The sequence below is a fragment of the Collimonas fungivorans Ter331 genome (genome assembly GCF_000221045.1).
Classification (GTDB): domain Bacteria; phylum Pseudomonadota; class Gammaproteobacteria; order Burkholderiales; family Burkholderiaceae_D; genus Collimonas; species Collimonas fungivorans_A.
Map to the genome: position 1 here is coordinate 1,430,612 of NC_015856.1, position 115,343 is coordinate 1,545,954.

At 60.2% G+C, this 115,343-nt stretch carries 94 protein-coding genes, 1 other RNA gene and 1 pseudogene (2 of these 96 running past the window's edge); 61 read left to right on the forward strand and 35 right to left on the reverse strand.

Annotated elements, in window-relative coordinates; all coding sequences use genetic code 11:
- The 12 genes from lpxK to CFU_RS06360 all read left to right on the forward strand — a co-directional run.
- Positions 1-1,027: the 3' portion of a tetraacyldisaccharide 4'-kinase gene (lpxK, locus tag CFU_RS06305; RefSeq protein ID WP_041741402.1), read on the forward strand. It extends 17 nt beyond the left edge of the window; the window shows 1,027 of its 1,044 coding nt (coding positions 18-1,044); its start codon lies beyond the left edge, outside the window; it ends in the stop codon at positions 1,025-1,027.
- Entirely contained in the window at positions 1,008-1,205 is a 198-nt protein-coding gene (locus CFU_RS06310; RefSeq protein WP_041741403.1) for a Trm112 family protein, read from the forward strand. Before lpxK ends, CFU_RS06310 begins: the two co-directional genes overlap by 20 nt.
- Before the next feature lie 21 nt (positions 1,206-1,226).
- Positions 1,227-1,994, forward strand: a complete 768-nt coding sequence (gene kdsB / locus CFU_RS06315; RefSeq protein WP_014005208.1) for a 3-deoxy-manno-octulosonate cytidylyltransferase — start codon at positions 1,227-1,229, stop codon at positions 1,992-1,994.
- A gap of 212 nt (positions 1,995-2,206) precedes the next feature.
- Entirely contained in the window at positions 2,207-2,863 is a 657-nt protein-coding gene (gene adk / locus CFU_RS06320) for an adenylate kinase (RefSeq protein ID WP_014005209.1), read from the forward strand.
- Positions 2,864-3,102: 239 nt separating this feature from the next.
- On the forward strand, positions 3,103-5,574 hold the full coding sequence (locus CFU_RS06325) for a sodium-translocating pyrophosphatase (protein WP_014005210.1): 2,472 nt from the start codon (positions 3,103-3,105) through the stop codon (positions 5,572-5,574).
- A gap of 101 nt (positions 5,575-5,675) precedes the next feature.
- The gene (locus CFU_RS06330; RefSeq protein ID WP_014005211.1) at positions 5,676-6,878 is read left to right on the forward strand and encodes a patatin-like phospholipase family protein; all 1,203 of its coding nucleotides are present in this window, start codon (positions 5,676-5,678) and stop codon (positions 6,876-6,878) included.
- Positions 6,879-6,990: 112 nt separating this feature from the next.
- Complete coding sequence (locus tag CFU_RS06335) at positions 6,991-7,425, forward strand: ribonuclease (protein ID WP_014005212.1); 435 nt, start codon at positions 6,991-6,993, stop codon at positions 7,423-7,425.
- A 63-nt stretch (positions 7,426-7,488) separates the two neighbouring features.
- The gene (locus CFU_RS06340) at positions 7,489-7,887 is read left to right on the forward strand and encodes a barstar family protein (RefSeq protein WP_014005213.1); all 399 of its coding nucleotides are present in this window, start codon (positions 7,489-7,491) and stop codon (positions 7,885-7,887) included.
- A gap of 59 nt (positions 7,888-7,946) precedes the next feature.
- Positions 7,947-8,576 carry a phosphoribosylglycinamide formyltransferase gene (gene purN, locus CFU_RS06345; protein ID WP_014005214.1) on the forward strand — a complete coding sequence of 210 codons (630 nt, stop codon included), beginning with the start codon at positions 7,947-7,949 and terminating at the stop codon, positions 8,574-8,576.
- A gap of 62 nt (positions 8,577-8,638) precedes the next feature.
- Positions 8,639-9,940, forward strand: a complete 1,302-nt coding sequence (locus tag CFU_RS06350) for an RsmB/NOP family class I SAM-dependent RNA methyltransferase (RefSeq protein WP_041741404.1) — start codon at positions 8,639-8,641, stop codon at positions 9,938-9,940.
- 32 nt (positions 9,941-9,972) lie between these two features.
- On the forward strand, positions 9,973-11,346 hold the full coding sequence (locus CFU_RS06355; protein ID WP_014005216.1) for a mechanosensitive ion channel family protein: 1,374 nt from the start codon (positions 9,973-9,975) through the stop codon (positions 11,344-11,346).
- Positions 11,347-11,478: 132 nt separating this feature from the next.
- Positions 11,479-12,672: a DesA family fatty acid desaturase gene (locus tag CFU_RS06360; RefSeq protein WP_014005217.1), complete on the forward strand. Its 1,194-nt coding sequence runs from the start codon at positions 11,479-11,481 to the stop codon at positions 12,670-12,672.
- Positions 12,673-12,840: 168 nt separating this feature from the next.
- On the opposite strand, the gene rpmG is transcribed toward CFU_RS06360, so the two are convergent.
- The 3 genes from rpmG to radC all read right to left on the reverse strand — a co-directional run bounded on the left by rpmG (position 12,841) and on the right by radC (position 14,078).
- Complete coding sequence (rpmG, locus tag CFU_RS06365; RefSeq protein ID WP_014005218.1) at positions 12,841-13,008, reverse strand: 50S ribosomal protein L33; 168 nt, start codon at positions 13,006-13,008, stop codon at positions 12,841-12,843.
- A gap of 22 nt (positions 13,009-13,030) precedes the next feature.
- A complete protein-coding gene (gene rpmB, locus CFU_RS06370; RefSeq protein ID WP_014005219.1) occupies positions 13,031-13,267 on the reverse strand; it encodes a 50S ribosomal protein L28 in 237 nt (78 codons plus the stop codon).
- Between the two features lie 136 nt (positions 13,268-13,403).
- The gene (radC, locus tag CFU_RS06375; protein WP_014005220.1) at positions 13,404-14,078 is read right to left on the reverse strand and encodes a RadC family protein; all 675 of its coding nucleotides are present in this window, start codon (positions 14,076-14,078) and stop codon (positions 13,404-13,406) included.
- 112 nt (positions 14,079-14,190) lie between these two features.
- Here radC and CFU_RS06380 point away from each other — a divergent pair, with 112 nt between their 5' ends.
- The 6 genes from CFU_RS06380 (at position 14,191) to CFU_RS06405 (ending at position 19,905) form a co-directional block, all read left to right on the forward strand.
- The gene (locus tag CFU_RS06380; protein ID WP_014005221.1) at positions 14,191-14,646 is read left to right on the forward strand and encodes an FKBP-type peptidyl-prolyl cis-trans isomerase; all 456 of its coding nucleotides are present in this window, start codon (positions 14,191-14,193) and stop codon (positions 14,644-14,646) included.
- 34 nt (positions 14,647-14,680) lie between these two features.
- Positions 14,681-15,613 (forward strand): 4-hydroxy-3-methylbut-2-enyl diphosphate reductase, encoded by a 933-nt coding sequence (gene ispH / locus CFU_RS06385; RefSeq protein ID WP_041743069.1) that lies wholly within the window; start codon positions 14,681-14,683, stop codon positions 15,611-15,613.
- Positions 15,614-16,244: 631 nt separating this feature from the next.
- Entirely contained in the window at positions 16,245-17,174 is a 930-nt protein-coding gene (locus CFU_RS06390) for a branched-chain amino acid ABC transporter permease (RefSeq protein ID WP_014005223.1), read from the forward strand.
- A gap of 14 nt (positions 17,175-17,188) precedes the next feature.
- Positions 17,189-18,403 carry an ABC transporter permease subunit gene (locus CFU_RS06395; RefSeq protein ID WP_014005224.1) on the forward strand — a complete coding sequence of 405 codons (1,215 nt, stop codon included), beginning with the start codon at positions 17,189-17,191 and terminating at the stop codon, positions 18,401-18,403.
- A gap of 9 nt (positions 18,404-18,412) precedes the next feature.
- Complete coding sequence (locus CFU_RS06400) at positions 18,413-19,183, forward strand: ABC transporter ATP-binding protein (protein ID WP_014005225.1); 771 nt, start codon at positions 18,413-18,415, stop codon at positions 19,181-19,183.
- Entirely contained in the window at positions 19,183-19,905 is a 723-nt protein-coding gene (locus tag CFU_RS06405; RefSeq protein WP_014005226.1) for an ABC transporter ATP-binding protein, read from the forward strand. The genes CFU_RS06400 and CFU_RS06405 overlap by 1 nt, the downstream gene beginning before the upstream one ends.
- A 97-nt stretch (positions 19,906-20,002) precedes the next feature.
- On the opposite strand, the gene CFU_RS23710 is transcribed toward CFU_RS06405, so the two are convergent.
- Positions 20,003-20,965, reverse strand: a complete 963-nt coding sequence (locus CFU_RS23710; RefSeq protein WP_148264773.1) for a transglycosylase SLT domain-containing protein — start codon at positions 20,963-20,965, stop codon at positions 20,003-20,005.
- 579 nt (positions 20,966-21,544) lie between these two features.
- Between CFU_RS23710 and ubiD the strand changes: the two genes are divergently transcribed.
- Both ubiD and ffs read left to right on the forward strand, forming a co-directional pair.
- Complete coding sequence (gene ubiD, locus CFU_RS06415) at positions 21,545-23,029, forward strand: 4-hydroxy-3-polyprenylbenzoate decarboxylase (RefSeq protein ID WP_014005228.1); 1,485 nt, start codon at positions 21,545-21,547, stop codon at positions 23,027-23,029.
- Positions 23,030-23,134: 105 nt separating this feature from the next.
- Positions 23,135-23,233, forward strand: an RNA gene (gene ffs, locus CFU_RS23715) — signal recognition particle sRNA small type.
- A gap of 112 nt (positions 23,234-23,345) precedes the next feature.
- Here the strand turns inward: ffs and CFU_RS06420 are convergent.
- From CFU_RS06420 to CFU_RS06445, 6 genes are all read right to left on the reverse strand, one after another.
- The gene (locus CFU_RS06420) at positions 23,346-24,743 is read right to left on the reverse strand and encodes a heavy metal sensor histidine kinase (RefSeq protein WP_014005229.1); all 1,398 of its coding nucleotides are present in this window, start codon (positions 24,741-24,743) and stop codon (positions 23,346-23,348) included.
- A complete protein-coding gene (locus CFU_RS06425; protein WP_014005230.1) occupies positions 24,740-25,429 on the reverse strand; it encodes a heavy metal response regulator transcription factor in 690 nt (229 codons plus the stop codon). The genes CFU_RS06420 and CFU_RS06425 overlap by 4 nt, the downstream gene beginning before the upstream one ends.
- A 157-nt stretch (positions 25,430-25,586) precedes the next feature.
- Entirely contained in the window at positions 25,587-28,736 is a 3,150-nt protein-coding gene (locus CFU_RS06430; RefSeq protein ID WP_014005231.1) for an efflux RND transporter permease subunit, read from the reverse strand.
- On the reverse strand, positions 28,733-29,914 hold the full coding sequence (locus CFU_RS06435; protein ID WP_014005232.1) for an efflux RND transporter periplasmic adaptor subunit: 1,182 nt from the start codon (positions 29,912-29,914) through the stop codon (positions 28,733-28,735). The genes CFU_RS06430 and CFU_RS06435 overlap by 4 nt, the downstream gene beginning before the upstream one ends.
- Positions 29,915-29,932: 18 nt before the next feature.
- Positions 29,933-31,426: an efflux transporter outer membrane subunit gene (locus CFU_RS06440; RefSeq protein ID WP_050808494.1), complete on the reverse strand. Its 1,494-nt coding sequence runs from the start codon at positions 31,424-31,426 to the stop codon at positions 29,933-29,935.
- 137 nt (positions 31,427-31,563) lie between these two features.
- On the reverse strand, positions 31,564-32,976 hold the full coding sequence (locus CFU_RS06445; protein ID WP_014005234.1) for an MFS transporter: 1,413 nt from the start codon (positions 32,974-32,976) through the stop codon (positions 31,564-31,566).
- 299 nt (positions 32,977-33,275) lie between these two features.
- Between CFU_RS06445 and CFU_RS06455 the strand changes: the two genes are divergently transcribed.
- The 4 genes from CFU_RS06455 to ftsB all read left to right on the forward strand — a co-directional run bounded on the left by CFU_RS06455 (position 33,276) and on the right by ftsB (position 37,637).
- The gene (locus CFU_RS06455; RefSeq protein WP_041741405.1) at positions 33,276-34,931 is read left to right on the forward strand and encodes a CTP synthase; all 1,656 of its coding nucleotides are present in this window, start codon (positions 33,276-33,278) and stop codon (positions 34,929-34,931) included.
- 9 nt (positions 34,932-34,940) lie between these two features.
- Positions 34,941-35,795, forward strand: coding sequence for a 3-deoxy-8-phosphooctulonate synthase (gene kdsA, locus CFU_RS06460; RefSeq protein ID WP_014005237.1), 855 nt, complete (start codon positions 34,941-34,943; stop codon positions 35,793-35,795).
- A 114-nt stretch (positions 35,796-35,909) separates the two neighbouring features.
- Positions 35,910-37,193 carry a phosphopyruvate hydratase gene (gene eno / locus CFU_RS06465; protein WP_041741406.1) on the forward strand — a complete coding sequence of 428 codons (1,284 nt, stop codon included), beginning with the start codon at positions 35,910-35,912 and terminating at the stop codon, positions 37,191-37,193.
- Between the two features lie 69 nt (positions 37,194-37,262).
- A complete protein-coding gene (gene ftsB / locus CFU_RS06470; RefSeq protein ID WP_014005239.1) occupies positions 37,263-37,637 on the forward strand; it encodes a cell division protein FtsB in 375 nt (124 codons plus the stop codon).
- Positions 37,638-37,690: 53 nt separating this feature from the next.
- On the opposite strand, the gene hslO is transcribed toward ftsB, so the two are convergent.
- Complete coding sequence (gene hslO, locus CFU_RS06475) at positions 37,691-38,653, reverse strand: Hsp33 family molecular chaperone HslO (protein ID WP_014005240.1); 963 nt, start codon at positions 38,651-38,653, stop codon at positions 37,691-37,693.
- Positions 38,654-38,722: 69 nt separating this feature from the next.
- Entirely contained in the window at positions 38,723-39,247 is a 525-nt protein-coding gene (locus CFU_RS06480) for a gamma carbonic anhydrase family protein (protein WP_041743071.1), read from the reverse strand.
- A gap of 119 nt (positions 39,248-39,366) precedes the next feature.
- Between CFU_RS06480 and CFU_RS06485 the strand changes: the two genes are divergently transcribed.
- A complete protein-coding gene (locus tag CFU_RS06485; protein WP_014005242.1) occupies positions 39,367-40,200 on the forward strand; it encodes a ferritin-like domain-containing protein in 834 nt (277 codons plus the stop codon).
- Positions 40,201-40,207: 7 nt separating this feature from the next.
- Here CFU_RS06485 and CFU_RS06490 read toward each other — a convergent pair whose 3' ends face one another.
- The 4 genes from CFU_RS06490 to CFU_RS06505 all read right to left on the reverse strand — a co-directional run bounded on the left by CFU_RS06490 (position 40,208) and on the right by CFU_RS06505 (position 42,442).
- Positions 40,208-40,681 (reverse strand): RDD family protein, encoded by a 474-nt coding sequence (locus CFU_RS06490; RefSeq protein WP_050808726.1) that lies wholly within the window; start codon positions 40,679-40,681, stop codon positions 40,208-40,210.
- An 80-nt stretch (positions 40,682-40,761) separates the two neighbouring features.
- Positions 40,762-41,466 (reverse strand): DUF3106 domain-containing protein, encoded by a 705-nt coding sequence (locus CFU_RS06495; RefSeq protein WP_014005244.1) that lies wholly within the window; start codon positions 41,464-41,466, stop codon positions 40,762-40,764.
- A complete protein-coding gene (locus tag CFU_RS06500; protein WP_014005245.1) occupies positions 41,463-41,876 on the reverse strand; it encodes a DUF3619 family protein in 414 nt (137 codons plus the stop codon). Before CFU_RS06500 ends, CFU_RS06495 begins: the two co-directional genes overlap by 4 nt.
- Complete coding sequence (locus CFU_RS06505; protein WP_014005246.1) at positions 41,873-42,442, reverse strand: RNA polymerase sigma factor; 570 nt, start codon at positions 42,440-42,442, stop codon at positions 41,873-41,875. Before CFU_RS06505 ends, CFU_RS06500 begins: the two co-directional genes overlap by 4 nt.
- Before the next feature lie 624 nt (positions 42,443-43,066).
- Here CFU_RS06505 and CFU_RS06510 point away from each other — a divergent pair.
- The 10 genes from CFU_RS06510 to CFU_RS06555 all read left to right on the forward strand — a co-directional run bounded on the left by CFU_RS06510 (position 43,067) and on the right by CFU_RS06555 (position 52,914).
- Positions 43,067-44,794, forward strand: a complete 1,728-nt coding sequence (locus tag CFU_RS06510; RefSeq protein ID WP_014005247.1) for an acetolactate synthase 3 catalytic subunit — start codon at positions 43,067-43,069, stop codon at positions 44,792-44,794.
- Positions 44,795-44,796: 2 nt separating this feature from the next.
- Positions 44,797-45,288, forward strand: a complete 492-nt coding sequence (gene ilvN, locus CFU_RS06515; protein WP_014005248.1) for an acetolactate synthase small subunit — start codon at positions 44,797-44,799, stop codon at positions 45,286-45,288.
- A 76-nt stretch (positions 45,289-45,364) separates the two neighbouring features.
- The gene (ilvC, locus tag CFU_RS06520; RefSeq protein WP_014005249.1) at positions 45,365-46,381 is read left to right on the forward strand and encodes a ketol-acid reductoisomerase; all 1,017 of its coding nucleotides are present in this window, start codon (positions 45,365-45,367) and stop codon (positions 46,379-46,381) included.
- Positions 46,382-46,651: 270 nt separating this feature from the next.
- A complete protein-coding gene (locus tag CFU_RS06525; RefSeq protein ID WP_081466421.1) occupies positions 46,652-47,602 on the forward strand; it encodes an ion transporter in 951 nt (316 codons plus the stop codon).
- Between the two features lie 157 nt (positions 47,603-47,759).
- Positions 47,760-48,512: an SIMPL domain-containing protein gene (locus tag CFU_RS06530; protein ID WP_041741407.1), complete on the forward strand. Its 753-nt coding sequence runs from the start codon at positions 47,760-47,762 to the stop codon at positions 48,510-48,512.
- Positions 48,509-48,700, forward strand: coding sequence for a hypothetical protein (locus CFU_RS06535; RefSeq protein ID WP_014005252.1), 192 nt, complete (start codon positions 48,509-48,511; stop codon positions 48,698-48,700). The genes CFU_RS06530 and CFU_RS06535 overlap by 4 nt, the downstream gene beginning before the upstream one ends.
- 377 nt (positions 48,701-49,077) lie before the next feature.
- Positions 49,078-49,722: a phosphatidylserine decarboxylase gene (locus CFU_RS06540; protein ID WP_014005253.1), complete on the forward strand. Its 645-nt coding sequence runs from the start codon at positions 49,078-49,080 to the stop codon at positions 49,720-49,722.
- A 42-nt stretch (positions 49,723-49,764) separates the two neighbouring features.
- Positions 49,765-50,640, forward strand: coding sequence for a CDP-diacylglycerol--serine O-phosphatidyltransferase (gene pssA / locus CFU_RS06545; RefSeq protein ID WP_014005254.1), 876 nt, complete (start codon positions 49,765-49,767; stop codon positions 50,638-50,640).
- A 113-nt stretch (positions 50,641-50,753) separates the two neighbouring features.
- Entirely contained in the window at positions 50,754-51,230 is a 477-nt protein-coding gene (lysM, locus tag CFU_RS06550; protein ID WP_041741409.1) for a peptidoglycan-binding protein LysM, read from the forward strand.
- 133 nt (positions 51,231-51,363) lie between these two features.
- Positions 51,364-52,914, forward strand: a complete 1,551-nt coding sequence (locus tag CFU_RS06555) for a 2-isopropylmalate synthase (RefSeq protein ID WP_041743073.1) — start codon at positions 51,364-51,366, stop codon at positions 52,912-52,914.
- A gap of 113 nt (positions 52,915-53,027) precedes the next feature.
- Here CFU_RS06555 and CFU_RS06560 read toward each other — a convergent pair whose 3' ends face one another.
- The 3 genes from CFU_RS06560 to CFU_RS06570 all read right to left on the reverse strand — a co-directional run bounded on the left by CFU_RS06560 (position 53,028) and on the right by CFU_RS06570 (position 56,052).
- Positions 53,028-53,693 carry a gamma-glutamylcyclotransferase gene (locus tag CFU_RS06560; RefSeq protein WP_081466423.1) on the reverse strand — a complete coding sequence of 222 codons (666 nt, stop codon included), beginning with the start codon at positions 53,691-53,693 and terminating at the stop codon, positions 53,028-53,030.
- Positions 53,694-53,808: 115 nt separating this feature from the next.
- The gene (locus CFU_RS06565; RefSeq protein WP_014005258.1) at positions 53,809-54,729 is read right to left on the reverse strand and encodes a sugar kinase; all 921 of its coding nucleotides are present in this window, start codon (positions 54,727-54,729) and stop codon (positions 53,809-53,811) included.
- A gap of 18 nt (positions 54,730-54,747) precedes the next feature.
- Positions 54,748-56,052, reverse strand: a complete 1,305-nt coding sequence (locus CFU_RS06570) for an amino acid deaminase (RefSeq protein WP_041741410.1) — start codon at positions 56,050-56,052, stop codon at positions 54,748-54,750.
- Between the two features lie 183 nt (positions 56,053-56,235).
- Between CFU_RS06570 and CFU_RS06575 the strand changes: the two genes are divergently transcribed.
- From CFU_RS06575 to CFU_RS06590, 4 genes are all read left to right on the forward strand, one after another.
- Positions 56,236-57,117: a MurR/RpiR family transcriptional regulator gene (locus tag CFU_RS06575; RefSeq protein ID WP_014005260.1), complete on the forward strand. Its 882-nt coding sequence runs from the start codon at positions 56,236-56,238 to the stop codon at positions 57,115-57,117.
- Between the two features lies 1 nt (position 57,118).
- Positions 57,119-58,654 (forward strand): N-acyl-D-amino-acid deacylase family protein, encoded by a 1,536-nt coding sequence (locus CFU_RS06580; RefSeq protein WP_014005261.1) that lies wholly within the window; start codon positions 57,119-57,121, stop codon positions 58,652-58,654.
- 38 nt (positions 58,655-58,692) lie between these two features.
- Positions 58,693-59,076: a RidA family protein gene (locus CFU_RS06585; RefSeq protein WP_014005262.1), complete on the forward strand. Its 384-nt coding sequence runs from the start codon at positions 58,693-58,695 to the stop codon at positions 59,074-59,076.
- Between the two features lie 137 nt (positions 59,077-59,213).
- The gene (locus CFU_RS06590; protein ID WP_041741411.1) at positions 59,214-60,566 is read left to right on the forward strand and encodes a GntP family permease; all 1,353 of its coding nucleotides are present in this window, start codon (positions 59,214-59,216) and stop codon (positions 60,564-60,566) included.
- Positions 60,567-61,245: 679 nt separating this feature from the next.
- On the opposite strand, the gene CFU_RS24810 is transcribed toward CFU_RS06590, so the two are convergent.
- Positions 61,246-61,410 carry a hypothetical protein gene (locus CFU_RS24810; RefSeq protein WP_190275228.1) on the reverse strand — a complete coding sequence of 55 codons (165 nt, stop codon included), beginning with the start codon at positions 61,408-61,410 and terminating at the stop codon, positions 61,246-61,248.
- Between the two features lie 126 nt (positions 61,411-61,536).
- Between CFU_RS24810 and CFU_RS06595 the strand changes: the two genes are divergently transcribed.
- Complete coding sequence (locus CFU_RS06595; protein ID WP_081466558.1) at positions 61,537-68,235, forward strand: autotransporter-associated beta strand repeat-containing protein; 6,699 nt, start codon at positions 61,537-61,539, stop codon at positions 68,233-68,235.
- 235 nt (positions 68,236-68,470) lie between these two features.
- Entirely contained in the window at positions 68,471-70,525 is a 2,055-nt protein-coding gene (gene ppk1 / locus CFU_RS06600; protein WP_014005265.1) for a polyphosphate kinase 1, read from the forward strand.
- A gap of 9 nt (positions 70,526-70,534) precedes the next feature.
- Here ppk1 and CFU_RS06605 read toward each other — a convergent pair whose 3' ends face one another.
- The 11 genes from CFU_RS06605 to dapC form a co-directional block, all read right to left on the reverse strand.
- Positions 70,535-71,197, reverse strand: coding sequence for an amino acid ABC transporter permease (locus CFU_RS06605; RefSeq protein ID WP_014005266.1), 663 nt, complete (start codon positions 71,195-71,197; stop codon positions 70,535-70,537).
- Positions 71,198-71,313: 116 nt separating this feature from the next.
- Positions 71,314-72,117, reverse strand: coding sequence for a transporter substrate-binding domain-containing protein (locus CFU_RS06610; protein WP_014005267.1), 804 nt, complete (start codon positions 72,115-72,117; stop codon positions 71,314-71,316).
- A gap of 307 nt (positions 72,118-72,424) precedes the next feature.
- Positions 72,425-73,309 (reverse strand): Rossmann-like and DUF2520 domain-containing protein, encoded by an 885-nt coding sequence (locus tag CFU_RS06615; RefSeq protein WP_014005268.1) that lies wholly within the window; start codon positions 73,307-73,309, stop codon positions 72,425-72,427.
- Positions 73,267-75,285: an ATP-binding cassette domain-containing protein gene (locus CFU_RS06620; RefSeq protein WP_238531409.1), complete on the reverse strand. Its 2,019-nt coding sequence runs from the start codon at positions 75,283-75,285 to the stop codon at positions 73,267-73,269. The genes CFU_RS06615 and CFU_RS06620 overlap by 43 nt, the downstream gene beginning before the upstream one ends.
- Positions 75,286-75,425: 140 nt before the next feature.
- Positions 75,426-76,310 (reverse strand): 50S ribosomal protein L3 N(5)-glutamine methyltransferase, encoded by an 885-nt coding sequence (gene prmB / locus CFU_RS06625; protein ID WP_014005270.1) that lies wholly within the window; start codon positions 76,308-76,310, stop codon positions 75,426-75,428.
- Between the two features lie 167 nt (positions 76,311-76,477).
- Positions 76,478-78,079: a methyltransferase regulatory domain-containing protein gene (locus CFU_RS06630; protein ID WP_041741412.1), complete on the reverse strand. Its 1,602-nt coding sequence runs from the start codon at positions 78,077-78,079 to the stop codon at positions 76,478-76,480.
- A gap of 44 nt (positions 78,080-78,123) precedes the next feature.
- Positions 78,124-79,272 (reverse strand): succinyl-diaminopimelate desuccinylase, encoded by a 1,149-nt coding sequence (gene dapE / locus CFU_RS06635; protein WP_041741413.1) that lies wholly within the window; start codon positions 79,270-79,272, stop codon positions 78,124-78,126.
- Between the two features lie 57 nt (positions 79,273-79,329).
- Complete coding sequence (locus CFU_RS06640) at positions 79,330-79,683, reverse strand: ArsC family reductase (protein WP_014005273.1); 354 nt, start codon at positions 79,681-79,683, stop codon at positions 79,330-79,332.
- Positions 79,684-79,710: 27 nt separating this feature from the next.
- On the reverse strand, positions 79,711-80,856 hold the full coding sequence (locus CFU_RS06645; protein ID WP_041741414.1) for a PilT/PilU family type 4a pilus ATPase: 1,146 nt from the start codon (positions 80,854-80,856) through the stop codon (positions 79,711-79,713).
- A gap of 96 nt (positions 80,857-80,952) precedes the next feature.
- Entirely contained in the window at positions 80,953-81,780 is an 828-nt protein-coding gene (gene dapD / locus CFU_RS06650) for a 2,3,4,5-tetrahydropyridine-2,6-dicarboxylate N-succinyltransferase (RefSeq protein ID WP_014005275.1), read from the reverse strand.
- Between the two features lie 113 nt (positions 81,781-81,893).
- Positions 81,894-83,096, reverse strand: coding sequence for a succinyldiaminopimelate transaminase (dapC, locus tag CFU_RS06655; protein WP_041741415.1), 1,203 nt, complete (start codon positions 83,094-83,096; stop codon positions 81,894-81,896).
- Between the two features lie 322 nt (positions 83,097-83,418).
- Here dapC and CFU_RS23720 point away from each other — a divergent pair.
- From CFU_RS23720 to CFU_RS06700, 9 genes and pseudogenes are all read left to right on the forward strand, one after another.
- Positions 83,419-84,004, forward strand: a pseudogene (locus CFU_RS23720) (DUF1016 N-terminal domain-containing protein).
- Between the two features lie 261 nt (positions 84,005-84,265).
- Positions 84,266-87,796 carry a chromosome segregation protein SMC gene (smc, locus tag CFU_RS06665; RefSeq protein WP_041743079.1) on the forward strand — a complete coding sequence of 1,177 codons (3,531 nt, stop codon included), beginning with the start codon at positions 84,266-84,268 and terminating at the stop codon, positions 87,794-87,796.
- Between the two features lie 359 nt (positions 87,797-88,155).
- Positions 88,156-89,268 (forward strand): cell division protein ZipA C-terminal FtsZ-binding domain-containing protein, encoded by a 1,113-nt coding sequence (locus CFU_RS06670; protein WP_014005280.1) that lies wholly within the window; start codon positions 88,156-88,158, stop codon positions 89,266-89,268.
- 2 nt (positions 89,269-89,270) lie between these two features.
- Positions 89,271-91,355: an NAD-dependent DNA ligase LigA gene (gene ligA, locus CFU_RS06675; RefSeq protein WP_014005281.1), complete on the forward strand. Its 2,085-nt coding sequence runs from the start codon at positions 89,271-89,273 to the stop codon at positions 91,353-91,355.
- Complete coding sequence (galU, locus tag CFU_RS06680; RefSeq protein ID WP_014005282.1) at positions 91,342-92,217, forward strand: UTP--glucose-1-phosphate uridylyltransferase GalU; 876 nt, start codon at positions 91,342-91,344, stop codon at positions 92,215-92,217. The genes ligA and galU overlap by 14 nt, the downstream gene beginning before the upstream one ends.
- A 19-nt stretch (positions 92,218-92,236) precedes the next feature.
- Positions 92,237-92,773: a peptide deformylase gene (gene def / locus CFU_RS06685; RefSeq protein ID WP_014005283.1), complete on the forward strand. Its 537-nt coding sequence runs from the start codon at positions 92,237-92,239 to the stop codon at positions 92,771-92,773.
- 172 nt (positions 92,774-92,945) lie between these two features.
- Positions 92,946-94,712 carry a cation:proton antiporter gene (locus CFU_RS06690; protein WP_041743080.1) on the forward strand — a complete coding sequence of 589 codons (1,767 nt, stop codon included), beginning with the start codon at positions 92,946-92,948 and terminating at the stop codon, positions 94,710-94,712.
- Positions 94,713-94,806: 94 nt separating this feature from the next.
- Positions 94,807-95,478: a ribose-5-phosphate isomerase RpiA gene (gene rpiA, locus CFU_RS06695; protein WP_041743081.1), complete on the forward strand. Its 672-nt coding sequence runs from the start codon at positions 94,807-94,809 to the stop codon at positions 95,476-95,478.
- Between the two features lie 428 nt (positions 95,479-95,906).
- The gene (locus CFU_RS06700; protein WP_014005286.1) at positions 95,907-97,019 is read left to right on the forward strand and encodes a porin; all 1,113 of its coding nucleotides are present in this window, start codon (positions 95,907-95,909) and stop codon (positions 97,017-97,019) included.
- A 71-nt stretch (positions 97,020-97,090) separates the two neighbouring features.
- Here the strand turns inward: CFU_RS06700 and CFU_RS06705 are convergent, their stop codons facing one another.
- A complete protein-coding gene (locus CFU_RS06705; protein ID WP_014005287.1) occupies positions 97,091-98,173 on the reverse strand; it encodes a YeiH family protein in 1,083 nt (360 codons plus the stop codon).
- Between the two features lie 144 nt (positions 98,174-98,317).
- Here CFU_RS06705 and CFU_RS06710 point away from each other — a divergent pair, with 144 nt between their 5' ends.
- The 8 genes from CFU_RS06710 to CFU_RS06745 all read left to right on the forward strand — a co-directional run bounded on the left by CFU_RS06710 (position 98,318) and on the right by CFU_RS06745 (position 109,006).
- Complete coding sequence (locus tag CFU_RS06710) at positions 98,318-99,208, forward strand: LysR family transcriptional regulator (protein WP_041743082.1); 891 nt, start codon at positions 98,318-98,320, stop codon at positions 99,206-99,208.
- A 376-nt stretch (positions 99,209-99,584) separates the two neighbouring features.
- Positions 99,585-100,643 carry a multiple monosaccharide ABC transporter substrate-binding protein gene (chvE, locus tag CFU_RS06715; RefSeq protein ID WP_041741416.1) on the forward strand — a complete coding sequence of 353 codons (1,059 nt, stop codon included), beginning with the start codon at positions 99,585-99,587 and terminating at the stop codon, positions 100,641-100,643.
- Between the two features lie 133 nt (positions 100,644-100,776).
- Entirely contained in the window at positions 100,777-102,315 is a 1,539-nt protein-coding gene (mmsA, locus tag CFU_RS06720; RefSeq protein WP_014005290.1) for a multiple monosaccharide ABC transporter ATP-binding protein, read from the forward strand.
- A 1-nt stretch (position 102,316) separates the two neighbouring features.
- Complete coding sequence (gene mmsB / locus CFU_RS06725) at positions 102,317-103,534, forward strand: multiple monosaccharide ABC transporter permease (protein WP_014005291.1); 1,218 nt, start codon at positions 102,317-102,319, stop codon at positions 103,532-103,534.
- Positions 103,535-103,660: 126 nt separating this feature from the next.
- Positions 103,661-105,424: an IlvD/Edd family dehydratase gene (locus CFU_RS06730; RefSeq protein WP_014005292.1), complete on the forward strand. Its 1,764-nt coding sequence runs from the start codon at positions 103,661-103,663 to the stop codon at positions 105,422-105,424.
- 115 nt (positions 105,425-105,539) lie between these two features.
- The gene (araD1, locus tag CFU_RS06735) at positions 105,540-106,535 is read left to right on the forward strand and encodes an AraD1 family protein (protein ID WP_014005293.1); all 996 of its coding nucleotides are present in this window, start codon (positions 105,540-105,542) and stop codon (positions 106,533-106,535) included.
- A 67-nt stretch (positions 106,536-106,602) separates the two neighbouring features.
- Complete coding sequence (locus tag CFU_RS06740) at positions 106,603-108,180, forward strand: aldehyde dehydrogenase (NADP(+)) (protein ID WP_041741417.1); 1,578 nt, start codon at positions 106,603-106,605, stop codon at positions 108,178-108,180.
- 43 nt (positions 108,181-108,223) lie between these two features.
- Positions 108,224-109,006 carry an SDR family NAD(P)-dependent oxidoreductase gene (locus tag CFU_RS06745; RefSeq protein WP_014005295.1) on the forward strand — a complete coding sequence of 261 codons (783 nt, stop codon included), beginning with the start codon at positions 108,224-108,226 and terminating at the stop codon, positions 109,004-109,006.
- A gap of 15 nt (positions 109,007-109,021) precedes the next feature.
- On the opposite strand, the gene CFU_RS06750 is transcribed toward CFU_RS06745, so the two are convergent.
- Positions 109,022-109,963 carry a LysR family transcriptional regulator gene (locus tag CFU_RS06750; RefSeq protein WP_014005296.1) on the reverse strand — a complete coding sequence of 314 codons (942 nt, stop codon included), beginning with the start codon at positions 109,961-109,963 and terminating at the stop codon, positions 109,022-109,024.
- A gap of 237 nt (positions 109,964-110,200) precedes the next feature.
- On the opposite strand from CFU_RS06750, the gene CFU_RS06755 reads away from it, so the two are divergent.
- Positions 110,201-111,274 carry a porin gene (locus CFU_RS06755; RefSeq protein ID WP_014005297.1) on the forward strand — a complete coding sequence of 358 codons (1,074 nt, stop codon included), beginning with the start codon at positions 110,201-110,203 and terminating at the stop codon, positions 111,272-111,274.
- A 96-nt stretch (positions 111,275-111,370) separates the two neighbouring features.
- Entirely contained in the window at positions 111,371-112,279 is a 909-nt protein-coding gene (locus CFU_RS06760) for an SMP-30/gluconolactonase/LRE family protein (RefSeq protein ID WP_014005298.1), read from the forward strand.
- Here CFU_RS06760 and CFU_RS06765 read toward each other — a convergent pair.
- A complete protein-coding gene (locus tag CFU_RS06765; RefSeq protein ID WP_014005299.1) occupies positions 112,266-112,655 on the reverse strand; it encodes a hypothetical protein in 390 nt (129 codons plus the stop codon). The two genes, CFU_RS06760 and CFU_RS06765, sit on opposite strands and share 14 nt — an antisense overlap.
- 163 nt (positions 112,656-112,818) lie before the next feature.
- Positions 112,819-114,990: an FUSC family membrane protein gene (locus CFU_RS06770; RefSeq protein WP_041741418.1), complete on the reverse strand. Its 2,172-nt coding sequence runs from the start codon at positions 114,988-114,990 to the stop codon at positions 112,819-112,821.
- Positions 114,991-115,331: 341 nt separating this feature from the next.
- On the opposite strand from CFU_RS06770, the gene kdpF reads away from it, so the two are divergent.
- Positions 115,332-115,343 carry the beginning of a K(+)-transporting ATPase subunit F gene (gene kdpF, locus CFU_RS06775; protein WP_041741419.1) on the forward strand. 78 nt of this gene lie beyond the right edge of the window, so 12 of the gene's 90 nt are visible here — the first part of the coding sequence; it begins with the start codon at positions 115,332-115,334; its stop codon lies off the right edge, out of view.

The following is a 115,343-nucleotide window of genomic DNA, read 5'->3' on the forward strand; positions in this document are numbered from 1 at the left end:
TTCGCTGGAATCGGTCCTGAGCGCTGCCTGGCAGCGGCGCGGTTTTTTAGCATGCCTGTTATGGCCGCTGTCACTGTTGTTCGGGCTGCTGGCGACGCTGCGCCGCCGTTTGTACGCTGCCGGCTGGCGGGCCAGCACGCGCCTGCCGGTGCCGGTGATCGTGGTCGGCAACATCTTTGTCGGCGGCACCGGCAAGACGCCGCTGACGATCTGGCTGGTGCAGGCGCTGCGCCAGGCCGGTTACGTGCCGGGCGTGATCTCGCGCGGTTATGCCGCGCAGTCCGGCGACGGCCAGCCTGCCGTGCAACAGGTAACTGCGACATCGCTGGCGGCCGAAGCAGGCGACGAGCCTTTGCTGATCGCCGCCCGCGCGCAGTGCCCGGTAGTGGTGGGCCGCAACCGGGTGGCTGCCGCCGAAGCGCTGCTGCAGGCCCATCCCGAGGTCAACCTGATCCTGTCGGACGACGGTCTGCAGCACTACCGCTTGCAGCGCGACATCGAAATCGTGCTGTTCGACGCCCGCGGCGCCGGCAACGGCTGGCTGCTGCCGGCCGGGCCGCTGCGTGAACCGGCAAGCCGCCGCCGCGACTTTACCGTGGTGAATGCGGCAACCATGCCGGCATCCATGCCGGCCTCGGCGATCCGCATGCAGCTGGTGGGCGAGCAGGCCGAGCAGCTGTGCGATCCGCGCCGGACCAGGACGCTGGCCAGCCTGCAGGACCCGGCCCTGCGGCTTGCCGCGGCCGCCGGCATCGGCAATCCGCAGCGGTTTTTTTCGATGCTGACGGCGGCCGGATTGCGCTTCGAGGCGCTGGCCTTGCCTGACCATCATGACTTTTCCGACAACCCGTTTGCCGCGCTCCAGGCCGAGATCATCCTGATAACTGAAAAGGATGCAGTAAAATGTCGGCAAATAGAAACCATCAGGAACGATCCGCGCATCTGGATCGTTCCCGTGACGGCGCAGATCGATGCCGCGCTGTCACAACAAATTCTGGAGAAACTCCGTGGACATTCGACTGCTTGACATCCTGGTTTGCCCGATCTGCAAAGGTCCGCTGCATTACGACAAAAAAGCCCAGGAACTGATTTGCAACGCCGACAAGCTGGCTTATCCGGTGCGCGACGGCATCCCTATCATGTGGGCCGACCAGGCGCGCGACCTGAACAGCCCGGCCGCGCCGGCTGCAGCTCCTGCGGCATAGGCGGCGGGTATCGTGATTGTCGTGAGCTCGAACAAGTCTTTCACCGTCATCATCCCGGCGCGGCTGGCGTCTACCCGTCTGCCTAACAAGCCGCTGGCCGACATCGGCGGCAAGCCGATGATCGTGCGCACCGCTGAGCGCGCCGCGCTATCCGGCGCGGCGCAGGTCATCGTGGCGACCGACCACGCCGAAATCCTGGCAGTCTGCGCCCAGCATGGCATCGCCGCGCGCCTGACGCGCGCCGACCATCCTTCCGGCACCGACCGCATTGCCGAAGTGGCGGCGGCGCTGGGACTGGCGGCCGATGCCGTGGTGGTGAACGTGCAGGGCGACGAACCGATGATCGAGCCTGAGCTGATCGCCGCTACCGCGGCGCAGATCACCGGCGAGGTGCCGATGGCGACCGCGGCGCACGCGATCGACTCGGCAGTGGATGCCTTCAATCCGAATGTGGTCAAGGTGGTCTTGAACCAGGCCGGGCGCGCGCTGTATTTTTCGCGGGCGACGATTCCCTGGCACCGCGACGGCTTTGCACAGTCGCGCGAGGATTTGCCGGCGGCCTATGTGCCGCTGCGCCATATCGGCCTGTACGCCTACAGCAATGGTTTTTTGCAAACCTATCCGACGCTGGCGGTGTCGCCGCTGGAACAGATCGAGGCGCTGGAGCAGCTGCGGGTGCTGTGGCACGGCTACCCGATTGCGGTGCACATTGCGCCGGCCGCGCCGGCAGTCGGCGTGGATACGCTGGAAGACCTGGAGCGGGTGAGGCGTTTTTTCAGCGCTCTATGAAGAGCCAAAGTGTCGCGCAGGCGCCTGGAAATTATCGTTGAACCAACAGAAATAGTGCCGCAGACTGGCTGTTTGGTAAAATTGTATGGTAAGTTTCATGCAAAGATAGCGCGGTACAAATAAAAGCATATCGGAGACGTCGCAGCAAACCCAGCAACCATTGGGCGCGCCGTCGCCACAATCAATTCACAAACTCACCTTAGGACTTTAACATGCGCCTCATCCTTTTAGGAGCGCCTGGTGCCGGTAAAGGCACGCAAGCGACTTTCATTAAAGAGAAATTCAACATCCCGCAGATTTCCACCGGCGACATGTTGCGCGCAGCAGTCAAGGCCGGCACTCCGCTCGGTATCGAAGCGAAGAAGGTGATGGACGCAGGCGGCCTGGTGTCCGACGACATCATCATCGGCTTGGTCAAGGACCGGCTGAAGCAGTCGGATTGCGCCAACGGCTACCTGTTCGACGGCTTCCCGCGCACCATTCCTCAGGCCGACGCCATGAAGGACGCCGGCGTGAAGATCGACTATGTGCTGGAAATCGACGTTCCCGACAGCGCCATCATCGAACGCATGAGTGGCCGCCGCGTGCATCTGTCGTCCGGCCGCACTTACCATGTCAAGTTCAATCCGCCCAAGGTGGAAGGCAAGGACGACATCACCGGCGAAGAACTGATCCAGCGCGACGACGACAAGGAAGAAACCGTCAAGAAGCGGCTGTCGGTGTATCACGAACAGACTGAAGTGCTGGTCAACTATTATGGCGACTGGGCCAAGGCCGGCCTGCCGGGCGCTCCCAAGTACCGCAAGATCGCCGGCGTCGGTCCGGTTGAGCAAATACGCGACAGCGCATTTGCGGCATTGGAAGCATAAGAAAAAGCGGACTTCGGTCCGCTTTTTCTTTTGGCCAACAAAATAATTTAGAATTCGTCAGGGAAACAGTAAAGCAGCAAACCAGCCCAACGCCTCTCCGAGAACAAAAGGGCAGCGAAAAGAAATGCATTACGCAGTATTGGCCGGCAGCCACCCATTTGGGAAACATGGCTGCAGGTGAAATGGTGTAGTTGTCTTACTTTGTCGTGAAGCCGTACCAAAAAACTGGAGGAGTCAACATGGCATTAAGTCTATGGTTTGCCGTCGCTTGCGGCATCATTGCCGTCATCTATGGGCTAGTCTCGCGCAGCTGGATATTGAAGCAGGATCCCGGAAACGCGCGCATGCAGGAAATCGCCGCCGCGATCCAGCAGGGAGCGGCGGCCTACCTGGCGCGCCAGTACCGTACCATCGCCATCGTCGGCGTGGTGCTGTTCATCATCATCGCGATACTGCCCGGACTGGGCCTGGTGACCGCGGCCGGTTTCCTGGTCGGCGCGGTGCTGTCGGGAGCGTGCGGCTTCATAGGCATGAATGTCTCGGTGCGCGCCAACGTGCGCACGGCGCAGGCCGCTACCAAGGGCATGGGACCGGCGCTGGACGTCGCCTTCCGCGGCGGCGCCATCACCGGCATGCTAGTGGTCGGGCTGGGGCTGCTCGGCGTGACCTTGTTCTTTTTATGGCTGCTGGCATTTGCGGGGCCTTCCGGTCTCTCTTTGCATGACATCATCCGGCCCCTGATCGGACTGGCGTTCGGCGCCTCCCTGATTTCGATTTTCGCGCGTCTCGGCGGCGGCATCTTCACCAAGGGCGCCGACGTCGGCGCCGACCTGGTGGGCAAGGTGGAAGCCGGCATCCCGGAGGACGATCCGCGCAATCCGGCGGTGATCGCCGATAACGTCGGCGACAATGTCGGCGACTGCGCCGGCATGGCGGCCGACCTGTTCGAAACCTATGTGGTGACCCTGATCGCCACCATGCTGCTGGGTTCCTTGCTGATCCACGGCGCCGAGCTGCAGGCGGTGCTGTATCCGCTGGCCCTGGGCGGCGTGTCTATCCTGGCTTCCATCGTCGGCTGTTCCATGGTCAAGGCCAAGCCGGGCAAGAAAATCATGTCGGCCTTGTATACCGGCTTGTGGTGGGCGGCAATCCTGAGCCTGGTCGGTTTTGTCGCGGTGACCTGGCTGATCCTGCCGGAACCGATGCGGGTGCCAATGATGGGTTCGGCCGTGATCGGCATCGTGCTGACCGGCCTGATGGTCTACATCACCGAGTATTACACCGGCACCGATTTCAAGCCGGTGCGCCACATTGCACAAGCTTCCACTACCGGCCACGGCACCAACATCATCGCCGGCCTCGGCGTTTCGATGAAATCGACCGCGTATCCGGTGCTGGCGGTATGCGTCGCCATCCTGGCTTCTTACTGGCTGGGCGGCTTGTACGGCATTGCGATTGCGGCTACCGCCATGCTGTCGATGGCCGGCATCATTGTCGCGCTGGACGCCTATGGTCCGATCACCGACAACGCCGGCGGCATCGCCGAAATGTCGGGCCTGCCTGATTCGGTGCGGGCGATCACCGATCCGCTGGATGCGGTCGGCAACACCACCAAGGCAGTCACCAAGGGTTACGCTATCGGCTCGGCCGGCCTGGCGGCGCTGGTCTTGTTTGCCGACTACACGCATGCCCTCGATTCGGTCGGAAAAAGCACGGTGTTCGATTTGTCGAACCCGCTGGTGATCGTCGGCCTGTTCATCGGTGGCCTGATTCCCTACCTGTTCGGCGCGATGGCGATGGAAGCGGTCGGCCGCGCTGCCGGTGCGGTGGTGGTCGAGGTGCGCCGCCAGTTCCGCGACATCAAAGGCATCATGGATGGCAGCGGCAAGCCGGAGTACGACAAGGCAGTCGACATGCTGACTTCGTCGGCCATCAAGGAAATGATCATCCCGTCGCTGCTGCCGGTGGTGGTGCCGATCGTGGTCGGCCTGCTGCTTGGGCCGGCGGCCTTGGGCGGCTTGCTGATGGGAACCATCGTGACCGGTTTGTTCGTGGCGATTTCGATGACCACCGGCGGCGGCGCCTGGGACAACGCCAAGAAATACATCGAGGACGGCAACCATGGCGGCAAGGGTTCGGAAGCGCACAAGGCGGCGGTGACCGGCGACACCGTTGGCGATCCCTACAAGGATACCGCGGGGCCGGCCGTCAATCCGCTGATCAAGATCATCAATATCGTGGCTCTGCTGCTGGTGCCGTTGCTGCCGGCTTCTGGCATGCAGCAGGCGGCGGCTGGAGGGGTGGTGCTGGTGCCTGTGCCGGTGACTGCCACGGCGACCGAAATCGTCGTCAACAACGGCGCGGCCGCGGCATCGGCTGCGACTGCGGCTCCAGCGTCTTCCCCCGCGACCATCATCTATTTTGAATCCGGCAAGGCCGATGCGCCAGGCGACACCGCTGAAAAACTGGCGGCCGTGGTCGACGCGGCGAAAGCCAAGGCCGGCTCCAAGATCGTGATCAGCGGTTTCCACGACACCACCGGCGATCCGGCCAAGAATGAGGAGATTTCCAAGGAACGCGCCAAGAGCGTGAAAGCGATCCTGTTGATCGCCGGCGTGGCGGAAGACGCCATCGTGCTGGAGAAACCGCAGGTGACGACCGGCAGCGGCGACAACGCCCAGGCGCGGCGGGTCGAAGTCAGCGTCCACTAGCCGTCTGGCGAAGAGCGAGGGAGCGGCAGGCGCGGCCTGCCGCTCCCTTTTTTTCAGCAGCGTTCTACACGAATTTCCTCTCCCTGTTACTCTTCCTATCCATGGAGATAAAACACAAAACGGGTCTCATCCTGACCGGCGGCGGCGCCCGCGCGGCTTACCAGGTCGGCGTGATGGATGCGGTGGCGTCGATCTTGCGCGAGCACGGCTGGGCGCCGGAACAGAATCCCTTCGCCATCATTTGCGGCACCTCCGCCGGCGCCATCAACGCCACGGCGCTGGCGTGCCGGGTCGAGAACTTCGGCCAGGGCGTGCAAAAACTGATGGACGTCTGGGAGCACTTCACGGTGGAGCAGGTGTATCGTGCCGATTCGCTCGGCGTGCTGCGTTCCGGCGCGCGCTGGCTGTCGCTGCTGTCGTTCGGCTGGCTGCTGCGCAAATGGCATGCGCACCCGCCCAATTCGCTGCTCGACAATACGCCGCTGATCACCTTGCTGCACCGGCTGCTGGACCTGGAACGGCTGGATGCGGCGCTGGTCAACGGCAGCCTGGAGGCGCTGGCGATCACCGCTTCTTCCTACAGCGGCGGCCAGCACATCACGTTTTACCAGAGCGCCATCGAAATCCAGGGCTGGACCCGCAGCCAGCGGCGCGCGGTCAGGGACCAGATCAATGTCGGCCATTTGCTGGCGTCGTCGGCGATTCCTTTCATCTTTCCGGCAATCCCGATTTATTGCGACGGCCGCCGCGAGTATTTCGGCGACGGCTCGATGCGGCAACTGGCGCCGATTTCTCCGGCGATCCACCTGGGCGCCAGCAAAGTGCTGGTGGTGGGAGCAGGGCGCCGCCAAGAGGCGCCGACCGATGCCCCCGTATTTGCCCGCTATCCCAGCCTGGCGCAGATCGCCAGCCATGCCTTGTCCAGCATTTTCCTGGACGGGCTGGCGGTGGATATCGAACGGCTGGAACGCATCAACCATACGCTTTCTTTCCTGACGGAAGAACAGCGCCAGCGCACGCCGCTGAAACCAGTGGAAATGCTGATCATCTCGCCGTCGGAACAGATCGACGATATTGCGACCAAGCACTTCGGCAGCTTGCCGGTGCCGATCCGCACCTTGCTCGGCGGCCTTGGCGCCAAGGATGCGCGCGGCGGCGGCCTGGCGTCTTACCTGCTGTTCGAGTCGGGGTATACGCGCGAATTGATACGCATGGGCCAGAAAGATACGCTGGCGCGCCGGGATGAAGTAGCCGCCTTCTTCGGCCCGAGCCCAGGCGCGCAGCAAAAACCCGCGAACTTGTGATTGGTAAATATTGTCAAATATTGCAACACTTGCTGCCAGGGCAAGGATACGGGTTGATTCGTTTTCATCAACACGTTACCCTACGGTATCAGAACCATAAAATATTAAATTTATGAAAAGCCACGCAACCCGGCGCCATTTCCCTGGTCTAAGTTCCGATTTCGCGGCTGCCATCGCTGTTGCAGTATTACGCAACGGGGCCTTGCTGCTGCTCGGTTTGTTGTTGTCTTTTCAAGTATTTGCGCGGGACTCCCTGTCGCAAGATGTGGTTTCCATAGGTCAGTTGCCGCAGGAAGCGCAAGCGACGCTGGTCTTGATCAAGCAAGGCGGACCTTTCCCGTATGCCAAGGATGGCGTGGTGTTCGGGAATTATGAAGGGATGCTGCCCAGGCAGCGGCGCGGGTATTACCACGAATTCACGGTGAAAACTCCGCGCGCGCGCAACCGCGGCGCACGCCGGATCATCGCCGGCGGCAATCCGCAGACTTCGGGCGAGTATTACTACACTGACGATCACTATCAAACATTCAGGCGCATCCAGGAGTGACCGAGAAGAGTGAATGAGATACAACAACAGCAATCCATCATCATTGCTCTAGCTGAGGGAAAAATGAGTTTGTTTAAAACCGTACCGCCAAATGTAGTGCAGTCCATCCGCGCCTTCCGTGTGACCGACCTGCAGGCGGAAGCCGGCCGCCTGGGGCAGCATTTCCTGTATGCCTATTGCGCGGAAGCAACGACTAAACAGCAAGTGCTGGCAAATATCGCCCACGCCTTCCATTTTCCCAAGCATTTCGGCAAGAATTTCGACGCCCTGGCCGACTGCCTGACCGACCTGGCCCACAAGTCCGGTCCGCAGCCGGGTTTCATTGTGGTGATCGAACAACTGCCGAATACCCCCAAGTTTGACAAGGAAGCACGGGAAACCTTGCTCGACGTATTCCGCGACAGCGCCGATTTCTGGGCTGACAAAAAAGTAGCTTTCCGCGTTTTTTATTCATTCCAATAACACTGTTTTAATCAAAATCACCGCTGTTTTTAATCAAAAACGGCTTTGCAACGGGTACAATGCGCGCCATGAGAAGCATTGTTATCCTGATTTCCGGGCGTGGCAGCAACATGCAAGCCATCGTCCGCGCCGCTCAAACCGAACAATGGCCTGCCAGAATCGCCGCGATTGTCAGCAACCGGGCCGATGCCGAGGGTTTGAAATTTGCCGCTGCCCAAGGCATTCCAACGGCAGTGGTTGCGAATAAAGACTATCCTGACCGTGAACAGTTCGACGCCGCCTTACGCGTCGTGATCGATGGGTTTGCGCCCGACCTGGTGGTGCTGGCAGGTTTCATGCGTATCCTGACCGCGCCGTTCGTCGAACATTACGCCGGCCGCATGATGAATATCCATCCTTCGCTGCTGCCAAGCTTTACCGGCATGGCGACCCACAGGCAGGCGCTGCAGGCCGGCGTCAAGGTGCATGGCGTGACCGTGCATTTTGTCACGCCGGCGCTGGACCACGGGCCGATCGTGGCGCAAGTCGCGGTGCCGGTGCTGGAAGACGATACCGAACAGTCGCTGGAGCAGCGCGTGCTGCTCGAAGAGCATCAGTTATATCCGCGTGCAGTGCGCTGGTTTATCGAAAACCGCTTGCGTATCGAGGACGGCCGAGTGCATAACAATGCGGCTCAGCACGAACGCTAAGACAGTCGTTTGGCTGGCCCCGGCACCATCAACAGATTAAAAGATTTTATGAAAGATTCATTATGAGATTGCCTCCCGCGATCGTCGGTCACACCGAAGAAGTTTTGCGCGAAATTCTACGATTCACCGGTCCTGCCGACGGCACCTTGTCGCGCTATTTCCGCGATCATCCAAAGCTGGGTTCGCGCGAACGCGGCGTGGTGGCCGAAGCGGTATACGGTTTGCTGCGCAACAAGGCGATCTACACCAGCTTTGCCGAATCCGGCAACGGCCCGACCATGCGCCGCATGACGCTGCTGGGCCTGGCCGATGCAGTCAGCATCGAGTCCTTGGGCGGCTTGTCGGACGAAGAAATCGAATGGCTGAAGCGGGTCGCTGAAATCGACCGTAACCTGATGCCGCCGCTGATGCGCTCCAACCTGCCGCAATGGCTGTTCGACAAGCTGGTAGCGCGCGACGGCGAAGCCGCCACTTTGCAGCTGGCGCATGCGATGAACCAGCCGGCGCCGCTCGACCTGCGCGTCAATTCGCTCAAGGCCAACCGCGAAGAAGTCATTACCGCCCTGGCCGAAGCGCCTATCCTGTGCGAGCCGACGCCGTATGCGCCGTTGGGCTTGCGCGTCATCAAGAAGCCTACTTTGCAGAACCTGCCGCTGTTCAAGAGCGGCGCGATCGAAGTGCAAGACGAAGGCAGCCAGTTGCTGGCGCAGATCGTCGGCGCCAAGCGCGGCGAGATGGTGGTCGATTTCTGCGCCGGCGCCGGCGGCAAGACGCTGGCCTTGGGCGCCACCATGCGCAATACCGGCCGTCTGTACGCGTTCGACGTCTCCGAGAAGCGCTTGGCGAAACTCAAGCCGCGCATGGCGCGCAGCGGTTTGTCGAATATCCATCCGGTGCTGATCGCGCATGAAAACGACGGCAAGGTCAAGCGCCTGGCCGGCAAGATCGACCGCGTGCTGGTCGATGCGCCGTGCAGCGGCCTCGGCACGCTGCGCCGTAATCCGGACGTCAAATGGCGGCAGACGCCGGAAGCGATCGCCGAGATGAACGTCAAGCAGATCGCGATCCTGTCCAGCGCGGCGCGCCTGGTCAAGTCCGGCGGCCGCCTGGTGTACGGCACTTGCAGCTTGCTGGATGAAGAGAACGACGCGATTGCAGCGCAGTTCCTGGCCAGCCACGAAGATTTTTCGCTGCTGCCGATGAAAGACGTGCTGGCCGAGCAAAAGATTGAACTGGAGATGGGCGACTATCTCAAACTGCTGCCGCATCAGCACCAGACCGATGGTTTTTTTGCTGCGGTATTCGTGCGCAAAGCAGCTGGCGGCTCGGCTGACAAGGAGAAGCGCGAGGACGTTGCGCCGTAAGAAGCGCTGTAAGAATCGCCGTAAGAAAAACAATGCCAGATATCTTCACTGACCTGCTCAACGACTTGCTGAACAGCCTGCGCGCGCCGGGCTTGCCGGCGCAGGTTGGCTTGCTGCTGTTGTGCGTAGGCCTGGGCTGGCTGCTGGCGCGCCTGCTGCGCCGCTCTTTCAGCGTCAGCACGGCGCAGCCGCCGGCGATGCAGATCGGGCTGGGCAGTTTTTCCAAGGTGCTGACTCCTATCATTACCTTGCTGTTGCTGATACTGGTCAAGCTGGCCCTGCAGAAATGGCAGCAGCCGGTGAATGTGATGCGGCTGATGATTCCGCTGGTGGCTTCGCTGGCGCTGATGCGTTTCGTGTTTTACGTGTTGCGCCGGGTATTCGCGCGCAACAGCGGCGTCGGCACTTTCCTGCTGCTGTTCGAAAAGAGTTTCGGCGTGCTGGTCTGGATCGGCCTGCTGCTGTACATCACCGGCTGGTGGCCGGACCTGTTCGATTACCTGGACAGCACGGTGCTGCCTATCGGCCGCTACAAGGTGTCGCTGCTGGCCATCATGCAGGCGCTGGTCTCGGTGCTGGTGACGCTGGTGATCGCCTTGTGGGCCGGTGCCGCGCTGGAAGAGCGCCTGATGCGCGTCAACACCGTGCATTCCTCGGTGCGCACCGTGGTGGCGCGCATGGCGCGCGCCTTCCTGATCCTGGTGGCGGTCTTGCTCAGCTTGTCGCTGGTCGGCATCGACCTGACCGTGCTGTCGGTCTTCGGCGGCGCGCTGGGTGTGGCGCTGGGGCTTGGTTTACAGAAAATCGCCAGCAGTTATGTATCGGGTTTCGTGATTTTGCTGGAGCGCAGCCTGGCGATTGGGGACATGGTCGGGGTCAGCACGTTTTACGGCAAGGTGGTGCAGATCAATAGCCGCTACACCGTGCTGCAGGGGCTGGACGGCGTCGATACGGTGGTGCCGAACGAAGTCTTCATGATCAATTCGGTGCAGAACTATTCGCTGACCAACCGCATATTGCGCCTGGCGACACATGTAACGATCGAGCATCAGGATGATGTCGAAAGCATATTGTTGTTGCTGGAGCAAGTTACGGTCGAGGTTGACCGGGTATCGCGCGAAATCCTGCCGCAAGCCTTGCTGATGAAGATCGGCCCTGACGGCTTAGAGCTAGAGGTCGGATTCTGGATCACCGATCCGGAGAACGGCCGGCTGAATGTGTTGTCTGATGTTAACCGCGCGATCTGGCGCGTGTTGCAATCTCGTCAAATCAAGGTTGCTCAGGTGAAACGAGATATCAGGATGGTGTCCGAGGGAGAATTGCATAAAAGTAATTTCGACGCCTATTCGCAACAAGATTTGCCATTAGATCGACTGCGCGATTCGCCAAAACCTAAAAACATCTAATAATAAGGGTACAATTGCACTCGAAATTCGGGTAACTGTTCGGTAACTACCCGTCAACTTACCCGTATCTCACTGTAAAATAAGCAGTTAAGCAGTGGCATCATCTACCCATCTACACATGGAGTACACATAGTGTTCAATGCAATACTCGATTTCTTATCGAATGGCGTAACAGGCGCGAGCGCCTGGCAGGTTGTCGTGTTCACGCTGGTCGTGACGCACATCACGATCGCTGCAGTGACTATTTTCCTGCACCGTTGCCAGGCCCATCGCGCCCTGGATCTGCACGCAATTCCAAGTCATTTCTTCCGCTTCTGGCTGTGGATGACGACCGGCATGGTGACCAAGGAGTGGGCATCGATCCACCGCAAGCATCACGCCAAGTGCGATACCGAGGAAGATCCGCATAGCCCGGTAACGCGCGGCATCAAGAAAGTATTCTGGGAAGGCGCGGAGCTGTATCGCGCAGAATCGAAGAACCTGGAAACCATGGAAAAATTCGGCCATGGCACACCGGACGACTGGATCGAACGCAACCTGTATACCAAGCACAGCGCCCTGGGCATCGTGGCGATGCTGCTGATCGACGTCATGCTGTTCGGCGTCGTCGGCGTCAGCGTCTGGGCCGTGCAAATGGTCTGGATTCCGATTACCGCGGCCGGCATCATCAACGGCATCGGCCACTATTGGGGCTATCGCAACTACGATTGCAACGATGCTGCGACCAACATCATCCCGTTCGGCATCATCATCGGCGGCGAAGAGCTGCACAACAACCACCACACTTTCGGCACTTCGGCCAAGCTGTCGTCCAAGTGGTACGAGTTCGACATCGGCTGGATGTATATCCGGATCCTGGAAATCTGCGGCTTGGCCAAGGTGAAAAAAGTCGCGCCTGCGCCGAAGTTCAACCACACTAAGCTGGTGCCTGACCTGGATACGCTGCAGTCGGTGATCGCCAACCGTTACGACGTCATGGCGAAGTATGCAAAATCGCTGAAGAACGCCTGGCATGAAGAGCGCGGCCAGCTGACCGACAAGGCCAAGCAGGGCGCGGTTTTCCTGAAGTCGTCGAAGAAACTGCTGCAACGCGAGCCGGCCAAGCTGGAAGCGCCGCAAAAGCAGCAACTGACCGAACTATTCCTGCATAGCAAAGCGCTGCAAACCATGCATGAGATGCGGGTCGAGCTGGGCGCCATCTGGGAGCGTTCGCATTTCACGCGCGATCAGTTGCTGCATCAGTTGCAGGACTGGTGCGCTCGTGCCGAAGCTTCCGGCATCAAGTCGCTGCAGGATTTCTCGCTGCGCCTGCGCAGCTACTCCTGACCGGCAGGGCGGGGCGCCGATGTATTAAGGCGCCTGCCCCGGACAAGAAAACGGCCCGAGCGGCCGTTTTTTTTTCGCCCGGCGATTGCCGTGCAAGTACAAAAGGCAGGATGTAAAAAACCCCGCAGGACAGATGTCGTGCGGGGTTTTTTGCAGAACGTCGATCGATTACTTGATCTTGGTTTCTTTGTATTCAACATGCTTACGAGCCTTCGGGTCGAACTTCATGATCGACATTTTTTCCGGGGTTGTACGCTTGTTCTTGGTGGTGGTGTAGAAATGACCTGTACCTGCGGTCGATTCCAGCTTGATTTTGTCGCGGCCTGATTTCGCCATGATTCTTCCTTTATTCTGCTAGTTAGACTTTTTCGCCACGAGCGCGCAAATCGGTCAACACGGCATCGATGCCGATTTTGTCGATCACGCGCAAGCCGGCGTTGGACAAGCGCAGGGAGACCCAGCGATTTTCAGACTCGACGAAAATACGGCGATTTTGCAAGTTAGGCAAAAAGCGACGTTTCGTCTTGTTGTTTGCATGGGAAACGTTGTTGCCGACCATCGGCCCCTTCCCGGTGACTTGGCAGACACGTGCCATGTTTTTACTCCTAAAAGATTTCCGAAACTGGAAAAAAGGAGAGTATATATAAAAAAATGAGATTTTTCAATGACTTGCGGAAAACAATTGTGTCTTTTGCGCTTTGTTGCATTTAACAATTCAAAATCGGACTGTTTTACAGCTGGCCATGCTCGGCAAACGAGTGGACCTCGGTGCCGGCGACGATGAAATGATCCAGCACCCTGACGCCGATCAGGTCCAGCGCCTGCTTCAGGGTCTGCGTCAGCTGGCGATCGGCGGAACTGGGTTCCAGCGTGCCGGACGGATGGTTATGCGCCAGCATGACGCTGGCGGCATTGTGCGTCAGCGCCGCCTTGACCACTTCGCGCGGATAGACGCTGGCATGGGTCAGGGTGCCGCGGAACAGCTCCTCGGCGCAGATCAGGCGGTTCTTGACGTCGAGGAACAGCACCAGGAATGATTCATGCGGTTTGTTGGTCAGCAGCAGCTGCAGGTACTGCTTGACGGCAGCCGGGGCGTCGAAGCTGCTGCCGGCCTGCAATTCTTCCGCCAGCGAGCGCCTGCCCAGCTCCAGGATCGCTTGCAGCTGGGCAAACTTGGCGGGGCCGAGGCCGTGGATGGCGCAGAATTCCTTGAGGGGGGCGGAAAACAGCCGGTTCAGCGAGCCGAAATGGCTGGTCATTTCGCGTCCCAGGTCAACCGCGCTTTTGCCGGCGGCGCCGACTCTCAGGAATACCGCCAGCAGTTCCGCATTGGAAAGCGCCTGCGGACCGAGTTTGATCAGACGTTCGCGCGGCCTCTGATCCGCAGGCCAGTCGGTAATTGCCATGGTGTAATCGAAGTAAGGTCAGTGTCGGCCACGTCATATGGCCCAAGGTGGCTTACAATATCATCTTCTGACTGGCAGTTATTTTTTTGTTAATGGTTCTTTTGCCTAATTTATGTCCAATCTGTCTCTCCCTGTCGTTACCGAAGCATCTTATCTGACCTTGCACTATCGCCTCGCCTCGCAAGGCGGCGAGGATATTGTCACTACCTTCAAAGAATCGCCTGCTACCTTGCAGTTCGGCATGGGCCAGCTGGCGCCTTTCCTGGAAGCTTGCCTGCTGGGTTTGCCGGAAGGCACGCATCAAACCTTCGAGCTGCCGCCGGAACGCGCTTTCGGTCCGCGCAATCCCGAGCTGATCCAGCGCGTCTCGCGCGCCACGCTGCGCCAGAATTCGCAGCTGGGCGAGGAATACCGCATCGGCGACCTGGTGGAATTCGCGGCGCCGGGCGGCGGCCAGTTTGCCGGCGTGCTGCGCGAGATCGACGAACAGGGCGCCTTGTTCGATTTTAATCATCCGCTGGCCGGACAGTCGCTCCAGTTCGAAGTGAAAATCATCGGCATTTTGTAGTTTGCAGCTGACAAGCATGAACATGGATATCAATATGGATAACGAAATTTTATTGGCGCAGCCGCGTGGTTTTTGCGCCGGCGTCGACCGCGCGATCGAAATCGTCGAGCGCGCGCTGGAACAGTTCGGCGCGCCGATCTATGTGCGCCACGAAATTGTCCACAATGCCTATGTGGTGGCGGACTTGCGCAACAAGGGCGCCATTTTCATCGAAGAGCTGGCCGATGTCCCGGCCGGCAATACCGTGATCTTTTCCGCCCACGGCGTCTCCAAGGCAGTGCAGGAAGAGGCTGAAGTGCGCGGCTTGAAAGTGTTCGATGCGACTTGCCCGCTGGTGACCAAGGTCCACATGGAAGTCGCCAAGATGCGGCGCGAGGGCCGCGAAATCGTCATGATCGGACATGAAGGCCATCCCGAAGTCGAGGGCACCATGGGCCAGACCAACGACGGCATGCACCTGGTCGAGACCGTGGCCGACGTCGAGCGGCTGCAGGTCGGCAATCCCGACATGCTGGCCTATGTATCGCAGACTACCTTGTCGGTCGACGACACCGCCGACGTCATCGCTGCGCTGAAACAGAAATTCCCGGCCATTACGGAGCCGAAGAAGGGCGATATCTGCTACGCCACCACCAACCGCCAGCAGGCGGTCAAGTTCATGGCGCCGCAGGTCGACGTGGTGATCGTGGTCGGCAGCCCGAACAGCTCGAATTCCAACCGCCTGCGTGAAGTGGCTGAGAAGAAGGGCACGGTCGCCTATATGGTGGACAACGCGGAACAGATCGACCAGGCCTGGCTGCAAGGAAAACGTCGCATCGGCGTCACCGCCGGCGCCTCGGCGCCGGAAATTCTGGTGCAGGCCGTGATAGACCGTCTGAAGGCCTATGGCGCCAAGAACGTGCGCACACTGGACGGCGCCGAAGAGAATGTCACTTTCCCCATGCCCAAGGGGCTGGCGCGCGTCTAAGCCAGAGGTCTGGGCGCAAGTTCGGGCAAAAAATTGGCGAAACGGTATTACCGATTATCGTCCGGTGACGATTATTGGTAATATTGTTTCGACGATGTTTGTTTTCTGCCAAAACTTCGCGCCCAAAGCCACGCGCAGCGGTCCTGACGCTCCATTCTGGCGCGAAATTATATTTCGAAGAAACTTCACTTTTCCATCGATAGTTTTTTGTTTTCCTCGCTATCATTGCGGCGCTGCGGTTTGAATGTAAAAACCTGTGCGAACCGCGGTCATCAGGTTAATATTGCATTGCTGTCAGAGTTGATTATCGCTCAACGTTAGCTATAATCCGCACAGTAATGGTGCATTGCCCCCAGGCACGGCGCTTTAGGACAAAAAACGTTTTTACATAAAGACGTATAGGAGACAAACAAGTATGCGTACCCAGTTCTTTTTTCTTATTCCGGCTATTCACGCAATGCCAAATTACCTTTCCGCCCATCGTTGCAGATGAGAGGAAGGGCGTCTCCCAACGGCACCAGGACTTTATCCTGGGTGCCGTTTTTGTATCGGGAATGATTTTTGCTGTGCTGCCTATGGTCGCAATAGTGTTCTGACCGATTTGACCCAAAACACATAGAACAAGGAAATTATGGATATCTTTATCCAGCAAGTTATCAACGGCTTGGTGCTGGGAAGCATGTATGCGTTGATTGCCCTCGGCTACACCATGGTGTACGGGGTGCTGAACCTGATTAACTTCGCCCACGGCGATATCCTGATGATCGGGGCCATGGTCGGCCTGTCCATCCTCAAACTGCTGCAGCATGTGGCGCCCGGCCTGCCCGGCATCGTCCAGCTGGCGATCGCCATCATCGGCGCCATCCCGGTCTGCGTCATCATCAGCCTGATCATCGAGCGGGTCGCCTACCGGCCGCTGCGCAATGCGCCGCGCCTGGCGCCGCTGATCACCGCGATCGGCGTTTCCATCCTGCTGCAGACGTTTGCCATGATGATCTGGGGCCGCAGCCCGCTGCCGGTGCCGCAAGTCATGCCTTCCGATCCCGTGCATATCTTCGGCGCCCTGATCTCGCCGACGCAGATCATGCTGCTGATCCTGGCTGCCGCCTCAATGGTCGGCCTGGTGCTGCTGGTCGAGAAAACCAAGATGGGCCGCGCCATGCGTGCGACCGCCGAGAATCCGCGAGTCGCTGGCCTGATGGGCGTCGATTCCAACCGCGTCATCGTGATGACCTTCGCCATCGGCGCCGCGCTGGCGGCGGTGGCCGGCGTGATGTGGGGCGCCAACTATTCGTCGGCGCAGTTCGCCATGGGCTTCGTGCCCGGCCTGAAAGCATTCTCCGCCGCGGTGCTGGGCGGTATCGGCAATATCTACGGCGCCATGCTGGGCGGTATTCTGCTGGGCCTGATCGAGAGCCTGGGCGCCGGTTACATCGGCGACCTGACCGGCAATTTCTTCGGCAGCAACTACCAGGATATCTTTGCCTTCATCGTCCTGATTATCGTCTTGACCTTGCGTCCGTCCGGCATCATGGGCGAACGTGTGGCTGACCGCGCCTGATCGGAGAGGGACATATGGCTAATTTCTTCGACACCAAAAAGAACCCGACCAAGGCTTACACCAGCCTGGTCGCCCTGGCGATCCTGTTCATGATCTTCCCGTTCATTGCCTCCAATTTCGGCAATTCATGGGTTCGCATCATGGATTTCGCGCTGCTCTACATCATGCTGGCGCTAGGCCTCAACATCGTGGTCGGCTTCGCCGGCCTGCTCGATCTGGGCTACATCGCTTTCTATGCGATCGGCGCCTACATGACCGGCTTGCTGGCATCGCCGCAGTTTGCCTCGGTGCTGGAATCTTTCGTCAACACCTATCCGGCCATCGGCAACTTCCTGGTGATGGTCTGCGGTCCCGAGATCGTCCAGAACGGCATTCACCTGTCGCTATGGGTGATCGTGCCACTGGGGGCTGCGCTGGCCGGCCTGTTCGGCGCCATCCTCGGCGCCCCGACCCTGAAACTGCGCGGCGACTACCTGGCCATCGTGACCCTCGGTTTCGGTGAAATCATCCGTATCTTCATGAACAACCTGAACGCGCCGGTGAATATCACCAACGGCCCGCAAGGGATCAACCTGATCGATCCGATCCGCATCTTCGGCGTGTCGCTGGCCGGCGAGCGCGGCTCCAGCGCCACGGTGTATGTGGCCGGTTTCGGCATGCCGTCGGTGAACGCCTACTACTTCCTGTTCCTGGTCCTGTGCATGGCAATCATCTTCATCTCCATCCGTTTGCAGAATTCGCGCCTAGGCCGTGCCTGGGTGGCGATACGCGAAGATGAAATCGCCGCCAAGGCGATGGGCATCAACACCCGCAACATGAAGCTCCTGGCGTTTTCCATGGGCGCCTCGTTCGGCGGCGTGGCCGGCGCCATGTTTGCTTCGTTCCAGGGCTTCGTTTCGCCCGAGTCGTTCTCGCTGACTGAATCGATTGCGGTGCTGGCGATGGTGGTGCTGGGCGGCATGGGCCATATCCCGGGAGTGGTGCTGGGCGGCATCCTGCTGGCGGCCTTGCCGGAAGTGCTGCGGCATACCGTCGAGCCGATGCAGATGGCGGTGTTCGGCAAGGTGCTGATCGATGCCGAAGTCTTGCGCCAGCTGCTGTACGGCCTGGCGATGGTGGTCATCATGCTGACCCGCCCGGCCGGCTTGTGGCCTTCGCCCAAACATGAGGATCGGCCGGATGCCGATATCGACAATCCGACAGCGCCGACCGGCGTGGTAAAGGCTTAAGGGGATCTCATGAGCGCACCAATTATTCTGAATATCTCCGGCGTCAACAAGCGGTTCGGCGGTTTGCAAGCCTTGTCGGAAGTGAACATCAAGATCCTGCAGGGCCAGATCTACGGCCTGATCGGACCGAACGGCGCCGGCAAGACCACCTTCTTCAACGTCATCACCGGTTTGTACCAGGCCGATACCGGCTCGTTCGAGCTGGCCGGCAAGGCGTACTCGCCGTCGGCGCCGCACGAAGTGGCCAAGGCCGGCATTGCCCGCACTTTCCAGAACATCCGCCTGTTCGGCGAGATGACCGTGCTGGAAAACGTCATGGTGGGTTGCCATGTACGCACCCACCAGGGCGTGTTCGGTGCGGTGTTCCGCCACAAGAAGGCGCGCCTGGAAGAGATTGCGATCCGCAAGCGTTCCCAGGAACTGCTGGATTTTGTCGGCATCGGCCGTTTCGGCGACCGCACCGCGCGCCATCTGTCGTACGGCGACCAGCGCCGCCTGGAGATCGCCCGCGCGCTGGCCACCGATCCGCAACTGCTGGCGCTGGACGAACCTGCCGCCGGCATGAACGCTACCGAGAAACTGGCGCTGCGCGAGCTGCTGGTGAAAATCAAGAACGAAGGAAAGACCATTTTGCTGATCGAACATGATGTCAAGCTGATGATGGGCTTGTGCGACCGCCTTACCGTGCTGGACTACGGCAAGCCGATTGCAGAGGGGCTGCCCGCCGAAATCCAGAAAAACCCGGCGGTGATCGAAGCCTACCTGGGAGGTGGTCACTAATGGCAACCAATATCCTCAAAGTCGAGAACCTGAAAGTCGCTTATGGCGGCATCCAGGCCGTCAAGGGCATCAACCTGGAAGTCAACGAAGGCGAACTGGTGACGCTGATCGGCGCCAACGGCGCCGGCAAGACCACCACGCTGAAAGCCATCACCGGCACCTTGCCGCAATGTAAGGTCGAAGGCGAGATGCATTACCTGGGCGAACACACCAAGGGCATGACCTCGTTCAACCTGGTCAAGCAAAAGCTGGCCATGGTGCCGGAAGGGCGCGGCGTGTTCACCCGCATGAGCATCCAGGAAAACCTGCTGATGGGCGCTTACACGCGCGACGACAAGGCCGGCATCGCGGCCGACATCGACAAGTGGTTCGGCGTATTTCCGCGCCTGAAAGAGCGCGCCGCGCAGATGGCCGGTACCTTGTCGGGCGGCGAACAGCAGATGCTGGCCATGGCCCGCGCCTTGATGAGCCATCCCAAGCTGCTGCTGCTGGACGAGCCGTCGATGGGGCTGTCGCCGATCATGGTGGAAAAGATCTTTGAAGTGATCCGCAGCGTTTCGGCGCAAGGCATCACCATCCTGCTGGTCGAACAGAACGCCAAGCTGGCGCTGGAAGCGGCGCACCGGGCCTATGTGATGGATTCCGGCCTGGTGACCATGAGCGGCAACGCCAGGGACATGCTGGACGATCCTAAGGTCAAGGCGGCATACTTGGGCGAATAAGCGCCGCGGCCGGGATTGCCTGCAACCCCGGCCGGTTTGCCCGGACGAAAAAAAAGAGCCATAGGCTCTTTTTTTATATCCAGCGGATAAGCTGCGGTCAGGTCATCGGCAGGGAATTGAACTGGTTGTCCGACTGCTGGATCCGGTGTTCAATCGGATCAGGCACGTTGACGGCAGCTTCAGCCGGTGCCGGGCTGGCCCCGCTTGGCGCAACCGTGGTCTGGATGGCGCGCGGTTTCGGCGTGGCGATCGGCGCCGGCGAACCGGTCGAAGGCACGTTCTTGCCGATGGCGACATCTTGCAGGCGACGGTACTCGGCCAGCACCTTGTAGCCGTAACCGCCGTCATTGGCGAACGCTGCGGCGCCGACATAGCGTTTCAAGCCAGCTTCGACCGAGCCGCCCTGGGTCACATAATCCCTGAGGATCATGGAGCCGACCTTGATATTGGCAGCCGGGTTCAGGGCCGCTTTAATGCCGCCCATGCTTTCGAACTTGTCTTCATGCACTTTCGACATGACCTGCATCAGGCCCTGCGCGCCTACCGGGCTTTCGGCAAACGGGTTGAGGCCGGATTCAATCGCCATCACCGCCAGGATCAACAGCGGGTCGAGCTTTGTTTCCCGTGCCGTTTTGTAGGCTGTCGTCACGAACACGTTGGTAGCGTCGCCGGCCACGCGGTAACGCTTGGACAGCCAGCTGGTGACCCATTGCTGCTGGCGCGCGCTGTCGATCGGCTTGATGGCCTTGTTCGACAGGGTGTCCATGCGCAATACATGATTGTTGGCGGTCGACGGCGCGGTCAGGTTCGCCACTTTAGGGGCGGCGTTGGCCTGCTCCGGAAGCGCTGCTGCGGCCGCAGCTTGCGGCGCGGCTTTTGATTCAGTGCTGCTGGCGAACAGCGGCAGGTTTTGCAGCTTGTATGCCAGGTCCGGTTTCACCAGCATGGTGGTGAAGCCGATGATCGCCAGCATGGCGCTGAACAGTACGGTGATGCGGGTGGTGGCGATGAGGCCGCCGACGGTGTCGCGGGCGTAAAACACACCGTTGACGGATTGCATGCCGAATTTCTTTGCTTGGTCGAGCGTAGCCCAACCGGGTAATGCTCTGGTAGATCTTGCTAACAATTGAACCTCCTGAATCGTCGCGGCGCATGCAGGCTCCCTGATAAAGCTGGAACTACCCTGCCAGCTGGAGCTAATCTACCGAATGCTGCGTGCACCGTAATCAATATCGCAAGGCATCGCAGATGGTGTGCGGTGTGCCGTTGCGTCGTTGTTGTCTGCGCTTATGTAGCTTTGGATCGATCGGCCGCAGTAGAGCGCGCCGGCTACAGGCAAACAACTTGTTCGGGGGAGAAGGCTGACGCCTTTTGAAAACACTCCTTAAAATGTCATGTGGGACCCCGATCCCGTGAGTATTGAGAGTCGACATGAAAATCGCTTTTTGGGCGATGCGACTGCTTCAAGCTGGGCGCATTGTAGGGGGCTGTTTATATCAAGTCAATACTATGAAAAACAAAATCAATAACTTTTATGTCTAAAGAATGCGCCGGTTTGCCGCCGCAAGCCAATAAAATCAAGCACTTGGCTGAAAAGCCTTAATTGTCGAATTAACATTCATAAAGATTGTAAAAGTCTATGAAATACTCAGATTTACGTGATTTTATTGTCAAATTAGAACAAATTGGTGAGCTAAAACGCATTTCGACGCCGATTTCACCCTATTTGGAGATGACGGAGATCTGCGACCGCACTTTGCGGGCAGCCGGGCCGGCGCTGCTTTTTGAGAATCCGGTCGGCCATTCGATTCCTGTGCTAGGCAACCTGTTCGGCACGCCGCGCCGCGTGGCGCTTGGCATGGGAGCCGACGACGTCAGCGAACTGCGGCGCATCGGCCATGTGCTGGCGATGCTGAAAGAGCCGGAGCCGCCGAAAGGTTTTAAAGATATCCTCGGCCTCGGCACCCTGGTCAAATCGTTGTGGGACATGGCGCCCAAGGAGCATCGCTCGGCGCCGTGCCAGGACATCGTATGGGAAGGCAACGACGTCGACCTCGCCCGGCTGCCGATCCAGCACTGCTGGCCGGGCGACGTCGCGCCGCTGATCACCTGGGGCCTGGTGATTACCAAAGGGCCGCACAAGAAGCGCCAGAACCTCGGCATCTACCGCCAGCAGGTGCTGGGCCGCAACAAGGTGATCATGCGCTGGCTGGCGCATCGCGGCGGCGCGCTCGATTTCCGCGAGCATGCGATCGCTACCGGCGGCAAGCCGTATCCGGTGGCGGTAGCGCTGGGCGCCGATCCCGCTACTATATTAGGCGCGGTGACGCCGGTGCCGGACAGCCTGTCCGAATACCAGTTCGCCGGCCTGCTGCGCGGCAGCCGCACCGAGCTGGTCAAGGCGATCGGCAGCGAGCTGCGGGTGCCGGCTTCGGCCGAGATCGTGCTGGAAGGGCACATCAATCCCGATCCGTCCCATCCGTCCGGTTATGAAATGGCGCTGGAAGGGCCGTACGGCGACCATACCGGCTATTACAACGAGCAGGACTGGTTCCCGGTATTCACCATCGACCGTATCACGATGCGCAAGTCGCCGATTTATCACTCTACGTATACAGGCAAGCCGCCGGACGAGCCGGCGGTGCTCGGCGTGGCGCTGAACGAAGTGTTCATCCCCTTGCTGCAAAAGCAGTTTTCCGAAATCATCGATTTTTATCTGCCGCCGGAAGGCTGCAGCTACCGCATGGCGGTGGTGCAGATGAAGAAGGCGTATGCCGGCCATGCGAAACGGGTGATGTTCGGCGTCTGGAGTTTCCTGCGCCAGTTCATGTATACCAAGTTCATCGTGGTGGTGGATGAAGACGTCAACATCCGCGACTGGAATGAAGTGATCTGGGCCATCACCACCCGCGTCGATCCGATCCGCGACACCACGATAGTCGACAACACGCCGATCGACTATCTCGACTTCGCCTCGCCGGTCAGCGGCCTCGGCAGCAAGATGGGGATAGACGCCACCAACAAGTGGCCTGGCGAAACCAGCCGCGAGTGGGGGCGTACCATCAGCATGTCGGATGAAGTGAAGACGCGCGTCGACCAGATCTGGCAGGAGCTGGGACTATGAGCCTGGGTTTGTAAAGAGGGGGCTGGCGGGCAGCGCAGGCAGAAAATGGCGGCAGGGATGCAAAAAGCCCTGCCAGTAATGCCGCAATGCGGTACAATTCACCCCGGCGGGCCCCTGCGCATTGTGGCGTGGTCAACCTGGTCAGGTCGGGAACGAAGCAGCCACAGCCATTTCCTGCAAGTGCCGCAGACAAGGCTCGCCTCTATCCTCTGTATTACTTCCGTACTACTCCCCACGCTCGTCTTCGCGGTTGTCGTTTCGCAGTTATCGTTTATTTACGGCAAGCCGTTACCATCCATGCAAGCTGGCAAGCCATTCAAGGCATCGTCGCGTGGCTCGCAGGAATGCTGAACCCTATCGTTGTCGTACCGTCCGTGCTGTCGGCGAACACGCCGCCGCCATGCATCTTGGCGATCGCCTTGACGATCGCCAGCCCCAGGCCGTGGCCGTGCAGCTGGCTCTGGTCCTTGTCGTTGCGGGCGGCGTCGACCCGGTAGAAACGATCGAACAGGCGCGGCAAATGATTGTCGGAGATCGGTTTGCCCGGATTCGACACGGCGATCCGGATCGCCTCAGGCTCCTGCGTAATCGTCACGGCGATCGCGGCGCCAGGGCTGGAATGCTGGATCGCGTTGTGCAGCAGGTTACTCATTGCGCGCTTGAACAGCGAGGTTTCGATCGAGGCTTCGGCGCTCACGTCGCCGGCCACCTTGACCGTCATTTTTGAATCGTCCAGCAGGAACTCGAAAAACTCCACGGTCTTGCCGACTTCCTGCGCAATCGAGGTGCGCACCAGGCTGGTGGCGGCTTCGCCCTGGTCGGCGCGCGCCAGGAACAGCATGTCGTTGATGATCGAGCGCAGGCGCTCCAGCTCTTCCAGGTTCGATTGCAGCACTTCCTCGAATTGCGGCGCCGTGCGTTGCCGCGACAAGGCCACCTGGGTTTCGCCGATCAGGTTGGCCAGCGGCGTGCGCAGCTCGTGGGCGACGTCGGCGTTGAACGCTTCCAGCTGGTTGTAGGCGCCTTCCATGCGCTCCAGTACGCCGTTGAAGGCGATCGTCAGGTCCGACAGCTCGCCCGGCAGCGGCGAAATCTGCAAGCGTTGCGACAAGGTCTTGGGTCCCAGCGACTGCGCCGCGCTGGACAGCTGTTTCAGCGGCCGCAAGCCGACCTGCGCAATCCAGTAGCCGAGCAGCATGACCAGCAGCACGCCCAGCAGGGACAGGCCGACCAGCGCAATCATGAAGGCATGCAGGGTGTGCATGTAAGGCGCGGCGTCCACCGCCACGATCAGGCGCACCGCGGGCCGCTCCTGGAACGGCTCGATGGTGCCGATCATGGTGTGCAGCGGATATTCGCGGCCGCGCAGCGACATGATGCCCATGCCGTTCGGGTTGCGGTCCAGCTGCTCGACATCGGCCAGGCCTTTGCCGTACTGGAAGCGGGGGTCGTCGCTCAGCACCCAGTAGCGGATGCTGCCGTCGGCCGGGGTCAGGGTCTCCAGCTTGGTCTGCACCCGCGGCCAGCGCGCCGGGTCGCCGTTATGGCCGATCATGTAGCGGGTGTCCAGGAAGCGCGTATTGAGTTCGTCCTGCTGGTGGCGCGCCAGTTCGCGCTGCAGCACGCCATACAGCGCGCTGCCGATCAGGGAAAAAATCAGCAGCGCCGCCAGCGCAAACATCGCCACCAGGCGTACAGTGATGGAACGTTTCATTCGCTGCTCTCCTGAGGAGAGCGCGGTTCCAGCACATAACCCATGCCGCGTATCGTGTGCAGCAGCTTGGGGCTGAACGGCGTGTCGATCTTGGCGCGCAAGCGCTTGATGGCGACTTCGACGACATTGGTGTTGCTGTCGAAATTCATGTCCCACACCAGCTCGGCGATCGCGGTCTTGGACAGGATCTCGCCCTGGCGCCGCGCCAGCACCGCCAGCAGCGAAAACTCCTTGGCGGTAAGGTCGATGCGGACATTGGCCCGGTAAGCCTTGCGGCTGATCAGGTCGATCTGCAGGTCGGCAATCCGCAGCTGCGCCGGCTCGAACGCGCGGCCGCGCCGGGTCAGCGCCTGCAGGCGCGCCAGCAGCTCGAGGAAGGAAAACGGTTTCACCAGGTAATCGTCGGCGCCGCCTTGCAGGCCCTTGATGCGGTCTTCCACCCGGTCGCGCGCGGTCAGCATGATGACCGGGGTCTGCTTGATCGCGCGCAAGGCGTGCAGCACCGTAAAACCGTCTATGCCGGGCAGCATGACGTCGAGCACGATGACGTCGTAATCGTGCTGCAAGGCCAGGTGCTGGCCGTCGACGCCGTTATGCGCGACATCGACGGCGCAACCCTGTTCGGTCAGACCCTTGCACAGATAGTCGGCCGTCTTCAGTTCATCTTCGACGATCAGTATTTTCATGTGTAGCCTGTCTCCTGGCGTAGGGTGGGCACGCCCTTGTGCCCACGCGTGACCGTGATAACCGGAGTACATATCCGCTCGACACCGAAACAGGTATGTACGTAGTGTAAATTCACGCGTGGGCATGAAGTGCCCACCCTACAATATTTTAAATCTATCACGCCGCAGCTTTACGAGCCGCCTTGCGTGCCTGCCGCGCTTCCTTGCGCCGCATGTACCAGTAGTGGGCGCGGTCCAGGTACAGGTACACCACCGGCGTCGTGAACAGGGTCAGCGCCTGCGACAGCACCAGGCCGCCGACCATGGCGTAACCCAGCGGCCGCCGCAGTTCCGAACCGGCGCCGTGGCCCAGCATCAGAGGCAAGCCGCTCAACAGCGCACACATGGTGGTCATCATGATCGGCCGGAAGCGCAGCAGGCAGGCCTGGTAGATCGCTTCTTCCGGCTTCATGCCATGCTGCCGTTCCGCCGTCAGGGCGAAGTCGATCATCATGATGCCGTTCTTCTTGACGATGCCGATCAGCAGGATGATGCCGATCAGGGCGATCACGCTCAGGTCATAACCGCCCATCATCAGGATCAGCAGGGCGCCGACGCCGGCCGAGGGCAGGGTCGACAGGATCGTCAGCGGATGGATATAACTTTCATACAGCAGGCCCAGCACGATATACACCGCGACCAGCGCCGCCGCGATCAGGTAGGGCTGCGACGACAGCGAATCGCCGAAAGCCTTGGCCGTGCCCTGGAACGCGCCGGTCAGGGTGGCCGGCACGCCCATCTCGCTCTGCGCCTTCTGGATCGCATCGACCGCTTCGCCCAGCGCCACGTTCGGCGCCAGGTTGAAGGAAATCGTCACCGCCGGGAACTGGCCCTGGTGGCTGATCGACAGGTAGGAAGTCTTGTTGGTGTCGATGGTGACGAAGGTCGACAGCGGCACCTGCTGGCCAGTCACCGGCGAAGTCAGGTAAAGCTTGTTGAACAGCTCCGGATCTTCCTGCAGCTTGGGCGTCACCTCCAGGATCACGTGGTAGCTGTTGATCTGCGTGAAGTACTGCGCCACCTGGCGCTGGCCGATGGCGTCGTAGATGGTCGAGTCAATCAGCGCCGGCGTGATGCCGAAACTGGAAGCGCGCGCACGGTCAATGGTCAGGTTGGCTGCAGCCGCGGCATTCTGCTGGTCGGATGCGACGTCGGTCAGCTGCGGCAGCTGGCGGAAGCGGTTCAGCAGTTTCGGCGCCCAGACGTTCAGTTCATCCAGGTTGGAATCGGTCACGGTGTACTGGTACTGGGTGCGCGACAGGCGGCCGCCGACATTGATATCCTGGCCAGCCTGCAGGAACAGGTTGACCCCTTGCACCTTGGCCAGTTGCGGCCGCAGGCGCGCAATCACTTCGTCGGCGCTGGCGGTGCGTCCTTCGTCTTTCGGTTTCAGGCTGATGAAAAAGTTGCCGGTGTTGAAGGTGCTGCCGCCGCCGCTCATGCCGAAGCCAGTGACGTCCGGATCCTTGCGCACCACATCGGCCAGCGCCAGCATGCGTTTGTTCATCGAGGCGAACGAGGAATCCTGCGCCGATTCGGCAAAGCCGTAGACGAAGCCGGTGTCCTGCTGCGGGAAAAAGCCTTTCGGGATGATCACGAACAGCACCACGGTGGCGGCCATGGTGGCGAAGAACACCATCAGGGTAATGAACTGATGGCGCAGCACCACATGCAGGCCGCGCTTGTAGCCGTTGAGCATGGCGTCGAAACCGCGCTCGAACATCTGGTACATGCGGCCATGCGATTCGGCCGTATGCGATTTCAGGAAACGTGAGCAGAGCATCGGCGTCAAGGTCAGCGAAATCACCACCGACACTGCAATCGTCAGCGTCACGGTGATGGCGAATTCGCGGAACAGGCGGCCGACGATGCCGCCCATCAGCAGCAACGGGATGAACACGGCCACCAGCGATACCGAGATCGAAATAATCGTAAACCCGATTTCTCCCGCTCCCTTGTAGGCCGCTTCTATCGGCGCCATGCCTTCTTCGACGTAGCGATAGATATTCTCCAGCATCACGATCGCATCGTCGACCACAAAACCGACCGCGATGGTGAGCGCCATCAGCGACAGGTTGTCGAGGCTGAAGCCGAGCAGGAACATGATCCCCGCGGTGCCTAGCAGCGCCAGCGGCACCGTCACGCTCGGAATCAAGGTAGCCGGGACATTGCGCAAGAACAGGAAAATCACCAGCACCACCAGGGCGATGGTCAGCACCAGCGTGAATTCGACGTCGGACACCGAGGCGCGGATGGTCTGGGTGCGGTCGATCAGGGTGTTGACATGCACTGTCGGCGGGATCGCCGCTTGCAGGCGCGGCAAGGCTGCCTTGATGCGGTCCACGGTTTCGATCACGTTGGCGCCAGGCTGCTTGGTGATCGCCAGCACGATCGAACGGCCGTTGGTGATCGTGTTGCCGGCTGGCGCGGCGGCGCCGGCGTAGGCCCAGCCGGCCACCTTCAGGTTTTCCGCGGCATCGACGGCGACGCCGACATCGCGCACCCGGATCGGCGCGCCGTTCTTGTAGGCCAGCACCATGTCGTTCCACGGTTCCGCGCTCAGCAACTGGTCGTTGGTGTACACGGTAAAACTTTGCTTGGCGCCGTCAACCGTGCCTTTCGGCTGGTTGACGGTGAGGCTGGCGATCACGCCCCTGATGTCTTCCAGGCTGATGCCGATCGCCGCCAGCTTGGTCGGATCGACCTGGATCCGTACCGACGGTTTTTGCACGCCGCCGATATTGACCAGGCCGACGCCGGGAATCTGCGAAATCTGCTGCGCCAGGATATTGTCGGCGAAGTCATTGACCTGGATCAGCGGCAGCGCATCCGATTGCACCGACATCACCAGGATCGGCGAATCGGCCGGATTCACCTTGCGGAAGGTCGGCGGGCTCGGCAGGTTGGCCGGCAGCTGGCCGCTGGCGGCGGTGATCGCCGCCTGCACGTCGAGCGCCGCGGCGTCGATGCTGCGGTTGAGGTCGAACTGCAGCGTAATCTGGGTAGAGCCGAGCGAGCTGGTCGAGGTCATTTGCGACAGGCCGGCAATCAGGGAAAACTGCCGTTCCAGCGGCTGCGCCACGCTCGACGCCATGGTTTCCGGATTGCCGCCGGGCAGGTTGGCGGAGACCTGGATGGTCGGGAAATCGACCTGCGGCAGCGGCGCCACCGGCAGCAGCGGCCATACCGCGGCGCCGATCAGGAAAATCGCGATGGCGAGCAGCGTGGTGCCGATCGGCCGCTTGATGAAAGCTGCGGAGATGCTCATTTGCCGGCCTTTGCCGTCGAGGCGGCAGGAGCGGCAGCTGCGCTGGCTTCAATGATCTTGGCGCCCGGTTTCAGCTTGTACTGGCCATCGACCACGACCCGTTGTCCCACCTCCACGTCCTTGTCGATAACGGCCAGACCGTCCTGGATGTTGGCGACCTGGACCGGCTGGATTTTCACCGAACTGTCAGCGCCGACGACATACATGTAGGTGCCGTCCTGGCTGCGCTGCACCGCTGCCGCCGGCACCGTCAGCGCCTGCTTGCGGTCGCCCAGCACCAGCCGGACATTGACGTACTGGCCCGGCCACAGCACATGCGACGGATTCTGGAAAATGCCTTTCAGCTGCACCGTGCCGGTGCTGGTGTCGATCTGGTTGTTGAGCAGCGCCAGGTTGCCCTGGGCCAGCATGGCGCTGCTGTTGCGCGCATAGGTTTGCACGCTGAGCGGCTTCTGGCTGCCGCGCAGAGCGCTGTTGATGCTCTGGAAGGTTTCTTCCGGCAGGGTGAACACCACGGCGATCGGATCGATCTGGTTGATCACCACCAGGCCGTTGGTGTCCGCGGCATGGACGATATTGCCAGGATCGACCAGGCGCGCGCCGACCCGGCCGCTGATCGGCGCCAGGATGCGGGTAAAGCTGAGCTGCACCTTGGCAAAGTTGATCTGGGCTTCATCGGCCTGCACCGCCGCTTGCAGCTGGTTCACCTGGGCCTTGGTGGCGTCCAGCGTCTGTTGGGTGGCGGCGTCTTGCTGCACCAGGGTGGTGTAGCGCTGCAGGTCAAGCCGAGAGTTGACCAGCTGCGCCTGGTCCTTGGCTTTTTGCGCCACGGCCTGGTCCAGCTGCGCCTGCAGCGTGCGCGGATCGATCTGCGCCAGCAGTTGGCCGGCCTTGACGTCCTGGCCTTCGACGAAACCGACCTTGTCGAGCTGGCCGTCGATGCGCGCCTTGACGGTGACGCTGGCATTCGACGTAACGGTGCCGACGCCGCTCAGGTACATCGGCATATCCTGTTGTTTGACAGTAGCGGTGCTGACCGAGATGGCGCCAGGAGCGGCCTTCGGCGCGCCCTGGGCATCGGCCTTGTGCACCATGGCCCAGCCGGCGGCGCCGATCAGGACCAGTATCGCGGCGGTGATCAGCAGCGTCGAACGTGGTTTGGAAAGTGTGGTGGTCATCGTTATCGGCTCGCGGAATTAATTGGTCGTATTGTTTTGTGGATTGTTTTGCGCCTGGCCGGCGTGCTGGTCGCCGCGCAGTTGGCTGGCGTCCCAGCCGCCGCCGACAGCCTTGATCAGCGCCACGCTCGCCAGCAGCTGGCGTCCCAGCAATTGCACCAGGGTGCGTTCATTGCCGAGGGAAAGGGTTTGCGCGGTGACCACCGTCAGATAGGTCGCGGTGCCGGCGCGGTACTGGCTCAGCGCCAGCCGTTCCGCCAGTTGCGAAGCCTGCACCGCCTGGTTCTGGGCGATCGCTTCCTGGTCCAGGACCTTGAGCGTGGCCAGGTTGTCTTCCACTTCCTGGAAGCCGCCCAGCACGGTCTGTTTGTATTGCGCTACCGCGGCGTCGTAGACGGCGATGGCCTGGTCGCTATGCGCGCGCCGCAGGCCGCCGTCGAAAATGGTTTCAGCCAGCGCCGCGCCCAGCGACCAGACCCGGCTTGGGGTATCGAACCACTGCGCCAGGCTGGCGCTGTTGAAACCGCCGCTGGCGCTCAAGGTCAAGGCCGGGAAAAAGGCAGCCTTGGCGACGCCGATGTTGGCGTTGGCGACCGCTACCTGGCGTTCAGCGCTGGCGATGTCGGGACGGCGCTCCAGCAGGTCGGACGGCAGGCCGGCCGGAACCGGCAGCAAGCCAGCCTGCATCTTGCTCAGCATCTGGGTATCGGCCGGCAGCGCAGCCAGGTTGAAGCCGGAAGGCGCTTTGCCGGTGAGGATGGCGATCGCATGTTCCAGCTGGCTACGCTGCGCCTGCAGGTCGATGGCCTGGGCTTCCGCGGTTTTCAGCTGGCTTTCAGCCAGCGCCACGTCCGAGCGAAGCGCCACGCCGGCGGCGTACTGGTTCTGGGTCAGCTGCAGCGAGCGGGCGTAGGCAGCGGTGGTGCGCGCATACAGATCTTTCAGCAGGTCGGTGATGCGCAGTTGCAGATAATCTTGCGCCAGGGTGGCCTGGATGCTGAGGCGGGCGGCGGCCAGGTCGGCCGCGCTGGCCTGGATGCCGGCGTCGCCGGCTTCCACCGAGCGCCGCACGCTGCCCCAGATATCCGGTTCCCAGCTGCCTTGCAGGCCGGCGTTATAACTGTTGCCGATCTTGACGCCGCTGCTGTTGGTGCGCGAACGGTCTGTTCCGGCACTGATGCCGGCCGTCGGCCAGAAGCCGGCGCGCGCGGCATCGCCGGCGGCACGCGCCTGGCGGTACTGGGCTTCCGCCACGCGGATGTTCTGGTTAGCCTGGTTGGCTTGCTGCACCAGGCCGTTCAGGGTGGCGTCGCCGTAGACTTCCCACCAGTTGCTGCTGTCTATCTGCTGCGGTTGCGCCTGTTTCCACGGGCCGCTTTCTTTATAGGCGGCGGGTACGTCCATTGCGGGGCGCACGTAATCGGGACCGACTGCGCAGCCGGCCAGCGCAAACGCAATCGCGGCAGCCATGGCGGTGGCTGAGAAGGTTCTTGGGGGAAAGGGAAAATTCATGAGTCCTGGGCTGACGATCGGCACATCGGATGGAGTGTCCGATGTGCAGGTCAACACAAGCGCAGCACCGGACAGTATTTGAGAACACTTTAAAGCTTGCTGCGGTACGTGATGCTGTCGCTAGTATGACAATTCTGTCAGTTTCGCCCGTGCTTGATGCGCAATGCGCTGATGATGGTGGCAAGCAAGGTTGCGCTTGCGGCAAGCCAGAGCGACAAATGCACTGCGCTGGCGTCTAGCTGCGCAGTACTGGCGCTGGCTTGGGCGATGCTGGTAGCGGCCAGCACCACGGCAACCAATGCTGCTCCCAACGACTGGCCGAAGGTGCGGGCAATCGCCAGTACGCCGGAGGCGGTGCCGCTGCGGGCGCGCGGTGCATTGCTCAGCATTTCGCGGTTGTTTGGGCTTTGGAAGAAGCCGAAGCCGAGTCCGCAGACGAACGCACGCCACAGGATGTCCGGGATGGAGGCGTGTTCGCCGAGGCAGGCCAGCAGCGCCAGGCCGGTGGTCAGCACCAGCAGGCCACAGGTTGACAGCAACGCCGCCGAGTAGCGGTCGGCCAGGCGGCCGGCGATCGGCGCGGTGATGGCGATCGCTACCGGCCAGGGTGTAAACAAGGCCGCTGACAGTAGCGGACTGAAACCGTACGCGCCCTGGAACAGGAACGGCAGTGCAATAAAGGCAATGCCCTGGCCGACGAAAGAGCAGAGCGAGGTGGCGACTGCCATCGAAAAGCGCTGTGATGCAAAAATGTCAAGCGGCAACAGCGGTGCGGAATAACGACGTTGTCTAATGATAAATAAAATTACCGATGCCAAGGCGATCCCGCCCAGCAGCAGCTCCTGGGTCCAGCTATCGTGGCGCGACAGCCCGTCGACCGCCATGACGATGGTGCCCAGCGCCAGCGCCGAGAGCACGGCGCCGACCGCATCGAAGCGGCCGCCGCGGCCCGGATCGCGCGGCAGCACGCGGCGCGCCAGCAGCAGGGTGACGATGCCGAGCGGCACATTGACGGCAAACAGCCACTGCCAGCTCAGCACCGACAGCATCAGGCCGCCGATGGCCGGGCCGGCGGCGGTGGAGGACGCCACCACCAGGGCATTGATGCCCAGCGCCGCGCCCAGCAGGCGGGTCGGGAAGATATTGCGGTAGAGCGCCGGGCCGATGCTCATGGCGGCAGCGCCGCCGACGCCTTGCAAAAAACGCATGCCGTTCAGCATCGCCAGCGACGGCGACAGGGCGCAGCCCAGCGAAGCCAGGGTGAATGCCAGGATGCCGCTCATATAAACACGGCGAAAACCCAGGACTTCGCCCAGCGAGGCGAAAGTGACCATGGTCATGGCGCCGGCGAGTATATAAGCATTGGCGATCCAGACCGCGGCTGCCGGGTCGACCTGCAGGCTGCGCGCGATCATGGGCAGCGCGACGTTAACAATGGAGCCGTCCAGCACGGTCATGCTGGTGCCGAGGATCATGACGATAATCGCTACCCGGCGCGCCGCGCCGGGCAAGCCATCGTCTTCAGGCAGGTCGCCGAACAGCTGGCTCATGCAGCAAGGCGCGGCTTTGGCGCAACACTTGATTGAAATAATGGCGAGGTAGGCACAGGCAACAATAAAATGGGTAATAAGATCAAGGCGGCATTGACAGGGCGGGGCGGAAGCCGCGAATTATCACATGAAGCGCGATTTCACGCATGGGCCTGGGCTGCCTGCCAAGCGGGGCGATCACGAGGGTGCCACGGGGGCAGCAACAAATAGCCGCATTTTTCAGGTCGCCGGCGGCTGCCGCGGCGCCTGTTTGATGTATAATTCGAATTTCCCGCATGTGCCGTTCGGCACCTTCTGTAATGACTAAGTTTGTATTTGTTACCGGCGGCGTTGTCTCTTCCCTTGGTAAAGGGATTGCAGCCGCCTCACTCGCCGCGATTTTGGAATCGCGCGGCCTTAAAGTCACCCTTCTTAAACTCGATCCGTACATCAACGTCGATCCAGGCACCATGAGCCCGTTCCAGCACGGCGAAGTGTTTGTGACCGACGATGGCGCCGAGACCGATCTCGATCTTGGCCACTATGAGCGTTTCATTACGGCCAAGATGAAGAAGGTGAATAACTTCACTACCGGCCAGATCTACGAATCGGTGATCCGCAAGGAACGCCGCGGCGAATACCTGGGCAAGACGGTGCAGGTTATTCCGCACATCACCAACGAGATCCAGGATTACATCTATCGCGGCGCCGAAGGTTTCGACGTGGCGCTGGTGGAAATCGGCGGCACCGTCGGCGATATCGAATCCTTGCCCTTCCTCGAAGCGGCGCGCCAGCTGAGCCTGCGCGCCGGCCGCAAGGCGGCGGCTTTCGTCCACCTGACCCTGGTGCCTTACCTGGTGTCGGCCGGCGAGCTGAAAACCAAGCCGACCCAGCACAGCGTGCAGAAACTGCGCGAAATCGGGATTTCGCCGGATGCCTTGCTGTGCCGCGCCGACCGTCCGATCCCGGACGACGAACGGGCCAAGATTTCCCTGTTCTCGAACGTCCAGGGCGACGCCGTGATTTCGGTGTGGGACGCTGACACCATCTACAAGATCCCGCAGATGCTGCACGACCAGGGGCTGGACGCGATCGTCTGCGAAAAGCTGGGCCTGTCGCCGAAGCCGGCCGACCTCTCGGTCTGGACCAAGCTGGTGCACGCGCTGGAAAATCCAACTTACGAAGTCACCATAGGCATGGTCGGCAAATACGTCGACCTGACCGAATCCTACAAGTCGTTGACTGAAGCGTTGCGCCATGCCGGCATCCACACCGGCAGCCGGGTCAATATCGAATACCTGGATTCGGAAGAAATCGAAGCCAACGGCATCGGTGCATTGGCCAAGTACGATGCGATCCTGGTGCCGGGCGGGTTTGGCAAGCGCGGCGTCGAAGGCAAGATCGCAGCCGCGCGTTTCGCGCGCGAAAACAAGATCCCTTATCTCGGCATCTGCCTGGGCATGCAAGTCGCGCTGCTGGAATATGCACGCAACAAGGCTGGCCTGCCGCACGCCAATTCGACCGAATTCGATGCGCAGACCGACCAGCCGGTAGTGGCCCTGATCACTGAATGGCAAAACCACGACGGCAAGGTAGAACTGCGCGACGTCAATTCCGACCTGGGCGGCACCATGCGCCTGGGCGCGCAGACCTGCGACGTCAAGGCCGGCACCCTGGCCGCCGAAATCTACGGCCCGACCGTGACCGAACGCCATCGTCATCGTTACGAAGCCAACAACCATTACCTGGACCGCATCGAAGCAGCCGGCCTGGTGGTTTCGGCCCGCACCCCGACTGAAGACCTGTGTGAAATCATGGAATTGCCGCGCACCGGCGACAATGCCCATCCTTGGTATGTCGGCGTGCAGTATCACCCGGAATTCAAATCGACTCCGCGCGACGGCCATCCGCTGTTTATTTCGTTCATCAAGGCTGCGCTGGCGCACAAGCAAGCTAATACCGCAACTGCAGCGTAAGGAAAGAACATGAAACTTTGTGGCTTCGACATCGGCCTGGATCAGCCGTTTTTCCTGATCGCCGGTCCGTGCGTGATCGAGTCGCGCCAGATGGCGCTCGACACCGCCGGGATACTGAAAGAGATCACCAGCGAGCTGGGCATCAACTTCATCTACAAATCGTCTTTCGACAAGGCGAACCGTTCTTCCGGTTCTTCTTTCCGCGGCCTCGGCATGGAAAAAGGGCTGGAGATCCTGGCTGAAGTCAAAGCGCAAATCGGCGTGCCGGTGTTGACCGATATCCATGAAATCTATGAAATCAAGCCGGTGGCAGCGGTGGTCGATGTCTTGCAGACGCCGGCCTTCCTGTGCCGCCAGACCGATTTCATCAACGCTTGCGCCCAATCGGGCAAGCCGGTGAATATCAAGAAGGGCCAGTTCCTGGCGCCGCACGACATGATCAATGTCATCGCCAAGGCGCGTGCCGCGGCCCGCGAAGCCGGCCTGCCGGAAGATAATTTCATGGCCTGCGAGCGTGGCGCTTCGTTCGGCTACAACAACCTGGTGTCCGACATGCGCTCGCTGGCGATCATGCGCGAAACCGGTTGTCCGGTAGTGTTCGACGCCACCCACTCGGTGCAGTTGCCGGGCGGCCAGGGCAGCACTTCCGGCGGCCAGCGCGAATTCGTGCCGGTGCTGGCGCGCGCTGCGATTGCGGTGGGCGTGGCCGGCGTATTCATGGAAACCCATCCGAATCCGGCCGAAGCCAAATCGGACGGACCGAATGCGGTGCCGTTGAACCGCATCAAGGAATTGTTGTCGACCATGATCGACCTGGATCGGGTCGTCAAGAAGAATGGCTTTATCGAAAGCAATTTCGGTTGATTGCTTGGGGGATGGAATATATCGCTGCCGCTATACAGGCAAGTGGCTGCGCGTGAAGTCTGTTCCCGCAAATGGTTTTAATATCGCGCATATTTTTATTTGATAGGGAAATACATGAGTGCAATCGTTGACATCATTGGCCGCGAAATTATTGATTCGCGCGGTAATCCGACAGTCGAATGCGACGTCTTGCTGGAATCCGGCGTCATGGGCCGTGCGGCCGTGCCGTCCGGCGCTTCCACCGGTTCGCGCGAAGCGATCGAGCTGCGCGACGGCGACAAGAGCCGTTACGGCGGCAAGGGCGTTTTGAAAGCCTGCGAGCATATCAACACCGAAATTTCCGAAGCCATCATGGGCCTCGACGCCAGCGAACAAGCGTTCCTGGACCGCACCCTGATCGATCTCGACGGCACCGAAAACAAAGGCCGCCTGGGCGCCAACGCCATGCTGGCGGTATCGATGGCGGTAGCCAAGGCTGCAGCTGAAGAGGCCGGCCTGCCGCTGTACCGTTATTTCGGCGGCAGCGGCGCGATGCAGATGCCGGTGCCGATGATGAACGTCATCAATGGCGGCGAGCATGCCGACAACAACCTGGATATCCAGGAATTCATGATCATCCCGGTCGGCGCACCGAGCTTCCGCGAAGCGCTGCGCTACGGCGCCGAAGTGTTCCACGCGCTGAAGAAAATCCTGCACGACAAGGGCTTGTCGACCGCGGTCGGCGATGAAGGCGGCTTTGCGCCTAACCTGGCCAGCCACGAAGAAGCGCTGAAGCTGATCATCCAGGCGATCGAAGCCGCGGGCTACGAGCCGGGCACCCAGATCGCGCTCGGCCTGGACTGCGCCGCCAGCGAATTCTACAAGGATGGCAGCTACGTCCTGGCCGGCGAAAACATGACCCTGACCGGCGCGCAATTCACCGGCTTGCTGGCGTCGTGGTGCGACAAGTACCCGATCATCAGCATCGAAGACGGCATGGCGGAAAACGACTGGGACGGCTGGAAGCTGCTGACCGAAACGCTCGGCAAGAAGATCCAGCTGGTGGGCGACGACCTGTTCGTCACCAACACCAAGATCCTGAAAGAAGGCATCGACAAGGATATCGCCAACTCGATCCTGATCAAGATCAACCAGATCGGCACCCTGACCGAAACCTTCGCTGCGATTGAAATGGCCAAGCGCGCCGGCTACACCGCAGTGATCTCGCACCGTTCGGGCGAGACCGAAGATTCGACCATCGCCGATATCGCGGTTGGCATGAACGCCTTGCAGATCAAGACCGGCTCGATGTCGCGTTCGGACCGCATGGCCAAGTACAACCAGCTGCTGCGCATTGAAGAAGACCTGGGCGACATCGCCAGCTATCCGGGCCGCGGCGCGTTTTATAATTTGAAGTAATCAAGCCGGGGTGGGCACCAAGTGTCCACCCCGATCTACATTTAAGACAGCAGAACCAAGCCCGAAACGATGCGCCTGATTGCCATTTTCCTGACTGCCTTGCTGATACTGGTCCAGTACCCACTGTGGCTAGGCAAGGGCGGCTGGCTGCGCGTCTGGGACATGGATCAGCAAGTGCATGCGGCGCATGACAAGCTCGACGAGCTGAAGGCCCGCAACGCCAAGCTGGATTCGGAAGTACATGATTTGAAAGAAGGCACCGGCGCGGTCGAAGAACGGGCGCGCACCGAGCTGGGCATGATCAAGCAGGACGAGATTTTTATCCAGGTGCTCGATCCGAACGGCAATCCGGCCGATGCGCCGGCGCCGCCCAATGCGGCGTTGACCGCGGTGGAAAAGACCGTAGCGGTCGCCGTGCCAACCGAAAAGAAACCAGAACGCTAACTTTCGTTAGCCAGCAGGGCGCCCATGCTGTTCGCGGCGCCCATACTCCAATCTTAATGTTTGCTGCTGCCGGTAGAGAGCAGCGCTTCAACCGGCGCCGTGCTGGCGAACAGGTGCGCGCAGTCGACTTTGTCGAATTCATAATGCTGGCCGCAAAAATCGCAATCCACCGCCAGCTTGCCGAGGTCTGCCAGAGCTTCCTCGATTTCAGGCTGGCCCAGCATCTTCAGCATGTTGCCGACTTTTTCGCGTGAACAATTGCACTGGAAGCTGGGCTGCTGCGGTTCGAAAACACGGATGGTTTCTTCCCAGAACAGGCGGCGCATCAAAGTCTGGATGTCCGTCGACAGCATTTCTTCCGGACGCAGGGTGCCGCCCAGCGCCAGGAAACGGTTCCAGGTTTCCAGTTCATCGTTGACCGGCACGTCGATGCCGCCGTGGTTCGGCAGTTTCTGCAGCAGCAAGCCGCGCGCAACCTTGTCGTCGGCGGCCAGCCACAGCTTGGTGTCCAGCTGTTCCGAGCGCAGCATGTAGTTTTCAATGACGGTAGCGACATTCTCTCCATCCAGCGGCACGATGCCCTGGTAAGCCTGCTGGCCAGGCATCTTGTCCTGCGGGTCGAGCGTAATCGCAAAGCGTCCCTGGCCGTTCAGGTTGACCAGTTGCGACATGGTGGCGTCGGGGTCGATCACCGCATCCGGCGCCAGCTTGGCGGTGGCGCGCATCTGCAGCTGCGAATCGCACTCGGCCACCAGCAGCCGGATCGGACCGTCGCCGTGGATCTGCATGACGATGACGCCGTTGAATTTCAGGTTAGCCGACAGCAAGGCCGCCGCCGCCATCATTTCGCCCAGCAGGGTCTTGACCGGCGTCGGATAGTTGCGGTGCGCCAGCACTTGCTGCCAGGTGGACGACAGCTCCACCAGCTCGCCGCGCACGGCGGCGTTCTCCACCATGAATTTTTGCAGTGAATCGCCGTGCGCGTCGCCGGCATCCGTCATCTTTGTTACGTCCATATTTTTTATCCGCTGATGTATTACTTCTACCGTATTACTTCTAATTTATTGCTTCAAAACTGCTGCCCGCTATCCGATCAGCTTCAAGCTGTCCTTGTATTCCTGCCCGCGCTGTATGTAATGCGCGGCGTTGCCGGCCAGCGCTGCTATATCCTGCTCGCTCAGGGTGCGTACGGCCTTGGCCGGGCTGCCGATGATCAGCGAGTTGTCCGGGAATTCCTTGCCTTCCGTGACCAGCGCGCCGGCGCCGACCAGGCAGTTCTTGCCGATCTTGGCGCCGTTCAGGATCACTGCTTGGATGCCGATCAGGGCGCCGTCGCCAATCGTGCATCCATGCAACATTGCCTGGTGGCCGACGGTCACGTTCTTGCCCAGCGTCAGGGGAAAACCCATGTCGGTATGCAAGGTGCAGCTTTCCTGTACATTGCTGCCTTGGCCGACCGTGATCAATTCATTGTCGCCGCGGATGGTGACCCCGAACCAGACGCTGGCGTCGGCTTCGATCCTGACCTTGCCGATCAGGTTGGCGGACGGCGCGATGTATGCTGACGGGGCGATGTCGGGGGCATGCTCGCCCAATTGATAGATGGCCATAAATTTGTGTAAAATCCGCTCCGTAAAATGCTGGTTGTCGGGCATTGCCCTGATTCAATCCCTGTAGATAGGCCCATATTGCGATTTTTCAACCGTAGCGCCATTTTACCGCTCTCGACATGAACCATTCACCCTTTCCCGATCCGGCTGACTTGCGCCGCGCCGCCTTGCGTTGTTTGTGCGAGGCCGACGTCGCTGCCAAGGTGGCAGGTGTCGGGGCGCTGGCGGCGGCCTGGGAAAGCGGCGCCATGGCGCTGGACAGCCAGTGCGAATTGCAGGCAAGCCTGAGCATACCGGGGCGTCCTCCGCAGCCCTTGCTGGTGCCGCCGCGCGAAGTCAAGCACCGCTCCATGGCTACTCTGGAAGGGCGGGCCGCCATGATCCACGCCCTGGCGCATATCGAATTCAACGCCATCAACCTGGCGCTGGATGCGATCTGGCGCTTTGTCGGCATGCCAATGGACTATTATGCCGACTGGCTGCGCGTTGCAAAGGAAGAAGCTTATCACTTTAGCCTGCTGGCAATGCACTTGCAGGGCCTGGGCTTTGCCTACGGCGATTTCTCGGCGCATAACAGCTTGTGGGAACTGACTGAAAAGACCAGCCATGACATTTTGGCCAGGATGGCGCTGGTGCCGCGCCTGATGGAAGCGCGCGGCCTGGATGCCTCGCCGCGCACCCGCGCCAAGCTGGCGCAGGCCGGCGATGAACAAGCGGCGGCGATCATAGACATCATCCTGCGCGACGAGATCGGCCACGTGGCGATCGGCAACCGCTGGTATGGCTGGCTGTGCCAGGCGCGCGGGCTGGAGCCGCTGGCGACATTCGCCGCCCTGGCGGTGCAGCACCAGGCGCCGCAGTTGCGCGGACCGTTCAATATGGAAGCGAGGAGGGCGGCCGGTTTTTCCGAGTTGGAATTGCAGGCCTTGCTACAGGAAATGGGGCAGGCTTAAGCGCGCTTCAGTGATACCACTTGTGCTTGCCGGGGCGTTTGGCGATTTCCGCCATGTCTACCAGCCTGGTGCCGGCGATGCGGTCATGCAGGAACTGGCGCTGCGGATCGAGGTAGATGGTCAGCGCCCACAGCAGGAAATTCGCGGCCGGGATCCAGACCAGCATCCAGGTATGCGCGCCCAGCGCCCACGCCAGCGCCAGTCCGGGCAGGAACCAGCACCAGCTGAGCAGGAAGCGGATGGCGGCGCGGCCGGCCTTGACTGCGCTGCCGTCGCGGTTGACCAGCTGGATGCGCCAGGTTTTCATGGCCAGCGTTTGTCCGCCGTGGCTCCAGCACCAGACAAAATACAGGGTCAGCACGATGAACAGCCAGGCTTGCTGGGCATGTCGCAGGTAAAGCGCGTGGCGCTGCTGCAGCAAGGTCGAGAAAATCCAGCCCGAAATGAACAGGATGCCGAACAGCAGCATCGATTCATACATGATGCTGCCGAAGCGGCGTTTCAGCGATGGCGTCTGCTGCTGGCTGGAGAGCTGGGGTGTTGCGGAAGGATCCAAAATGCTTATTTCGCGGTAGGCGCCAGCGCCGCGGCTGGCGCCGTGGGAGCCGCCATCACAGCCTGTTCCTGGCCGTTCGGCGGCGTCAGGCTGACTGGCGCCGCAGGCTTAGACTTGTTGAATTTGGCCGGCGGCATCGTGGTCACCCGTTTGTGGCTGGGTGTGGCTTGTTCCGCCAGTTCTTTCTTTTGCTGTTCCGACAACTGCTGGTACTGCTGCCAGCGCAAGGCCCGTTGCTCGGTATCGAGCTTGTTGGCGCGCGCATAGTTTTCGCGCGCGATACGGCGTTGTTCCGGAGTCAAGGTTACCCAGCCGCGCATCCTGGCCTGCAGTCTTTCCTGCTCGGCCGGCGTCATGCTGGCGTAGCGGTTGCTGATTTCCAGCCATTTCTTGCGGGTAGCCGGCTTGAGCTTGTTCCAGTCGCCGGCCAGCGGCTCCAGCACATGCTGCTGGACAGCGCTCAGTTCATTCCAGTTAGGCGCGGTGATGCCCACCACCTTGGTCATTTTAGGCGGATTGAGCGGGGCCGGCTTGGCGCTGACGACAGCCGGCTGTATCGCTGCTGCTGCAGGCTGCGCCGCGGCCTGGGTCGATGCGAGCGGTCCCAGCACTGCCAGCGCAACGCCGCCGCTCACCAGCAGCGCGCAGGCGGCGCCGATCAGGCGTTTGCGGCGGCTGCCCAGCAGCCTGGAGGAAGGTGTCGGGGTCATTGGTCTTGCTGCTGTTGCTGGGCGAGATAAGCGCTGAAGCCGTTATCCAGGTAAGCCGACGGCGGCAGTTCGTCCGACAGCACGGCGGCGTCGATGTCGGCGGTATCGTTGATCCGGTGTTGTTGTTCGTATTGATACAAACCGGACAGCAGCAGCATGCCGACCAGTATCGGGGCGGCCACGCCGAGCCGGGTCAGCCAGGACAGGCGGTCGCCGAAAAAGCTGCCGGCGTCGCCCGCCAGCACGCCTTGGCGCGCCAGCGCGCGGGTCGGGGCATCTTTTTTCTTGCGCGCCATGGCCGCCTTGCGGGCAGCCGCCAGACGGTCGGCGGTAGGGGCCGGCAAATGGTCCAGGTTTTCATTCAGTGCATGCCGCACCTTGAAAGCGAAATTGATTTGTTTGTGGTTCATAAACTGATTCCTTTGGCCTTGAGCGAAAGCGCCAGAGTGTGCGTTGCGCGAGAGCAGTGCGTCTTGACGCTGCCTTCCGAGCATCCCATTGCGGCCGCGGTCTCGGCAACATCCATGTCCTCCCAATAACGCATCAGGAAGGCTTCCCGTTGACGTGCGGGCAGCTTCTGTACTTCCTCGTCGATGATGTTAAGAATTTGCTCACGTTCCAGCTTGTTGGCGCTGGATTCGGTTGCTTGCGAATCTTCATCCGATTCGAAGGTCTCGAGGACGTCGTAATCCTCGTCATTGGCGTTGTTGCGCCCCATGCTGGAAAACAGGCTGACCCAGGTATTGCGTACTTTTTCCCTGCGGAAATAGTCGTGGATCGTATTCTGCAAGATGCGCTGGAACAGCATCGGCAACTCGGCCGCGGGTTTGTCGCCGTATTTTTCCGCCAGCTTGATCATCGCATCCTGGACGATGTCGAGCGCGGATTCATCCTTGCGGACGGCGTACACCGCCTGCTTGAAAGCCCGGCGTTCTACGTTTTCAAGGAAATCGGAAAGTTCTTTATCGGTGGCCATGCATCGCGGCGAATTGGGTCATACACTACTGCTGATTCAAGATTCTCAAGCTTCTGTTATGCGGCCGGAACACGGTCACGCGCGGGGAGGTCCCGATGCTGACTGGTTTGCGCTAGCCGCCCTTGGCGTGCGCCCGGAAATCGCGATTCGCCTTGCCTTCATAAACGATGGCTTACGATTAATTTCCAGACTGGCCGAATCCTAGCAAAAAAGGCGAGGGTTGTGGGCAAATCTACTGCAAAAGACACGATTTAACCCGGATTTGATGTAATTTGGCTTGACCAGAATGAAACTACGCATTATGGTAGCTATCCACTTCAGAACCCTGAGGTGCAAGCCTTTTCGCTGACGACTCAAGATGTTGTTCAACGGACAGGCATGCTTCACATTTGTAAGCTGTTTGCTCCAACCCGTGCCACAAGCGCGAGAAACAGGCAACGGCGTCATCAGAATTTTCGGCCGAACGAGTAGCGTTTAGCGCCATTTTGAATCGTATCTACGGCTACGCAACGGAATGACGTGATCGCACAAAAAAGGGACGCCGTGGCACTGGTACGCTGCGCCATTTCGTCAGGAAAGAGCATCCGATCAATTTCCAATGGACCTTGAAAGGATCTAGTCATCATGAGCAAAGATACAAACCTGCCTGTCACCGGCGCGGAAATTCTCGTGCGCTGCCTGGCGGAAGAGGGTGTCGAACACGTGTTCGGTTATCCCGGCGGCGCAGTGCTGTACATCTACGACGCCATATTCCAGCAAGAAAAATTCCAGCATATCCTGGTACGACATGAGCAAGCTGCGATCCATGCAGCCGATGCCTATTCCCGCAGCTCGAACAAGGTTGGCGTGGCGATTGTCACGTCCGGCCCTGGCGTCACCAATGCGGTGACCGGCCTGGCCACGGCTTACATGGACTCGATCCCGATGGTGGTGATTTCGGGCCAGGTGCCGTCGTATGCGATCGGCGAAGACGCGTTCCAGGAATGCGACACGGTCGGCATCACCCGGCCGTGCGTCAAGCACAACTTTTTGGTCAAGGATGTCAAGGATTTGGCATCGACCATCAAGAAGGCGTTTTTTATCGCCAGCACCGGCCGTCCCGGCCCGGTATTGGTGGATATCCCTAAAGACATCACCATGCACCGCCACGTTTTCGACTATCCGAAGGAAGTCGAAATGCGTTCCTACAAGCCGGTCGACAAAGGCCACTCGGGTCAGATCCGCAAAGCGGTGCAACTGCTGCTGACCGCCGAACGGCCGATGATCTACGCCGGCGGCGGCGTGATCCTGGCGAATGCCGCGCCGGAGCTGAACAAGCTGGTGGATCGCCTGGGCTACCCATGCACCACCACCCTGATGGGCCTGGGCGGCTACAAGTCGTCGAGCGACAAGTTTGTCGGCATGCCCGGCATGCACGGCACTTACGAAGCCAACATGGCGATGCAGAACAGCGATGTGCTGATCGCCATCGGCGCCCGTTTCGACGACCGCGTGATCGGCAATCCGAAGAATTTCACTTCGGTCTCGCGCAAGATCATCCATATCGATATCGACCCGTCGTCGATCTCCAAGCGGGTCAAGGTCGACATTCCTATCGTCGGCAACGTCAAGGATGTGCTGCAGGAACTGCTGGCGCAGCTGGACGCCGCCGAGACCCGGCAGAATACCTCGGCGCTGTCGAGCTGGTGGAAGCAGATCGAGGAATGGCGCGGCCGCGACTGCCTCAAGTTTGCCGATTCGAACGAAGTGATCAAGCCGCAGGCCGTGGTGCAGAAAGTATGGCAGATCACCGACGGCGACGCTTTCATCACCTCCGACGTCGGCCAGCACCAGATGTGGGCGGCGCAGTACTACGGCTTCGACAAGCCGCGCCGCTGGATCAACTCCGGCGGCCTCGGCACCATGGGCGTCGGCTTGCCGTATGCAATGGGCGTGCAGATGGCCAATCCCGGTTCTACCGTGGCCTGCATCACCGGCGAAGCCTCGATCCAGATGTGCATCCAGGAGCTGGCTACCTGCAAGCAGTATCACCTGACGCCGAAGATCATCCTGCTCAACAACCGCTTCCTCGGCATGGTCCGGCAATGGCAGCAGATCGATTACGGTTCGCGCTATTCCGAGTCCTACATGGATTCGCTGCCGGATTTCACCAAGCTGGCGGAATCGTTCGGTCACGTCGGCATGAAGATCGAAAAGCCGGGCGACGTCGACGGTGCGCTGAAAGAGGCTTTCGGTCTGAAAGATCGCCTGGTATTCATGAATTTCATTACGGATCAAACCGAAAACGTCTGGCCTATGGTCAAGGCGGGCAAGGGCTTGACTGAAATGCTGCTCGGTTCGGAGGATCTGTAATCATGCGACATATCGTTTCTGTATTGCTGGAAAATGAAGCGGGCGCCTTGTCGCGCGTGGTCGGCCTGTTTTCCGCCCGCGGCTACAACATCGAGACATTGACGGTCGCACCGACCGAAGATGCGACCTTGTCACGCATGACCATCGTGACAAGCGGTTCGGATGACGTGATCGAACAGATCACCAAGCACCTGAACCGTCTGATTGAAGTCGTCAAAGTGGTCGACCTGACCGAAGGCGCACATATCGAACGCGAGCTGATGCTGATCAAGGTGCGCGCGGTCGGCAAGGAACGCGAAGAGATGAAGCGCACCGCGGACATTTTCCGCGGCCGCATCATCGACGTCACCGACAAGTCCTATACCCTGGAACTGACAGGCAACAAGGGCAAGCTGGATGCGTTCATCGATTCGATCGACCGTGCGGCGATCCTGGAAACCGTCCGTACCGGCGGCTCTGGCATCGGCCGCGGCGAACGCATCCTCAAAGTTTAAATAAAGTTTAAATAAACAGTCATCGCGCTGAAACGTTCGGTGCAAATTACATCAAATTACATATATAGGATCAAAAATGAAAGTTTTCTACGACAAAGACAGCGACCTCTCCCTGATCAAAGGCAAGAATGTTGCCATCATCGGTTACGGTTCGCAGGGCCATGCCCACGCGCAAAACCTGAACGATTCCGGCGTCAAGGTCACTGTCGGCCTGCGCAAGGGCGGTGCATCGTGGGACAAGGCGAAGAACGCCGGCCTGAACGTGGCTGAAGTCAACGACGCGGTGAAAGCCGCCGACGTCATCATGATCCTGCTGCCGGACGAAAACATCGCCCAGGTCTATGCAGAAAACGTCGCGCCGCACGCCAAGCAAGGCGCTACTCTGGCCTTCGCCCACGGCTTCAACGTGCACTACGGCCAAGTCGTGCCGCGCACCGACCTGGACGTCATCATGATCGCTCCCAAGGCGCCAGGCCACACTGTCCGCGCCACCTACACCCAGGGCGGCGGCGTGCCGCACCTGATCGCGGTTTACCAGGACAAGTCCGGCAGCGCCCGCGACATCGCCTTGTCGTACGCAACCGCCAACGGCGGCGGCCGTGCCGGCATCATCGAAACCAACTTCCGCGAAGAAACCGAAACCGACCTGTTCGGCGAGCAAGCCGTGTTGTGCGGCGGTGCGGTGGAACTGATCAAGGCCGGTTTCGAAACCCTGGTGGAAGCCGGCTACGCGCCGGAAATGGCTTACTTCGAATGCTTGCACGAACTGAAGCTGATCGTTGACCTGATCTATGAAGGCGGCATCGCCAACATGAATTACTCGATCTCCAACAACGCTGAATACGGCGAATATGTCACCGGCCCGCGCATCGTCACCGAAGACACCAAGAACGCCATGCGCCAGTGCCTGAAGGACATCCAGACCGGCGAATACGCGAAGAGCTTCATCCTGGAAAACAAGGCTGGCGCGCCAACCCTGATTTCCCGACGCCGCATCACAGCCGAGCATCAAATCGAACAAGTTGGCGAACAACTGCGCGGCATGATGCCTTGGATTAAGAAAAACAAGATGGTTGACCAATCGAAGAACTAATCAGGGCTTCCTTGTTTTGAGGTCAGGCATCATGCAGCAAGCGCCTGCATGCGCTTGCTGGGCCGGACGGCGCAAAGCAGTGCTTTGCGAAACCCCGTCCGGCCTGCCTTGGATCAAAAAGAACAAGATGGTTGATCAATCGAAGAACTAATCATTCTTCATTGAGATGGTGTAAAAAGGACGGTATAGCCGTCCTTTTTGCTTTCTTGACCGGCAACCATACATTGTTTAGATTGTGGCATCGCCAATCGAGTAATTTTCTTGGGCAATATGGCAACTAATACAATCGGCAGCAAATTCGGCAAGCCCGACCGCGGCTGGCGGGAGCGCCTGTACACGATTATTTTTGAAGCCGACACCGCCGCCGGACGCCGCTTCGATACCGCCTTGCTGATCATCATCGTGCTCAGCGTGGCGACCGTGATCATCGACAGCGTCGGCGCCGTGCGTTCGCGCGATTTCCTGGCGCTGAATATTTTGGAATGGCTGTTCACCATCCTGTTCACCATCGAGTACGTGGTGCGCCTGCTGTGCGTCAAGCACCCCTTGCGTTATGCCCTCAGCCTGTTCGGCATCATCGACCTGATATCTATCCTGCCGACCTACCTGGCGATCCTGCTGCCGGAATTCCATTTCCTGATCGATGTCCGCCTGCTGCGCATGCTGCGCGTCTTCCGCGTGATGAAACTGCCGCGCTATTTCGACGAGTCGCAGATCCTGCTGCAGGCGCTGCGCAACAGCCGCCACAAGATCCTGGTGTTCCTGGGCGTGGTGCTGATCATGAGCGTGATCCTGGGCACCATCATGTATGTGATCGAAGGGCCGGAGAACGGCTTCACCAGCATCCCGGTCGGCATGTACTGGTCGATCGTGACGCTCACCACCACCGGCTATGGCGACATCCACCCGAAAACGCCGATGGGCCAGCTGATTACTTCCTGCGCCATGCTGCTGGGCTACGGCATCATCGCCTTGCCGACCGGGATCGTCGGCGTCGAACTGGCGATGACCATGATGAAGGGTACGCCGACCACCCGTACCTGCACCCATTGCCTGACTGAAGGGCATGAAGCCGATTCCCTGTTTTGCAAACACTGTGGCGAGAAGCTGGAACCCTATCAGTACGATGCCGCCGCGGCCAGCGCCGATCCGTTCAACAAGCTGGCGGAATTCAAAGGCCGCATGGGGCTTAATGTGCACCGGGACCCGCCGAAAAAATAAGGCCGGGGCAAGGCTTTTTGCGGTCTTGCGTTTGCCACTAACTACAGGCAATATTGTCAGCGAACTAATTCGGCAGAATACAATCGAAGGTTGGTCTGTAATTGATAGTCTTTGGGGCGCACTTCCGGTAGCGCTCCATTTTTTCTTGGAGAAGAATATGTCGCGATCACGCAAATTGATGTTGTCGTCACTGCTGGCTGCCACCGGTTTCGCCGCGCACGCCCAGGCGCCGACCAGCGGTACCCTGGTAGTAGTGCCGGCCTATGGCGAAGTCAAGCATGCCAACGATCAGGTAAAGATCACGTTCAATGTTGAAGAGCAGGACAAGGACAAGGCGGCGGCTGCTTCCCGCGTCAACCTGAAGATGAAGCAGGGCACCGATATCCTCAAGCGCCAGGATCCGCAAGCGATCTTGCAGACGCGCGGCTATTACACCTACCCGGTTTATCCGGAAGACCAGCCGCAGCCGCGCGGCAATGCCAATAAGCCGCGCCAGCCGACCGGCTGGCGCGTCGGCCAGTACCTGGACGCCACCACGACCAACCTGAACAACCTGCCGAAAACGGTAGCCGCGGTGCAAAGCATCCTCGGCCTCAACGGCCTGTATTTCGGCCTGAGCGACGCCACCAGCAAGAAACTGGATGACCAGCGCATCGCCGCCACCTACCAGAACCTGACCGAGCGCATTTCTTCGATCGCCCGCGCAATGGGCCGCAATGTATCGGATGCCGTGCTCGATACGGTGGATTTCGAAGGCTCCGGCAACTATGCCCAGGAAGCGGCGGCGCCGAAAGCGATGATGATGCGCGCAGCATCCATGAACGACTCGGCCCAGGTGGAAGAACCTAGTTTCGAACCGGGTGAAACTACCTTGAACATGCGCCTGGTTGCCAAGTACCGTTTCAAATGAGCCGCCTGACCATCTTCAGCCTGACCCTGGGCATGGCTTTGGCGTTGGCCGGCTGCAAGCCGTCGGCGCCGACGCCGCAAGTCTTTAAGGCCCAGACCGATGCGCTGGAAAAGGCAAAAGGAGTTGAACAGCAGCTGCAGCAAGCCCAGGACAAGGCTAAGGCAGCTGAAGAGGAACAGCAGAAATAAGAAAAAGAAGCTGGGGCGCCTGCCCCGGCTTTCTTTTTTTGCGATATTCCGCTGATTTGTTGTTATATTAAAAATATTTTCCCGGTTATATTTACCCAGGCCAATAAAATCGAGCGAAAAGCTTGGTCTTTTTATACAATGCCAAGGCGCTGTTTCTTTCGCTGAACATCCGGACCACTGATATCATGCAGGCGGTCTCAAATCACCGATTTACCAGTGTTTCTTTATTAAGAAGCGAATCAAGAAGCGGTACGGGGGCTGGCAGAACTGGCTTCGCGCCCTCCCTGCAAGCAATAAAGCAGCAGGTTACATTTATTTCCCGCTCGACTAGAATAGCCACGCTTTCAAATTTCCATCATTTACCCAGATAATCCGGAGTGCAGTTGAATAATTACCCCCATCCTATTATTGCCCGCGAGGGTTGGCCGTTTTTGGGCATCGCCTTTGCGGTCGCGCTGCTGATCACGTTTTTCTCTCCCGCATGGTCGCTGCCATTCTGGATTATTGCTTTGTTCGTATTGCAGTTTTTCCGCGATCCGGCGCGCGTGATTCCGCAGAATCCCGCCGCGGTGCTGTCGCCGGCCGATGGCCGCATCGTCGTGGTGGAAAAAACCATGGACCCTTACGCCAATCGCGAAGCCTTGAAGATCAGCGTCTTCATGAACGTATTCAACGTCCATTCGAATCGCGCGCCGGTCGACGGCAAGATTGAGAAGGTAGAGTATTTCCCGGGCAAGTTCGTCAACGCCGACCTCGACAAGGCGTCGATCGAAAACGAGCGCAACGCTCTGGTCATCACCGCCGCCAACGGCCAGACCGTGACTTGCGTGCAGGTCGCCGGCCTGATTGCGCGCCGCATCCTTTGCTACGTCAAGGTGGCCGACGTGCTGGCGCGCGGCCAGCGCTACGGTTTCATCCGCTTCGGTTCGCGGGTCGACGTCTACCTGCCGCTGACAGCGACGCCCAAGGTTGCCGTGGGCGACAAGGTATCCGCCACCGAGACTATCCTGGCCGAGTTTTAAGCAGTGTTGCTGGTAATCAGAGTCGATTGAAACGGAACTTACATGGCCACATTCAAGCGCCGTAAAGCGAAGAACAATATCGCGCAGTTCCCCAAGGCGCTGCGCCCGAACAAGAACGCAGAACGCAGCGAATACCTGGACCAGGATACGGGAGACCATCCCCCGGTCCGGCGCCGGCGCGGCATCTACCTGCTGCCGAACGCCTTCACCACGGCAGCGCTGTTCTGCGGTTTTTATGCGATCGTGATGGCGATGAACCTGCGCTTCGACCAGGCTTCGATCGCCATCTTCGTGGCGATGGTGCTGGACAGCCTGGACGGCCGCGTGGCGCGCCTGACCAATACCCAGAGCGAATTCGGCGCGCAATACGACAGCCTGTCCGACATGGTGTCGTTCGGCGCCGCGCCGGCGCTGGTAGTGTACGAGTGGTCCTTGCGCGGCATGGGCAAGCTGGGCTGGCTGGCGGCATTCGTCTATTGTGCCGGCGGCGCTTTGCGCCTGGCGCGCTTCAACACCAATATCGCGGTGGTCGACAAACGCTATTTCCAGGGTTTGCCCAGCCCCGCAGCAGCGGCCCTGGTGGCCGGTTTTGTCTGGCTGATGGACGATCTCGGCTTCCGCGGCGCATCGTTGAGCTGGGCAGCGTGGGCGATCACCCTATACGCCGGCCTGACCATGGTCAGCAATGTTCCGTTTTATAGTTTTAAAGACATCAACCTGCGCAAGCCGATGCCGTTCATCGCCGCGTTCCTGGTGGTGCTGGCGCTGGTGGCGATTTTCAGCGATCCGTCGAAGGTGCTGTTCGGCCTGTTCGTGCTGTACGGCCTGTCCGGTTTCGGCGTCTATTTCTGGCGCTGGTTCAAGGGCAAGCCGGTCAGCATCGTGCAGACGGAACTAGAGCACGACGATAAGGACTAAGGTAATGCCTGTGAAACATTAGTAAGGTTAAATGTTGTTAAACCTTGGGTTGCAAGCAGCACGGCGGCACAGCAAGTGGCATCATACTTTTTCAACTATCACTGGAGAAAAAAATGGGTTTACTTTCTTTTATTAAGGACGCTGGTGAAAAGCTTCTGGGGAAAAAGCCAGAGGAAGTTGCTCCTCCTGATGTCCCGGCGCTGGAGCAACAAGCAGCAGATGCGATCAAAACCTACGTGGGAACGCAAGGCATCGACACCAGTGGTTTGACGATTGCCTTCGATGCCCCTTCTAAAACGGTGACTGCCAGCGGTGAAGCCGCTGATCAGCAGACCCGCGAAAAAATCATTTTGTGCTGTGGCAATGTCAAAGACGTTGAAAGTGTGAATGATAATTTGACCGTTGCCGCGGCTGCAGATGAGTCCCAGTGGTATGACGTGGTCACAGGTGACAACCTGTCGAAGATCTCCAAGCAATTCTATGGCGATCCAAACAAGTATCCGCAAATTTTTGAAGCCAACAAGCCGATGCTGAAAAGCCCTGACCTGATTTATCCAGGCCAGAAGCTGCGTATTCCGCCACTTGCCTGATAGACGGCAAGCCAGATCAGCCGCCCGCTTAGTCCCGGGCGGTTTTTTTACGGCCGTCACTTTGTGATTTTTATACCGGATTCCCTCAAAGTCTTTAAAATTGATGGTTTACAAGACCAATCAGGAGCACAGCATGGCAGCCAACTCGCCCGAAAAACTGATCATATTCGACACCACCTTGCGCGACGGCGAACAGTCGCCTGGCGCATCGATGACCAAGGATGAAAAAATCCGCATCGCCAAGCAGCTGGAGCGGATGAAAGTCGATGTGATCGAAGCCGGGTTTGCGGCTGCTTCGCCTGGCGATTTCGAGGCGATCAAGGCGATCGCCGGCATCATCAAGGACTCTACCGTCTGTTCCCTGTCGCGCGCCAACGACAAGGACATTGCACGCGCCGCCGAAGCGCTGCAGCCGGCCGAACGCAAGCGTATCCATACCTTCCTGGCGACCTCGCCGCTGCACATGGAAAAGAAGCTGCGCATGACGCCGGACCAGGTGTTCGAACAAGCCAAGCTGGCGGTGCGCTACGCCCGCAAATTCACCGACGATGTCGAGTTCAGTCCGGAAGACGGCAGCCGCTCCGACATGGATTTCCTGTGCCGGGTGCTGGAAGCGGTGATCGCCGAAGGCGCGACCACCATCAACTTCGCCGACACGGTCGGCTACGGCGTGCCGGAACTGTACGGCCACATGCTGAAGACCTTGCGCGAACGGATTCCGAATTCCGACAAGGCGATCTGGTCGGTGCACTGCCATAACGACCTCGGCATGGCGGTCGCCAATTCGCTGGCCGGCGTCATGATCGGCGGCGCGCGCCAGGTCGAGTGCACCATCAACGGCCTGGGCGAGCGGGCCGGCAACACGGCGCTGGAAGAGATCGTCATGGCGGTGCGGACCAGGCGCGATTACTTCAACCTGGATATCGGCATCGATACTACGCAAATCGTGCCGGCGTCCAAGCTGGTGTCGCAAATCACCGGATTTGCAGTGCAGCCGAACAAGTCGGTAGTGGGCGCGAATGCGTTTGCGCACGCCTCGGGGATCCACCAGGACGGCGTGCTGAAGGCGCGCGATACCTATGAAATCATGCGCGCCGAAGATGTCGGCTGGAGCGCCAACAAGATCGTGCTGGGCAAGCTGTCGGGACGCAATGCGTTCAAACAGCGGCTGGAAGAACTGGGCATCGCGCTCGAATCGGAAACGGAAGTGAACGCGGCTTTTGCGCGCTTCAAGGAGCTGGCGGACCGCAAGTCGGAGATTTTTGACGAAGACATCATTGCCCTGGTTTCGGATGAGCAGCAGTCGCACGACAAGGAGTTCTATCGTTTCGTGTCGTTGTCGCAGCATTCGGAAACTGGTGAAAAACCCAGCGCCAAGGTGGTGTTTTCGATCGATGACAAGGAATCCAGTTGCGAGGGCGAAGGTAACGGGCCGGTGGATGCTATCGTCAACGCCATCGAAACCAAGGTGGCCAGCGGCGCCGAGCTGCTGCTGTTCTCGGTCAACGCGATCACCACCGGCACCCAGTCGCAGGGCGAAGTTACCATGCGCCTGTCCAAGGCAGGCCGCATCGTCAACGGCGTAGGCGCCGACCTGGATATCGTGGTGGCCTCGGCCAAGGCTTACCTGTCAGCGCTCAACAAACTGCACTCCAAGTCTGAAAAACTGAACCCGCAACTGTAGCAGCAGTTAAATGGGGCCAGAGTTTTTTTTCGCGTCCTTTGCGAAAATTACTCTGGCCCCATTTAACGGACCACGGAGTACGTGCGGTGGCATTCGATAGTCTTCGTTGGCCGCTAATCAGATTCCAGCTGCGCCCACAGCCGCGCCAGATACGGGTCGCGGAATCCTTCTTTCAGCAGCCCTTCCAGGGTATGCCGCAAATAATCCCTCGCCGGCCCATAGAGTCCGCAAGCGTCGCGCAGGTGAGAAACCACTTTCAGGTCCGGCAGGCGGCCGGTGTAGCTTTCGTGCTGGCGGTTCATGACGAACGCCAGCGCCTTGACGCGCGGACCGTTCTTGCCCTTGAGCTGCATCGGCAGCCAGCGCGGCAGGTAAGCGCCGGTCATCATTTCGCGGCGCCACAGCATTTTCAGTTCGGTTTCGATGCTGATGGCGGGAATGCGGAAGGCGATGCCCTGGCAAGAGCCGCCGCGATCCAGTCCCAGCACCAGGCCGGGGTTGTCCCAGGTGCCGCGGTTGATGCGCGAATACAGGTAAAAGCCGCGGTGGTAGCCATACAGCATGGCCGGCACGCGCTCGCTGTATTCCACCATCGGGTTCCAGATCAGCGAACCGTAGCCGAACAGCCAGACATCGCCGTTGGGATCCGGCAGCGAAGCCAGCGCGGCGCGCCAGGAAGCCTCCAGCGCTGCTTCGGACAGCAGGGCAGAGGCAATCGGGGTGTTATCCAGGATAGTCCGCAGGCGGTCCTGTTCAAGATCTTCACGGGTGATGCTCATGGTTACAGAATAAGCCAGATCGTGGGACTGCAACAAGTGCTTTGCCGATCTTCCGTGGTTTAACGGCAATGCATGTATTGCATCATTCTTTGAGAGCAACCAGTAATACGCATTACTAGCTTGATCCCAGTATCTCTTCTACCTGCGCCGCGCGCGGAATCGGCGCCACGGCGCCGTAACCGGTGGTCGACAAGGCGGCGCAGACATTGGCGTAGCGGGCGGCGCGAAATGGGTCGTCGCCGGCGGTCAGGCGGGCAATGAAAGCGCCGCCAAAACAATCGCCGGCGCCGGTCGCATCGACGGCTTCCACGCCATAAGCCGGCACCAGCCGGCGTTCACCGGCGGTCGCGACATAACAGCCCTCGGCGCCAAGCTTGAAGGCGACCAGGCCGATGCCGTAAGACAGCAAGGTATCGACAATCGCGTCGCGGTCGTCAAGGCCGGTGAGGGCGCTGATATCGTCCCAGCTGGGCAGGCAGATGTCGCACAGCGCAAACGCTTCGCGCATTTTTTCTTGGGCCCGTTCCAGCGGCCACAGTTTCAGCCGCAGGTTGGTGTCGAGCGAGGTGCGTACGCCGTGCTTGCGCGCATGCGCCATCGCCGCCAGTCCGGCATCGCAGGCCGATGCGCTGATCGCCAGGCTGATGCCTGACAAGTGCAGCACCTTGGCCGCAGCGATCGCCGCCAGCGGCAGCTGCGCGCTGGCATAGCGGCTGGCGGCGGAGCCGGCGCGCAAGTAGTCGAAGTGATGGCCGTTCTGGTCGTGCGATACAAAATACACGCCGGTGGCGGCCTGCGCATCGCTGGCGACGTGGCTTGCGTCGACCTGTTCGGCCAGCCACAGCTCGCGCAGCTTCTGCCCGAAATGATCGTTGCCGAGCGCGCTGATGTAACCGCTGCGCGCGCCCTGGCGGGCGGCGGCGATGCAGAAATTCGACGTGTCGCCGCCGAAACCCTGCAGGTACATGCGGGCATCATGCTGCCGCTGGTTGAACTCCACCATAGCTTCGCCATAGGCCAGGATATCTGTAGTCATTGCTTGTGCCGGATCAGGTTAAAAGAAGGTCTGGATCACATCGACCACCTGGTGCCGGGGATCGAGCACCGCAATCTGGCGCCACTTGTCGAAGGTCAGGCAAGGATGGGAAATGTCGAAGCCGATCATGTCGCCGACCTTGATATTGTCGCCTTCGGTGATCTGAAGATACGCATGCTGGTCCATCATGCCGGTCAGCTGCCAGTGCGCCGGCGTGGCCGTGGGAGCCGGGCTGCCTGGGCGATAATGCGCTGCGGGCAAGGGCAGGCCGGCGTCGAACGCGGCGTCGCGCTTGCCGAGCGCGATGATGGCTTTGCCGGTTTCCGGAATCGACTGTACATAAGCCCATAACTGCAGGGCCGGCAGCAGCTCGGTGCGCATCTTGCGGGCGATCGGATTGCGGGTCTGGATCTGCGCCTGCGCGGCGCGATAAATGCCGACGTCATGGGTCAGGTAGCAGCCCGGACGCAGCACCACGTCCAGCGGCAGGCCGATGTCGGTCTTGGCGAATTCTTCGGCGACCACGTCATACCAGGCCGAACCGGCGCCGGTCAGTATCACCGGCTGTGCTGCGCTACCTGCTGTGCGCGCGGCAAAACGGCCATCCTTGGCCAGCTGTTTGGCGCAGGCGACTGCATGCTGCAGGAAACCGCGGATATCGGCTTCTTCCTTCAGCACGCCTTCGTACACTTCGACGCCGGCCAGCACCAGGCTTTCGGGCCAGCGCGCCAGCGCTGCCAGCACCGCCTCTTGCTGCTGCGGATTGCGGATGCCGGTGCGGCCGCCGTCAGGGCCCAGTTCCAGCAGCACATGGAGCTGTTGCTTGCGCGCCTGGAAGAATGCGCCCAGCTGGTCGACGCCGTCGGCCGAGTCGACCAGGCAGCAGAATGCAAAGGAGGGGTCAGCCAGCAGATCGGAAATGATCGCCATGTTCTGTTTGCCGACCAGCTGGTTGGCCATGATCACGCGCTGCACGCCGTGCTGGCGGGCGACCCGGGTCTGGTGGGCGGTAGCCAGGGTAATGCCCCATGCGCCGCCGGCCAGCTGGCGCGCAAACAGTTTCGGCGCCATCGTGGTTTTGCCGTGCGGGGCCAGCTTGACGCCGTATTCCGTGACGAACTGCTGCATCCACTGCAGGTTGTGCGTCATGCGCTCTTCGTACAGCACGGCGGTAGGCAAGCTCAGGTCTTCACGCAGCAGGTTCCAGTTGTGCGCCTTGACTTCGGCGGCTGGCAGCGCTTGCTGGAATGCACCCAAGCCCTTGTTCAAGGGATCGATCAGCGGGTTCTGGTAATCGCTGTGATAGTTAATAACATTTGTCATCGAATCTCCTCCATCAAAATTCATTTGACGTAATCATATCCTTGAATTTACTATATTAAAAGCATGTTACAAAGTAACATAGCGTTTTCTTCCTGCTGTGTCTGTTGCCACGCTTGTTGCCGGATACTGCGGCTTATTGTTGCACCCCGTTGCTGTTCCACCCGTATGCCCGACTGACAGCAGATGACACAATTATTCGATATTGTCTCGCGCATCGCCGAACGCAGCAGCCAGCTGCGCCTGGCTGAGCAAAAAGTGGCGCAGGCAATCCTGAGCGACCTGCCGTTTGCGGCCAGCGCCAGCATCCAGACCCTGGCCAGGCAGGCCGGCGTCAGCGAAGCCAGCGTTACGCGCTTTGCCAAAGCCATCGGCTGCCGCGACGTGCGCGAACTGAAGATGCGCCTGGCCCAGGCCGCGGCAATCGGTCAGCGGTTTTTGCGGACCGAGAATTCTGTTGCTGAAAATCAATTTCCACAAATCGTCGATATCGTCTATGCCGATATCCACAAGTCGCTGGAGGTCAACCGCAGCCTGCTGAGCCAGGATAACTTGCTGCAGGCGGCGCGGGCGCTGCTGCAGGCGCGCATGATTTATGCCTTTGGCATGGGCGGCGGCTCGACTATGCTGTCGGATGAGGCTCGTTACCGGCTGGTGCGCCTGGGGCGGCCGGTGGCCACTTACCACGACGCTATGTTGCAGAAAATGGTGGCGGCGACGCTCGACAAGGACGACGTGATCCTGGCTCTGTCGACCACCGGCAACGTGCCCGAACTCAACGCCAGCTGCGCCATCGCCAAGGAATACGGAGTGCGGCTGGTGGCGATCACCGCCCTCGGTTCGCCGCTGGCGGCGATGGCCGATGTGCTGCTGCCGCTGAAGTCGCTGGAAACCGATTTCATTTTCAAGCCCTCGTCGTCGCGCTACGCCATGATGATGGCGCTGGACGTGCTGATGACCGAGTTGGCATTGCTGCAAAAGGACCACAGCCAGGAGTTGCTGCGGCGCCTGAAATTCACACTGGATACACATCGCGGCGGCGGCAATCGCGAGCCGTTGGGAGACTGAAATGAGCACTGATTCAAATGCATTGCCGACGCCAGGCTGCACGCCAAGCTGCGATACCCTGATTCGCAACGTGTCGGTGATCGACGGCAGCGGCAGCGCGGCGTATGTCGCCGATGTGGCCCTGGCCGGCGGCCGCATCCTGCATATCGAACCGCACGGCAACGCCAGCGCCGGCGCGCTTTCCGGCTGGCAGGCGCAGCAGGTGGTCGACGGCAGCGGCAAGGTCTTGAGCCCCGGCTTCATCGACGTCCACACGCACGACGACACCAACGTGATCCGCACGCCGAACATGCTGCCGAAACTGTCGCAGGGCGTCACCACCGTGGTGGTCGGTAATTGCGGCATCAGCGCCGCGCCGGTCAGCCTCAAGGCGGAGCCGCCGGATCCGATGAACCTGCTGGGCGAAGCGAGCGCTTTCAGCTATCCGACTTTTGCTTCCTATGTCGACGCGGTGAACCAGGCCCAGCCGGCGATCAATGTCGCCGCCCTGATCGGCCATACCGCCTTGCGCAGCAACCAGATGGACCGGCTCGACCGCGCCGCCACCGCAACCGAAATCGCCGCCATGTGCGAGCAGTTGCGCGAAGCATTGGAGCATGGCGCGCTTGGGCTCAGCACCGGCCTGGCCTACGGCAATGCGATCAACGCGCCGACCGCCGAAGTGCTGGCGCTGGCGGAACCGCTGGCCGAGGCCGGCGCCATCTACGCCACCCATCTGCGCAGCGAATTCGCCGATATCCTGGAAGCCATGGATGAGGCGTTCCGGATCGGCAAGCATGCCCGGGTGCCGGTGGTGATTTCGCACCTGAAATGCGCCGGCGTCGAAAACTGGGGCCGCAGCGGCGAAGTGCTGGAGGCGCTGGAGCAGGCGCAGCGCTACCAGCCGGTCGGCTGCGACTGTTATCCCTACACCGCCAGTTCCTCCACCCTGGATTTGAAGCAGGTGACCGACACCATCGACATCATGGTGACCTGGTCGGAACCGGAACCGGCCATGGGCGGCAAGCTGCTGGCCGACATCGCCGCCGAATGGCAGGTCGACCTGATGGCGGCGGCGCGCCGCCTGCAGCCGGCCGGCGCGGTCTATCACTGCATGCAGGACGACGACGTCAACCGCATCCTGAGCCATCCGGCCAGCGTGGTCGGTTCCGACGGCCTGCCTAACGATCCCTTGCCGCATCCGCGCCTGTGGGGCGCCTTTCCGCGCGTGCTGGGTTATTACAGCCGCGAACAGAAACTGTTCCCGCTGGCTGTGGCGATCCGCAAGATGACCGGCTTGTCGGCGGAACGTTTCGGCCTGGCCGAACGCGGCCTGGTGCGCGAAGGGTATTGGGCCGACCTGGTGCTGTTCGATGCGGAGACCGTGCGCGACGCCGCCACCTTCTCCGATCCGATGCAGCCGGCCGAAGGCATCGATGCGGTGTGGGTGAATGGCGCTTTGTCTTACCTGGGCGGCGCGCAAAAAGCGCCGACCGAATTGCGGGCAGGGCGTTTCCTGGCGCGCCAGGCCGGCGTCAGCGGCGTACTGGCAAGTTGAATTTTGTTTTGAATTTTGTCTTTTATTGAGGAGTGGTCATGACAATCAAACGATATGGTGTTGAAGGTGGTTCGGGAACCGGCGGCCAGCATTTGCCGTTCGCGCGTGCGGTGGAAGCCGACGGCTGGCTGTATGTTTCCGGCCAGGTGGCGATGGTGGACGGCGAAGTGATCGACGGCGGCATCGTCGCTCAGTCGCACAAGACCATCCAGAACGTGCTGGCGATCCTGAAAGAAGCCGGCTACGGCCCGGAGCATGTGGTGCGTTGCGGCGTCTGGCTCGACGATACCCGCGATTTCCAATCGTTCAACCGGGTCTTCAAGGAGTATTTTGGCGCCAATCCGCCTGCCCGCGCTTGCGTGCAGTCGAGCATGGTGGTCGATTGCAAGGTGGAAGTGGATTGCATCGCTTATAAAAAATAAACCGGGTCCAGGCCGGCGAATAGACTGGCGACCGATAGTGAATAGTTGCAAAATGGCGCCGTTATGGATTTGTGCGCCAAGGCAGGCAGCAGGTATATGGCGGTGTTAAAAAATAAATCAGACTTTAGGAGGATTTGATGGAGATGGTTCAAGGAAACATGTTGCTGCTATATGCAGTGATTGCAGTGATCGCGCTGGTGGTGCTGATCGCCAAGTTCAAGATGAATCCGTTCATCGTGCTGATCGTGGTGTCGGTGATCCTGGGCCTGGTGGTCGGCATGCCGATGGCCAGCATCGTCAAATCCTACGAAACCGGGGTCGGCGGCGCACTAGGACATATTGCGCTGGTGGTCGGGCTGGGCACCATGTTCGGCAAGATGATGGCCGAATCGGGCGGCGCCGAGCGCGTGGCCAATACGCTGATTGGCGTGTTCGGCCCCAAGCGGGTGCACTGGGCCATGATGGTGGTGGCCCTGATCGTCGGCCTGCCGGTGTTCTTTGAAGTCGGTTTCGTGCTGCTGATCCCGATTGCATTCAACGTCGCCAAGCGCACCGGGACTTCGATGATCATGGTCGGGATTCCGATGGTTGCCGGCCTGTCTGTCGTACACGGCCTGATCCCGCCGCATCCGGCCGCGCTGTTCGCCGTGACCGCCTACAACGCAGACATCGGCCGCACCATCATGTACGCGCTGATCGTCGGCATTCCTACCGCGATCATTGCCGGCCCGCTATTTGCCAAGCTGATCAGCCGCTTCGTGGTGCCTAATCCAGACAATCCATTGATCGCGCAATTCGTGGAAGAGGGCAAGACCCGCGAATTGCCAGGTTTTGGCATCACCATTGCAACTATCCTGCTGCCGGTGGCGCTGATGCTGATCGGCAGCTGGGCCGATGTGTTTTTCACTCCCAAAACTTTCGCCAACGATTTCCTGCGCCTGATCGGCAACTCGGTGATTGCACTGCTGATTGCGACGCTGGTGAGTTTTTACACCTTCGGCAAGGCGCGTGGTTTCGATCGCGCGGCGATCCTGAAATTTACGACCGAGTGCCTGGCGCCTATCGCCGGGATCACCCTGATCGTCGGCGCCGGCGCCGGTTTTGGCCGGATCCTGATCGACGGCGGCGTATCCAAGGCGATTGTCGAACTCGCCAACAATGCGCATCTGTCGCCGTTGCTGCTGGGCTGGTTCGTGGCGGCGCTGATCCGCGTTGCCACCGGTTCCGCCACCGTGGCGATGACCACCGCCTGCGGCATCGTCGCCCCTATCGTCACTGCCGCCGGCGTTACCGTCAGGCCGGAACTGATGGTGCTGGCCACCGGCGCCGGTTCGCTGATCCTGTCGCACGTCAACGATGGCGGTTTCTGGCTGGTCAAGGAGTACTTCAACATGACCGTGACGGAAACCTTCAAGACCTGGACTGTGGCCGAGACCATCATTTCGGTGGTGGCGCTGTTGCTGACCTTGGGCCTGGCTACAGTGATCTGATCCATCCGAAGGTCAACTCGCCACGGGCGAGGCAAACAAACGCTGTCAAACGGCTTGCAGAACATCATTCTGCAAGCCGTTTTTTTACATCTCCTTATTTGAAGGTCTCCTTTTCAGGATAATTCCATAATGTTGTATTTTTGAAACATCATTTTGTTAATTCTAGGAATACTTTTTATTTAACAAAACAGAGCCGCACCCGATCTGGGTTGATCGGGAAATAAACGGGCTTGGCGACTTGTAAACCTCGTTATATATAGGCAGCTATTGCGTCATATCCATATCTGGCAATCTCAGGCCAGACCATCCTACCGGGCGCGGGGACGATATATTTCCATGTGGAATTGTAAAAAAATATTCGCAGAATGTTAATTTACAAAATGTAAACGTTAACTAATGTTAATTATTAAAATAAACATTACTCCCATATTCAATATCTTTGAAATACGTCTAAAATGACAATTAATTTCCATGCCGCATTGTTTTCATATGGAAAGCACGAGCAGGGTATTCAGCGTCATTCCGGGCCTGCAGCATCGCGCAGAATCATTCTGTGCCTGCAACGATGCGGCAAGCATGTCAGTTTCTTACATCTCATTTTCCTGATGTAGCCGCCGCCGCGGAAATTGAGCCAGAGGTTGTTGGACCAGCAATTGGAGTCAGCCATGGCAATACGGATTTATCCCCCAACAGAAAGTATTTGCTCCGCCCACACGTACTTCGCCATCCAGGCGAGGTGCACTCTTATCGAAAGTTTTGTTGCCGCCGCAATGCGTTGGGGATAAGCCGCCTCAAAAGCATCGCCGGCAGTGTTTAGCCAAACAGGCAATTCTGCATTAGGCATGCTTGGTCTCAATTCAGACTGAGACAAAATCCCTGTTTTTTTACCCTCAATTTTCTTCGCTACGGACTCGTCCCGGCGTTGAGGGCGTCTTTTTGCCTATTTTTTTGTATTTTTCCGGAGAACGTCATGAGCAAGACTTATCGTTTGGTATGGAGCAAGACACAAGGTGCGCTGGTAGTCACATCGGAACTGGCCAAGACCAATGGCAAGGGAGCCTCGAACCTGCTGTTGTCGACGGCCTCGATCGGCGCAGCCGGCGGCCTGTCCGGCCAGGGCGAAACCACGCCGCAGCTGCGGCGCCTGCCGGCATTGCTCGCACTGGCGACAACCGGCTTTTTTGCCCTGAACGGTTCGACAGCCTGGGCCAATTGCACGCCGGCCAATCCGGCTGACGGCGCGACAGTCACCTGCGCCGGCGCTGCTCCGCTACTGGCGCCTTCATTCAGCAGCGCCGCCAATAACCTGACGGTGAACGTGAACACCGGCGCCAGCGCCGGCGTGCTGCTGGGCCTGCTCGGGACGGCAATGAATTTGACCGGCAACAATGTCACGCTCAATAACGGCGGCACCATAGATCCGTCGCTGCTGGGGGCGGCCAGCCTGCTATCGACCGGCACCGTGATCGGCAATGCCGCGGCCAGCACCGTTACCGTCAACAACAGCGGCACCATGAAGGGCACCAGCGGCTTGCTAGGGGTGAGCCTGACCAACCTGAACGGTGTCGCGCTGGCGGTGCAGAACGGCACCGGCGGCGTCAGCAATCTGTCCAATACCGGCACCATCGGCAGTTCGCCTTTGCTGGGCGTCTCGCTGTTCGCATCCGATGCGCCGGTGGTTGCAGCCTACGGCGGCGGCCAGGTCAACTTTGTCAATTCCGGCACCATCAACGGCCGGGTTGCGTTCGAGGCTTCGGGTACGCCCGGCACCGGCAACACCTTCGTCAATTCCGGGACCATCACCGGCAGCGTATCGATGGGCGTCAACAGCAGCAACACCTTTACCGCGGTGACCGGCTCTACTGTGAATTCAGGCGGCAGCCTTGGCCTCAACCTGTTGAACGTAGTCGGCCTCAACCTCGGGTTTGCCGCAACCGGGACGGTCGACGGCGGCGCCGGCGGCAACAATACCTTGCTCCTGCAAAACACGGCAACCGGCACCGGCAGCGGCAGCACCGGTTCCGGCACCATTACCAGCGGCACCTACATCAACTTCCAGCACCTGGGACTCAACAGCGGCAGCTGGACCTTGAGCGGAGCGCAGACATTCCAGGATGCGACGCTGAACGGCGGCCTGGCATTGTTCGACAATTCCGCCTCTTTCGGCACCGGTGCAATTACGGCCAACGGCGGCGCGATCCAGGCCACTGCCGGCGGCCTCAATCTTGGCAACAGCTTCAACCTGCTAGGCGGCGGGCTGACGGTCCAGGGCGCGAGCGCACTGACCATATCGGGCATCATCTCGGGCGTCGGCGGATTGACCAAGAACGACAGCGGCACGCTGTCCTTGAACGGCGCCAATAGCTATAGCGGCAATACCAATCTCAACGCTGGCGGACTCATCCTGGGGAACGCGACTGCTATCGGCAGCGGTACCCTGGCAGTGGGGGGCAACGCAACACTGGATACCAGCACAGCACTGACGCTGGGCAACAACATCAATCTCGCCGGCGGAGCGGACCTGACCCTCACCGGCAGCAATAACCTCGGCCTGAGCGGCATCATTTCCGGCGCCGGCGGCCTCGTGAAAAACGGCAGCACCACTACCACGCTGACCGGCGCCAACACCTTCACCGGCGGCGCGACGATCAACGCCGGGACGCTGGCCATCGGCGCAGGCGGCAGCCTGGCGCCGACCGTGGCGGTCAACGTGGCCGGCCTCGGCGCCGGTTTCGACATTTCTGCGGGTGGCAACCAGACCATCGGTTCGCTGGCTGGCGTGGCAGGCAGCACGGTAGCCCTGGGCGCCAATACCTTGACTTTCGGCGACGCCACCAACCAGACCTATGGCGGTGTCATCGGCGGCAGCGGCGGCCTGGTCAAACAAGGCAGCGGCACCGAAACCCTGACTGGCGCCAATACCTTCACTGGCGGCGCGACGATCAACGCCGGTACGTTGGCCATTGGCGCAGGCGGCAGCCTGGCGCCGACCGTGGCAGTCAACGTTGCGGGCGCTGGCGCCGGCCTGGACATTTCTGCAGGCGGCAACCAGACCATTGGTTCGCTGGCCGGCGTGGCAGGCAGCACAGTCGCACTGGGTGCAAATACCTTGACCTTTGGCGACGCCACCAACCAGTCCTTCGGCGGCGTCATCGGCGGCACTGGCGGCCTGGTCAAACAAGGCAGCGGCACCGAAACCCTGACCGGCGCCAATACCTTCACTGGCGGTGCGACAATCAATGCCGGTACGCTGGCTATTGGTGCAGGCGGCAGCCTGGCGCCAACCGTGGCGGTCAACGTCGCCGCGGCTGGCGCCGGTTTCGACATTTCTGCAGGCGGCAACCAGACCATCGGCTCATTGGCTGGCGTAGCGGGCAGCACAGTAGGTTTGGGCGCCAATACCCTGACCTTTGGCGACGCCACCAACCAGACCTTCGGCGGCGTCATCGGCGGCACCGGTGGTTTGATCAAACAAGGCGCGGGTACGGAAACCCTGACAGGCGCCAATACATTTAGCGGCGGCGCAACCATCAATGCCGGCAAGCTGGCCATCGGCGCAGGCGGCAGCCTGGCGCCAACCGTGGCAGTCAACATTGCCGGCGTAGGCGCCGGCCTGGATATTTCTGCGGGCGGCAATCAGACCATCGGTTCGCTGGCCGGCGTGGCAGGCAGCACAGTAGCCTTGGGAGCGAATACCTTAACCTTTGGCGACGCCACTAACCAAACCTTCGGCGGCGTCATCGGCGGCACCGGTGGTTTGATCAAACAAGGCGCGGGCACCGAAACCCTGACAGGCGCCAACACCTTCACCGGCGGCGCAACGATCAATGCCGGCACGCTGGCCCTCGGTGCAGGCGGCAGCTTGCTGCCGACCGTGGCGGTCAACGTCGCTGGCGCCGGCGCCGGTTTTGATATTTCTGCCGGCGGCAACCAGACCATCGGCTCATTGGCTGGCGTAGCGGGCAGCACAGTAGGTTTGGGCGCCAATACCCTGACCTTCGGCGACGCCACCAACCAAACCTTCGGCGGCGTCATCGGCGGTACTGGTGGTTTGATCAAACAAGGCGCGGGCACCGAAACCCTGACGGGCGCCAACACCTTTACTGGCGGCGCAACCATCAATGCAGGGACGTTGGCACTGGGCGCAGGCGGCAGCCTGGGGCCGACCGTGGCAGTCAACGTCGCCGCAGCTGGCGCTGGCCTGGATATTTCCGCGGGCGGCAACCAGACCATCGGTTCGCTAGCCGGTGTGACAGGCAGCACGGTAGCTTTAGGCGGCAACACCTTGACCTTCGGCGATGCCACCAGCCAGACTTTTGGCGGAGTCATCGGCGGCACCGGTGGCCTGGTCAAGCAGGGCACAGGCACTGAAACCCTGACCGCTGCCAATACCTTCACTGGCGGCGCGACGATCAACGCCGGCACGCTGGCGCTTGGCGCAGGCGGCAGCCTGGCGCCGACCGTGGCAGTCAACGTTGCGGGCGCCGGCGCCGGCCTGGATATTTCCGCCGGCGGCAACCAGACCATCGGTTCGCTGGCCGGTGTGACAGGCAGCACGGTAGCTTTGGGCGGCAACACCTTGACCTTCGGCGATGCCACCAACCAGACCTTTGGCGGGGTCATCGGCGGCACAGGCGGTTTGGTTAAGCAGGGTACCGGCACTGAAACCCTGACCGCTGCCAATACCTTCACTGGCGGCGCCACGATCAATGCCGGCACGCTGGCGCTTGGCGCAGGCGGCAGCCTGGCGCCGAGCGTGGCAGTCAACGTTGCGGGCGCTGGCGCCGGCCTGGATATTTCCGCCGGCGGCAACCAGACCATCGGTTCGCTGGCTGGCGTGACAGGCAGCACAGTCGCACTGGGCGCAAATATCTTAACCTTTGGCGACGCCACCAACCAGACCTTCGGCGGCGTCATCGGCGGCACCGGCGGCTTGGTCAAGCAAGGCACCGGCACCGAAACCCTGACCGGCGCCAATACCTTCACTGGCGGCGCCACGATCAACGCCGGTACGCTGGCTATCGGCGCAGGCGGCAGCCTGGCGCCGACCGTGGCGGTCAACGTTGCCGGCGCCGGCGCCGGCCTGGACATTTCCGCCGGCGGCAACCAGACCATCGGTTCGCTGGCCGGCGTAGCAGGCAGCACAGTCGCACTGGGCGCCAATACCTTGACCTTCGGCGACGCCACCAACCAGACCTTCGGCGGCGTCATCGGCGGCACCGGCGGCCTGGTCAAGCAGGGCACGGGCGCCGAGACACTGACCGGCGCCAATACCTACACCGGAGGCACGACCATCAACGCCGGTTCGCTGATACTTGGCAACAGCTCAGCGATCGGCACCGGCGCACTGACTGTCGGCGGCGCCGCAACCATCGACAACACCATTCCGCTGACGTTGAATAATGCGGTAGTCCTGAATGCCGGCCTGACCGTGGCGGGCAGCAACGACCTGACATTGAGCAACGTGGTGTCCGGAACCGGCAGCCTGACCAAGGATGGCGCTGCCAACCTGACCCTGGCCGGCGCCAATACCTATAGCGGCGGCACGGTCCTGAACAACGGCACGATCACCGTCGGCAATAATTCTGCGCTTGGCACCGGCAGCCTGGCTCTGAATGCCGGCCAGCTCGATGTGAACGGCTTCCAGATAACGGTGGCCGGCTTGAGCGGCAACGGTAATGTGACCCTAGGCGGCAACAGCGGTAGCGTGACGGTGAACGGCGGCGGCACGTACGGTGGCGTTATTTCGGGCGCCGGGACGGTGGCCAAGGGCGGCAGCGATACCTTGACGCTGACCGGCGCCAATACCTACACCGGCGGCACTACCATCAATGCCGGTACATTGCAGATCGGGAATGGCGGCACCACAGGAAGCATTGTAGGCAACGTGGTCGATAACGGCACACTGGCTTTCAATCGCTCCGACGATATCACTTATGGTGGCGTGATCAGCGGCACCGGCAGCGTGGTCAAGCTGGGCGCCGGGGTGTTGGATTTGAGCGGCGTCAGTACTTACAGCGGACCGACCGCGGTAAATGCAGGTACCCTGGCGGTAAGCGGTTCGATCGCCAATTCGACTGTCACCGTCAACAACGGCGGCACCATCCAGGGCCCCGGGACTATCGGCGGATTGCTGGTCAACAGCGGCGGGACGGCAGCGATTGCCGCCGCCGGCAAGCCTATCGGCAGCCTGACGGTGGCCGGCAACGCCGCCTTTACGCCTGGATCGTTTTATCAGGTGAAGGCGACGCCGCAGCAAAGCGACTTGATCAAGGTCGGCGGCAGCACCAGCTTGACTGGCGGAACGGTGCAAGTGATGGCGGCGATCGGCGACTACAAGCCGACCAACAACTATACGATCCTTACTGCTGCCGGCGGCGTCAACGGTACATTTTCAGGGGTGACGTCGAACCTGGTATTCCTGACGCCTAGCCTGAGCTACGACGCCAAGAACGTATTCCTGCAACTAGTGCGTAACAGTGTGTCGTTCCAGCAGGCGGCCACTACGCCGAACCAGCAAAGCGTGGCTAACGCTGTCACCATCCTCGGCGGCGGCAACACGATTTACGACACCATCACCTCGCTCGACCTGGCCTCGGCGCAAGCGGCGTTTGACAGTCTGTCCGGCGAGATTCAGGCCAGCGCGCGCAGCGTCATGCTGGAAGACAGCCGTTACATCAGGGATGCCGTCACGGCGCGCGCGCGCCAGGGGTCGGCCGCGCGTTCCGGGGTCTTGTCGGCGCTCTCGAGCGGCGGTGCAGCCAGCTGTACAGCGGATAGCGCAACCCAGCAGAACGATCCGTTGCGTGCCGATAACGCCTGCGCCGACGACCGCCGCAATGCGCGGGTGGTCTGGGGCCAGGTATATGGCGCCAAGAGCAACCTGGATGGCGAGAACGGCGTGGCCAACGTGAACCGCAGCACCGGCGGCTTCATTGTCGGGGTCGACACGCCGCTGAACGATACCTGGCGTGCAGGTGTCGCCGGCGGCATCGGCCACACATCGTTCGACACCAGCCGCTCCAACGGCTCCGGTTCCATCGACAGCTATCACCTGGCGCTATACGGCGACGCGCAGTTCGGCGCGCTTGGCGTGCGCCTGGGGACCGCATATACCTGGAACAAGCTGGACACCGACCGCAGCATCGTGTTCCCGGGTTTCTCCGACAGCACCAAGTCCAGCTACGATGCCCACACCACCCAGGTTTTCGGTGAGCTTGGCTACGCCATCGCGGCGGGCCGGGTAGCGCTGGAACCGTTCGCCGGCCTGGCGTATGTCAACCTGCATACCGACGGCTTCAGCGAAAACGGCGGCGCCGCTGCCCTGAGCGGCAAGAGCGACAGCCAGAACGTCACCTTCTCGACATTGGGCGTAAGGGCAGCAACCCTCCTGGGTGCTCCTGGCTCAGGCGTGACGGCCCGCGGCACGGTCGGCTGGCGCCACGCATTCGGTAGTGTGACGCCGACTGCGGACCTGGCGTTCAAGAGCAACGCCGCTGCCTCATTCGCGGTGACCGGCGTGCCGGTAGCGCGCGACGCCATGCTGGTGGAAGCCGGGATTGACGTCGGCATCGGCAAGAGCGCAACGCTGGGCCTGGGATATTCAGGACAGTTCGGCGACAAGGTAAGGGACAACGCCATCAAGGCAAACATCGCCTGGAAATTCTGATGGCGTGATTTTGATGTAGCTGAAAACAGCCCCTGCATTTGCGGCGTTATCTCGGGAAAAACCGCGATAGCCGCGTCTGCAGGGCGATCGTCTGCCGATTCCAAGGCCTGTCCGCCAGGCCTTCTCCTTGTCATTCCCGCGTCACATTCCCTCCTTACAATCAGCTTGCCATATTGGTAATTGCTGAAAAATCCGCCTTTGTATTCCATATCCCCGACCATTTTCTGACCAGACCATGACTTTCCCATTGCTCAATCGCGAACTCGGTGTGCTTGCCTTTAACGAGCGGGTCCTGGCGCAAGCCGAAGACCCCGCGGTCCCCTTGCTGGAACGGCTGCGCTTTGTCTGCATCACCAGCAGCAACCTGGATGAGTTTTCCGAGATCCGCATGTCTGGCTTGCAGGAGCAGATCAGGGTAGCGGTGGACGGCGTAACGCCGGACGGCATGTCGCTGCAGCACGCCTACAGCACCATCAGCGAGCGCGCCCAGAAACTGGTGGCGCGGCAGTATGCCTTGTTCAACGATGTATTGCTGCCGGCGCTGAATGCCGAGGGCATCGCTTTTTACCAGGAGTCGGAATGGAACGAGGAGCAGACTGCCTGGGCCCATGAATTTTTCAAGAGTGAGCTGTTGCCGGTGCTGACGCCGATCGGCCTGGATCCGGCCCATCCTTTTCCGCGGGTGCTCAACAAGAGCCTGAATTTCGCGGTCAAGCTGAGCGGCAAGGATGCCTTCGGCCGCGAAACCGAACTGGCTATCGTGCAGGCGCCGCGGGTGTTGCCGCGCCTGGTCCGGATGCCGGAGCATCTGTCGGCGCATGCATACGGCTTTGTGCTGCTGAGCAGTTTCATGCAGCGTTTTGTCGGCGAGCTGTTTCCAGGCTTGTCTATCGGCGGCTGTTATCAGTTCCGCGTGACGCGCAACAGCGACTTGTTTGTCGACGAGGATGAAGTCACCGACCTGCGGCTGGCGCTGCAAGGAGAGCTGCCGACGCGCCAGCTGGGCAATGCGGTGCGGCTGGAAGTGGCGGACGGCACGCCGGCTTCGCTGGTGCAGCGGCTGCTGAACCAGAACGGCCTGGCGCCCGGCGACTGCTACCGGGTCAACGGCGCGGTCAACCTGGTGCGCCTGATGCCTTTGCCGGACCTGGTCGACCGGCCTGACCTGAAATTCACGCCGCATAGCCCGGTGCTGCCGAAAGCCTTCGTCACCGGCGCTTCGGTGTTCGATATCATCGACCAGCAAGACGTGCTGCTGCACCACCCCTACGAAAGTTTCCAGCCGGTGCTGGAGCTGTTGCAGCAGGCGGCGATCGACCCCGATGTGCTGGCCATCAAGCAAACCATTTACCGCACCGGCAACGATTCGCCGCTGATGAGCGCGCTGATGCAGGCGGCCAAGAACGGCAAGGAAGTCACGGTGGTGCTGGAGCTGATGGCGCGCTTCGACGAAGAAACCAATATCGGCTGGGCAGCCAAGCTGGAAGCGGTCGGCGCCCATGTGGTGTACGGCGTGTTCGGCTACAAGACGCATGCCAAGATGCTGCTGATCGTGCGCCGCAAGCGCCACGCCAAACATACCAAGCTGAAGCGTTATGTGCATCTCGGCACCGGCAACTATCATCCGAAAACCGCGCGCCTGTACACCGACTTCGGCCTGATGACCAACGACGACAAGATTTGCGAAGACGTGCACCACGTGTTCCAGCAGCTGACCGGTTTCGGCAAGCAGGTGGCGCTCAAGCGCTTGTGGCAATCACCGTTCACCTTGCATGCGAATGTCTTGCTTGCGATCCAGAAAGAAGTCGACGCCGCCAAGGCTGGCAAGCAGGGCTACATCATCGCCAAGATGAATGCATTACTGGAGCCGACGGTGATTGAAGCCTTGTACCTGGCGTCCCAGGCCGGGGTCAAGATCCAGCTGCTGATCCGCGGCGTGTGCGCCTTGCAGCCCGGCGTGCCGGGTTTGTCGGAAAACATCAAGGTGCGGTCCGTGATCGGGCGCTTCCTTGAGCATCACCGGGTATTTTATTTTTACGCCGACGGCGAGGAACATGTGATGCTGTCGAGCGCCGACTGGATGGACCGCAATCTGTTCCGCCGTATCGAAACGGCGTTTCCGATCCTGGACGGCAAGCTCAAGCGGCGCGTGATCGAAGAGAGCTTGCTGGTGCATCTGCAGGACAATGCATCGGCCTGGGACATGGACAGCGACGGCAGCTACCACAGGGCCGATCCTGGCGAGGTCACGCCGCTGGTCAGCCAGATCGACCTGCTGTCGCGTTTTTAATTCGCGTTTTTAATGCGATTTGTGGGCCTGTCCCAGCTTGTCTTCCAGGCGGCTTTGCAAACGCTCGAAGCACAGGCTCAGGCACCAGTAGATCGCCGCGGCCGCCAGGTACAGGGGCAGCGGACGGAAGGTCACCGCGATGATTTCCTTGGTGGCCAGCATCAGTTCCGTGACCGTGATGACCGACACCAGCGAGGTATCCTTGATCAGGCTGATCAGGGTATTGCTCATCGACGGCACGGCGATCCGGATCGCCTGCGGAATCACGATGTGGCGCAGCGTTTGCCAGTAGTTCAGGCCGATGCTGTAGCTGGCGGCCCATTGTCCCGTATGCACGCCGAGAATGGCGCCGCGCAGGCTTTCCGACAGATAGGCGCCGGCATTCAGGCTGAGCGCCAGGATGCCCGCGGTGAGCGGTGAAAAACTGATGCCTATGCTGGGCAGGCCGTAATAAATCACGAAGATCTGCACCAGCAGCGGCGTGCCGCGCATCAGGCTGACATACACGCTGGCCGGCCAGCGCGCCAGGCGCGAAGGCAGGATGCGCGCAATCGCCAAGGGAAAACCGAGCAGCAGTCCGCCCAGCATCGACGCCACCGCAAACACCAGGGTGTAGCCTACGCCGCGCAGCAAAGTCGGCGCCGCCTGCTGCAGCAAATCCAGTAATTCCATAAGGTCTCTGTTAAATCCGGACTTCCCAGGTTAAAAAAACATCCCCGCGGCGGGCGGGGATGGTGGGTGAGTCAGAAGTGTAGCGCAGAAATTACCAATGCGTTATCAATGCGCTCTCATTGCGCCGATGGCGCTTTGCTAACATCGAAACCGAACCACTTGAAGGACACTTGCTTGAAACTGCCGTCTTTCAGGATTTCGTCGAGCGCTTTGTTCAGCGCTGCCTCGAATTTCGGATTGCCTTTCTGGAAAGGGATGCCGATCTTGTCGATGTCGCCAAAGGTGGCGCCGGCTTTCAGCGGCAGGTTGGAGCTCTTCAGCAGATAGCCGACCAGCAGGCGGTCGTTCAAGGCTGCATCGATGCGGCCGCTGGCGAGGTCGGCCAGGTATTCAGGCGAACCGGGATAGGTTTTGACATCGATGCCCGCAACCGCCTTGGCTTTTTGCTCAAAGTTGGTGCCCTGGCCCAGGCCGAGCTTGTAGCCCTTCAGCGATTCCAGAGTAGGGAAGCTGCGCTTCTCGTCTTTGCGGACAATCAGCTGCGCGGTCGACAAGGTGTATGGCTGCGAAAAATCGAAGGCTTTCTGGCGCGCTTCGGTAATCCCGACCTGGTTCAGGATGACGTCGTATTTGCCGGCGCCGAGGCCCGCCAGGATGCCGCTCCACTCGGTGGTGGTGAATTCCGGCTTGACCCCAAGCTTGGCCGCCAGCAGTTTGGCGACGTCGACTTCAAAGCCGGTCAGCTCGCCGCTTTTCGGGTCCTTGAAATTGAACGGGGGATAGTTGCCTTCCATCGCTACTTTCAGGGTGCCGCGGGTTTTGACGGTATCCAGCAGGTCTGCTGCGAACGCATTGAGCGTGACTCCGGCGATCAGTACCGCTGCTGCAATCTTGCTCAGTTTGGACAGTGTGGTGGCCATTTTTTTCCTTTTTGGTTGGTGGGCATCGGCTGACGGTTATGTTAAGCGTTTTCCCCTGCAAATGTGAAATGACCGTTTCGCCACTCCATATGCACTTATTGTCTTTGCATTTAAGGAAAATATCAGCTATCGCCGATTTAGTGTAGTGCTTCGCAAATAATGAAACTTCATAAACGGCGTCTTTTCGCGCCATGCGTCGTTGCAAATCCTCGCGATAGGCCCACTATCGCTCCGGTTTGCGCCTAGCCTGACACGAAAATACACCATTTCTGAAGCTCCATTATTTACGAAACACTACACTAGCAATTTATGACGCGCCGTTTTTCTTGCGCTGAGCCAGATCGCTAGTCAACGCAGCGAATTGCTGATACAGCCCGGCGGCCTGCGGTTGCCATTCCTGGACCGCCTGATATTGCCTGGCGACAGTAGCCATGTCGCCGCGCGCAATGGGGCCGGTAAGGGCGGCGGCGGGGCCGAGACGGAAGGCGTTGGCCGCGCTTTCCGACAGCAATGGCTCGATCAGCTTCAAGGCGAGCTCGGGTGCTATTCCGGCCGCAACGTAAGCCTGTTGCGCGATGTCGATCAGCGTCACCTGGTAGTTGGAAGCGAAGACCGCCGCAGCGTGGTACAGGGTTTTTTGCTCGCGATGGATACTCACCAGCTGCGCGCCGATGGCGTTGAACGCCGGGCCGAGGACGGCGAGGGCGGCGGCATCGCCTTCGCTGCCGCACCAGGTGCCGGCGAAATGCTCGGCGACCTGTTGCGGCACGGCGAAACTGCGGATCGGGTGGATGCTGGCGACAGCGGCGCCGCGTTCGGACGCAGCTGCCAGTTCGAGCGACGACAGGGCGCCGCTGCAATGGAACACGATGCTGCCTGGCTGCAGTTTGCCGGCGGCGGCGAGGGCGTTGCAGCAGGCGGCGATCTGGTCGTCGCCGGCTGCGATCAGGTAGACGTCGGCGTTGCGCAGGCCGGCGCAGGAAGCCGCTGCGCTGCCGGCGCCGATGAAGGCGCTGGCTTCTTGCGCGCTGGCGCTCGAGCGGTTCAGGATGTCGAGCAGGGTAAACGTCCGGCTGTCGTGCCACAGCCGGCCCAGGGTGCGGCCAAGCTTGCCGCAGCCGATGATGCTCAGGGTAGGCGCGTTTGCGCCTAGTTGCCCAGTTGCTCCAGCGCTTCCTGCTGTTCCAGCCATTCCGCCTCCAGTTGCGTCAGTTCCTTGGCATAAAACGCCTGATCGGCGAGCAGCGCCGCCAATTCCTTTTTCTTGTCTTTATCGTAGATTTCCGGATCGGCCAGGCGCGTATCGACAGTATGCTTCTGCGCGCCGCGTTTGGCGATCTGTTCGTCCAGGCGCTTGATGCGCGCTTCGATAGGCTTCTTCTGCGTTGCCAGCTTTTGCCTGGCTTCCGCTTCCGCGCGTTTCTGTTCGCGGCGGTCGGCGTTGTCGACTGCAGCAGCTGCCGCCGGCGCCACCGCGCTGGCGATGGTGGCCTTGCTGCCGGCTTTCGGCAGCGCGTTAGCAGTAGTCCCGGCGGTCGCGCCGTTCTTGGCCGCCAGCTTGGTCTTGAACAGCCAGTCCTTGTAATCGTCGAGGTCGCCGTCGAACGGTGCTACCTTGCCGTCGGCAACGATGATGAACTGGTCGGTGGTGGCGCGCAACAGATGGCGATCATGGGATACCAGCACCAGCGTGCCCTCGAACTGCGCCAGCGCCATGGTCAGCGCTTCGCGGGTTTCCAGGTCCAGATGGTTGGTCGGTTCATCCAGCAGCAGCAGGTTGGGACGTTGCCAGACGATCAGGGCCAGCGCCAGGCGCGCTTTTTCGCCGCCGGAAAACGGTGCGATCGAGCTGGTCACCATGGTGCCGTTGAAATTGAAGCTGCCGAGGAAGTTGCGCAGTTCCTGTTCGCGCACGGTCGGTGCGATCTTGCCCATGTGCCACAGCGGCGATTCGTCATGGCGCAGCATTTCTACCTGGTGCTGGGCAAAATAGCCGATCGACAGGCCTTTGCCGAACTGGGCGTCGCCGCGCAGCGGCTTAAGTTCTTCCGCGATGGTTTTGATGAAAGTCGATTTGCCGGCGCCGTTGACGCCCAGCAGGCCGATGCGCTGGCCGATCTGCAGCGAGAAGTTGATGCCGGAGACGATCACCTTTTCGGTGACATCGTGGCTGGTCTCGCTTTCGGTGCGGTAGCCGGCGCTCACATCTTCCATCACCAGCAGCGGGTTAGGCGCGCTCAGCGGTACGCGGAATTCGAAAGAGAATTCGGCTGCTGCGCGCAATGGCGCCAGTTCTTCCATCTTGGCCAGCGCCTTCATCCGGCTCTGCGCCTGGCGGGCCTTGCTGGCCTGAGCCTTGAAGCGGTTGATGAACGATTCCAGATGGGCGCGCTGGCGCATCTGTTTTTCCAGGGTGCCGGCAGCCAGTTCCAGCTGCGCGGAACGCTGGCGTTCGAACGAGGAATAGTTGCCGGAGTAGCGCTTCAGCTTGCGTTCGTCGATATGCACGATGACATTCACCACGCCGTCCAGGAAATCGCGGTCATGGGAGATGATGATCAGGGTGCCGGGATAGCGCTTGAGCCAGTCTTCCAGCCAGATGATGGCGTCCAGGTCCAAGTGGTTGGTCGGTTCATCGAGCAGCAGCAGGTCGGATGGGCACATCAGCGCCTGCGCCAGGTTCAGGCGCATGCGCCAGCCGCCGGAGAAGCTGGCTACCGGCTGGTCCATTTGCGCCAGCGAGAAACCGAGGCCGGTCAGCAACTGTTCGGCGCGCGAACGCACCGTGTAGGCGTCGGCATCGGCCAGGGCGCTGTACAGCTCGCCGATCAGGATGCCGTTGGAGGTGCTTTCCGGTTCGCTTTCCAGGAACGCCAGTTCTTCTTCCAGCCGGCGCAGGGTGACGTCGCCGTCGATAGCGTATTCAATCGCCGGGCGGTCCAGTGCCGGGGTTTCCTGGGCGACGTAGGCCATGCGCCATTTCGACGGGAAATCGATCTCGCCCTGGTCGGCATGCAGTTCCCCGCGCAACAGCCCGAACAGGCTGGACTTGCCGGCGCCGTTGGCGCCGATCAGGCCGATCTTGTCGCCCGGGTTGAGGGTGACCTCGACATTGTCGAGCAATGGCTTGATGCCGCGCATCAGGGAAACTTGTAAAAAACGTATCATATTTACTATCTGCTAAGTGTCTGCTAAATATCTGCTAAATATCGTGCTCAATGAATGGCCATGCATGTCTCTGAAACGACATGCAGGTTGCGATGATCTTGCTTGCTGCTTATTTACTGTGGGCTCCGGGCTCGCGCGGGCTAGGGCAACTGGTCTGCCGTCAGCAGGAACACCATGTCGTCGCCGGCGCTGGTCGAGACCCAGGTCATTTCCAGGTCGGGGAATGCCGCTTCGGCGAAAGCGCGCTCGTTGCCGATTTCGACCACCAGCACGCCGTCCGGGGTCAGGCGCTGCTTGGCGCCGGCGACAATCTTGCGCACCAGGTCCATGCCGTCGTCGCCGCCGGCGAGGGCGATTTGCGGTTCGCGCAGGTATTCCGGCGGCAGCTTGCCCATCGAACCCGAATTGACATACGGCGGGTTGGTGACGATCAGGTCGTATTTCTTGGCCGGCACCTTGCTGTACAGGTCGGATTCGATCAGCGTGATGCGGTCCTGCAGTTCATAGTCGTCGACGTTGCGGCGCGCCACGGCCAGCGCATCGGCCGAGATATCCGCGGTATCGACGTGCGCCTGCGGGAAAGCGTCCGCCAGCATGATAGGCAGGCAGCCGGAGCCGGTGCACAGTTCCAGGATGTTGCTGACCGCCTCCGGGTCTTGCAGCCAAGGCGAGAAATGGTCCGGAATCAGTTCGGCGATGAAGGAGCGCGGCACGATCACGCGCTGGTCGACGTAGAAGCGGTAATCGCCCAGCCAGGCTTCGTTGGTGATGTAGGCGGCGGGAATGCGGTCGACGCTGCGCTTTTCGATGACTTGCAGCACGGCGTCGACTTCATGGCGCAGCAGGTGCGCATCGAAAAACGGCTCGATTTTATCCAGCGGCAGCTTCAGCGTATGCAAGATCAGGTAAGCCGCCTCGTCCAGCGCGTTGCTGCTGCCGTGGCCGAAGAACAGGCCGGCGGTGTTGAAGCGGGTCACGGCATAGCGCAGCAGGTCGCGGATGGTGGTAAAGGATTGTGGTGTCATGGCACGGATAATAAAAGTAAGGCTGGTAATGCAGCGGCTTGGACTGGCGTAGATAGCGCTTTGCAAATGTCAGGCGGATTCTAACGGAAATGCCCGGCCGAAAGGGCGCAGCCGGCTGAATAAGCCCGGTATTGGCGCGGTATTGCCGTTATTTCGGCGCTATGTTGTCAGGATTCGATCAAGACAGCATTATATCTGAGTGCGTGCAGGGCATTCCGGACATGCTCGCCGGCTTCGGTGCGCAATGCCTGCGGATCGGCTATGCGCTGGCCGTCCTTATCCTTGAATTCGAGCATTTTCTGCTGTTCTTGCTGCAGGATGAAGTCGACCAGCTGGGCCTGGGTATGGCTGCCGTCAAGTTTGGGCAGCAGCAGTTTCTGGATGATATTCAGGGGAATCCGCTGGTGCCACAGGCTGGTCGGCATGAATTCCGGGTCCAGCGCGATGTCGGCGCGGGCCGCGGCCAGGGCAAGCGGCTTTTCCGCCACGCTGTACGCGGCATCCAGCGCTTGCACCCGGTAATCGACGGCGCCGCGGATGATCAGTATCTCCATCAGTTTGACCACCGTGTCCGTATCGACTGCGGCGCTACCGTCATCCTGTTCGCGTCCCAGGCGCTGGCGGACGGCGGCGACGATCTCTGCCACGCGCATGGTGGCAGGGAAACGTTCGCCCAGCACTTGCAGGGCGACTTTGTTGACCGTTCCGGTGATCTGCAGCTGCTGCTCGCCGAGCTTGATCGACTGCCCGGCGTCGTCATGGGTGATTGCGGCGGCGCCGCTATCGACGACGCAGGCGTAATGCAGCTGGACCAGCCGGGCCGGATCCAGCTGGTACCTGATCTGGCCTTGCTGCTCGGCATGCACCAGTAGGGTGTGGCGGAACTGGCGGTTGCGCAGGAAATCCATATATTGTTCCAGCACTACCTGGTCGTTGCCGCATTCGCGCAGCAGCGGTTCGGAAATGTTGCTGCCCAGGTTGCCGACAAACATGGATTGCGTTTCGGCATCCGCCAGGTAACCGAGCTTGTGTTCGCGCGCACGCGCCATGAATTCGCTCAGGTAGCAGGGCGAGTTGTACGGCTCCAGGTATTCGTGCAGCAGGTAATAATCGTCGAACTGGCCGTTGAGCACAGTGGCATGTTGTTCCAGCACCTGGTTGAGCACGCTGCCTTTGCCGGACATTTCATGCATGAAATTGAACATGCCGCGTGCATGCGCAAGCTTGTCGGCGGGATTTTCATATTTGTTGCCGCGAAACAGCATGGCTTCGCGCACCACTTCCTTGAACTTCCAGCCCGGGTAGGTGTTGTAGCTGATGATGGCGACGCCGTCGGCCACCAGGTTTGCAGCGCAGACGCGCAAGATGGCGTCTTGCACCTGCGGCGGCACCCAGCTGTAGACGCCGTGGCAAATGATGTAGTCGAACTGGCCGAACGCCGGGCCGATGTCGGTGATGCTCATGTGATGCAGGTCGATGTTCGGCAGTCCAAGGGCGGCGATGCGGCGTTGCCCGGCCTTGATCTGTACTTGGGACAGGTCGACCCCGACATAGCGCCCGCCGGGATTTTGCTGGGCATGCGGAATCAGGTTGCCGCCGGAGGCGCAACCCAGCTCCAGCACGCGCGCATTGCCGGTGCCGGGCGGTTTCAGGTTGAACAGGGTTGCTACCGCCGCCAGGTGTTCCGGCGCGGTGGCCTTGAAAGGATGAGAGGTGTATGGCGTCGCATCGTATGCTTGTTCGACGATGTCTTTTTTGGTATCGGCCATAGCCACCTTTCTGTGAATCAATGCTGATGGGTGAGCGGCAGCCCTTAAGTCGAAGCAGGCGGCAGCAGGTTTTCCAGCGTGCGGCGGTAGATGTTTTTCAGGGGATCGATAAACTGCACTTCAACATGTTCGTCGATCTTGTGGATGCTGGCGTTGGGCGGCCCGAATTCGATTACTTGCGGACAGATCTGCGCAATGAAACGTCCGTCCGAAGTGCCGCCGGTAGTGGACAGCTCGGTGTTGATGCCGGTTTCGACCTTGATGGCGGCGGCGATGGCATCGCTCAGCGTGCCGCGCGGCGTCAGGAACGGCCGGCCGCCTACGGTCCAGGCCAGGGTGTATTCCAGGCCATGTTTATCGAGGATGGCGTGCACGCGCTGCTGCAAACCTTCGACGCTGCTGGCGGTGGAAAAGCGGAAGTTGAAATCGATGACGACTTCGCCGGGAATTACATTGGAAGCGCCGGTGCCGCCGTGGATGTTCGACATCTGCCAGGAAGTCGGCAGGTAATATTCATTGGCCTTATCCCATTTTTCGGCAGCCAGTTCCGCCAGCGCCGGCGCCGCTAGGTGGATAGGGTTTTTCGCCAGTTGCGGATAGGCGATATGGCCCTGTATGCCTTTCACCGTGAGCTTGCCGGACATGGTGCCGCGGCGGCCGTTCTTGATCATGTCGCCCAGCGTCGAACTGGAGGTCGGTTCGCCGACGATGCAGTAATCAAGCTGCTCGCCGCGCGCCTTGAGTTTTTCGCAGACCACCACGGTGCCGTCGGTAGCCGGGCCTTCTTCATCGCTGGTGATCAGGAAAGCGATGGAGCCGGCATGGTCCGGGCGGGCCAGCGTGAATTCTTCCACCGCCACCACCATCGCTGCAATCGAGGTCTTCATGTCTGCCGCGCCGCGGCCGTACAGCTTGCCGTCGCGATGGCTGGGCAGGAAGGGATCGGACTGCCATTGTTCGCGCGGGCCGGTCGGCACCACGTCGGTGTGGCCGGCAAACACCAGCAGCGGCCGTGTCGTGCCTTTGCGTGCCCACAGGTTGGTGACGTCGCCCGACTGCATGGTTTCGCAGGCAAAACCGAGCGGCGCCAGCAGTTCGATCAGGAGCGCCTGGCAGCCTTTGTCTTGCGGCGTCACGGACGACAAGGCAATCAGTTGTTCGGCCAGCGCCAGGGTTTTGCTATCGTTGCTCATTGTGGTCGTATTGGACATTTCTATCGTGTGGCGTTTTGTGCAGGCTTATTGGCCGAATTATTGGCTGAATATCTCTTGGTACAGCGCATCCGAAAAGCCGACATAGGCTTGCTTGCCGGTGAACAGCACCGGCCGCTTGATGACGGACGGCAGTTCCAGCATCAGGGGAGTGGCGCTGATGCCGTCGGTGATGCCGTTGCGGCGCTGTTCCGGCAAGCCGCGCCAGGTAGTGCCCTTGCGGTTGACCAGCGTATCCCAGGGAATGTCCTTGAGCCACGTGGTGATCAGCTCGGCGCTGACGCCGTCTTTCTTGAAATTGTGGAAGGTGTATGCGATCTCTTGGTCTTCAAGCCAGGTGCGGGCTTTCTTGACTGTGTCGCAATTGGGAATACCATAAAGTGTAATTGCCATAGATTGAATGCGGTGTGATGCGGATGTTTACAGGTCCAGCGTGAATTCGGTGAAGGTCGCACCTTCGACGCGTTCTGGTTCCGGCAGCGTCGGCACTGAATTCTTCTTGGAGCTCGGCGTGTGGTTGTTGATCAGCCAGTATAGGTTGCTCGGCGAATCGGCATGCGCCAGCGCTTCGTCCTGGGTGATGACGCCGTCGTCGATCAGTTGCATCAGCGCTTGTTCGAAGGTTTGCGAACCGGGCGCCAGGCTCTTCTCCATCGCTTCCTTGATCTGGCTGATGTTGTCTTCTTCGATCAGTTCGGAAACGTGGCGGGTGTTGAGCATGATTTCCACCGCCGGCGTGCGTTCGCCGCTAACGGTGGTGACCAGCCGCTGCGAGACGATCGCAGCCAGGGTCGACGCCAGGTCTTCCAGCAGCGCCGGCCGGTTCTCCAGCGGATAAAAGCTGATGATGCGGTTCAGCGCGCGGTAGGTATTGTTGGCATGCAGCGTCGATACTACCAGGTGGCCCGACTGGGCATAGGCCATGGCGGCCGACATGGTTTCCTTGTCGCGGATCTCGCCGATCAGGATGCAGTCCGGCGCCTGCCGCAAGGCATTCTTCAGGGCGCCGCCGAGATCGGTGGTGTCGCTGCCGATTTCGCGCTGGTTGACGATGGAACGATGATTGTGGAACAGGAATTCGATAGGATCTTCCAGGGTCAGGATATGGCCTGCCTGGGTCTTGTTGCGATAGTCCAGCATCGAGGCGATGGTGGTCGACTTGCCGGAACCGGTGGCGCCGACCACCAGCAGCAGGCCGCGCTTGCGGCCTATCAGCTCGGTCAGGGCAGGCGGCAGGCGCAGTTCTTCGAAAGCCGGGATTTCATACGGAATATAGCGGATCACGGCCGAGATGCTGCCGCGCTGGCGGAATGCCGACAGCCGGAAGCTGCCGACGCCGGGCACCGGCAAACCGAGATTGAGCTCATTGTTGCGCTCCAGTTCCTGCAAGCGCTCGGCAGACAGCACTTCCTGCAACAGCATCTGGATAGTATTGTCATCCATCGCCTGCTGGTTGACCGGGACCATCTGGCCCTTGATCTTGAGATGAATCGGCGAACCGGGCGCCAGGAACATGTCCGACGCCTCCTTCTCCTGCATCAGATGAAACAAGCGATCCATTGCCATCAAAAAAACTCCTCAATGCAAGAAAAGTGCAAATTATTATTATGAAATCGCAACAGGCTTGCGTATTTTCATACGTCAAGCCCGGTCACAGTTGAATCAGGCTTCGCGCAGCAATTCGTTGATGCCGGTCTTGGCGCGCGTTTTTGCATCGACGCGCTTGACGATAACCGCGCAATACAAGCTGTATTTGCCGTCGGCCGAGGGCAGGCTGCCTGACACCACTACCGAACCCGAAGGGATGCGGCCGTAAGTCACTTCACCGGTGGCGCGGTCATAGATCTTGGTCGACTGGCCGATGTAGACGCCCATCGAAATCACCGAGTTTTCTTCCACGATCACGCCTTCGACGATTTCCGAACGGGCGCCGATGAAGCAGTTGTCTTCGATAATGGTAGGGTTGGCCTGCATCGGCTCCAGCACGCCGCCGATGCCGACGCCGCCCGACAAGTGGACGTTCTTGCCGATCTGGGCGCAGGAGCCGACCGTGGCCCAGGTGTCGACCATGGTGCCTTCGTCGACATAAGCGCCGATGTTGACGTAGGAAGGCATCAGCACCACATTCTTGCCGATGAAGCTGCCATGGCGGGCGACTGCCGGCGGCACTACGCGGAAACCGCCCTTGGCGAAATCTTCCGCGGTGTAGTTGGCGAACTTGGTCGGGACCTTGTCGTAGAACTGCATGTTGTCGCCGGCCGGCATAGGCAGGTTGTCTTCCAGGCGGAACGACAGCAGCACGGCTTTCTTGATCCATTGGTTGACCACCCAGTTGCCGTCGGTTTTTTCGGCGACGCGCAATGTGCCCTGGTTGAGTTCGGCAATGACCTTGGCCACGGCTTCGCGGACATCGGCCGGCGCTGTCTTAGGCGAGAATTCGGTGCGCTGTTCCCAGGCCTGGTCGATAAATGCTTGCAAGGATTGAGTCATGATTATTCGTTGATTGAAAGTTTAAAAACATGGATTTGACCATGAAGACGCTTGGTAGCACATCGTCATGGTGCAATACGTAGGATCAGGCTGCCGCCGCTCAAAGTCGCAGGCTAGAGGCCGTGGCAAAACGCTGCAATGCGTTGCGCCGCTTCCAGGCATTCCTCGACTTCGGCTACCAGCGCCATGCGGATGCGTTGCCGGCCCGGATTGCTGCCATGGGCGTCGCGCGCCAGATAGCTGCCGGGCAATACCGTTACATTATATTCGGCATACAGCCGCTTGGCGAAGTCGGTATCGGAGATTGCCGCCAACTTATCCACCTTGGCCCACAGGTAAAAGCCGGCGTCGGGCAGCGCCACGTCCAGCACGGTTTGCAGCACCGGGGTGACTTGTTGAAATTTAGCCATGTATTTGGCGCGGTTTTCGACGACGTGGGTTTCGTCGTTCCAGGCGGCGACCGAAGCCGCTTGCACCGGCGGGCTCATGGCGCCGCCGTGATAAGTACGATACAGCAGGAATTTCTTCAGTATGGCGGCGTCGCCGGCGACGAAGCCGGAGCGCATGCCCGGCACGTTGGAACGCTTCGACAGGCTGGAAAAGGCGATCAGGCGCGGATAACCCTCACGGCCCAGCATGTGGGCCGCCTGCAGCCCGCCCAGCGGCGCTTCCGGCTTGAAATAAATCTCAGAATAGCACTCGTCGGCGGCGATCACGAAACCGTGGCGGTCCGACAACGCAAACAGTTCTTTCCAGTCCTCCAGCGACAGCACGGCGCCGGTCGGATTGCCGGGCGAGCACAGGTACAGCAGCTTGACGCGCGGCCAGACATCGTCCGGCACGCTGCGGTAGTCCGGGGCGAAGTTGCGGGCAGGGTCGGAATTGACGAAATACGGCTGGGCGCCGGCCAGGTAGGCCGCGCCTTCATAAATTTGGTAAAACGGATTGGGGCACATCACCAGCGCATCCTGCTGGGCCGGATCGACCACCGTCTGCGCCAGCGCAAACAGCGCCTCGCGCGAGCCGTTGACCGGCAGGATCTGGCTGGCCGGATCGAGCGGCGGCAGGCCGTAGCGGCGCTCCAACCAGCCGGCAATCGCCGCTCGCAAGGGTTCGGCGCCTACGGTGCTGGGATAGCTCGCCAAGCCGTTCAGGTTGTCGGCCAGGGCTTGCTGGATGAACTTCGGCGTCGGGTGCTTGGGTTCGCCTATTCCCAGGCTGATGGGCTTGTAAGCAGGATTGGGCGTGACGTCGGCGAACAAGGCGCGCAGTTTTTCAAACGGATACGGCTGCAGCCGGTCTAGTAATGGATTCACGTGTTTAGTAACGGATGAATAACAAAGGTGAAATGGGTGGAATCGCAATGATTACGCTGTTTGCATTATATACAGAAGTGCGGCTCTGATCGTCAGAAATGGCTGACTTCTGCCCGGGCAGAGGGCAAATTTAACCCGGCCGTCACTGACAACTTGAAATATGAGCATTGGCCTTATTTTGCGGCGTTGTTTCCCATGCAATAAATAAAATTCGATAGACTGGGTTTTCGCCGCTTTGCCATACCTTTATCAGCGCCGTGCGCTTGTCCGGCAGTCTAAGTCTGCCGGCAGCCAGGTGCGTCACTTATCAGCCAGGCCTGCCATGATTTCCCCTGCACTTAGCGATGCCGCACTGATTGCCGATATCCGGCAGCTGATTGACGCCGCCCGCCGGCGCGCGGTGCAGACCATCAACGCTGAACTGAGCTCGTTGTATTGGCAGGTAGGGCGGCGTATCCATGCTGAAGTGCTGGGCGGCAAGCGGGCCGCATACGGCCATCAGATCCTGCACAACCTGGCCGCTGAACTTACCGCAGCTTATGGGCGTGGCTGGAGCGAAAAACAGTTGCGGCATTGTCTCCGCACTGCGGAGAGATTTGAGCTGGACCCATATCAAGGCGTTGATCTATATCGACGACGAGCTGAAGCGCAGTTTTTACATCGAGCTGTGCCGGCTTGAGCACTGGTCCTCGCGCCAGTTGCAGGAGCGCATGAATGCCATGCTGTTTGAACGCAGCACGCTGTCGAAACAGCCTGACAAAATCATTGCACGTGAAGTAGCCCAGCCGCGGCAGACGGGGCAGGTGTTGCCGGCCTTTTTACTGAAAGACCCCTACCTGGTGGATTTTCTCGGACTGCAGGATCGTTATCTGGAAAAAGACCTGGAGAGCCTGGAGAAGCATGCCTGACCGGTATCAATCCCGGAAATGCCGTCCATGCTCGCAGCGGCACATCGGTGTAATTCGTTTTCCCATCAAAAAATGACCTTCCTTCCACCTGATTAACACTAAGGTAACAATCATATTTCACGCTTGTGATCGCCATCCATATCGCATATATGGCAGGGTGGAATGTTATGATGTCGACCTCCTGCGAGGTTTTTCCTCGTTTTTATAGTGTGAAGCATGGCGGCTGCTTTTTTGCCGACTTTGATAAGAACAGTCGATAACGTGCGTCTAACCTCCATTAAATTATCAGGATTCAAGTCTTTCGTCGATCCAACCAATTTCCAGGTCCCCGGCCAGCTGGTCGGCGTGGTGGGACCTAACGGTTGCGGCAAGTCCAATATCATCGATGCGGTGCGCTGGGTCTTGGGAGAATCCAAGGCTTCCGAGCTGCGCGGCGAATCGATGCAGGACGTCATTTTCAACGGCTCCTCGCACCGCAAGCCGGCTGGCCGCTCGTCGGTCGAACTGGTGTTCGACAACGGCCTCGGCAAAGCCGCCGGGCAGTGGAGCCAGTATGCCGAAATCGCCGTCAAGCGCACCCTGACGCGCGACGGCACTTCCACTTACTACATTAACAACCAGGCGGTGCGCCGGCGCGATATCCAGGACATCTTCCTGGGCACCGGCCTCGGCCCGCGCGCTTACGCCATCATCGGCCAGGGCATGATCTCGCGCATCATCGAGGCGCGTCCGGAAGAATTGCGGATTTTCCTGGAAGAGGCCGCCGGCGTTTCCAAGTACAAGGAACGCCGCCGCGAAACCGAGAACCGCCTGAACGACACCCGTGAAAACCTGGTGCGGGTCGAAGACATCCTGCGCGAGCTCAACGCCAACCTGGAAAAGCTGCAGTCGCAGGCCGCGGTCGCCCAGAAATTCCATGAACTGCAAGGCGACCAGGAAGAAAAGCAGAAACTGCTGTGGCTGCTGCGCAAGAACGAAGCCAAGACCGAGCAGGAAAAGCATTTCCGCGACATTGAAAAAGCGCAGCTCGAGCTGGAAGAACAGACCGCCAAGCTGCGCCATGTGGAAACCGAGCTGGAGCACATGCGCCAGGCGCATTACGCCGCCGGCGACCGCATGCACCAGGCGCAAGGCCACTTGTACCAGACCAATTCGGAAATCGGCAGCCTGGAAGCGCAGATCAAGTTTGTCATCGAGTCGCGCAACCGCCTGCAGTCGCAGCTCAATTCCCTGACCGCGCAGCGCGACCAGTGGCAGCGCCAGGGCAGCCAGTTCCAGGACGACCTGGTCGAGGCCGAGATGCACCTGGAAGAACTGGCGGCGCGGGTCGAGCAGTCGCAAGTGGCGTCGCAGCATCACAACGACCAGTTGCCGGCGCTGGAGCAGAGCTGGCGCGAGGCGCAGCTGAAAAGCACCGAGTCGCGCGGCAAGATCATGCAGATCCAGCAGCAGATCGAACTCGAATCCACCCATCAGCGCAATGCCTCGAATATCCTGAATGGCCTCGCCAGCCGGCGCGAACGCCTGGCGCAGGAAAAAAACGGCTTGAACCTGCCGGACAATGCCCACCTGACCAACCTGCGCATGCAGCTGGAAGAGAAGCAGGCCGGGCTGGAAGAAGTCGGCATGCAGCTGGAGGAAGTGCAGGAACAGCAGCCGCGCCTGGAAGAAGAGCGGCGCAATGCGCAACAGCAGGTCAATACCGAAAGCGCCAACAACGCCCAGCTGGAAGCGCGCCTGACGGCGCTCAAGCAATTGCAGGAAAGCGTGCAGACCGAAGGCAAGGTGCAGCCTTGGCTGCAAAAGCACGAGCTGGCAGGATTGCCGCGCCTGTGGCAAAAACTGCATATCGACGGCGGCTGGGAAACAGCGTTGGAGTCGGTGTTGCGCGAGCGTACGTCGGCATTGGAAATGTCGAACCTGGATTGGGCCAAAGCCTTCTTCAACGATGCGCCGCCGGCCAAGCTGGCCCTGTTCTCGCCGAACGGCATAGCGCCCATCGACAATATCGAAACGCCCGCCGGCCTCAAGCCTTTCCTGAGCCTGTTGCAGCTGAACGATCCGGGTTTGCGGGTCTTGATGCAGGACTGGCTGCACAATTTCTACGCCGCCGACGATACCGTGACGGCTTTTGCCGAACGCAGCAAACTGCCGCTGGGCGCCAGTTTCGTCACCCGCCAGGGCCACGTGATCAGCAAGACCGGCGTGCGTTTCTATGCTTCCGATTCGGAACAGGACGGCATGCTGGCGCGCCAGCAGGAAATCGAAAACATCACCAAGCAGCTGCGCGCGCAGCAGATGCTGGCCGACGAAGCGCGTTCGCGCTCAGTGCGCGCCGAAGCAGCGCTATCGCAGGCTACCCAGCGCCTGCAGGAAATGCGCCTGCGCCATGCCGGCCTGACCCAGGCGGTGCATGGCTTGCAGATCGATGTCATGAAATTGTCCGAACTGCAGGAACGCTTCAACCAGCGCAGCTCGCAGATTGCTGCCGACCTGGCTGAAATCGCCGCGCAGGAAAGCGAGCAGCAGCAGGTCAAGATGGAATCGGAAGCCAAGTTCGAACAGCTCGACATGGAACTGGCCGAGCTGCAGGAAAAGCACGAAGACGGACAAACCGATTTCCTGGGCAAGGAGCAGCAGCTCAACGAAGCGCGCCAGCGCCTGCGCGAAATGGAACGCGCTGCGCAAGAAGCGGAATTTTCAGAGAAATCCCACCGCAACAAGATCGAAGAACTCAAGCGCAGCATCGCTACCGCGCTGGAACAGGCTGCGCAGCTGTTCGCCAACATGCAGCAGGGCCATCTGGAGCTGGAAAGCCTGGACGACCAGGCGGCGCAAGCCGGCCTGCAGGATTTGCTGGACAAGCGCAGCGAACAGGAGCGTGCGTTGGCCGATACCCGCCACGAGCTGGACCAGGTGTCGCAGAACTTGCGCCAGCATGAAGAAACACGCTTGCAAGCCGAGCGCAGCCTGCAGCCGCAGCGCGACCGCATCATGGAATTGCAGCTGAAAGAGCAGGCCGCGCGCCTGAACCAGGAACAATACGTGCAGCAGTTGCTCGAAGCGCAGGCCGACGAAGCTGCCCTGAGCGAGAAGCTGACCGCGGAAATGCGGCCATCGTATCTGCAGGGTGAGGTTACCCGCCTGACCAATGCCATCGCAGGCCTGGGCGCGGTCAACCTGGCGGCGCTGGATGAGCTGGCGCAGGCGTCGGAGCGCAAGAATTTCCTGGATGCGCAAAACGCCGACCTGACCGAAGCAATCAATACGCTGCAGGATGCGATCCATAAGATCGACAAGGAAACCCGCGACCTGCTGCAAGATACCTTCGACAAGGTCAACCACCACTTTGCCGAGCTGTTCCCGATCCTGTTCGGCGGCGGCCAGGCCAAGCTGATCATGACCGGCGACGAAATCCTCGACTCCGGCGTGCAAGTCATGGCGCAGCCGCCGGGCAAGAAGAATGCAACGATCCACCTGTTGTCCGGCGGTGAAAAGGCGCTCACCGCGACCGCCCTGGTGTTTTCGATGTTCCAGCTGAACCCGGCGCCGTTCTGCCTGCTGGACGAAGTGGATGCGCCACTGGACGACGCCAATACCGAGCGTTTCTGCAATATGGTGAAGCGGATGTCGGCCAATACCCAGTTCCTGTTCATTTCGCATAACAAGATTGCAATGGAAATGGCGCAGCAGCTGATCGGGGTGACGATGCAGGAGCAGGGGGTGTCGCGGATCGTCGCGGTCGATATGGAAGCGGCGCGCAGTTTCGCCAGCGACGCCGTCGCTGCATAAGGTTAAAACAGGCTGCTCCAACTGGCCAAAATGCCATGCTTGGACAGCTTGACAACTTTTTTAGGCCCCACTAAGCTGATTTTCTGGTCGTAATGCAATATATTGTAAGAAATTGTCTCAATATTTTTACGTTGGCGGTATATACAGTAATACTTGTATTGTTTTTATAAAAAGAAATGGCTTTGTTGGGGAGTACTTTGGGTTTTAAATAAGAAATAACCATATACGCGGTCACTGACAACTATTTTAGAAGTGTTTTTTCCTCGGATTCAATCAATGACCAGTCCACGATTTCAATCGCGAATTCACAGCCCGTTGACCGTTTGCACGGCGGCGCAGGCTATTAAGGCATCAACAGAATGACAGATCTACAAGCAAGCCTGTTTATCATCGGAGGCGCGTTTCTTGTCGGCGTCATTTCCTATAACAAATGGCAGGAATACAAAGCCAAGAAGAGTGTTGAGCGCGCGTTTTCCGGATCGCATGACGATGTCTTGATGACTCCCGGCAAAGCTGCGGGCAAAGACAGCGGCGAAGCGCCGCCCCGTCATGAACCCAAGCTGTTCGAAACCGAGCCGGATGCCGATGCGCTGCCGCGCGACGACCTGGAGCAGAGCGCCGAACAGCAGGCAATCGAACCGCAGCTCGGCAATCCGGCGCCGGCGCAGGCGGTGCGCAAGGACCTGCCGGTAGACGAACTGATCGATTGCGCCATCCCGCTGGTGCTGGAAGCCCCGGTGCGCGGCGACAAGGCCTTGCCGGCGCTGCAAAGCTTGCGCCACGTCGGCAACAAGCCTATCCATTTCATCGGCGAAGACGCCAACGGCGAATGGGAGCCGGTGGCGCATGGCGGCATTTACAGCACACTGCTGGCCGGAGTGCAGCTCGCCAACCGCACCAATCCGCTCAACGAAATCGAATATTCGGAACTGGTCAGCCGCTTGCGCCAGATCGCCGACGACCTGGGCGCCGAACCGGATCTGCCGGACATGTCGGAAGTGATGCACACCGCGCGCTCCTTGCATCAGTTCGTGATCGAACACGATGCCCAGCTGGGCGTGAATATCCAGTCCAACGGTGCGCCGTGGGCCATCAGCACCTTGCTGGCGGCGCTGACCCGCCAGGGCTTCGATGCGCGGCCGGAAGGCCGCATGGTGATGTCGGATGGCGAGGGCGGCCTGCTGTTTTCTTTGTCCACCAATGCCAGTGCGGTTGCTGAAACCACCAGCCGCCTGACCTTGCTGCTCGACGTGCCGCGGGTGGCGCCGGACCGCGACGGTTACGGCGCGATGGTGGCTTGCGCACGTTCATTGGCGGCGCGCCTCGGCGGTGTGCTGGTCGACGATAGCAACCAGCCTCTGGCCGATGTGCAGCTGGCCGAGATCGCCGGTCAGGTCGATGCCTTTTACCGTGAAATGGATGCCGCTGAAATTCCAGCCGGCTCGATTCGGGCTTTGCGTCTATTCAGTTAATCATGTCCCCAATATCATCACAAGCAGGCGGCCCGGGAAACACTCCCGATGCCGCCGAATGGCGCTCGCGCGCCGCCTGGCTGGCAGCCGAGCTGAACCGCCACAATCACTCCTATTACGTGCTCGACAACCCCTCGATTCCGGATGCTGAATACGATCAGCTGTTCCGTGAATTGCAGGCGCTGGAGCAGGCCCATCCGGAACTCAATACGCCGGATTCGCCGACTCAGCGCGTAGGCGCCGCACCGTTGCCGCTGTTCGAGCAGGTGACGCATTCGATACCCATGCTGTCCCTGGGCAACGGCTTTGAAGACAACGACATCATCGAGTTCGACCGCCGTGTCAGGGATGGCCTCGACACCCAGGCCGACAGCGACATCGAGTACGCCGCCGAGTTGAAGTTCGACGGCCTGGCGATCAACCTGCGCTACGAAGACGGCGTGCTGGTGCAGGCCGCCACTCGCGGCGACGGCACCACCGGCGAAAACGTCACCAGCAACATCCGCACCGTGCGCGCGATTCCGCTGCGGCTGCATACCGAGCATCCGCCCAAGGTATTGGACGTGCGTGGCGAAGTGCTGATGTTCAAGGACGATTTCGCCAAGCTCAACGCCCGCCAGCGCGAGGCCGAGATGAAAGAATTCGCCAATCCGCGCAATGCCGCCGCCGGCAGTTTGCGCCAGCTCGATTCGCGCATCACGGCGCAGCGCACCTTGCGCTTTTTCGCCTACGGCATCGGCATGCTGGAAGGCGCCGACATGCCGCCGTCGCATTCGGCGCTGCTGGACTGGTACAGTCAGCTCGGGCTGCCGGTCTGCAAGGAACGCGGTGTCGTCAAGGGCGCCAGCGGCCTGCTGGATTTTTTCCGCGATATCGGCGGCAAGCGTCCGCAACTGCCTTACGAAATCGACGGCGTGGTGTACAAGGTGAATCGCCTGCTGCAGCAGCAGACCTTGGGATTCGTATCGCGCGCGCCGCGTTTTGCGCTGGCGCATAAATTCCCGGCGGAAGAAGCCACCACCCAGGTGCTGGGCATCGAAGTGCAGATCGGCCGCACCGGCGCTGTCACTCCGGTGGCGCGGCTGGCGCCGGTGTTTGTCGGCGGCGTCACGGTGACCAACGCCACCCTGCACAATGAAGACGAAGTGCGGCGCAAGGATATCCATATCGGCGACACCGTGATCGTGCGCCGCGCCGGCGACGTGATCCCGGAAGTGGTTTCCTTTGTGCCGGAACTGCGGCCGGCGGACGCACAGTCGTTTGTCATGCCGAGCGAGTGTCCGATTTGCGGCTCTGCCATCGTCAAGCTGGAAGATGAGGCTATCGCGCGCTGCTCGGGCGGCTGGGTCAAGTGCGCGGCACAACGCAAGGGCGGCTTGCAGCATTTTGCATCGCGCCGGGCGATGGATATCGAAGGCCTGGGCGACCAGTTGATCGAACAGTTGGTCGATCGCGACCTCATCCATACGGCGGCCGACCTGTACAAGCTGGGCCTGGTGAAACTGGCGGCGCTGGACCGCATGGCCGACAAATCGGCGCAGAATGTCATGTCTGCGCTGGAAAAATCGAAATCGACCACGCTGGGCCGTTTCATTTATGCGCTCGGCATCCGCCATGTGGGCGAGGCAACGGCGAAAGAGCTGGCGGCGCACTTCGGCAACATCGACGGTTTATTGCAGGCTTCCGAGGAACAGCTGCTGGAAGTTGCCGATATCGGCCCTGTGGTGGCACGATCATTGCTCGCTTTCTTTGCCGATCCGCTGAACCGGGAGCTGGTCGAACAGTTGCGGGCAGCCGGAATCCACTGGCCGGAGAACTTGCCGGCTGCCGGCGGGTCCAAGTTCTTGTTAGGCAAGACCTTCGTGCTGACCGGCAGCCTGCCGACCCTGACGCGCGATGCCGCCGCTGCCATGATTGAGGCGGCTGGCGGTAAAGTGACAGGATCGGTTTCCAAGAAGACCAGTTATGTGGTCGCGGGCGCTGAAGCCGGCAGCAAACTGACTAAAGCGGAAGAACTGAACATCCCTATCCTGGATGAGGACGGACTCCGCACTCTTTTAGAAGAAAGCGATCATGACCAAGATTAGAAAAGCCGTATTTCCCGTCGCCGGCCTGGGCAGTCGTTTTTTGCCTGCCACCAAGGCGCAGCCGAAAGAAATGCTGCCTATCGTCGACAAGCCCTTGATCCAGTACGCAGTGGAAGAAGCTGTCGCCGCCGGCATCACCGACATGGTGTTCATCACCGGCCGCAACAAGCGCGCGATCGAGGATCACTTCGACAAGGCCTACGAGCTGGAAACCGAACTGGAAGCGGCCGGCAAGGCGCGCTTGCTGGAGCTGGTGCAGAACGTCATTCCCAAGCACATCAATTGCATTTTCATACGCCAGTCGGAAATGCTGGGCTTGGGACATGCAGTGTTGTGCGCGCGTCCGGTGGTCGGCGACGATCCTTTTGCGGTGCTGCTGGCCGACGATTTCATGGATGTGGCGGCCGGACAAAAACCTGTGCTGGCGCAGATGACCGATATCTTCGCCGCCGAAAAGTCGAGCATGCTGGCAGTGCAGGACGTGCCGCGCGCCGACACCAAGCAGTACGGCATCGTCAGCATCGATGCCTACAAGACCGACCTGGAAAAGGTCAACAGCATCGTTGAAAAACCGCAGCCCGACCAGGCGCCTTCCACCCTGGCGGTGGTCGGCCGCTATGTGCTGACCAACGGTATTTTCGATTGCCTGGAAGGCCTGGGAAAGGGCGCCGGCGGCGAGATCCAGCTGACCGACGGCATTGCCGCATTGATGAAAAAAGAGCGTGTGCTGGCTTACCGCTACGCCGGCCAGCGTTATGATTGCGGCTCCAAGCTGGGTTATCTGCAGGCGACGCTGGCGATGGGCTTGAAACATCCGGAAACCGGTCCGGAGTTTGCCGAGTACCTGAAACAATTCAAATAATCCTACTGAAGATCGCGCCATGACCGTTCGTGAAATCCTGAAAATGGGCGATCCTCGCCTGCTGCGGCAAGCCGAGCCGGTCACTGCCTTCGGCACGCCGGAACTGGAAGCGCTGATCGCCGACATGTTCGACACCATGTATGCGGCCAACGGCGCCGGCCTGGCGGCGCCGCAGATCGGCGTCAACCTGCAGCTGGTGATTTTCGGTTTCAAGAACAACGTGCGTTATCCGGATGCGCCGGCGGTGCCGGAAACGGTGCTGATCAATCCGGTGCTGCGGCCGCTGTCCGACGACACCGAAGACGGCTGGGAAGGCTGCCTGTCGGTGCCGGGCCTGCGCGGCGTGGTGCCGCGCTGGACCAGCCTGCATTACGAAGGCTTCGACCAGACTGGCGCAGCCATCAGCCGCGACGTCGATGGTTTTCATGCGCGTGTCGTGCAGCATGAGACCGATCATCTGAACGGCATCTTGTATCCGATGCGGATCAAGGATTTCACTCGCTTCGGTTTTACCGAAGTGCTGTTCCCCGAGCTGGATCCCAACCACGACGACTGATTTGCGGTTTTCCCGCATCTGCGCGAATCGCAAGCTTTCATTCAGCCCTGAGAGGCTGAATGCGATGCCGGTTGTCGCTGGCAATATATAATTGCAAGAAAGCCAAGCATGGCGGCGCCTGCCGCTGCTGCTTGTGCGCCTGTCCAATCTTGCTTACTTCGGAAATCGACCCATGCACCATGCGGTAGAAACGTTCATCCAGGATCTGGCCGTGATCATGCTGATCGCCGGCGTCGTGACGGTGCTGTTCAACCGTTTCAAGCAACCGGTGGTGCTTGGCTACATCGTCGCCGGCGTCATCATCGGACCGCACACGCCGCCGTTTTCGCTGATCACGGATGAACGCACGATCCAGATCCTGGCGGAACTGGGCGTGATCTTCCTGCTGTTTTCGCTGGGCCTGGAATTCAGCCTGAAGAAACTCGGCAAGGTCGGCGCCACGGCTTTCGTGGCGGCCCTGGCGGAGATTACGCTGATGCTGTGGGTCGGTTACGAGATCGGGATCTATTTCGGCTGGAAGACGATGGACGCGGTATTCCTCGGCGCCATGCTGTCGGTATCGTCGACCACCATCATCGTCAAGGCGCTTAACGAACTGGGCATGAAGCGCGAGAAATTCGCCCAGCTGATTTTTGGCATCCTGATTGTCGAGGATGTGCTGGCGATCGGCATGATCGCCTTGCTGTCCGGGGTGGCGACCAGCGGTTCGGTGGCCGCCGGCGACGCCGCCGTCACCATCGGCAAGCTGGTGCTGTTCATGATCGTGTCGCTGGTGGCCGGCATCCTGGTCGTGCCGCGCCTGCTGGACTATGTGGCCAAATTCAAGAGCAAGGAAATGCTGCTGGTGACCGTGCTCGGCCTGTGTTTCGGCTTCTGCCTGCTGGTCATGAAAATGCAGTACAGCGTGGCGCTGGGCGCCTTCATCATCGGCGCGGTGATGGCCGAGTCGCGCCATCTGCACCAGATCGAACGCCTGATCGAACCGGTGCGCGACATGTTCAGCGCCATCTTTTTCGTCGCCATCGGCCTGCTGTTCAATCCCTCCATCCTGGCCCAGTACTGGCTGCCGATCGGCGTAATCACGCTGGCCGTGGTGCTGGGTAAGGTGGTCAGCTGCGGCCTGGCGACTTTCCTGTCGGGCCACGACGGCCGCACTTCGATGCGGGTCGGCATGGGGCTGTCGCAGATCGGCGAGTTTTCCTTCATCATCGCGGCGCTTGGCGTCAGCCTGAAAGTCACCAGCGATTTCCTGTATCCGACCGTGGTGGCGGTTTCCGCCGTGACTACCTTGCTGACACCCTACCTGATCAAGCTGGCCGATCCGCTTTCGACCCGCCTGGCGCAGGCCATGCCGCAGAAGCTGGCGTCGGTGTTCGGCATGTATTCAACCTGGCTGGACAGTTTGCAGCCGCAGGGGGATCGCGCCGAACTGTCGCGCATCATCCGCCGCATCCTGATGCAGGTGGTGGTGAACCTGGCGCTGGTAGTGGCGATTTTCATCATCGGCGGCTTTTTTGCCGAGGCGCTCGGCAACAGCATGTCGGCCTGGGTGGCGGACGCGCAAGTGCAGAACGCGATCGTATGGGGCGGAGCGCTGCTGATTTCGCTGCCTTTCCTGATCGCCACCTACCGCAAACTGCATGCGCTCAGCATGCTGCTGGCGGAAATCAGCGTCAAGCCGGAATGGGCCGGTTCCTACAGTCACGCAGTGCGGCGCGTGGTCGCCGAGGTAATCCCTGTGGTCTCGATCATCGGCATCATGCTGATGATTGCAGCGCTCAGCAGCAGGATCCTGCCGCCCACCAACCTGCTGATCCTGGTGCTGGTGGCTGCCGCCGCACTGGTGCTGGTGTTGTGGCAACGTTTTGTGAAATTGCATTCGAAGCTGCAAATCGCACTGCGCGAAACGCTGGAGCAGCAGCCCGACGAAAATCACTGAAGCAGGCGAATCGAGGCTTTGTTTTCCGAATTTGTCTTCTCGTTTGGTTAAAATAGCGTCTTTACTTCTTTTTCAAGACAAAGCCATGACTGCCATGACCCAGGACGAACTCAAACAAGCTGTTGCCCGTGAAGCAATCAAATACGTGGTGGATGGCCAGATTGTCGGCGTCGGTACTGGCTCAACCGCCAATTTTTTCATTGATGAACTAGCCAAGATCAAGCACCGCATCAAAGGCGCTGTGGCTTCGTCGGAAGCGACAGCTGCCCGGTTGCGCGCGCACGACATCGAGGTGTACGACCTGAACCAGGTCGCGACCATGCCCGTCTATATCGACGGCGCCGACGAAATCACCGAGCAGGGCGCCATGATCAAGGGCGGCGGTGCGGCCTTGACGCGCGAAAAGATCGTCGCTTCGGTGGCTGAAAAATTCATTTGCATCGCCGACGGCTCCAAGCTGGTCAAGGTGCTTGGCAAGTTTCCGCTGCCGGTCGAAGTGATCCCGATGGCGCAGGCGGTAGTGGCGCGCAAGCTGATCAAGCTGGGCGGCGAACCGCGTTTGCGCTTCAAGGACGGCAAACCGCTGATTACCGACAACGGCTGCGTGATCATCGACATGGTCGACCTGAAAATCACCGATCCGGTCGAACTGGAGCGGCAAATCAACCAGATCACCGGGGTGGTGACAGTCGGGTTGTTTGCGCAGCAGGGAGCGGATGTCTGTTTGCTGGGAACGCCGGATGGCGTGAAGACGCTGAAGTTCTGACCAGCACTGCGCAGTCGCACGGAATTGAAAAAGGCCCGGTTTCGGGTCTTTTTTTATGCCGAAAGCCAGGGCGGTAGTTCCGATCGGCAATTCGGCCAGCATATGCGATGCGCATAAACTGTTGCGATGCGTCCTCTGATTCAGAGAATGTGGCGGTTCCGCTTATTGCTCATGTACTAGGTCAAATAACGTATATGCCCAGTCATAAATGTCATAAACCGCTGGCAAAAAACAACAAATATGGTCAACTTCACCTAAATTTTTCTTTTCTTTTAAAGAAGCCCGTAAAAATCAATGCAATTTTCTTATGGATAGGTAATATCTAGGCCGTTCCACTTGTAACAATTAGTAACGCCTCAAAAAACGTTGCCAAAATACTCAAGCTGGACACCGGGATAAGATTATTTACATACCAACAAAGGGTAGAAATGAAAAAGACCGTATTCGCATTAGCCGCCCTCGGCCTGATCGGCGCCAATGCACAAGCACAAACCAACGTCACCATCTATGGCGTGATCGACGCTGGCCTTACTTACACCAGTAAAGTCGGTCCAAAGAACGACAGCCGCATCAGCCTGGATTCCGGCGACATGGCGACTTCCCGTATCGGCTTCCGCGGAACGGAAGACCTGGGCGGCGGCCTGAAAGCCATTTTCCAGCTGGAAAACGGTTTCAATGCAGACGATGGTTCGCTCGCTACTGCCAGCACGCTGTTTGACCGTAAAGCGGTAGTCGGCCTGTCCGGCAGCTTCGGTACTGTCACCCTCGGCCGCCAGACCGACTACCTGGATGACATCGGCAGCAAATACACGTCGGTGCAGACGTTCGGCAGCAACGGCATCAAGGCCGGCCATTTCAATAACCTGGACCGTGTCGGCGGTGTCCGCGCCAATAACTCGATCCGCTACGACAGCGCGAACCTGAGCGGCTTCACCGGTAGCCTGTTCTACGGCTTCGGCGAGGTTGCCGGCCAGACTTCGGCAGGCCAGTCATTCGGCCTGGCAGGCAACTACGCGAACGGCCCGTTCGGCATCGGCCTCGGTTACTTCCAGACCAAGCTGGCTGCCGATGCGCTGCCTAGCAAGGCTGGCGACACCGACCTCAAGACCTTCACCCTCGGCGCCAGCTACCAGGCTGGTCCGGCCAAGATCTACGGCGCATGGTCGCAAACCAAGCGTCCATTGGCTGCCGCGCTGGCGGCGACCGGCCTGGTCAACATCACTACCGCGACCAAAGCCAACATTTTCGACCTGGGCGTCGATTATTCGCTGAGCGGCAACCTGCATCTGCTGGCCAGCGTGATCTATGACCGCGCCGATCTGAGCCGCAAGACAGCCGGTTCGACCAAGGGCAAGACTACCCAGCTGAATCTGGGCGTGGACTACTACCTGTCGAAGCGCACCGACCTGTACGCTCTGTACACCAACCAGCGCGCCAACGACGTCAACAACCCAGGCGTGATCAACGCTGCATACAGCAGCGCGCCGGCGGACGACACCAGCCAGAACGTATTCCGCGTGGGCCTGCGCCACAAGTTCTGATTGTTGTAGTTAATTAGCAGCAACAGGCAGTATGGGCGGGGAAGCGGATATGCTTCCCCGCCATTTTTTTATCAACCCAGCCAGCGCAACACCAGCATGTTGATCAAGGCGCCGCCGACGATCAGCCAGCCGAACAACACCGCCGCAAACACCAGCGGTTTGACTCCTGCGGTGCGCAGCGAGGAAAAATGGGTGGATATGCCCAGCGCCGCCATCGCCATGGCCAGCAACACGTTGTCGGCATCGTTGGCATGCGACACCAGCGCACTCGGCAGCAGGTGCAGTGAATTGAGCGCTACGATCGCTACAAAACCGAATGCAAACCAGGGAATCGCCAGGCGGCCTTGTGCGCTGCTGCCTGCTTTCCTGGCGGCGCAGCTTTTCTTCGAGATGTAAGCCGACAGCAGCATCAGGAACGGCGCCAGCATCATCACTCTCACCATCTTGGTAATCACCGCCGTATTGGCCGCATCGGGGCTGATGGCGCGGGCCGCGGCCACCACTTGAGCCACTTCATGCACGGTGGACCCGGTAAAGATGCCATAGGCTTGCGGCGAAGCCGCCAGGAACTGCCAGTGCAGGTTGAGCTGGTACAGCAGCGGATAGAGAAAGATCGCCAGCGACCCGAACACTACGACGGTCGCCACCGCCACCGTCACCTGCGCCGGCTTTGCCCGCAGCACAGGTTCGGTAGCCATCACGGCAGCCGCGCCGCAGATCGAGCTGCCGGCGCCGATCAGCATGGCGGTTTCGCGGTCCAGCTTGAATACGCGGGTGCCGAGCAGCAGCGCCATGCCGAAGGTGGAGCACAGGACCAGAACGTCGATCAGCACGCCGCTCAGCCCGACGTGGCCAATATCCTGGAACGTCAGCCGGAAACCGTAGAGGATGATGCCCAGCCGCAGCAGGTTTTGCTTGGAGAAATTGACACCGGCGGCGCAGGAGGGGGCAATCCGCTGGTAACCCAGGTTACCGGCCAGCATGCCGAGCACGATGGCCAGGGTCAGCGCGCTGAAGCCGTGTGACTGCAGCCAGTCTATCCTGGCGGCGGCGATTGCAGCTGCTGCAATCAGGGCGCTAAGCGCCAGTCCGGCCAGCAGCGGAGGCGGCGTTTTTACAGGGCGGGATGTTGTTGTCAGCGTCGAGGTATTCACTAGGACTTCCAGTCAGATGCGGCCGTGCCGCCATGGAAGTCACTATAGCTATTTGGTATCTAAAAGAAAAACAGATTAATTTTGTATAATTAACCTGTTTTTCAGGTAAATTGATCTCGATAAATGTTTCAGACAAAGGCCAACATGCGCCTCACTATCAGGCAATTGCAGATTTTCCTGGCGATAGCCCAGTCCGGCAGCACGACAGCGGCGGCGGAACAGATCGCCTTGTCGCAGTCGGCCGCCAGCGCCGCCCTGAACGAGCTGGAAAACCTGCTCGACTGCCGCTTGTTCGACCGCGTCGGCAAACGCCTGATCCTCAATGACAACGGTCGCCTGCTGTTGCCGCAGGCGGGCCAGGTGGTGGATGCCGCCAAAACCATAGAACAGCAGTTCCTGACGCCAGGCATGGCGCAGGGCGGCGGCCTGCAAATCGGTTCCAGCACCACCATAGGCAGTTATCTGCTGCCTGCGCTGATTGCCGCTTACCGGCAACAGCACAGCGAGCTGCAAGTGCGGGTGATGATCGCCAATACCGCCGACATCGTCGCCGCCGTGGTCAATTTCGAAGTCGACGTCGGCCTCATCGAAGGCCCCAGCCATGCCGCCGACCTGCAGGTCGAGCCATGGATGGTCGACGAGTTGCTGGTGGTCGCTTCGCCGCAGCATCCGCTGGCCGGCGGCGACCGGAAAGTCGGCCTGGCGCAGCTGCGTCAGGCCGAGTGGCTGTTGCGCGAGCCAGGCTCAGGTACGCGCGAAGCCGTCGAGCAAGCCTTGCTGCCGCATCTGCACCACTTGCGGCAAAGCTATGAATTCGGCAATTCGGAAGCGATCAAGCACGCGACCGCAGCCGGCCTCGGCATCAGCTGCCTGTCGCATGCGGTGGTGGCCGATTTCCTGCAAAGCGGACGGCTGGTTGAGCTGAAAACATCGCTGCCGAGATTGCACCGGCACTTTTACCTGGTCCACAGCAGGCACAAGATCCTGTCGCTGCGGCTGATGCAGTTCCTGGCGTATTGCCGCAGCTGGTCTTGAATATCCGGCGTTTCCGCCGGGCATATGTGGCCGTCTTGCCAATGTCGATGTCAAAATGGATATCGGTTGTGATAAAAAAGTGATTAGTAAGACCAGCCAAGTGTTTTTACACTGGCTTCGGTATTTATTCTCTTGAGATTGGCGGCGAAAAGCCTGTCATGCGATTTTCTTCTTCACTATATTGATATCTGAAACCGTATCGAAACTACGAAAAAATTCATTTGTTTGATATCAATGATGTTCGTAAGATAGTGAGGAATTTCATCAGGAAAGGTCTATATTTACTGTTAACCGGCAACGGCGCATGCAGTCGAGGCAGGTGCATCACAATGTTCAGGCGCAAGATCAAAATAACTAAAGGAGACAAGCTGTGAAAATGTTTAAAACGACGATTGTTGGATTGCTGATTGGCGCATTCGGCCTGGTGTCCCAGGCTGGCGCGCAGGAGAAAGGCCCGATCGGCATTTCGATGCCCACCAAATCCTCGGCGCGCTGGATCGCCGATGGCGACAATATGGTCAAGGTATTCAAGGAAAAAGGCTACAAGACTGACCTGCAATACGCTGAAGACGACATCCCGAACCAGCTGGCGCAGATCGAGAACATGGTGACCAAAGGCGTCAAGGTGCTGGTGATCGCCGCGATTGACGGCACTACCTTATCCAATGCCTTGCAAAAAGCTGCCGACAAGGGCATCAAGGTCATCGCCTATGACCGCCTGATCCGCGGTTCCAAGAACGTCGACTACTACGCCACTTTCGACAATTTCCAGGTCGGCGTGCTGCAAGCCAGCTATATCGAAAAAACACTTGGCCTGAAGGAAGGCAAGGGTCCGTTCAATATCGAATTGTTCGGCGGTTCGGCTGACGACAACAATGCCTTCTTCTTCTACAACGGCGCGATGTCGGTGCTGCAGCCGTATATCGACAAAGGCAAGCTGGTGGTGCGCAGCAAGCAGACCGGCATGGACAAGGTTTCGACCTTGCGCTGGGATGGCGCGGTAGCCCAGGCGCGCATGGATAACCTGCTCAGCGCCTACTACGGCAACGCCCACGTGGACGCAGTGCTGTCGCCGTACGACGGCATCAGCATCGGCATCCTGTCGTCGCTCAAGGGCGTAGGCTACGGCACGCCGAAGCAACCGATGCCGATCGTGACCGGCCAGGACGCCGAAGTCCCTTCGGTGAAATCGATCGTGCGCGGCGAGCAGCGCCAGACCGTGTTCAAGGATACGCGCGAACTGGCCAAGGTGACGGTCGGCATGGTGGACGCCATGCTGAGCGGCAAGGCGCCTGCCATCAACGATACCAAGACGTATAACAACGGCGTCAAGGTCGTGCCTTCCTACCTGTTGAAACCGGTCAGCGTCGATGTCTCCAACTGGAAGCAAGTGCTGGTCGGCAGCGGTTACTACACCGAAGCCCAGATCAAATAAGCATCGGCCGGGATGTAGCAATACGTAGTAATGAAGAGTCTTGTTTGGCCGGACCTTGCAATGCGCGGAAGCGTGTTGCAAGGTCCCGGAGTCAGGCGCTGGCGTAGGTTTGAGGTAAGCGAGGTAACAACAGATGGAAACCATCCTGGAAATGCGCGGGATCGGGAAGACATTCCCGGGAGTCAAAGCATTGGACAATGTCAACCTGGCAGTCCGTAACGGCGAGATCCATGCCGTGGTCGGTGAAAACGGCGCCGGAAAATCCACCTTGATGAAAGTATTGAGCGGCGTCTATCCGCACGGTTCCTATACCGGCGAGATCCGCTTCGAAGGCATGGCGCGGCAGTTCGACGGCATCGCCGACAGTGAAAAGATCGGCATCATCATCATTCACCAGGAATTGGCACTGGTGCCGCTGCTGTCGATTACAGAGAATATTTTCCTGGGCAACGAACAGGCCACGAACGGCGTGATCGATTGGGAAGTTTCCTACGCCAAGACCAAGGAACTGCTGGCCAAGGTCGGGCTGAAGGAATCGCCCAGCACGCTGATCACCAACCTCGGCGTCGGCAAGCAACAGCTGATTGAAATCGCCAAGGCGCTGTCGAAGCAGGTCAAGCTGCTGATCCTCGACGAACCGACCGCCAGCCTGAACGAAAGCGACAGCGACGCCTTGCTGGATTTGCTGCTGGAGCTCAAGGCGCAGGGGATTTCATCGATCCTGATCTCCCACAAGCTCAACGAAATTTCCAAGGTCGCCGATTCGATCACGATCCTGCGCGACGGCTCCACGGTCGATACCCTGGATTGCCACAAGGAAGTGATCAGCGAAGACCGCATCATCCAGAACATGGTCGGACGCGAGATGGCCGACCGCTACCCCAAACGCAGCCCGGATATCGGCGAGACCATATTCGAGGTCAAGCAATGGTCTGTCCACCACCCGATCCATCCTGAGCGGCAGGTGATCAAGGGTGTCGATTTCCATGTCAAGAAAGGCGAAATCGTCGGCATCGCCGGTTTGATGGGCGCCGGCCGCACCGAACTGGCGATGAGCATCTTCGGCCGCGCCTACGGCCAGCGCATCAGCGGCAAGGTGTTTTTGCGCGGCAAGGAAATCGACGTCAGCAACGTGCAAAAAGCCATCGACAACGGCATTGCCTATGTCACCGAAGACAGAAAAGGCTACGGCCTGATCCTTGACCAGGATATCAAGAAGAACATCACGCTGGCCAATCTGAACGGCATTGCGGACAGCAGCGTGATCGACGAAGGGCGCGAGTATGCGGTCGCCGCCGATTACCGGCGCCAGCTGAAGATACGTTGCTCGAACGTGTTCCAGAAAGTGCTGAACCTGTCCGGCGGCAACCAGCAGAAAGTGGTGCTCAGCAAATGGCTGTTTTCCAACCCCGACGTGCTGATCCTGGACGAACCGACGCGCGGTATCGACGTCGGCGCCAAGTACGAGATCTACACCATCATCGACCAACTGGCCCGCGAAGGCAAATGCATCATCATGATTTCATCGGAAATGCCGGAACTGCTGGGCATGTGCGACCGCATCTATGTCATGAACGAGGGAAAATTTGTCGGCGAAATGGCGGCGGCGGAAGCATCCCAGGAAAAAATCATGCGCGCGATAGTGCGGAATGTGAAGAACGGAGACAACTGAAATGAACCAAGATATAGCAGCGCCGGCAGCCAGCGAAAACCGGCCCCAGCCCGCAGCCGAAAAGAAGGAATACAACGGCTTCCTGAAGAACAACATGCGTGAATACGGCATGCTGATGTCGCTGATCGCGATCATGGCGTTTTTCCAGTACATGACCAACGGCACCCTGATGCAGCCGCTGAACCTGACCAACCTGGTGTTGCAGAACAGCTATATCGTCATCATGGCGCTCGGCATGCTGATGGTCATCGTGGCCGGCCATATCGACTTGTCGGTGGGATCGGTAGTCGGATTCATCGGCGCCCTGGCGGCGGTGCTGATCGTCAACCTGCACATGAATTTCGTACTGGCCAGCATCCTGTGCATCCTGGCCGGCGCCGTGATCGGCGCGGCCCAAGGATATTGGGTAGCGTTTTTCAAGATACCGTCGTTCATCGTCACCCTGGCCGGCATGCTGGTGTTCAAGGGATTGACGCTGGCGCTGCTGCAGGGGCAATCGATAGGACCGTTCCCCGACGATTTCCAGATGCTGAGTTCGGGCTTCATCCCCGATCTCTTCAGCGCCGCCGACTTGCGCATCACTTCCCTGCTGGTGGGCGTGGCGGTCGCCGCCATCATGATCTTTGTCAAGGTCCGTGCCCGCACCAAGCAGACCAAGCACGGCATGGAAGACGAACCTTATGTGTTCTTCATCTTGAAGAATGCCGTGTTTGCCGCCGTCATCATCTTCTTCAGCTATCTGCTGGCGTCCTATAAAGGCATGCCGAATGTGCTGATCATCATGTTCCTGCTGATGGTGGTGTATACCTTCGTCGCCAACCGCACCACGATCGGGCGCCGCATCTATGCGGTCGGCGGCAACGAGAAAGCCGCCAAGCTGTCCGGCATCAAGACTTCGCGCGTATCGTTTTACACCTTCATCAACATGGGCATGCTGGCTGCGCTGGCAGGGCTGATTTTCGCGGCTCGCCTCAATACCGCCACACCCAAGGCCGGCACCGGTTTCGAGCTGGACGTGATTGCCGCCTGCTTCATCGGCGGCGCGTCGGCTTCCGGCGGCGTCGGCAAGGTCATGGGAGCGGTGATCGGCGCTTTCGTGATGGGCGTGATGAACAACGGCATGTCGATCATGGGCATCGGCATCGATTATCAGCAGGTGATCAAGGGGCTGGTATTGCTGGCCGCGGTATTTGTCGACGTCTACAACAAGAACAAATAGCAAGGCGGCTGCGCTTATTCGCCATTATTAACTGCGGCCGGCGATTTTTCATATTTCAATTTTAAAGCTGGCGTCCGTCCCGATGCGGATGGATGCCGCCCCGACAATTTCAAGAGGAAGCCAAAGATGACTGTCGATAAAAAGCATCCGCTCCAAAATACACGCCCGCTGCGCTCGGCCGAATGGTTCGGCAGCAACGACAAGAACGGCATGATGTACCGCAGCTGGATGAAGAACCAGGGAATTCCCGACCATGAATTCCAGGGTAAGCCGATCATCGGCATCTGCAATACCTGGTCCGAGCTGACGCCGTGCAACGCCCATTTCCGCAAGATCGCCGAACACGTCAAGCGCGGCATTTCGGAAGCGGGCGGATTCCCGGTGGAGTTCCCGGTATTTTCCAACGGCGAATCGAACCTGCGGCCGACCGCCATGCTGACTCGTAACCTGGCCAGCATGGATGTGGAAGAGTCGATCCGCGGCAATCCGATGGATGCGGTAGTGCTGCTGGTGGGCTGCGACAAGACTACGCCGGCCTTGCTGATGGGCGCCGCCAGCTGCGACGTCCCGGCAATCGTGGTGACTGGCGGCCCTATGCTGAACGGCAAGCACGAAGGCAAGGACCTGGGTTCCGGCACTGCCGTCTGGCAGCTGAGCGAAGCGGTCAAGGGCGGCGAGATCAGCATGCACCAGTTCCTGGCGGCGGAAGCCGGCATGTCGCGCTCGGCCGGCACTTGCAACACCATGGGCACGGCTTCGACCATGGCTTGCATGGCCGAGGCGCTGGGCACGTCGCTGCCGCACAATGCGGCGATTCCGGCGGTCGATGCGCGCCGTTATGTGCTGGCGCACATGTCAGGCATGCGGATTGTCGACATGGTGTGGGAAGACCTGCGCTTGTCGAAGATACTGACCCGCGAAGCGTTTGAAAACGCGATCCGGGTCAATGCCGCGATCGGCGGCTCGACCAACGCCGTGATCCATCTGAAGGCGATCGCCGCCCGCATCGGCGTGCCGCTGGAACTGGAAGACTGGACCCGCATCGGCCGCGGCACGCCGACCCTGGTCGACCTGCAGCCCTCCGGCCGCTTCCTGATGGAAGAGTTTTATTACGCCGGCGGTTTACCCGGCGTATTGCGCCGCCTGGGCGAAGCAGGACTGCTGCCGCACAAGGATGCCCTGACGGTGAACGGCAAATCGCTGTGGGAAAACAACCAGGACGCGCCTATCTATAACGACGAGGTGATCCGCGTCATCGACAAGCCCCTGATCGACGACGGCGGCATCTGCATCCTGCGCGGCAACCTGGCGCCGCGCGGCGCGGTGCTCAAGCCGTCTGCCGCCACGCCGGCACTGATGCAGCATCGCGGCAAGGCGGTAGTGTTCGAAGACTTCGCGCATTACAAGGCGCGCATCAACGATCCCGAACTGGATGTCGACGCCAGCTCGGTGCTGGTGATGAAAAATTGCGGCCCCAAGGGTTATCCCGGCATGGCCGAGGTCGGCAACATGGGTTTGCCGCCGAAACTGCTGGCGCAGGGCATCAAGGACATGGTGCGGATTTCGGATGCCCGCATGAGCGGCACCGCCTACGGCACGGTGGTGCTGCACGTGGCGCCGGAAGCTGCCGCCGGCGGACCGTTGGGCATCGTGCAGGATGGCGACTGGATAGAACTGGATTGCGCCGGCGGCCGTTTGCACCTGGATATCAGCGATGCCGAAATGGCGCAGCGCCAGGTGGCCAGGGAAGCGGTGAACGCCGCAGCGGTGACGGCGCACAGCGGCTACCAGCGTCTGTACATAGACCGGGTATTGCAGGCCGACGAAGGCTGCGATTTCGATTTCCTGGTCGGATGCCGCGGCTCGGCCGTACCTAAGCACTCCCACTAAGTGCAGTCGTAGGGTGGGCACGCTTTTGTGCCCACGCTGTTTTGATATCCGCGTGGGCACAAAAGCGTGCCCACCCTACAATTAATTTCGTGACGTTAGTAAATGGGAGAAACACATGTTGTTGATTCAATTCAAGCAGGCCGACGGCCAGCGCCGGATCGGCGTACTGGAAGACGACGGCCGCAAAATCCATGTGGTGGAAGGCTTTGCCTCGACTTACGCTCTGGCGCAAGCGGCGATTGCCGGCAGCCGTTCATTGCAAGAACTTGCCGCTGCCGCGCTCGGCGGCACCGTGCTGGATTACACCGAGGTAGCGCAAGCCGGGCGCCTGCTGCCGCCGCTGGATCACGGCGACAGCGCCCATTGCTACGTCACCGGCACCGGCCTGACCCACCTGGGCAGCGCCGACGGCCGCGACGCCATGCACAAGAAAATCAGCGATGTCGACAGCCTGACCGATAGCATGAAGATGTTCCGCATGGGCCTGGAAGGCGGCAAGCCGCAGCCGGGAACGGCGGGCGTGCAGCCGGAATGGTTCTACAAGGGCGACGGCAGCATCGTCTGCGCCGGCGAACAGGCGCTGACGATGCCGCATTTTGCGCTGGATGGCGGCGAAGAGCCTGAGATCGCCGCGTTGTATGTGATTGGACCGGACGGCACGCCATGCCGGCTCGGTTTTGCGATCGGCAACGAATTTTCCGACCATGTCACCGAGCGCCAGAATTACCTCTACCTGGCGCACTCCAAGCTGCGCGTCTGCGCGGTCGGCCCGGCCTTGCTGCTGGGAGATTTACCGCCGCACGTGGAAGGCATGTCGCGCATCCGCGACATCAGCGGCCGGGTCCGCTGGGAAAAACCGTTTGTCAGCGGCGAAGAGAACATGTCGCATACCGTGGCCAACCTGGAGCACCACCATTTCAAATATCCGCTGTTCCGGCGTCCGGGAGATGTGCATATCCATTTCTTCGGCACCGCCACCCTGAGCTGTTCGGATGGCATCCAGGTGGCGCCGGGAGAAACATTCGAGATCGACGTCGCTGCCTTCGGGCCGCCGCTGCGCAACCGGCTGGCGGTCGAGACCTTGCCAGCGCCGCGCATCCGTCAGTTGTAAACTGTTCGCTGCATGCCGCAATCCGGCACTGCAGCCTTTCAATTTTAGGAAAAGCATGGACCTCAGTATGAATATTACGGGCGAATCCCTGATCGGCGCCTCCCGTATCAAAGGCGGCGGCGCTGCCTTTTTTGCTTTTAATCCCGCTACCGCAAGCAATATCGAACCGGCATTCCATACCGCCGGCAAAGTCGAAATCGACTGTGCCTGCGATCTTGCGCGCATTGCTTTCGATCCTTATCGCGCGACCGATCCGGAAACCCGTGCGCGTTTCCTGGAAAGCATCGCTGCAAATATCCTGGCGCTCGGCGACCAGCTGATAGAACGTGCGATGAGCGAAAGCGGCTTGCCGCGCGCCCGGCTGGAAGGCGAACGCGGCCGCACCATGGGGCAGCTCAAGCTGTTTGCAGAAGTGCTGCGCGAAGGTTCCTGGCAGGATGCGCGCATCGACCCGGCGCTGCCGGAGCGTCAGCCTTTGCCGCGGGTCGACCTGCGTCTGCGCATGATTGCGCTGGGGCCGGTGGCGGTGTTCGGCGCCAGCAATTTTCCGCTGGCGTTTTCAGTCGCCGGCGGCGATACCGCGGCAGCGCTGGCGGCAGGTTGCCCGGTGGTGGTCAAAGCCCATCCGGCCCATCCCGGCACATCGGAACTGGTTGGCCGCGCGATCCAGCAAGCGGTGGCGGCAGCGGGTTTGCCGGAAGGCGTATTTTCCCTGCTGACCGGCGTCGGCAACGAACTTGGCGCCGCACTGGTCAGGCATCCGGTGATCCAGGCAGTCGGCTTTACCGGCTCGCGCCAGGGCGGGCTGGCCTTGATGGCGGCGGCTGCCGCACGGCCGCAACCGATTCCGGTGTATGCTGAAATGAGCAGCATCAATCCAGTGTTCCTGCTGCCGCAGGCATTGGCCGGCAAGGCTGAAGCGCTGGCTACGGCATTTGTCGATTCACTGGTGCTGGGCGTCGGCCAGTTCTGCACCAATCCCGGCCTGGTGCTGGCGCTACAGGGACCGGATCTTGAGCGTTTCAGCGCCGCCGCTGCGGCACAGCTGGCGCAGCGCAATGCCGCTACCATGCTGACAGCCGGCATCCATCACGCATATCAAAACGGCGTCGGCCGGCTTGCCGCCAATTCCCGCGTGCGCCAGCTGAGCCAGGGCGTCGCCAGCGATGCCGCCGTCAGCGGCGTGCCTGCTTTGTTCAGCGCCAGCGCCCAGGATTTCCTGGCCGATCCGCATTTGTCGGAAGAGATATTCGGACCTGCGTCATTGCTGGTCGCCTGCCGCGACCTGGGCGAGATGTTTGCCGTGGCCGAGCACCTGGAAGGGCAGTTGACCGCGACGCTGCAGATGGCAGACGGCGACCATGAAACCGTACGCGGATTGCTGCCTATCCTGGAGCGCAAGGTTGGACGGATCCTGGCGAATGGCTTTCCGACCGGGGTCGAGGTATCGTATTCGATGGTCCATGGCGGACCGTTCCCGGCGACATCGGACAGCCGCGCCACCTCGGTCGGCACCGCAGCCATCCAGCGTTTCCTGCGCCCGGTTTCTTATCAGAACCTGCCGCAAGACCTGTTGCCCGCGGCCGTCCAGGACAGCAATCCGCTGGCGATCTGGCAGCGCATCAACGGTCAATTGAAAAAATAAGCTGAACTCATCGGCATAACACCGGAATAACACAGGAGTTGACATGTCCGCAGTAAAAGATACGCAGCTGGCGCATTTTCCCAGCCTGAAAGGCAAGAATGTATTCGTCACCGGCGGCGGCAGCGGCATCGGCGCAGCGATTGTCGGTGCGTTTGCCGAGCAGGGCGCGCGCGTGGCGTTCGTCGATATCGAGACCGCGGCCAGCGAAGCTTTATGCGAGCAGCTGGCAGCGGCGGGCCTGCCCAGGCCGCTGTTCCGCCATTGCGATATCCGCGATATCGCGGCGTTGCAGTCGACCATCGAAGGATTGGCGCAAGAGCTGGGCGATTTTGATGTGCTGGTCAACAATGCTGCCAACGACCAGCGCCACCAGTGGGAAGAAGTGACCGTCGACTACTGGAACGACCGTATCGCCATCAACCAGCGTCCGATGTTCTTTACCTGCCAGGCGGTGGCGCCCGGCATGCGCAAGAAGGGCGGCGGTTCCATCATCAACCTCAGCTCGATCAGCTGGCATCTGTCGAACGGCGGCTATCCGGTGTACACCACGGCCAAGGCGGCGGTAGTCGGCCTGACCCGCGGCCTGGCGCGCGACCTCGGACCGCACAATATCCGCGTCAATACCGTGTCGCCGGGCTGGGTGATGACTGAAAGGCAGATCGCCCTGTGGCTCGATGCCGCCGGCGAGGAAGACATCAAGCGCAACCAGTGCCTGCCGGGGAAACTGCAGCCTTGGCACCTGGCGCGCATGGTGCTGTTCCTGGCTGCGGACGACAGTGCGATGTGCACTGCCCAGGAATTCATCGTCGATGCCGGCTGGGCTTGAAGGAAACACCGCGCTTCAGTAAATCTGCGTCGCCACTTCACGGATCGTCTGCTGCAAGATCTTGGCGCCCGGCGACAGGATCTGCAGGCGGCGCGTGATGATGCCGAAACCATCCATCTTGCACGGCAGCTCGATCGGCAGTATCGCCAGCACGTTGACCTGGGCGTAAAAGCGCGCCACTTCGGCCGGCATCACATGCAGGAAATCGGTCTGCTGCAGCAGGCTGCCGATGACCAGGATCGCGGTGGTGTCGACCACATTCGCCGGCGGCGCCAGGCCATCCTTGTGGAACATCATGTCGACCCGGTGCCGCAGGATGCTGCCCTTGGGCGGCAGGATCCAGCCGGCGTCGGCGATATCCTTCAATTGCAGGTTGGAGACATTGCGCAGCGGATGGTCGACCCGCGCCACCGCGCATACCGGCTCGTCCGACAACTCTTCGTATTCAAGGTTGCGGTTGTCTTCCTGGTCCAGGATGCGCGCCACCAGGAAATCGAGCGAGCCGCGCTGCAGCCGCTCCAGCAGGATGTTGCTGCTTTCCACCTCGACCCCGATGCGCAGCATCGGCGCCTGCTGCTTGAGCCGCGCAATCGCCGGCGGCAGCAGCACCATGCCCGGCGACAGGATCGCACCGACATTGACTTGCCCCGACAGGCCGGATTTCAACGCAGTGATGTCGTCATGCGCATGCGACAGGCTGGTCAGCGCCATGCGTGAATGGCGGATCATCGCTTCGCCGTAGATGGTCGGCCGCATGCCGCGCGGCAGCCGCTCGAACAATTGCACGTCCAGCATGTCTTCCAGGTCCTTGAGCTGCTTGGAGGCGGCCGGCTGCGTCATGTTGAGCGCTTCCGCCGCGCGATGGATATTGCGTTCCTCATCCAGCGCGATCAGTAAGAGCAGCTGGCGGGTTTTCAGGCGCGCGCGCAGAAACCAGTTGGTGTCGTTGGTAGGCATTGTCGTCTCGCTGGTTGGTTTTTTTATATGCTGCCCGCTCGATCCTTTGATCTTTCCAGATCGGCGAAACTCTCAAAATGATACCAAATACAGTATTGATGTAGTGGAAAAATTCATTGGATCGATATCAATCGAATCCTTACTATGAGCCCACATTCACGCAGGCTTGCCGCCTTCTGGTACAGGGGAGCAGGCCGGCAGTGGATGAATTCATAATAATTTCAAGGAGACGACAACATGATTCTTTCCAAAACCTTTGCCGCGGCTAGCCTGTTAGGCCTGGTCGCCGTAGCCTCTGGCCAGGCGCAGGCGCAGACCAATGTCACCATCTACGGACGCGTCGATGCCGGCATCGATTTCCAGAGCGGCGTCGCGCTGAAGGATGCCAACGGCAACCAGACCGGCGCCACCGGCAGCAAGTTCGGCACTTCCGGCAACCAGTGGGGCACCAGCATGTTCGGCTTCAAGGGCACGGAAGACCTGGGCGGCGGGCTCGGCGCCTTCTTCCTGCTGGAGTCCGGCTTCAACGCGCCCACCGGGCAGACCAACGGCAGCGCGCTGTTCAACCGCCGTTCCTACGTCGGCCTGAGCGGCAGCGCCGGCTCCATCAAGTTCGGCAAGAATCTGTTCATCGTCAACGATGTCTGGTACCTGGATCCGACCGGCCAGCAATTCATCGGCACCGCCAACCTGGTCAAGGGCCGCAACTGGCCGGGCGCCAACAATGTGATCGAATACCAGACTCCGACCTGGAGCGGCTTCAACGCCACCGTGCAGACCAGTCTGGGCGAACAGGCCGGCTCGACCCGCAACGGCCGCAGCGACGGCGTCTCGCTGGTGTACACCAACGCCGGGCTGGAACTGCGCGCCATCTATGACGTGATCCGCGACGTCAACGGCAAGTACAGCGATATCTATGCCGCGTCCAAGGACCTGATCGTGGGCGGCACCTACACCATCAATGCCTTGAAACTGTTCGCCGCTTACGAAAACGTCTCGGCGCCGGACAGCGTTGCCGGCAGCCCCGACAAGATCCAGCATTACTGGATCGGCGCCAACTACGTGCTGACGCCGGCGCTGACCTTGATCGGCGGCGCCTTCCACGCCAAGCTGAACAACGACGGCGGCAGCGGCAACCTGTTCATGCTGGGCGCCAATTACAACCTGTCCAAGCGCACCTTGCTGTACGCCAGCGTCGGCACCGTGCGCAACAAGGGCAATGCCGATTTCTCGGTCGAGATGAGCGGCGACAATCCTCTGGCCGGACATAGCCAGAATGGCGGCTACCTGGGCGTCAGCCATTCCTTCTAAGGCCTGGCTTTGAGGTAAGCTGTCGGTTCCACGCAATACCACAACGAGGTCGTACAGTCGTACAGACCTCGTTGGCATTTCAAGAAGGATGCAGACATGAACACTGAGACAGCCACCGCCGGCCTGCTGTTTGACGGCAAGCACCTGCTGGGAGAAGGCGTGTTGTGGTGCGACCGCACGCAACGCTTGTTCTGGACCGATATCCTCGGCGCCAGCCTGTGGTGCCACGATCCGGCGGCAGGCACGACCCGCAACTGGCCGATGCCGGAGCGGCTGGCGACGTTTGCCCTGACCGCAGACGATGACCGCCTGCTGCTGGGGCTGGCCTCGCAACTGGCCTGGTTCAGTTTTTCCAATAATGCAGTGACGCCGATTTGCGCGGTCGAGGCTGACATGCCGCACACCCGGCTGAACGACGGCCGCTGCGATCGTTTCGGACGCTTCGTGTTCGGCACCAAGAACGATGCTCCCGGCCTGGCGCGCTGCTGCAGTTTCTACCGGCTTAATACCGACCTGACGCTGGAGCGCCTGGCGCTGCCGATGGTGGCGATCAGCAACAGCATCTGCTTCAGCCCGGATGGCCGCACCATGTATTACTGCGATTCTCCAAGCAAGACCATACGCTGCTGCGACTATGACAGCTTTGGCGCCACCAGCAACGATCGCCTGTTCGCCGACCTGCAGCAACAGCCGGGCGTGCCGGATGGTTCCACCGTGGATAGCGAGGGTTACCTGTGGAACGCCCAGTGGGGCGGCCATCGCGTGCTGCGTTTTGCGCCGGACGGCAGCATCGAGCGCATGGTCCGGGTGCCGGTGGCGCAGCCCAGCTGTGTAGCGCTGGGCGGGGCAGCGCTGGACACCTTGTATGTGACCAGCGCGCGCGAATCGCTGTCGGATGCCGACTTGCTGGCTGAACCGGCTGCAGGCGGCGTGTTCCAGCTGCGTTTGCCTGGCGTGGGCGGTTTGCCGGAGGGTCGTTTCGGCGGCCGACTTACAGATAGCTGATGGTCATGACCACCGGACTAAGGACCGCGCCGGCAGCTGCCGGAGCGACGCGCAGGCCGAGCCGGCTGTTGCCCTGCAAGGCCAGGCGGTAGGCTGTCGCTTCCTCGGTTCCCAGCGCTTTGCCGTCGCGCGTCAAGGTAACAATGGTGGTTGCCGAATCGGCAGAAGGGCCGACGCGCTGGAATGAAACGGCGACAGCGCTGCGTTTGTCGCAGTGAATGTTAATTTGTCCGGCGTCGAAGCTGCCGGTGCTGCAAGGCGGCTCGACGATGTTGCCGGTGAAATGAATGATGCCGCCATTGGCGCTGGCCATGGCGCCTGAAGCCAGGGCGAGCAGGGCGGATGCAGCGGCGAGTTTTAACAGGGCGATGTTCATTGTTACTCCTTAGATAGTCAAACCCGCAAATACGTTTCCATGTAGAAATGGTACTACATGGAAACTTTAGTTGCCAGTGTTTAACTTGTCTTAATCAGGAGAAACAATAAGTTTTGACTTGAAAATCCCTTGTCCTAAAAAATGCCGCGTCCGGAATGTGCTGTCACGCGGCCAGGATGCGCCCGATCGCGGCGCTGTTGACGGCGATTTTCTCGCTGTCCTGGTACAGCAGCTCCACCCGCTGCTGCAGCGGATGCCAGGCTGGCCAGCTCTCGGCCTGGCCGCCGCCGGCAGTTGTTTCCGCGGCAGCCGGCGCTGCATCCGAAGGCGGCAAGGGCGCGTTCGGATCAAGCACCTGTTCCGCCAGTCCCAAAGTCTTGCTGACCCGCGCCGTGGCTGCATCCAGTTCGCCATTGACCGCATCCTGCGGCAGGCCTTCGGCGTTGCGCCGCAACAGCATGCGCAGCGCGGCGACGTGGGCGATGACCAGGTAGTTCTGCACGATGAACTGGTTCAGGTTTTCCACCGCGCGATGTTTGCTGGCCGGCTCGTCGAGCATGCGCACCAGGGTCGACACCAGCTCGGAAATGCTGTCGAGGAAACGCTTGCGGCAGACACGATAAATGAAGTCGTCGAGCACCTTGCCTTGCAACAGATTATTGCCGGCTTCGAGAAATCGCTGGTTGCTTTTCAAGACATTGCGGACCAGTTGCGGCAGTGTGCGGTATTCCCAGCTCGGCAAGACAAAGCTGAACGCGGTGGCGATGGCGGCGCCGATCAGGGTGTCGATCAGGCGCTCGCCGATGACATGGCCGCTGCTGGGAATCACCAGGTTGATCTGCAGCAGGATCTGCATGCTGGCGGCAATCGCCGTGTAGCGGTACTTGACGTAGATGAAAGCCGGCGCCGCCACGGTGGCCATGAACAGGAAACCGAGCAGGGCCACCGGTTCGTGCACGAAGCGCAGGATCAGCGCAGTCGCCACGCAGCCGATCAAGGTGCCGACCAGGCGGTCGCTGCGGCGCTGCTTGGTCTGGCTGAAGCTGGGTTTCAGGATGATGGCGATGGTCAGCACGATCCAGTAGCCGTGCCCGGCATACGGCAGGGCGTCGGCCGCCAGCAGGCCGCAGGAAATCGCCAGCGCCGCGCGCACCGCAAAACGGAAGGTCGGCGATTGCCAGCGCAGGTTGGAGACCAGCACCCCGAGCTGGTATTTCTGCTGGGTCAGGAACGGCGTCATGTCCTTGCCCATCAGCACCGGCAGCGGCCCTTGCACGCTTTGGGTGGCGTGGTGCAGCTGGCCGATCATGTCGATCGCATCGCAGATCTTGGTATACGTGGTGCGCAGGATATCCAGCGCTTCTTCGGAGACCTTGCCGGCCAGGCTGTCTTGCTGCAGCTGCTGCAGCTCGCTCTCGATCGAACGCATCTCGGCCTTGTAGCTGATGCTGGCGAACGAAGCGCGCTTGCGCGTGATGGCGTAGGCGATGGTTTCGATATCCTTGGCGGCCTTGCTGACCAGGTCGCGCAGGTAGGTCAGGACTTCGGCGTCGGCCAGGTGGCGGCGCAGGATGGCATAGTCGGTATGGGTCGACAAGATGTGTTCATACAGGTCGAACATGCCGAAATGGACTTGCACCAGGATCGCGTCTTCCTGGTTCTTGGAGTCGCGCAGGATCAGGTCGCGCGAGGCCTGCTGTTTTTCGGCCAGCACGATCTGCTGGCGCACCAGCGTATTGAACTGGCTGTTGAGGTCGACGTGCATGTCGTAGAAATCGGCCTTGATATTGATGTAACGCGCCAGTTCGAACAAGGCTTCGGCCAGCACCTGCTGCTTGATGCGGCTGCGCAGGAACCACGACACCATCATCGAATAAGCCAGGTAAGCCAGGCCGCCGCCCAGGAACAGGCCGGTATGGAACAGCGCCTGCTCCACATTCATGGCGTTTTCCATCGACAAGGTCATCACGAACAGCGCGGAAAACTGCAGGGGCATGGCCTTTTTGCCATACACCACCATCATGCTGGCCAGGAAAGTGACGACCACCAGCATGATGCTCAGCAGCCAGTGGAACGGCGCGCACAAGCTGATGACCAGGGTGACCACGGTGCACAACAGCACGCTCGACAGCATTTCGTTGAACTTGTGGCGCAGCGTGCTGGGCAGGTCCATCAGGCTGGTCGACAAGGCGCCGATGCAGACCGTCATCGCGGTCGGCAGGTCGCTGAACTGCAGCACCAGCAAGGTCAGTCCCACTACGCCCGTGGCGATCCGCAAACCAGTATAGAAATAATGACTAAAAATAAAGGTGCGCAGATCTAGAGCGTAGTGCATGAGGGGTGTCTTTGCGGTAGCCGGCAAGGCTGAAAGTGTACCGCGTTTGCCGGGGAAATTTGAACCGAAGGGTGCAGAAAAGGCATGAAACCGACTTGTCCTGCAGCTAAGCGGGTTTTCCTCTTGGTTTTTACGGTTTTTTTACACTTTGTTTACACCCCCGCCATGTCTCTTTACGACATTTTTAGAAGCTTCTCTATAGCCTGTCGGTACCGCAACTAATCTGTAATGAGGGTAATGATGGACCTGGTACTGGATGGAATTTATGTCGGCGCGGTGGTGGCGATGTTTGTCGTCACCTGGGCGCTGGCGGTGGGCTGCAAGAAGCTGGAGGATAAGCAATGAACCCGTTT

Excerpts from the sequence above, each read along its gene's own strand:
- adk (WP_014005209.1), top strand. The coding sequence starts at position 2,207 with ATGCGCCTCATCCTTTTAGGAGCGCCTGGTGCCGGTAAAGGCACGCAA.
- CFU_RS06325 (WP_014005210.1), top strand. The coding sequence starts at position 3,103 with ATGGCATTAAGTCTATGGTTTGCCGTCGCTTGCGGCATCATTGCCGTC.
- CFU_RS06330 (WP_014005211.1), top strand. The coding sequence starts at position 5,676 with ATGGAGATAAAACACAAAACGGGTCTCATCCTGACCGGCGGCGGCGCC.
- CFU_RS06335 (WP_014005212.1), top strand. The coding sequence starts at position 6,991 with ATGAAAAGCCACGCAACCCGGCGCCATTTCCCTGGTCTAAGTTCCGAT.
- CFU_RS06340 (WP_014005213.1), top strand. The coding sequence starts at position 7,489 with ATGAGTTTGTTTAAAACCGTACCGCCAAATGTAGTGCAGTCCATCCGC.
- purN (WP_014005214.1), top strand. The coding sequence starts at position 7,947 with ATGCGCGCCATGAGAAGCATTGTTATCCTGATTTCCGGGCGTGGCAGC.
- CFU_RS06350 (WP_041741404.1), top strand. The coding sequence starts at position 8,639 with ATGAGATTGCCTCCCGCGATCGTCGGTCACACCGAAGAAGTTTTGCGC.
- CFU_RS06355 (WP_014005216.1), top strand. The coding sequence starts at position 9,973 with ATGCCAGATATCTTCACTGACCTGCTCAACGACTTGCTGAACAGCCTG.
- rpmG (WP_014005218.1), bottom strand. The coding sequence starts at position 13,008 with ATGGCGAAATCAGGCCGCGACAAAATCAAGCTGGAATCGACCGCAGGT.
- rpmB (WP_014005219.1), bottom strand. The coding sequence starts at position 13,267 with ATGGCACGTGTCTGCCAAGTCACCGGGAAGGGGCCGATGGTCGGCAAC.
- radC (WP_014005220.1), bottom strand. The coding sequence starts at position 14,078 with ATGGCAATTACCGACTGGCCTGCGGATCAGAGGCCGCGCGAACGTCTG.
- CFU_RS06380 (WP_014005221.1), top strand. The coding sequence starts at position 14,191 with ATGTCCAATCTGTCTCTCCCTGTCGTTACCGAAGCATCTTATCTGACC.
- ispH (WP_041743069.1), top strand. The coding sequence starts at position 14,681 with ATGGATAACGAAATTTTATTGGCGCAGCCGCGTGGTTTTTGCGCCGGC.
- CFU_RS06390 (WP_014005223.1), top strand. The coding sequence starts at position 16,245 with ATGGATATCTTTATCCAGCAAGTTATCAACGGCTTGGTGCTGGGAAGC.
- CFU_RS06395 (WP_014005224.1), top strand. The coding sequence starts at position 17,189 with ATGGCTAATTTCTTCGACACCAAAAAGAACCCGACCAAGGCTTACACC.
- CFU_RS06400 (WP_014005225.1), top strand. The coding sequence starts at position 18,413 with ATGAGCGCACCAATTATTCTGAATATCTCCGGCGTCAACAAGCGGTTC.
- CFU_RS06405 (WP_014005226.1), top strand. The coding sequence starts at position 19,183 with ATGGCAACCAATATCCTCAAAGTCGAGAACCTGAAAGTCGCTTATGGC.
- CFU_RS23710 (WP_148264773.1), bottom strand. The coding sequence starts at position 20,965 with ATGCAATCCGTCAACGGTGTGTTTTACGCCCGCGACACCGTCGGCGGC.
- ubiD (WP_014005228.1), top strand. The coding sequence starts at position 21,545 with ATGAAATACTCAGATTTACGTGATTTTATTGTCAAATTAGAACAAATT.
- CFU_RS06420 (WP_014005229.1), bottom strand. The coding sequence starts at position 24,743 with ATGAAACGTTCCATCACTGTACGCCTGGTGGCGATGTTTGCGCTGGCG.
- CFU_RS06425 (WP_014005230.1), bottom strand. The coding sequence starts at position 25,429 with ATGAAAATACTGATCGTCGAAGATGAACTGAAGACGGCCGACTATCTG.
- CFU_RS06430 (WP_014005231.1), bottom strand. The coding sequence starts at position 28,736 with ATGAGCATCTCCGCAGCTTTCATCAAGCGGCCGATCGGCACCACGCTG.
- CFU_RS06435 (WP_014005232.1), bottom strand. The coding sequence starts at position 29,914 with ATGACCACCACACTTTCCAAACCACGTTCGACGCTGCTGATCACCGCC.
- CFU_RS06440 (WP_050808494.1), bottom strand. The coding sequence starts at position 31,426 with ATGAATTTTCCCTTTCCCCCAAGAACCTTCTCAGCCACCGCCATGGCT.
- CFU_RS06445 (WP_014005234.1), bottom strand. The coding sequence starts at position 32,976 with ATGAGCCAGCTGTTCGGCGACCTGCCTGAAGACGATGGCTTGCCCGGC.
- CFU_RS06455 (WP_041741405.1), top strand. The coding sequence starts at position 33,276 with ATGACTAAGTTTGTATTTGTTACCGGCGGCGTTGTCTCTTCCCTTGGT.
- kdsA (WP_014005237.1), top strand. The coding sequence starts at position 34,941 with ATGAAACTTTGTGGCTTCGACATCGGCCTGGATCAGCCGTTTTTCCTG.
- eno (WP_041741406.1), top strand. The coding sequence starts at position 35,910 with ATGAGTGCAATCGTTGACATCATTGGCCGCGAAATTATTGATTCGCGC.
- ftsB (WP_014005239.1), top strand. The coding sequence starts at position 37,263 with ATGCGCCTGATTGCCATTTTCCTGACTGCCTTGCTGATACTGGTCCAG.
- hslO (WP_014005240.1), bottom strand. The coding sequence starts at position 38,653 with ATGGACGTAACAAAGATGACGGATGCCGGCGACGCGCACGGCGATTCA.
- CFU_RS06480 (WP_041743071.1), bottom strand. The coding sequence starts at position 39,247 with ATGGCCATCTATCAATTGGGCGAGCATGCCCCCGACATCGCCCCGTCA.
- CFU_RS06485 (WP_014005242.1), top strand. The coding sequence starts at position 39,367 with ATGAACCATTCACCCTTTCCCGATCCGGCTGACTTGCGCCGCGCCGCC.
- CFU_RS06490 (WP_050808726.1), bottom strand. The coding sequence starts at position 40,681 with ATGTATGAATCGATGCTGCTGTTCGGCATCCTGTTCATTTCGGGCTGG.
- CFU_RS06495 (WP_014005244.1), bottom strand. The coding sequence starts at position 41,466 with ATGACCCCGACACCTTCCTCCAGGCTGCTGGGCAGCCGCCGCAAACGC.
- CFU_RS06500 (WP_014005245.1), bottom strand. The coding sequence starts at position 41,876 with ATGAACCACAAACAAATCAATTTCGCTTTCAAGGTGCGGCATGCACTG.
- CFU_RS06505 (WP_014005246.1), bottom strand. The coding sequence starts at position 42,442 with ATGGCCACCGATAAAGAACTTTCCGATTTCCTTGAAAACGTAGAACGC.
- CFU_RS06510 (WP_014005247.1), top strand. The coding sequence starts at position 43,067 with ATGAGCAAAGATACAAACCTGCCTGTCACCGGCGCGGAAATTCTCGTG.
- ilvN (WP_014005248.1), top strand. The coding sequence starts at position 44,797 with ATGCGACATATCGTTTCTGTATTGCTGGAAAATGAAGCGGGCGCCTTG.
- ilvC (WP_014005249.1), top strand. The coding sequence starts at position 45,365 with ATGAAAGTTTTCTACGACAAAGACAGCGACCTCTCCCTGATCAAAGGC.
- CFU_RS06525 (WP_081466421.1), top strand. The coding sequence starts at position 46,652 with ATGGCAACTAATACAATCGGCAGCAAATTCGGCAAGCCCGACCGCGGC.
- CFU_RS06530 (WP_041741407.1), top strand. The coding sequence starts at position 47,760 with ATGTCGCGATCACGCAAATTGATGTTGTCGTCACTGCTGGCTGCCACC.
- CFU_RS06535 (WP_014005252.1), top strand. The coding sequence starts at position 48,509 with ATGAGCCGCCTGACCATCTTCAGCCTGACCCTGGGCATGGCTTTGGCG.
- pssA (WP_014005254.1), top strand. The coding sequence starts at position 49,765 with ATGGCCACATTCAAGCGCCGTAAAGCGAAGAACAATATCGCGCAGTTC.
- lysM (WP_041741409.1), top strand. The coding sequence starts at position 50,754 with ATGGGTTTACTTTCTTTTATTAAGGACGCTGGTGAAAAGCTTCTGGGG.
- CFU_RS06555 (WP_041743073.1), top strand. The coding sequence starts at position 51,364 with ATGGCAGCCAACTCGCCCGAAAAACTGATCATATTCGACACCACCTTG.
- CFU_RS06560 (WP_081466423.1), bottom strand. The coding sequence starts at position 53,693 with ATGAGCATCACCCGTGAAGATCTTGAACAGGACCGCCTGCGGACTATC.
- CFU_RS06565 (WP_014005258.1), bottom strand. The coding sequence starts at position 54,729 with ATGACTACAGATATCCTGGCCTATGGCGAAGCTATGGTGGAGTTCAAC.
- CFU_RS06570 (WP_041741410.1), bottom strand. The coding sequence starts at position 56,052 with ATGACAAATGTTATTAACTATCACAGCGATTACCAGAACCCGCTGATC.
- CFU_RS06575 (WP_014005260.1), top strand. The coding sequence starts at position 56,236 with ATGACACAATTATTCGATATTGTCTCGCGCATCGCCGAACGCAGCAGC.
- CFU_RS06580 (WP_014005261.1), top strand. The coding sequence starts at position 57,119 with ATGAGCACTGATTCAAATGCATTGCCGACGCCAGGCTGCACGCCAAGC.
- CFU_RS06585 (WP_014005262.1), top strand. The coding sequence starts at position 58,693 with ATGACAATCAAACGATATGGTGTTGAAGGTGGTTCGGGAACCGGCGGC.
- CFU_RS06590 (WP_041741411.1), top strand. The coding sequence starts at position 59,214 with ATGGAGATGGTTCAAGGAAACATGTTGCTGCTATATGCAGTGATTGCA.
- CFU_RS24810 (WP_190275228.1), bottom strand. The coding sequence starts at position 61,410 with ATGCCTAATGCAGAATTGCCTGTTTGGCTAAACACTGCCGGCGATGCT.
- CFU_RS06595 (WP_081466558.1), top strand. The coding sequence starts at position 61,537 with ATGAGCAAGACTTATCGTTTGGTATGGAGCAAGACACAAGGTGCGCTG.
- ppk1 (WP_014005265.1), top strand. The coding sequence starts at position 68,471 with ATGACTTTCCCATTGCTCAATCGCGAACTCGGTGTGCTTGCCTTTAAC.
- CFU_RS06605 (WP_014005266.1), bottom strand. The coding sequence starts at position 71,197 with ATGGAATTACTGGATTTGCTGCAGCAGGCGGCGCCGACTTTGCTGCGC.
- CFU_RS06610 (WP_014005267.1), bottom strand. The coding sequence starts at position 72,117 with ATGGCCACCACACTGTCCAAACTGAGCAAGATTGCAGCAGCGGTACTG.
- CFU_RS06615 (WP_014005268.1), bottom strand. The coding sequence starts at position 73,309 with ATGGCTGGAACAGCAGGAAGCGCTGGAGCAACTGGGCAACTAGGCGCA.
- CFU_RS06620 (WP_238531409.1), bottom strand. The coding sequence starts at position 75,285 with ATGATACGTTTTTTACAAGTTTCCCTGATGCGCGGCATCAAGCCATTG.
- prmB (WP_014005270.1), bottom strand. The coding sequence starts at position 76,310 with ATGACACCACAATCCTTTACCACCATCCGCGACCTGCTGCGCTATGCC.
- CFU_RS06630 (WP_041741412.1), bottom strand. The coding sequence starts at position 78,079 with ATGGCCGATACCAAAAAAGACATCGTCGAACAAGCATACGATGCGACG.
- dapE (WP_041741413.1), bottom strand. The coding sequence starts at position 79,272 with ATGAGCAACGATAGCAAAACCCTGGCGCTGGCCGAACAACTGATTGCC.
- CFU_RS06640 (WP_014005273.1), bottom strand. The coding sequence starts at position 79,683 with ATGGCAATTACACTTTATGGTATTCCCAATTGCGACACAGTCAAGAAA.
- CFU_RS06645 (WP_041741414.1), bottom strand. The coding sequence starts at position 80,856 with ATGGCAATGGATCGCTTGTTTCATCTGATGCAGGAGAAGGAGGCGTCG.
- dapD (WP_014005275.1), bottom strand. The coding sequence starts at position 81,780 with ATGACTCAATCCTTGCAAGCATTTATCGACCAGGCCTGGGAACAGCGC.
- CFU_RS06670 (WP_014005280.1), top strand. The coding sequence starts at position 88,156 with ATGACAGATCTACAAGCAAGCCTGTTTATCATCGGAGGCGCGTTTCTT.
- ligA (WP_014005281.1), top strand. The coding sequence starts at position 89,271 with ATGTCCCCAATATCATCACAAGCAGGCGGCCCGGGAAACACTCCCGAT.
- galU (WP_014005282.1), top strand. The coding sequence starts at position 91,342 with ATGACCAAGATTAGAAAAGCCGTATTTCCCGTCGCCGGCCTGGGCAGT.
- def (WP_014005283.1), top strand. The coding sequence starts at position 92,237 with ATGACCGTTCGTGAAATCCTGAAAATGGGCGATCCTCGCCTGCTGCGG.
- CFU_RS06690 (WP_041743080.1), top strand. The coding sequence starts at position 92,946 with ATGCACCATGCGGTAGAAACGTTCATCCAGGATCTGGCCGTGATCATG.
- rpiA (WP_041743081.1), top strand. The coding sequence starts at position 94,807 with ATGACCCAGGACGAACTCAAACAAGCTGTTGCCCGTGAAGCAATCAAA.
- CFU_RS06700 (WP_014005286.1), top strand. The coding sequence starts at position 95,907 with ATGAAAAAGACCGTATTCGCATTAGCCGCCCTCGGCCTGATCGGCGCC.
- CFU_RS06710 (WP_041743082.1), top strand. The coding sequence starts at position 98,318 with ATGCGCCTCACTATCAGGCAATTGCAGATTTTCCTGGCGATAGCCCAG.
- chvE (WP_041741416.1), top strand. The coding sequence starts at position 99,585 with ATGTTTAAAACGACGATTGTTGGATTGCTGATTGGCGCATTCGGCCTG.
- mmsA (WP_014005290.1), top strand. The coding sequence starts at position 100,777 with ATGGAAACCATCCTGGAAATGCGCGGGATCGGGAAGACATTCCCGGGA.
- mmsB (WP_014005291.1), top strand. The coding sequence starts at position 102,317 with ATGAACCAAGATATAGCAGCGCCGGCAGCCAGCGAAAACCGGCCCCAG.
- CFU_RS06730 (WP_014005292.1), top strand. The coding sequence starts at position 103,661 with ATGACTGTCGATAAAAAGCATCCGCTCCAAAATACACGCCCGCTGCGC.
- araD1 (WP_014005293.1), top strand. The coding sequence starts at position 105,540 with ATGTTGTTGATTCAATTCAAGCAGGCCGACGGCCAGCGCCGGATCGGC.
- CFU_RS06740 (WP_041741417.1), top strand. The coding sequence starts at position 106,603 with ATGAATATTACGGGCGAATCCCTGATCGGCGCCTCCCGTATCAAAGGC.
- CFU_RS06745 (WP_014005295.1), top strand. The coding sequence starts at position 108,224 with ATGTCCGCAGTAAAAGATACGCAGCTGGCGCATTTTCCCAGCCTGAAA.
- CFU_RS06750 (WP_014005296.1), bottom strand. The coding sequence starts at position 109,963 with ATGCCTACCAACGACACCAACTGGTTTCTGCGCGCGCGCCTGAAAACC.
- CFU_RS06755 (WP_014005297.1), top strand. The coding sequence starts at position 110,201 with ATGATTCTTTCCAAAACCTTTGCCGCGGCTAGCCTGTTAGGCCTGGTC.
- CFU_RS06760 (WP_014005298.1), top strand. The coding sequence starts at position 111,371 with ATGAACACTGAGACAGCCACCGCCGGCCTGCTGTTTGACGGCAAGCAC.
- CFU_RS06765 (WP_014005299.1), bottom strand. The coding sequence starts at position 112,655 with ATGAACATCGCCCTGTTAAAACTCGCCGCTGCATCCGCCCTGCTCGCC.
- CFU_RS06770 (WP_041741418.1), bottom strand. The coding sequence starts at position 114,990 with ATGCACTACGCTCTAGATCTGCGCACCTTTATTTTTAGTCATTATTTC.